The sequence below is a fragment of the Segatella copri genome (assembly GCF_009494395.1).
Classification (GTDB): Bacteria; Bacteroidota; Bacteroidia; order Bacteroidales; family Bacteroidaceae; genus Prevotella.
Map to the genome: position 1 here is coordinate 57,672 of NZ_VZCB01000101.1, position 115,343 is coordinate 173,014.

Consider the following 115,343-nt stretch of genomic DNA (forward strand, 5'->3'; position numbering starts at 1 on the left):
TTTTTCTTGCAAAGATACATTATTTTTATGAAACAAGCAACTATTTATTTCATTTTTTAGGATAGGGTGGTTATATTGCTTCGATTGTGCATAATATTATTAAAAAAGCCTTGGTTGCAAAAATGCAACCAAGGCCCGTATGTTTAGAACTTAAAGTTTTTTTGATAATACTAGATCTGCTCGCTCCAGTCCTCCTGGCTCTTACGAACGTAAGTCTGGTAACGGAGCTTAGCCATCTTCTCTGCCTGAGAGAAGAGCTCATCAGCCTCCTTAGGGAATGCCTTCTGTACAGAGAGGTAACGAACCTCACCGAGCAAGAAGTCGCGGAAGTTCTCCCAGTTAGGAGCCTTTGAGTCGAGTGTGAATGGGTTCTTACCCTCATCAGCCAACAGTGGGTTGTAACGCCACAAGTGCCAGTAACCGCACTCAACTGCCAACTCTTCCTCGTGCTGTGAACGACCCATACCGCCCTTACGCTTCAAACCGTGGTTGATACATGGTGCGTAAGCGATGATGAGTGATGGGCCTGGATAAGCCTCTGCCTCACGGATAGCCTTCAATGTCTGAGCATTGTCAGCACCCATAGCTACCTGAGCTACGTAGATGTAACCGTATGTAGTCTGCATCAAACCGAGATCCTTCTTACGGATACGCTTACCCTGAGCAGCGAACTGTGCGATAGCACCGAGTGGAGTAGACTTAGAAGACTGACCACCAGTGTTAGAGTAAACCTCAGTATCGAGTACCAAGATGTTAACATCCTCACCAGAAGCCAATACGTGGTCGAGACCACCGTAACCGATATCATAAGAAGCACCGTCACCACCGATGATCCACTGTGAACGCTTAACGAGGTAGTGATCCAAAGTCTTGAGCTCCTTGCAGATAGGGCAACCCTTCTCAGCGCAGGCAGCGATGAGAGGCTTCAACTCTGCAGCAGCCTCCTTAGAACCCTCTGAATCGTTCATGTTAGCCATCCACTTGTCAGCAGCAGCTACGAACTCAGCAGAAACTTTCTCGCTAGCCTTAGCCTCCTCGAGCAAGTGAGCGATGCGCTCCTTCATCTTCTTGTTACCCATTACCATACCGAGACCGAACTCGCAGAAGTCCTCGAACAAAGAGTTGTCGAATGCAGGACCCTGACCCTTAGCGTTCTTTGTATATGGAGTAGATGGGATAGAAGCTGAGTAGATTGAAGAACAACCAGTAGCGTTAGCAATCATCTGACGATCACCGAAGAGCTGAGAAATCAACTTAACGTATGGAGTCTCACCACAACCAGAGCAAGCACCAGAGAACTCGAACAATGGCTGAGCGAACTGAGAATTCTTAGGGCTCTGCTTGATGTCAACGAGATCCTGCTTAGAAGCAACGTTGTGTACGAGGTACTCCCAGTTAGCTGCTTCCTTGACCATATCCTCTGCGTCTACGTTGAATGGAACCATTGTCAACGCCTTCTCACCCTTCTTACCTGGGCAGACGTCAGCACAGTTACCACAACCCAGACAGTCGAGTACTGAAGTCTCGATGCGGAAGTGCATTCCAGCCAAAGCCTTAGGTGCCTTAACATCCTGAGTCTCGAGACCCTCGATGCCTGCGAGCTCCTCGTCGGTCAATACGAATGGACGGATAGCTGCGTGAGGACAAACGAATGAACACTTGTTACACTGGATACAGTTCTCTACGTTCCATACTGGTACGAATGCCTCAACACCACGCTTCTCGAATGCTGCAGTACCGTTCTGCCATGTACCGTCAACTGTATTGTGCTTAACGAAGTCAGAAACCTTCAAGAGGTCACCTGCCTGGCCGTTGATAGGACGAACGAGCTCCTTAACGAATGCTGGAGCGTTATCCTCCTTAGCCTCATCGTCAGCGAGGTTAGCCCAAGCTGGATCTACTGTCAACTGCTTGTACTCACCACCACGGTCAACAGCGCCAAAGTTCTTGTCAACAACGTCCTGACCCTTCTTAGAGTAAGACTTAACGATGAATGCCTTCATCTGCTCTACAGCGAGATCCAAAGGAATAACCTCTGTGATACGGAAGAATGCAGACTGGAGGATGGTGTTGGTACGGTTACCGAGACCAATCTCCTGAGCAATCTTAGTTGCGTTGATATAGTAAACAGTGATGTTGTTCTGAGCGAAGTAACGCTTTACCTTGTTAGGGATGAAGTTAACCAACTCCTCGCCGTCGAAGATAGTGTTCAACAGGAAGAAACCGTTCTTACGCAAACCACGAGTTACATCGTACATGTGGAGGTAAGCCTGTACGTGGCAAGCTACGAAGTTAGGAGTATTTACCTGATAAGCACTGTGGATAGGGCTGTCGCCGAAACGCAAGTGAGAGCAGGTGAAACCACCAGACTTCTTAGAGTCGTAAGAGAAGTATGCCTGGCAATACTTGTTAGTATTGTTACCGATGATCTGAACTGAGTTCTTGTTAGCACCAACAGTACCGTCAGCACCCAAACCGTAGAACTTAGCCTCGAACAAGTCGTCACCACCCATTGGGATTTCCTCCTCTTCTGGGAGAGAAGTGAATGTAACGTCATCAACGATACCTACAGTGAAGTGGTTCTTTGGCTGTGGCAACTCGAGGTTCTTGAATACAGCAACAATCTTAGCTGGAGTTGTATCAGAAGAACCGAGACCATAACGACCGCCAACGATCAATGGCTTGCGCTCGTCATCGTAGAGAGCTGACTTAACGTCGAGGTACAATGGCTCACCCTCTGCACCTGGCTCCTTAGTACGGTCGAGAACAGCGATACGCTTAACAGTAGCTGGGATAGTCTTCTTCAAGAAGTCAACAGAGAATGGACGGAAGAGGTGAACTGCAACCATACCAACCTTCTTGCCCTGCTTGTTCAAGTAGTCGATAGCCTCGCGAGCTGGCTCTGTTGCAGAACCCATCAGGATGATGATGTTCTCAGCATCCTCAGCACCATAGTAGTTGAAGAGGTGATACTCACGGCCAGTGATCTTAGTCATCTCCTGGCAGTACTTCTCTACTACCTCAGGGATTGCATCGTAGTAAGGGTTGCAAGCCTCGCGGTGTGTGAAGAATGTCTCTGGGTTCTCAGCAGTACCGCGAGTTACAGGACGCTCAGGAGTCAAAGCACGGTTACGGAAGTCCTCAATGAACTCTTCCTTAACCAATGGACGGATGTCTTCCATATCCATCTCCTCGATCTTGTGGTACTCGTGAGAAGTACGGAAACCATCGAAGAAGTTAATGAAAGGAACCTTTGTCTCCAATGTAGCCAAGTGAGGAACTGCAGAGAGGTCCATAACCTCCTGAACAGAACCAGAGCAGAACATAGCGAAACCTGTCTGGCGGCAAGCCATTACGTCCTGGTGGTCACCGAAGATACAAAGTGAGTGAGAAGCCAATGTACGAGCTGATACGTTGAACACGCAAGGGAGCAACTCACCAGCAATCTTGTACATGTTAGGAATCATCAGCAACAAACCCTGAGAAGCAGTGTAAGTTGAAGTCAAGGCACCAGCCTGAAGAGAACCGTGAACTGCACCGGCAGCACCAGCCTCTGATTCCATTTCCTGGATAGAAACTCGCTGACCGAAAAGGTTCTTACGACCTTTGGCAGCCCATTCATCTACATGCTCCGCCATTGGTGATGATGGAGTAATAGGGTAGATAGCAGCAACCTCAGTAAACATGTAGCTTACGTGTGCGGCAGCTGTGTTACCATCACAAGTGATAAATTTTTTCTCTTTTGCCATTTTACTTTTAGATAAAATATTAAAAATGTTTTGTATTTAATTCTTCTTTCGAAAATTCTTTTTTAGTACAGAAATCCCAGAAGCCACAAAGGAATCTTGTTGTCCTTGCCTACCTCGGTATTGTATCGGGCGTAGATGATGTCGGGATTATTGCGCATTTTATTAGAAGATTGAGCGTCGCAGATTCTGAACCGCTTCTCACCGTCAACAGTATAGTAATGGTCCTTACCTGCCTGGTGCACTACGTGGTCTTTCCAAAGAGAGTTGACAAAGAAAGTTTCCATCACTTCCTGCTTGTCAATCTGTATCGGATAGATTGCGTACATCAGATTGGAATTGTGCATCATCACCTTGGTCGGTTTCTTAGGGAAGTCCTGACCTTCCGGATAGATCATATTGATGAGTCGTGCGTCGGCCAGATACTTGATGTAGTTCATGACCGTTGCTCTGCTCGTATTGATGCTATCGGCAAGCTGGCTTACGTTTGGAGCTTTGGCTCCTTCCACTGCCAGCTGGTAGAACAGACGCTTTATCTTGGTAAGATATTTCAGTTCTATCTGCTTGATGAGGAGGATGTCCACCTCTGTCATCATGTTCATTGTCTTTAGTAGATTCTCTGTGAAGTTTCTGTGCTCCAGAAAGAATGGATAAAAACCGTGGTGCAAGTAGTCCTGGAAATACTTCATCGGACTCACCTTCGGCAATATCTGCTTGATGATGTGCTCATGGTTGCGGAGGATATCGTCCAGTTCGTATGGCTGGAAATTGTTACCCGTCTGCAGATTGATGAATTCTCTGAACGAGAATCCTCTCAGATTGTAACTCTTTACCACGCCGTTCAGTTCCGGGTTCTCTTCCTTCAGTCGCATTACGCTGGAACCGGTGAAAACAATTTTCAGTTCTGGATAGAGGTCATAGCACTTTCTGAGTTCCTTGCTCCAGTCGGGCTGTTTGAAAACCTGATCTATGAGCAGTGTTCTGCCGCCTTGCTTCACGAAATCGCCTGCAAAATCTGCAATGCCTCTACTCTGGAAATAGAAATTGTTCATGTTTACATACAGGCACTTGCGGTCGGTAGGGCCAAAGTGCTCTTTGGCATACTGGAGGAGGAAGGTAGACTTGCCTACGCCTCTTGTTCCCTTTATGCCTATCATGCGGTCGCTCCAGTCTATTTCGTCCATCAAGGTACGTCTTACTGGGGCGTTCGTATGCTCTACGAGGTATGTATGTGTTCTGAAGAATGCTTCTTCCATGAGTTGTCTTTTATTACTTTTTTGTTTTATGATGCAAAGGTAATTAATTATTTCTAATTTGCAAAGTCTAGATAGCAAAAAGTAACTTTTTTTATTTTATTTAGCACTATTCTAAGTAAAATTGGTCTGATTTTGCAGTTTTTCAACGATTTATTTATAACTTTGCAGCATGAAACTACATATCTTCAATCCAGAACACGATTTGGCTTTGGCCTCAAATTTGCGTCAGTTTACTGCTCCACATGCAGGACGCCAACTCAGGAGTGACCTTTCCTTCATCCCTGCTTTATGGGCTGATGAAGGTGATTTGGTCTTGGTCGACGACATAGATAATGCCCGTGACAAGGTGCGCCATCTTGGAGGTGATCTTGTTGATAAGGTTGAGTTTATCACTAAAGTTCAGTTAGCACATTTTATCAAGACGGAATTTCTTGACAGCGTTCATCCCTGGGGATGGGATTTGAGCCTGAAGGGAGAGCTGGAACACATCGGAATACCGGAAATAGCCTTGCCGAGCGATGCTATATTAAATAAGGTACGCGCGATAAGCAGTCGCCAATGGGCTGCAGAGCATCTTCAGAGCGGGGTTAGGTTTGTCCAGTCCGTGGCAGAGGTGAAGTCTCTCGTCAGGGAGTGGGGCAAGGCTGTCATCAAGGCTCCCTGGAGCAGTAGTGGCAGGGGAGTGCGCTTCGTTTCTGCTGATGAATTCAGGGAAGGCAGCGATTATCCGTCTTTCGAAAGATGGGTGGGTAATATTATTTACCGCCAGGGTGGAGTTACCGTTGAGCCTTATTATAATAAGGTAATGGATTTCGGCATGGAGTTTGAAATGGTGGATGGCAAGGTGCTCTATCGTGGCTTGTCGCTTTTCGACACCATCAAGAATGCTTATTCGGGAAATGTTCTCTGCCCGGAAGACAAAAAGGAGGAGATGATGGCTCGTTACGTCAGCCCGGAGCGATTGCTGCAGATTCGCCAGCATGTCATTGACATGATGGAGCCAGCCCTGAAGGGAATCTATAGTGGTCCGTTTGGGGTGGATATGATGATTTATGCCAAGGAACAGAATCTTCCGGCTTCTGATGGTGCTTCTTCTGATGTGCAGGATGATTTCGGAGTGAACGAATGCATAGAGGTCAATCTGCGCAGAACGATGGGTCATGTAGCCATCGATTTGGCAAATTATCTTCAGAAGACTTCTTCCGAACTCAATCAACTGATGCGTGTAGAATTTGACGGCAACCGCTATCATCTGCGCGTCCTGCCCGGTCAGCCATCAGCAGAAGCCCCGCTTCATTAAGCGGGAACTTCTGCTTGATGAATATTTGCATAAATGCATTATAGATTTCAACGATATCTGCTGCATGAAGCACCTTCAGACCACCGATTTTTATAAAATGAAAATCCCCACCAACCATCCGCATCCTTACCGGAATGGGAAAGTTGGTGGGGTTTGCTATTCTTCTTATACTTCTTCTTTTTCTTCTGCTTCTTCTTCAACTATCTGAGAAATGCGCCTGATGCTTCTGTTGCTATGGTTGATGATGAGCGGTACACGTTCTACCACCACCATGGATGTGTCGAGGCCCAAGGCCTTAGGCTCGTCAATGCCTATCTTGCCGATAAGGGCATAGATGGTCATCAGCAGGTTCTGCTGACGGTTGTCGGAACTCTCCGGGTAATATACGCGGTGGATGATGATGAAGCGGAAATCGCCAGGAATTCCATTTTTGCGGAGCGAAGGATAGGTGCTTCTCAAATCCACCTTCCTGCTTGCCACCAGATCTTCTACCACTTGTCGCAGATAGAGGCTCACCCTAGGCTCAATGCGGAAACCTATGCGCATGGTTACACTGTAGAGAGTGTCGGGAACCAGGGTCTCGCAACTGTATTCCAGCGTGTCAGGAGTATCAGCAAATTCCAGATTGATAAGCCAGTAATGGTCAGCACGCTTGGGCTGCTTGTTGATGATGGAATAGAGCAGCTTGTCATCCACCGCACCTTCCTTGCCGGCATGGTTCACATAAACCAGGTTGGAAGCGTACTTGGGGATGCTCTCGTCGGCCTTGATATCGGAGATAATCTGATAATACTCATCCAGCGGTTTGGTACTGATGTAATGTTGGCGAATCTTGATGGCGCGGACCCATACATACATCATCAGGAACAGGATTCCGCCTATGAGCATCGTACACCATCCTCCTGCGATAAACTTTGACAGATTGGCTGCAAGGAAAATGCCCTCGATAACGCAATATGCGCCCATAAAGAGCAAGATGAAGATGCGCGCCACACCCTTGGTGCGCAGGTAGAAACCGAGCAGCAGGGTGGTCATCAGCATGGTGATGGTGATGGCGAGACCATAAGCTGCCTCCATGTGCGAGGAGTCGCGGAAGAGCAGGATGATGAGAACCACACCGATGTACATGGCGCGATTGATTACCGGGATATAGAGCTGACCCTTTACATGGGTAGGATGCTTGATTCGCATGCGTGGCCAGAAGTGCAGGTTCATGGCTTCGCTCAATATGGAGAAGGTTCCGCTGATAAGAGCCTGACTGGCAACGATTGCCGCACCCGTGGCCATGATGATGGCAAAAATCAGCATGCTCTGCGGCATGATGGAAAAGAACGGATTCACGGAGGAGGCAGTCTGGATATGGTTCAGTACCCATGCTCCCTGACCCAGATAGTTGAGGATGAGCATGGCCTTTACGAAAAGCCAGCTGATGGTGATGTTCTTTCTGCCGCAGTGACCCAGGTCGGAGTAAAGAGCCTCAGCACCGGTGGTACAGAGGAACACGGCACCCAGAATCAGAAACCACTCTGGCGATTTTGCCAGCAGCATGGCAGCATAGTAGGGGTTGAAGGCCTTCAGAATCAATGGGTAAGAGGTGATGCTGAAAGCTCCCGTTACGCCCAGCAGCAGGAACCATATCAGCATGAATACTCCGAACGACTTGCCAATACTCTCTGTGCCAAAGCGTTGCACAAAGAAGATGATGGTGATGATGCCCAGTGTGATGGGGATGACTGGCAGGTGGGGGCTGATGCTTTCGAGTCCTTCGATGGCTGTGGTAACCGTGATTGCAGGTGTGATGATTCCATCTGCCAGCAAGGTGCTGGCACCGATGATGGCCAACAGGTAAATCCACTTTCTCTTCATCTTGCGTAACAGGGCGTAGAGGGCGAGAATGCCTCCTTCGCCATTGTTGTCGGCACGCAGCGCCACACATACGTATTTGATGGTGGTCTGCAGGGTGAGTGTCCAGATGATGCACGACAATGCGCCCAGGATGGTGCTCTCGTTGATGGCTTCACCCGTGTGCAGGATGGCCTTCATCACGTAGAGTGGGGATGTACCTATATCTCCAAACACAATGCCCAGAGTGATGAGCAATCCCAGGAAGCCTACTCGATGATGGCAGGCTACTGAACTTTCTGTTTTTTCTTTCATATTTATTCTCTTAAATAATAAGTTATCCTTTTGAATAAGCATTATCTTAGCAGGTAAAAATGACTCCTTAGCTGGAGACTTTTACAATACTATATTGATTATAAATTGCGTGCAAAGGTATTAATAGTTGGTAAGATATAAGATTTCCTTGAGTTTTTTTAACAGATTTAATATTCCACCCGCAAAAAACAGTTAAAGTAAAGCAATATAAAATAAAAAAAGTCTTCGCAAGTACTATATAGCATAAGAAATCGTTTCGCAAGTTTAGTGGATATCAGTTCTCAAATAATAGGAAGTAGACCAATTTACAGAAGGTTCTTTTTAGTTATAGCCAAGACTGCACAAAGGCTTACGCAGTGCTGAAACATCAAAAGCTCCAATTTGCTGTGCAATGATGTGCGCTCACCTTGGCAGTCTTGGCAGGGCAGACTAAACATGTGAATGAAAAGCTTATGGCAACTATATCAATAACTTGGATTCTGTTTTAATTTCTTGTTTAAATCCAGACATCTTTGTGGTATTGGGAAAACCGTTGTAAATCCGGTAGACTCCTTTTCTAATGGAGTTCTTTGATCATATTCCTTGGTATATTTGCCAAAACGGATGAGATCTTGACGTCTCCAACCTTCCCAAACCAATTCTAGCAGACGCTCCTTTAGAATGTTGTCCAAATTGGCTTCCACATGAGGCATTCCTACTCGGTCTCTTATAGCGTTCAGCTCTATTGAACCATCCTCGCCATTGCGAACTTTCGCCTCGGCTTCCATCAACAGCGCGTCACCATATCTAAAAAGGACGATATCGTTGTCAACCTGCCGTCCGTCAGAATAGGCGGTTCGATCAACCTCGTATTTGCCTACACGAGCACCTGCCGTCTGTTTATATGGGCTGTCGCTGAGGTTCAGTTTCAGTTCCAGCGGCATATACACCAACGGCTTCCCGTTGTCCAAATATATCTTCTTTCCGTCAACAAGCACGGTATCTGCATAGAAGTTTATCTTGAATCTATTGTCAACATGATCAGTTCCGTAACCGAAAGCCTTGACGGTTGAAACAGTTGCACATGTGCCGTTTTCGGAAGAACCACCATAAGCTCCGCCATGTTTGTAGTGGCGTGAGCGGAAAAGATAGTGGTATTCGTTCAAATATAAGTTCTTGTCCAATGGGATTGTGAAGATGTTCTCCTTGGAATTTTCATTATGAACCGCAAAGTTCGATGCGTAGTCGCTCTCCAACTCATAGCCTTCTTGCCGCAGTTGCTCGCAATACCAGATGCAGGTTTCCCAAGCGTTCTTTTTCTCGCCATTTACATTGAAGTAAATGCTTTTCCCGTCCTGACGCTTTCCGTCGGTCCAGTTATCATCCGTATATATTTCCGCATTCAAGGCAAGCTTTGCAAGCAGGAAGTTTGCGACAGGGCGTGTCACACGTCCGTAATAGTCCCCCTCCTTGTTGGAATGCTCATCGGCGAGCTGTGGGGCAACATCCTGCAACTCGTCAACAATAAACTTGAATACCTCACTTCTTTCGCTTTGCGTTACCTGCTCCAATTTCACGTCGTATGATGTTACGATAGGAACACGCCCGAACATATCCATCGCATAATAGTAGAACAAGGCTCGTACAGCTCTTACCTCTGCCGTGAAATTTCTTGTCTGTTCTGCAGAAAGCAGACTCTTATGGCTATCAATGATAGAAAGCGACTGGTTAGATATAACAATTACCTTGAAGAGGTATTTCCATACATTATATAAATTAATATCATTGGCATTCCATTTGTGCTGATACATGTTCTCCCACAAACCGCCATCATACCAGTCTCCACCACGGATTGGATTCATTGCCTCGTCAGTGGTCAAGGTATTGTAGTCGTAAATACCCCGGCAAGTTCCTTGAAGCCCTTCCGACTCCTGATTGCTCCCTATGTAATTGTACAGGGAAGCTACTGCGTTTTTGTATATATTATCAGCATTGTTGTAGATTGCCTCCTGGTCCAGCTGGTCTTTGGGATGCTCATCCAGACAGCTGCTGAAACAAAGCATTAACGGTGCTGCTAATATGTATTTAATAATAGTCTTCATACTCTTTTCGTTTTAAAATTGTACACTCAGTCCCAATGAGTAAGTACGGTATAATGGATAGTTGCGCTTGTCGTCAATACCCATCGTACTGTTGACAACATAGCTGTTTATCATTGGTGTCAAACCTTTATATCCGGTGATTGTTCCAATGTTGCTAATGTTGCATGATACACGCAATGAACGAATAAGTTTGCTCCTCAAAGGCACATTGTAGCCTATTGTCAGATGCTCGAAGTTCAGGTAGTCACCTTTTTCAAGCCAGTAGTCAGAGACTCTCTGATCTACGATGTTCTTCTTTGGAGCATCCTTCAAGACATTGTAGTCTGGGAAGCAAGCCATGCTTGTGTAAGCTAGTCCTGTTCCGTTGAAAATCTTGTGCCCGAATGCTCCATTCATCTGTATGGAGATATAGTAATTCTTGTATCTGAAACTGATGTTTGAGCCAAGGATCACCTTTGGTGTGGCTTGTCCTGCAATGTATCGGTCGCCTCCATCGCTTAAGTCCACATTGCCATTATGGTCAAGGTCCTCTATGTCGTAAAAATAGCTGCCGTTCTCGTTCTTGACAAGTCCCTTGCAATGGGGTAGGTAGAAAACGCCAAGTGGCTGTCCAACAATCTGATAGACCACGTTGTTGTCGCCGCCGTTTTGACCAGCACCATCCAATGATCCAATAGCGGTGATGTTTGCTGCCGACATGCTCATTCCCTTGTAATCTCCACTTAGCGAGATAAGTTTGTTGCTTTGAAACGACAGGTTCATATTGATGTTAAGATCCATGTCCTTCTTGCTGATTGGCTGCACGGACAAGCCCAGCTCAAATCCGCGGTTTGACATTGAACCGATGTTTGCCAGCAATGTATTATATGCGAATGGTGGAACCGGAACCTCATAGGCGTAGAGCATGTCGGTGGTCTTGGAATAGTAATACTCCGCTGTAAGCATAAGCCTGTTGGCAAAGAGACCAATGTCCGCACCGAGGTTAAACGTTGTCTTCGTTTCCCACTTCAAATCAGGATTGTTGTTTCTTACCATACCAAGGGTTACTGTTGGAGAACTCTTTACCGGAACAATGCCAGTCTGCCTTACGGTGTTCATGGTTGTGTAGGCGGAGATACCGCCAAGGTTGCCGGCCTGTCCCAAACCCGTGCGGAGTTTGAGCATCGACAGCGGTTTTATGTTGGCAAGGAAGCTTTCCTTCTTCATGTCCCAAGTGAATGATACTGAAGGGAAGAATCCCCATGTATTGTTGTCTCCTACCATTGACGATCCGTCACCGCGTGCATTAACTGCTAAGGTATATCTGTCAAGCAGATTATAAGTAATGCTTCCCATTACAGAAGCCAGGGACTGGTCTTCGTAAGTGCTTTCTGTTCCACCGTATGGACGGGCTGCCGTCGCACCGAGATTGTCGTAATGAAAATCGTTTGTAGGTATTCCCTTAGCATACACCCAGAAAGCAGTTTTTCTCAGTTTTCTGTATTCACTGCTTACTCCAGCTGAGACCTTATGTATGCCGAACTCTTTGTTGAAATCAAGAGATACATTGCCAAGCCATTCCTCTTTCTTGAATTCTCCACGGTACACGTTGCCTTGTGCCCATACCCATGTCGGACAGAATTGTCCGTTTTCGGTAGAGCCATACAGGTAAGAGCCGAACGTGGATACACGCCAGTTCTTATTGAAATCGTAGCTCAGCTTTATGTGTGCGTCAAAGTTCAAATCCTTGGAGTCGTTTTTCTCTTCAAGCAATATCCCGGGTGGGTTGACATGCGTTGCAGATTCGTTTTTCAGCCAGTTTCCATGCTCGTCAGTACCAGCAGGGAAAGTTGGGTTCTGGCATGCTGCGGAATAAAACAGCATCTGCGTATCAAAGATGTCATGGTTTTTAAATGAAGAGCCGAACACTCCGAATTCTCCGGTTAGTCTGTCATTGAAGGCTTTCTGGGTCACATCAACTTTGGCAACAAAAACGTTATAGTCCATCTTCTTGATGATGGTGTTGTGGTCCATTACTCCGAAAGATGCACGATAGTTTGACTGTGGCGTACCTCCGCTGAATGCAAGGTAATGATTGTTCACCATACCCGTGCGTGTTATCACCTTGTAGTTATCGGTATTGAAACCTCCGTTGTTGCAATAGATACCCAATGCCTTTGCCGTTGCAACATATTCAGCAGCATTGAGCATCTCCAGGTGTTTGTACATCTGCTCGAACCCCACATTACCCTCATACGAGATCTGGAATCCTCGTCCTGTGCCTTTCTTGGTTTTCACCTCTATAACACCAGATGCTCCACGTGAACCATACATGGCGGTCTCCGCAGCATTCTTCAATATACGAAAACTCTCGATGTCTGCAGGATAGATGGTTGATAGGGTAAGTACGTCAGAAGTAACCCCATCAATCAACACTAAAGGGTCATTGCCACCGATGATGGAGGTTGTACCACGTACTCGCACACTATTGAGCATAGCCATGCGATCAAGACCGTTGGATGTCACGTTGACACCAGCAGCCTGACCACTCAACACGTCGAGGGCGTTGTTGGCCGCACCCTTGTTGGAATGATTTCCAACTATCTTTATTATATTACTTCCATTGTCAATGGAATCTTTCCGTTCTGCAGGAACTTGCTTTTGTGCATGAGCCAAAGAACTGCAAAAGAGCGCAATGAGAAGTAATGTAAAGTCTTTTTTGCTCTTTGCCATTTTCTATTTCTATTACTTTAGGTTATGGATGATTTCCGATAAGCAAAGATAAGGTGCAATACATTAAAAAACGTATACAACCCCCAATATTTATGCATTATTAACGATAAAGAAGTAAGTGCGTAGAGTATTACTCCATAACAGTTGCACCTGCCAATGAATTTAGTGGTTTACGGAGTTTTTAAGTATGTAAAATATTTGTGATTTTTCATTGTTACATCACAGATCTGTAACCATTTTATATCTTAAAGTTATCGCATTCAAGAATAATGGTAAAAGTTATGCATTTTTTCAAACGTAGTAAAAATGGCTACGGATATTTTTGGCGTTCTCTCATAAATAGTATATTTACTGTGCAGGCTTTCCTTCCTCCTGATACCAGCCACGTCCGGCTGCAAGTGATATTTCAGCGAATTGTCGGTGATTCCTTGGCTGATAAGCGAAGTGATTGTTACCAAACTGCGGTCGCGCAATGAAAGCAGGTCATTGCGGCTCCATACTTCTCCGAAGAGGATGTCGTCGTTGAGGTGGGCGAACTCTGGGGCAAACTCACCCATTGGGTGCGCCCTGCTGTCTGTACTATTTTCTGTTGTGCCATTATATTGAGTGAAAAAGTTGTTAATATAATAAATGTTGCAAATTTTTTCATAAGATTCAATAGTTGAGTCTCTATCCCTTGACTGATTTACCTAACTCGTATGCTTCCTGCAATTTCCTGTTGCCATCAATGGTACGTGGAGCGACAACACCACCGCAGAACAGAGTGCCGGCAAGATGGCTCTCAGGATAAATCTTTTCCACTTCATGACCTGCAGCCTTAGCACCTTCGATAAACTGATCAGCGAGCATGTCGCTGTTTGAACCAGTACGCAGACTGGTAGAAATTACGATTATTTTCTTCATTCTATCTTAATATTTATCTTATATTTTAATTCTGGTGCAAAGTTATGCAGATTTCCTTAATATTCTTATACCTGTTTTTCGGAAGATATTACCTTTATCGGAGTTTATTCCATTCTGCCATATTTCATTTCCACGCCTTCCTTATCATACTGCTTGCGTTTGCCGGTTGGCGGTTCAGTAAGCGTGATGCGAACTACTGCCGTGCGTGATAGGGAACGGGCGATGCTCGGGTCGAAAGCGTCCATGTGCTGAGGAAGGAAACGCTCACTGATCAGTCGGAGACCATGAATCTTCTCTGCATCCTCGGTCACGATTTCTGCCTTGCCGAATGCGATGGCAGATTTGTATTGCAGGGTGAAACTGCCGTCCTTCGGACCAACCGTAGGCGTGCAACGGGTTACGGCTGAAAGGCAGACCTCGGGATGAGCCTTGATTGCCTCCAGTTTCTTGCCTTCCAGGGCACCATGAAAATACCAGTTCACATCATCATCTGATGCGAGCGACAGAGGTAAACCGTAAGGTTTGCCGTCTTCGTCAATGAAACTTACAGTCATGTACGGAGCCTTGTGCATTACTTCCAATGCCCATTGGCTATCCATTGCTCTTGATTCCTTTCTCATTTTATCCTAATTAATTTGATTATTTTTATCCTAATTAAGCAGCGACCAACCCCAACCATACCATCCATGCCCCGCAAAACAACTACTCTTCGTCTATACGCTCAATTTTGAATATGACTGGTCTTGTTCCGTCAGAACAACAGCATATCATTTCGTTTTCACGCTTCATCCACCCCTTCATGATTGAACCACCTTGCAGTCCGGTGTATATATATCGTGAAATAGCATCCCATGCCTCAGAGCAATGTGGCATTTTCGGACCTCCAGCTACAGTGTTCGGGTCAGCGGATGTTTTGACGAGCGTATTCAATCCTCCATGCCAGAAATGGTCGTACTCTTCGTCACGCTCAAAGATAAACTCATCGCCAACATTGTAGCATGGACACATTCCTGCTTTAGGGTCGGCGCAATACTTCTCCTGTAGTTCCGGATAGATTTTCTTGTCTATTACGGTCACTTTTACTTTATGCTTCATATTCTTTTAATTTATTTTAATCCTTTGTACTTAAATACTTTCACCATATCCTTGTCGCCACCCACAAGTTGGCTGCATCGGTTCAGCATTCCGGTGTCTGAGAAACCGCATTTCTCCATAACTCTTCCCGAAGCTGGATTCCCGGTGAAATGGTCTGCCCAGATGTTTTCGAAATGCTTCTCGTTGATGCAGTAGTCGAGCATCAGCTTCAAGGCTTCGGTGCAGATTCCCTTGTTCCAATAAGGTTTTCCTATCCAGTAGCCCACCTCGCAGTCGTTTTCTCCGATAGGGATGTTGCTGGTTTCATGGGTGTAGTAGCCGATGCAGCCGATAGCCTCGCCAGTCTCTTTCAACACAATCGCCCATGTCGTTTCATTATGGAAGAATGTCCGGATTATCTCCTGACTTTCCTTTACAGACTTATGTGCTGGCCATCCTGCACGAGGTCCAACGTCAGGGTCTGAAGCGTACTTGAAGAGCGCCTCTGCATCCGATTCTTGCCAATGGCGAAGTAAAATTCTTTCTGTTTCCATCAATTATTTCAATGTTTTGCTGTCTATTTACGCAGTCTATCTACTATGTGTGCTTACCCAAGCCAGTCGGTGAAGATAAGTATACATTCGTGCACCTTCTCAAAGAATCTCCCTATCCGGCGCTTGATGCCCTTCCAATATATCCCATTCTTTTTAATGCTCATATACTTAGTTATTTATTTTGTTATTAATTCATGTGCAAATACGCCATCAGCGCAATATATCTGCAAAAATACAAAAAATATTCAGAAAAAAGTGATTTTACGAATGGATTTTGTTTGCAGAGCGAACTTAATTTAACCTTATTTTATATGATAGAGGGATATTTTGATAATCTGAAATCCTTAATGACCGGAAATGACCGTGACCGGAATCTTTGGGGTTTGAAAATGAAAATGACCCTTAATGACTTTGACCCTTCATGACCGGAATTCTCGATAGAACGAAAAAGACCGCTCTCCTCGTATTGAGGTGAGCGGTCGATTTATTTATGGCTGAGTCTGCTTATGTGTTTAATGTTTACTTTGTGGGGTGCGAGTCCGCTAGGCGTAATAAGTAACGCAAGTCCGCTAGGCGTAATAAGTAACGCAAGTCCGCTAGGCGTAATAAGTAACGCAAGTCCGCTAGGTGTTCCTGCGGATTTGCAATCCGCAGACAAAAAAGGCTCGACCTCTTTATCGGGGATTTGTAATCCCCAGCCGTAGGCTTTTCATATCTCCAAGCTCGTGATGCTGCATTCTCGCTTGAGGCGGATTGCAAATCCGCCAGAACGCCTAGCGGTTTTGCGTTTCCTCTTGCGCCTAGCGGTTTTGCGTTTCCTCTTGCGCCTAATGGGTGCGGCTAGGGGCTAGCACCCTAGCCGCTGGGGGGCTAACCCATATTGCCGTCTGAGCCTGATTCAGAGCCTTGACCCTCGCCGCCGGTCTGGTCGGTTTGCCACAGTCTTCCAATCGGCTATGCGCTTGTAGTAAGCCACAGCCATGATGTCGGCCATGCAGAGCATTGGCAGAATTACACCAGTTGATTCCTTGGCTCCGAAAGCCATTGCCATATAGGGCACGATGAGGAGCATTATTCCCTGAACACCGGTTTTTGACATTCCTATGCACAATGCAGCCAGTGCCAGGATTGACCATTGAAATACGGATAAAGTTTCTGACATTTTCTCTCTTCTTTTTATTTGTTTTTATTCTATTTTTTATTTGTGGGTGCAAAATTACGGCTAATCTCGAACAATAATATCTATTATATTTGCGTTATTATAGTGAATGTTTGCACATACGCAGATAAATGGAGATTATGCCTATATTAGAACGAAAGATTGCGCACAAAATGACAACTTTGTGCAGCCATTACAGAACTCTGCTATGCGGAAAAAGTCAGTAACTTTGCACCGTCAAAAGAATAGTTGAAATTTAAAAGATTAGTTAAATTATGGAAAAGGAAATATTATTGAATAATGGAGTGAAGATTCCTACACCGGGTTTCGGAACGTTTCTTACTCCTGATGGAGCAACCTGCGTTGAAGCTGTGACAGCTGCCATCGCTGCAGGCTACACCCACATCGACACCGCTGCTATCTATAAAAATGAGAAGAGCGTGGGCGAGGGAATCAAGGAAAGTGGAATCAAGCGTGAGAATCTCTTTGTTACCAGCAAGGTTTGGAACACAGAGCGTGGCTACGACAAGACCTTGAAGGCGTTTGACAAGACTTTGAGCGATTTAGGTCTCGATTATCTCGACCTCTACCTCATCCATTGGCCAGCCAACGAGTTGCAGTTTGGCAAGGATGCAAATCAGCTGAATGTAGATACTTGGAAAGCGATGGAGCGTCTGCATGAAGAGGGCTTGATTCGCAGCATCGGTCTTTCCAACTTCATGCAGAATCATGCAGAGCCAGTAATGGCGAAGGCAAACATCTGTCCAATGGTTGACCAGATAGAGTATCATCCAGGATTCACCCAGAAGGAGTGTGTTGAGTTCTGCAAGAAGAACAATATTCTTGTGGAAGCATGGAGCCCATTGGGAAGAGGTAATGTCTTGGATAATCCTCTCTTGAAGTCAATTGCTGCCAACCATGGCAAGAGCGTAGCTCAGGTAGTTATCCGTTGGGTGATGCAGACAGGCGTGCTGCCACTGGCAAAGTCGATTTCTCCAAGCCGAATCAAGGAAAATATCGATGTATTCGATTTTGAACTCTCTCAGCAGGAAATGTTTGAAATCGCATCTCTGAAGGCTGACAGAATAGGTTCAGACCCCGATACATGTGACTTCTAAAAATAGAAAAACCGACTGACCACTAAAGTCAGTCGGTTTTGCCTATTCTTGCTTGTAAAGAGGCTATATTGATTTGGAATACAAATGTCATCTTTTTATAATCCAACCTTCAACCCCCTTTGTTTGAAGTTGAATTCATCGAAGACGTCACCTGCTTCCACTTCTACTTTCATGAAACGGTTAGCATCCAGTGTTGTAGGCTGAATGGTAACAGTCAATATATTTCCTTCACTTTTAGCTGTCAGCCAATCTGTGGTAATGGATGCGTCCTTGTTGTCATCATAGTTAGGAGAAAATCTCTTTTCTTCACCTCTAGCTACTTTTTCTGTAGCCGACACCACCCAAAAAGAACTATAGTTTGTGCAATAGAACACGTAAGTTCCTCCTTGTGGCGGCACATGAAAATAGTCGTCACTTGATTTCTTGACTTCAGTTTTCCATTTCATCGGGTCCCAGTCGCCATCTTCATCGCTGCAGGATGATACAAAAAATGGAAGAACCATTAAAAAGAGTAACAATAAATTCTTTTTCATTTTTATTTTATGTTTGATAATCTATACTTATAAACGCAAAATACATGAAATCTTGCATCAGCAACATCTTTTTTGATTATGGCGATGCCCCTTTAACCTTATTTCTCAGGTTGAGGAACTTCTTGAATAACCGGAAATCCTTAATGACCTTAATGACCGTGACCTTAATGACCGGAAAACGCCCCCTAAACATTCATTTGTTTTTCTGATGAAACTCCTTTCTTGTCTTAGCCATTGCTTCCGTAGCCCTATCGTGGGTTTCTATCAGCAATGGGCTTTTGTGGTATTGCACAATCTTGACCCCGACTGAGTTGTGCCTTTTCTTTTCCTCGATGCATTGAATGATCAAGTCTGGATTGGCTGATTTAGCCGTTGGAGTCTTGTCAAAGTTCTGAATATAGGCGGCATTGGTCAGAAAGAGAATGTCGGAACCTCCCGGTATTTCCTGCATTACCTTCACCATGAGGGTTAGCATCATGCGGAACTCCGTGGTGTGTAGGTCGCTGATTACATCACGGCTGATGATGTTGCCGTTATGCTCAATCACAACGGCAGCACCACCAGCTCGCTCTTTATGGCCATAATCACATGAGCCACCTATCCAAACGTAATATGTAGAAGTATCTTGTGTCATAATTATTTTATCTTCAATGTCCGCAGATATTCCTTCTGCTCGGGCGTGATTCTGTAGCTCTCTTTTGAGTCCAAAATTATTTCAACTCATAAAACTCCATAATATCCAGCATCTTGAACAATGTACCATCAATAGAAGAATGCCAGCTTTGATGAAAATGTCCGTAACACCAATGAGTGACATGCTGCTGATGTTCTTTCAGAGTTTCATACAGACTATTCATAACTTCACGTTCCTGCTGTATGTCTGATATCAGAATTTTGTCGTTGCAGATCCATTTGGCTAATCCTTCCTTGCTTAATAATTCGCAGAAGGATGGAGACGTATGTGTTATTACAATGTCAACCTTCTGCTCAGACAAAATCGACATTAGTGCTTCTTTATTATAAGTCGGCGATTCGCTCTGCCAATAGTATGATGGAGAAAAATCGTCAACGACTTCCGTGTTACCAAAACGTAGCCGCTTTTGCTGTTCCTTACTCCATGCTTCAAGCCTATACGTACGGTCAATTGATATGGCTCCTCCTACACAGAGAATCGAATGGTTGCAAGCGTTGATTACAGAATAGTCTGGAATGGCAATGAAACGTTTGTGCTTAAAGCTTTTCCCATCAAAATACGCTGGGTTGTCATGATTGCCTCTAATGAATACAATCCAATTATTGGCATCATTCATACGTTTGGCGTTTCTTTTCACCATATTATCATAATAGCCTCTCTTGTCAAAACCAAATCCACAATCGCCTGCTACAATAACTAACGTGTTCCGCATTTGATATTGCACACAAATTTTGTTCACGAGGAGATTAAAGTCACCGTGAATATCTCCAGAAACAACTATGTCCTTACATTCTGGAAACTGATATATATTGTATTTTCTGCTATTCATCTTTCATGTTCTCCCAAAACGGAAGAAGTCTTTGCTGTAAGAACGCTATCACTTCAGTAAAAGGCAAGATGTCAGTGGACGTTATTTTATGTATGAAAGCAGTCCATCTGACCTGCATTTGCTGATTGCTGCCAAACTCTTTTCTGAAAAACATCGTGTTCCCATTATAATGTGTGTGGCGATTTTCAAATGTATGTTTGATAGCTTCCTGTAATATTACAGGATTATACTTTTCATTCTGCAAGATTTTGTAGAGATCATAATAATCCTTCATTCGACTACTTTGGTCTGCAAGATCCACAATTGCGTGCATCTTTTCTGCAATAACCGTTTCAAGCGAGTAGGCCAGTATATTGGCACTCGGCAGATGTTCTAGCAATACTGGATAATCAAGAACTATTGGGGAAGGTGTTACCACGTCACCAAAACCTATATCCATTGTTAAAACCTGGGCAATAGTGTCCATCTTGACTGGAATGCTGAGCCTAATCCCATGATAGTCTTTGAACTCTGTTATATTTTGTGCAGTAATGTTCTCCGTGTCAAATATTACGCCATCTTCCTCGTATGGTACAGAACATATTTCTCTGAACGCTGCAATTATAGAAGAGCCTTCGTTGCTGATATTATTGCCAAGGAAATCTATATCCAATGTTGGACGAGCCGCAAATTTTTCGTATGCATACATGAGTGCACCTCCCTTCAGATAAAAATTTCCTCTATAATGAGTCTGCGATATTCTGTAGAGAAGTCTCTCTTGAAAATACCGAGTCAGGATAGTCTGATTAAAGACGTTTTCCTTTCTTGCAACGTTCAGCAATTTTGTACGTATTGACTTCCCGTAGTTTTTATTTTGTTCTTTACTCATAGCTTCACTTGTAGATAATTTTCCAAGATATTGCCAACACGCAATTGCCTGGCATAATCCATTAGTTTACTGATATTTCTTTCTGGTCTGGAAAGATAGTTATCGATGATTTCAGAACAGACATCAATGCCCACCTTGTTGCGGAACTTTACTGCATCGCATACGCATCGTTCCACATCATATACCTTTATCTTAAATCCATCTATGACTTTCTCCATCACGCCGATTTCAAGAATGTTGGAAGTATAGTGATGAAGCTCAATCTTTGGGAATGAAGGAACTTTTACTTTTCTATCCCTTTTGATGGCGACATGATAAGCCTGCGGCATGGATGTCGTAAGCTGATGGATATTCCAGGCAGACCAAAGGCAGAGAATACCATTTGGGACAATAGACTCAATATCAACCATACATGCTGACAATTGGTCTATGTTAGCATATACGCCACGGCAAACCTGAATCAGTTCACCTTGGCGAACGGCTTCCAGCATCTTGTAGTAAGCTGTTCGTCCTTGTACTTTCACGCTTGCTGATGATATGAATGAATTCTTTGTTTCCATAATTGTTCTCCTAATTTTGGTACAAAAATACCACAAATATTTTTAATTGTGGTACTTTTGTACGGGAAACTTTTAAAATTCTCTTTTTTTTAATACATTTCAACAGTTTTATAGCTATTTTAGTACAAAAGTACCACAAATATTGCTGATTGTGGTACTTTTGTACGGGATGATAGAATGGACAATGCATGGTTATTTGCCTATTTCTGATTTTTCCATTTATTTTATCTTCAATGTCCGCAGATATTCTTTCTGCTCGGGCGTGATTCTGTAGCTCTCGATGGACTTCTGGATGGTCTTGTTGTGCGTCCAGGGAGCAAGGCGGTTTTGCTCGATGTAGGGAATCGTTGCGTCCCATTGTTTGGCAAGAGCCGTGGCAAAGAACCAGGCTATCATCATTTTTACGTAATACTCTTCGCTCCTTACTGATGCTGGAATTTCAAGATATTCTGCCTTGAAGTCTTTATCCAGGTAATGAGACATAAGTGTCTCTATTCCAAAACGACAAGTATAGACGTGTGACGATTTACTCCATGTCTTGATCTTCGCCAACAGTTCCTTCTTGTGTTTGGCAAATACCTTCGGAGACATGATGTCGCAAACTGCCCAGTTGTCCACGAATGGTAGGAAGGTGTCTGTAAGACGGATGCATTCTTCGTAGTCCTTTACCTCGGAAATGAGGAGGCTGTGAAGCATGTTCTCGTCGTAGTATTCGTGAGGAAGCTGATGAAGGAAATCCTTGCAATCTGCCTCCTTTGTAAATTCTTTTGCGAACTTGCGGAGCACGGGCACACGAATGCCTATGAAATTCTCGACAGGCACTCCCGGTGTCAGTTTGGCTTGGAAAGCAGCATACTGCTTATCCTGCATGGCGAACAGTCTTTCTTGAAGTGAAGTCATTTTTATCCTATTAATTTGATAATCTGTTTATCTGAAGCATCAGGCAGGATTTCTTTCAGATGCTCGAAAATTCTTTGATAAGATTCCTGGGGAGTGCGGTTGCATTGGCAAGCCTCCCTGTCATAGAAATCTTCGGGAGTATTGAGCAGCGACCATCCCCAGCCATATTCGTGATTGTGCTTGTCACGAGGATAGATGAAATCCTCGGTCACGATGTAAGTCGCCATTTCCAGTCGGGTGAGATAACCGTCAAACTTGCTTCTCATTCCCTTACCCGTGAAACCGCAGGCTGCCCGAAGTTCTCTCGTGATGAGACTGCCGGTAGATTGAAGCGTACTGAGAATGGCTCCTTCTATTGATTCTTCATCCGGACGAGGGTATTTGCTTCTTCTGTAGTTACAGAAGTCCGGCCACCATTCCTGGCTGATGAATCCCGCTTTCTTGTTGAAGAACTTTCCGTACATACACGGCATTTCCTGCACGATCTCGCCCTTCCATTTCCATAGCGGCCAGTCCCAACCGCCTTCAGGAAGTCTTACGTAACCACAGTCTTCTGCCACGATGTCTTCGGCAGAGAAGCCTTTAATGCCACTATCAAGGAGAGGGAGGAAGCCGATCTGCTGAATCAGCTCCATCATGCCTGTTGCTGAATATATTTCCGGAAAATTCATATTCATTTATTTTTTATCCGTTGAACTTAAATAATCTTGATGTTACATCTGTCTTTTTATGTATCGTGCCAGTCCGTAAACATATCTTCGGCAACCTGGACGATAGTGGAGCAGGCGGTCGAACCATGCAAGATGTTTGTTGAATAGGCGAACTGTAACACCTACATAGACCATGGCGAAGAGCGTTCCGATGCCCACGATCTCCCATTTCCATGAACCGAGAAGCAGAAAACAGAACAAGACGGCCAAGACCACGAGCGTGATGTCCACCCGAATCTTGGCTTTAGGGAAAGGCCAGCCGGTAACCTTGTGAATGGCGATGGAAATGCCCTCGCCAGGCATGGTTACTGAGCCGCACTTCACCTCCATGGCAATTCCGAAACCGAGGATGGTGCAACCGGCAATCTGCACAAGGGCATTGACCAGGACATTTTCTGAAACCATCCACTGTGTAAGCACCATATTGAGGTCTATGAACATTCCGAAGATAAAGCCGATAGCGAGCTGGAAAAGTTGCACCCACTCGAAGTTTCTTCTCAGAATCAGAATCTGCAGCACCACGAAGATCGCATTCATCATGATGGTGTAGCCGCCGATAGTCCATCCTGGGATGTAATCAAGCATCTTACCTGCCGAAGCCATCACGTAAGGGATGGTGGAAATAACGCTTGAACCTAACTGACTTCGCACACATGCTGCGACTCCGAAAGTCATTACATAGAGCGAAACGAGCAGCAGAATATGCTGCCATACAAAAGATATAACTTCTTCTTTCTTAATCATTTATATTATTTTCTTAATCAATTCGTTCAGTTTATCCTCTCTGATAATCTTCGGCTGAGCCTTGCCAGCGAGAATGAGAATCTTCTTGCCGTTACGATAAATATGAAGCTGTCGTGAGCGAACCACGGCTGTCAACTCCTCATCGTTCTGCATGGCTTGCCAGATAGGATAATATACTCCCTCAGGTTCAAACAACTTCTTTTGAAGATGCGAGCAGAGGTTTGTTGTATCAATAGTCATCATACCTATTCTTTTTACACTATATTTTTGATAATTTCTTGCCATTCCAGATGCTCTTCCAGATGATTGGACTTTACTAGTACACTCTGGAAACCAAAACGCTTGCCTGCTTCGGCATTCTCGGCACGGTCATCGAAATAGAGGGTGGTGGCTGGATTCAATCCTGTCTGCTGCGTCATCTCTTCATAGATTTCGACGGATGGCTTCTCTTTCCGCATGGCGTATGAGAGGAAGACTTCATCAAACAGCTCGTCTGTGGAATATCCCAGCTGATTCATCTGACTAACTGATTTCTGCCAAAGCGTGTCGTTGATGTTGCTGAGCAGATAGACCTTGTACAGCTTCCGAAGCTTGACCAATGCCTCCAGTCTTTCCACGGGCAGATTGCCACACAGATCTTCCAGGACTTTCTCTATATCCTCAGTTGAGGTTCCTTTGCGACAAAGGTTCAGCATCTCTTGCAAAGTCTCAGCTTCCGCTACCATACCATTAATATATTGGTGCATCAGTCTCTTGATCTTGCGGACATGGATTAGCCGCTTGAACGCCGTAACGCCCAGGCTCTCCATGGCTTTTACAACAGAGGCATCATCAATGTTCACGATGACACCTCCATAATCAAAGACGAGTGTTTCTATCTGTTTCATGCTCATTTTCCTATTGTTAGAATTTATCTATTTCCGTGAAACGATTAAAAGTTCTGCCGTCCCTTGTTACTTTCCCGAAGAACATATCTTCCGGTCTTACCCAATAGGCTTGGTCTCCATAAAGAGCCTGATAAACCACGATGCGCTCCTGAGTCTCGGAGTCGAAGGCAGAATGGATGAATTTGTATTTGCCGCCTTTAAAGTGCTGAAAATATCTTTCTTCCTTTGCCGAAAACTCCATCAACATTTTCTGGGCAAGGGGAGCGTACCAGGTCTTCACCTCCTGCTCAGTAGGCGTATGACCGCCTGGGAAACGGAAGGCTTGATTGTAGTGCTCCAGGAAGAGAGGGGAGAAGTGAGCCAGGGTGTCCTTCTCACCAAAAAGTCCCCACACACGATCCTTGTAATAGGGGTTGCAATGGTCAAACTGCACGGCTTCCAGTTCCGCAAACTCCTCAATCAGCGCCTCGTCAATCACCAGCCGCTGATTACCGTCCCTTCTCGGCGCTTTGTATTCATGCTCGCCGATGCGCTCCTTCAGAAACTCCGTCATCATGAAATACGGATTGCCCAGCAGGGCAGGAATGCCCACCACCGGAGCCAGCATCTGAGCGAGGAAAGAGCCGCAGCTGTTGCCCAGAAGCAAGTCGGTCTGTTCCCGGTCGATGATGGAGCGAATCTCCTTCAGTGCCTCCTTGGGGTGCAAAGGGAGGTCGGGAGTCAGCACCACCGCCGTCCCCTCAAACGCCTCTTTCAAGGCTTTCGCCATCGGACAGCTGCCCGTGGCGAAGAATCCGTGTAGGAAAAGTATTTTCTTCATTCTTATAAATTATTGTCTGTACCTTTATGTAGCAAATTGGATGGATGCAGGATTAGTTTTTGTTTCATTCCTTTTTCCTTACTTCCCAATGACCGCTATAGCCGCTACCTACATATACAATATGAGGCATTTTTGCGATACGACGCTTAATAGTTTTAGATGTTACGCCTATTTGTAAAGCCAATTCTTCTGTTGTTATTTTAGGATAAACAGCTACTTGATACTCTATCCATTTATCTATATTATCGCCTTGAGGGACACCTTGAGGGACATCTTGAGGGACATCTTGAGTATCACCTTGAGTATCACCTTCGTTTTCCACTAAGTTTACCTCAATATCAGGATGAGATTCCTGCCAGGCTAAGATCATATTCGGGAATGTGACAGTAAACTGAGCACGGTCGGAGAAGAAGGTTGGGAGCATCTTTTCTTCAAAGTAAGGAAGAGCCTTAATCGGTTTGATGATTTTGCCCATGCCCGAACCTTTACGCTCCATATAACCCAACTGAGCAAAGATATCTGCGATAACAGGATTGCGTCTGACAGAAGGAATGTCTTCTAAGTTCATTGTTTGAATAAGTCTTCCTTCTGGCATGGAACCTGGAGAATATATCACCATACGGTCATCGTACATATCTACATGAACCTCGCTACCCTGGATAAGATAGTCGCGATGAGCCAATGCATTCACTACAACTTCCATCACACAACGTTCCATATATTGAGGGATTTCGATGCGCTGCATCGGTTCTTTATACCAAAGGGTACGATTGTTGCGACGGATGAAGGACATGGTGTCTTCAAGAAGAGTTACAAGTCCGCCTGTAATCTCTGCGCTGTCGAGAGCATCGATGCTTCCTCCTGCTTTTGTCTTGCCGTTCCATCTTGTGCAGAACACACGGCTTTGGCGCAATGGACATTCGTCTGCCATCAACAGACCGGCATAGGTAAGTATTCCCTTATTGTCAACCAAGCCAAACGAACGGTAATGTTTTTTGTCGAAACTAAGCCCATTCCAGGCATAGTAGCGGCTGCGAAGTTTGGAAAATGCATAATCTTCAAACATTTCATCGCTTGGGCGTGCATCGAATGAAGAGTTGCGACCTCTTAGTACCAGACGCTTATGTTCGGTACTATCAGCCACAACCGATTCGTTGCCAATGCGCACAAAGGTTTCAAGAACGCTGTCGCCAATATAATAATAATGTGTATCTTCACCGCCATGCACATGAAGAATGAGCAGTTCCTTGTCTTCTACACGCTCTATCTTCAAGTCGATTTGCGGCATAGGATCAATGCGCTCCTTAATTTTCTGGCTGATAAATTCGGCATCAGTCTTGGCATCGGTCAACCCTATGATAGTATCGTCATCGGCAATACCAAACAATAGGCAACCGCCACCGCCATTGGCAAAGGCGCTGACGCTCTTCAGCCAACTTTTCACTTTACGGCGTTCCACTTCCTGCTTCTTATCGTATTCGGTAGTCTCACCTATATATTTCGCCATGTCCATATTTACTTAATTTTATGATTATTCATTATGCGCCTATAATCTAGGAGGATAAGCTATGCTCAATCCCATATCAGCGCAATATATCTGCAAAAATACAAAAAATATTCAGAAAAGTGATTATATGGATGGATTTTGTTCGCTGCACAAACTTGATTTAACCTTATTTTATAAGATAGAGGGATATTTTGATAATCTGAAATCCTTAATGACCTTAATGACCGTGACCGTTAATGACCGGAAAACGAAAAATGACCGCCTCCTCATGGGGTAGAGGAGAACGGCCATTCTTCATTTTCAACTTCTAGCCTACACAGCTAGTCACTCCGAGCGTGGTTGCGATTGCCGTCAAGATGCTGATGGCTATCTGCAACACCATCTTCCATGTGTCTCTTTTCATAGTCTTTCTAATTTAAAGGTTAAACAATTTCCTGCCTAATATAAAAAATTAATACTTTATTTTCCTTCCGAACCCGCTCGACTCTCAGTCTAGAGACCTACGTCTCCGCCCTGGTCGGTGCCGGAGCCTTCGCTACCCGTTCCGCCGGAACTCTCGCTGCCCTGACCTCCGGTATTCTCGCTGCCTCCGGTGGTAGTAGAACCGCCGCCGCTGGTTCCGTCACCGCCTCCCTCCGGAGTGGTTGGGGCGTTGAGGTCTACGCTGGTCTTGCCCTCTTGATCGCCTTGAGAACGGCTGCCTGAGCGCTTCGACTTGCCACGAGGTTGAACTCGGCTTCGTCACGCAGGGTCTTGAACTGCTGACCAGGCTCCCACTGCACCTTCACGTCGGTGATGTTCTGCGCGGTGAACTTGTCGGCATCCTCGGCACCCTTCGAGGTGAGCAGGACGGAGAAGTCACCCAGGTCGCCCAGACGGACCTTCTTGCCCTCGAGCAGCATCTCTCTCATGCAGTCCACTGCCATGTAGAGGATGGCGCTGATGTCGGCTCTGGAGTACACGCTGCCGTGGGAGGTGATGTGCTTGGCAAACTTCTCGATGGTCATGATGTCGGTGTACTGTGACACGGCGAAGGCGTTCTGCTTCTCGGTCTTCACGAGGTCGAGGTCTTCCTTCTCAGGCTCCTTGCCCTCCTTCTTTGCCTGGTTGATGCGTGACTTTGCCTGGTTGATAGCCAGAAGATTTGCGTTCACGCTACGCATTACGATGCTGTAATTAATCATAGTCGTTTGTGTTAAAAGGTTCATTTTTGCAACTCCCTGGAAGCCCCGTTTCTTGTCCTTTTCGGGGTCGTCATTGATGACCGGCGCCTGTCATCATTTATCCCCAGCCTCGGTCGTAAGAGATGCCCGTTTTCAGACACCTAAGGCGTTTCCTTCGATTGCTGGTGCAAAGGTACAACATTTTTGCCCCGATTGCAAGCTTTTACCCTCACTTTCTTTGCAGGAAATAATATAAGTGGCTGTAACACAAAGAGTTCTATTGAGATTTTATGCAAAGTTTCTTGCAGCAATGTTGTGAAGAGGCTGAATGACAGATGAAAATACCAGCAGAGCAACAAAAAGTGTCATTAAGGGTCAGTGTCATTAAGGGTCATTAAGAAAATCCGCTTCGGTCATTAAGAGCTATAGTAAATATAAATATATATTTATATTATTACTATAGATGACATTTTCTCTCCCGAAAACCTTAATGACCCTTAATGACATGACCCTTAATGACCCCAAAAAGGTAAAGGATTAAGAGGTATTTTCTTACTGATAACCATCTAGTAAACCATTGATTATAAACGTATTAGATGGTTTTTCTTATATATTCTTGTCTTGTTTATCCTGCATTTTTTTCTCTCAGGATATTCTGAAATTCGTCCACGTTCCCCATCTCTTCCTGTATATTCTTTTTACTTTTCCTACAGAAATGAGGGTAGAAAATGTGCATTTCTGCCCCATAACTGCATTTTTACCCTTCTTATTTTTGCCTTCAGAAGGAGTAAAAACTGCCCTCGAAGCCACTTTTTCTGCTCTCCTCATCACTTTCCCGTTAAATAACGTGATAAAATTAGGTGGTTTCGAAAAGTTTTATTAACTTTGCCTTCAATATCGAGCAAATGACATTGCTCCGTATGAATTAAAGACTTTAAAAGTAAGATAAGTATGGGTATAAAATTACATAACAGCTTGACTGTCAGCCTTTTAGGGGGGGGGTAATTCTGAAGAATCAGAATTAGCTTCAAGCCATGCTGCACTTATCAGAGGGCGACTATTATCGTATTTTTATGCGATGGTAGTCGCCTTTTTCGTGTTTTCATTTTTCTCTTGTTCAAGCGATGAAGAGACCGAAAAATCCACATTTTTCGATTATAAAACTGCATTTACAGCCCATGAATGGGAACTTTTGAAGGCAGAAGGTCGCCTTGGAGCCTTGAAAATAGACATCAAGGAGGCTCCCACCTATTGCCGATTCACCACAGACAGCGTTTATTTCACCGAAAAGGAAATGGTTTACCACTTCGATGAAGCAGGCAAATTAGTGCACGGTGAATACGAAATCAGTCCCTGCGGAAGTTATCCTTACACGATCAAGGACGATGAAATCAAGATAGAAAATCAGATATTTACAATAACCAGCACAGACAGTTCCTACGTTCTCAGCAACGCAGACTGGCGACTTGTGCTTATTAATAAATAAACAATCATGGCTAAGAAACAAGATACCATCAGCATTGGTTTTGAAGAGAAAATATGGAAGGCTGCCGATATTCTGAGAGGTAACCTCAGTGCTTCGCAATACGAGGGCGTGGTGCTCGGACTCATTTTTCTGAAATACATCAGCGACCGCTTCGAACAGAAGTTCCAGGAGCTGCAGGGCGACGAATACGCCGACCCGGAAGATAAGGACGAATACACTGCCGAGAACATCTTCTTCGTGCCTGCTGAAGCCCGATGGAGCAAGATTAGTGCTGCTGCCCACACACCGGAAATAGGCGTGGTAATAGATGAAGCACTTACTGCAATTGAGCGTGAAAACGAAAGTTTGAAGGGCATTCTGCCTAAGAATTTCGCCCGTCCGGAGCTTGACAAGCGCCGTCTGGGCGATGTGGTAGATCTCTTTACGAACATAGAAATGCACGATGCTGGCGAGGAGAAAGACCTGCTGGGCAGAACCTACGAATACTGTCTGCAGCAGTTTGCCAGCCTGGAGGGCAAGAATGGTGGCGAGTTCTATACGCCTTCCTGCATTGTCCGCACGCTGGTAGAGATTCTGGAGCCTTACGAGGGCAGAGTTTATGACCCTTGCTGCGGAAGCGGTGGTATGTTTGTACAGAGTGCCAAGTTTATCGAACGCCACAAGGGAAACCTGCGCAAAATCAGTATCTATGGTCAGGAGGCAAACCCTGATACGTGGAAGATGGCGCACATGAACCTTGCCATACGTGGCTTGGATGCGAACCTGGGCAATGTCTTTGCCGACACATTCTATGATGACCAGCACCCTACGCTGAAGGCAGATTACATTCTTGCCAATCCTCCTTTCAATCTCAGCGACTGGGGACAGAGTGCGCTTCAGGAAGACGTGCGCTGGCAGTATGGTTTGCCACCAGCTGGCAACGCCAACTTTGCGTGGATGCAGCACATGATTCACCATCTGGCACCTAACGGAAAGATAGGTTTGGTGCTGGCGAATGGTGCGCTTTCGAGTCAGAGTGGCGGCGAGGGACAGATTCGCCAAGCCATCATCGAAGCCGACCTGGTAGAGGGAATCGTGGCTTTGCCTTCGCAGCTGTTCTACAGTACAGGCATTCCTGTAAGTCTTTGGTTTATCAGCCGTAACAAGGCGCAGAATGGCAAGACCGTGTTTATCGACGCCCGCAATCTGGGCACGATGGTTACCCGCAAGCTTCGTGAGCTGATGCCTGATACGGATATTAAGAAAATCTCTGACACCTTCCATGCGTTCCAGCAGGGAACTCTGGAGGATGAGAAGGGCTTCTGTGCCGTATGCACCACTGAGCAGATTGCTGCTCAGGACTTCATCCTGACTCCTGGCAGATACGTAGGAATCGCCGAAGACGAAGGCGACGGAGTGCCTTTCGAGGAGAAAATGACGAATCTCACCGGAGAGCTGAAGCAGCTGTTTGAGGAAAGCAAGAAGCAGGAAGAAGAGATCAGATTGCAGTTGAAGAAAATTGGATGGGAGGTTTAAGAGTATGGAGTTTTTAAATGAATATTCCGGGCTTTTCTCTTTGTTGGCGGTAGTGGCGTCTGTGTTTGCAATAGTTGTTTCTGTTGTGATTTTCAATAAACAGAAGAAAGAGCAAGAGAAATACTACTTCAAGCAGAAAAAAGATCAAGAATACTTCTATCTGAAGCAGCAACAAGATCATCTTCAAGACTTGCAGGATGAGTATGAGGCTATAGAAAGCAACTCTATGTTTCCGATGAGTCTTGCCGAAAGGGAGTATTATGGGCGAAAAAAATATTTAGAAAAGAAACTGAGGAGGGAATAGGATGGAGTGGAAAGAAGTAAGATTAGGGGATGTGTGTTCTAGAGTATGTAGCGGTGGAACTCCAAAGAGCACGAATCTTTCATACTATGGGGGAGAAATTCCTTGGTTGAATACAAAAGAGATAGATTTCAATAGAATTTATTCTACAGAAAAGACTATCACAGATTCCGGTTTAAACAATTCATCTGCAAAATGGATTGTTCCGAACACAGTAACGGTTGCAATGTATGGGGCAACAGCAGGAAAATCATGTATCGTAAAAGTTCCAATGACAACTAATCAAGCGTGTTGTAATTTGACGATAAATGATGAGGTTGCAGACTACGAATTTGTATATTATTCGTTGAAAAACGATTATACAACTTTGGCTTCATTAGCTAACGGCGGAGCTCAACAAAATCTGAATGCTCAAATAATAAAGGATTATGTTTTGAAAATGCCTTCGCTTGCTGACCAGCGCCGCATTGCTTCCATCCTTTCTTCTCTCGACCGGAAGATAGAGTTTAATAACAAGATCAATGCTGATTTGGAGGAGATGGCGCAGGCTATTTTCAAGAATTGGTTCGTTGACTTTGAGCCTTTCAAGGATGGTAAGTTCGTGGATAGTGAATTGGGAATGATTCCGGAAGGATGGAAAGTTGGAAGCTTGGGTGATTTTTGCAATGTTTTTACAGGCAAGAAAAATACTAATCAAGCGATAGAAAAAGGCTTATATCCGTTCTTTACATGTGCTCCAGAACCATTAGCTTCTAACGATGCAATATTTAATGGTAAAGCCATTATTATAGCAGGAAATGGGAGTTATACAGGAAGAACTTTGTTCTATAATGGAGGATTTGATTTGTACCAGCGCACATACGCTTGTACAATTAGAGAACAAGATAAAGAAAATCTTATGATATTCTTTTATCACATGATGAAACAGTTCTTTGAACCTACAAAAATGGGAGGAACAAGAGGGTCATCTATTCCTTATATTGTTATGGGTGACATTACTCAACAAAAATTCCCATATTCTAAGGATTGGTTAATACGATTCTCTAATATTGCAAATTCTATGATGGATAGGAAATTACGTATAGACAAGGAGAATTCCCGCCTCTCCCTCCTCCGCGACACCCTCCTTCCTCGCCTCATGTCAGGCGAGCTGGAAGTCCCGGAATAAGAAGAACTACGAAAAAATATAACAAGAAAGAAAATATAAAATATTAACAATATGGCAGACGAAAAGAAATTCACCGAAGACGCATACGAGCAAACGCTCATTGCCCTGTTCCGCGACGAACTCGGCTATGCGTACGAATGTGGCTACGAGGTGGAGCGCAACTATAAGGAGCCTTTCTATCGTGCCGATTTGGTCGCCTCGATGCGACGGCTTAATCCAGAACTGCCAGCCGATGCATTGGATGAAGGAATCAAGCAAATCACCAACATCAGCATCGGTACTTTAGAACAGAACAACGAGCAGTTTACACTCTGGATGCAAAACGGTCTGGAGGTGGGATTCCTGCAGAATGGCGAAGAACGCACAGCCCTGATGAAGCTCATCGACTTCGACCACCCCGAAAGGAATCTCTTCAAGGTGGTGAACCAGTGGCGAGTAGAAGAGTATAAGAACAAGCGCTGCGATATGGTGGTGATGGTCAACGGATTGCCCCTCGTGGTGGTGGAGCTGAAAAGCGCCATCTCTGAAGACGCATCCATCGAAGATGCCTACAGGCAGATCAGGAACTATCAGCAGGACGTTCCGAGCCTCTTCAGCTACAACGCCTTCAACGTAATCAGCGACATGAGCGAGACACGTGCCGGAACCATCACCGCCAAGCTAGAACGCTACATGGAATGGAAGACCATAGACGGCTCATACGAGTCAACCCTCTTCGCCGACTATCGCACCTTCTTCCTCGGCATGTTCCAGCAGCAGCGTCTGCTCGACATTCTGCAGAACTTCATCTGCTTCGACAAGAACCAGGGCAAATACGCCAAGATTCTTACCGCCTACCACCAGTACTACGCCGTGGGCAAAGCCCTGCAGCGCACCCGTACCGCAGTGGAAGGCAACGGAAAAATCGGCGTGTTCTGGCACACGCAGGGTTCGGGCAAGAGCCTCTCCATGGTGTTCTACGCCCACCAGCTGGTGCAGCGACTGCCCGAAGTAACCATCGTGGTGGTAACCGACCGCAAGGACCTCGACAACCAGCTCTTCGGTCAGTTCTGCCGCTGTCAGGACTTCCTTCGTCAGGAACCACAGAACGCCCAGAGCCGTGAAGACCTGGGCAATCTGCTCCGTAACCGAAAGAGTGGGGGAATCATCTTCACCACCATTCAGAAGTTTGAAGAAGGCGACTCGGCACTCTCCACCCGCCGCAACATCATCGTGATGACCGATGAGGCGCACCGCTCGCAATACGGCGAGGAGCACTGGGACAACAAAAGCCTGACGATGAAGAAGGGATTCAGCCAGAAGATGAGAGAAGCCCTGCCAGGTGCCTCATTTATCGGTTTCACCGGAACGCCTATCAGCGACCGCGACAGAGACACGGAGGAAGTGTTCGGTAACTACATCGACGTTTACGACATGAGTCAGGCGGTGGATGATGGAGCCACCCGTCCGGTCTATTACGAGAGCCGTGTGGTGAACCTGAACCTCGACGAAGACACGATGAAGCTGCTGAACGATGAGTTCGACAACCTAGCCGATGAGGGAGCCACCGAGGAGCAGATCAGGCAGGCAAAGCAGGAGCACAGCCGACTGGAAGTACTCTTGGGTGAAGACGCCACCATCGACACGCTGGTAAAGGACATCATCAAGCACTACGAGGAAAACCGTGCGCAGGAACTTACCGGCAAGGCAATGATCGTGGCGCTGACCCGAAGCATCGCCATCAAAATCTACCGCAAGATGCTGGAGCTTCGCCCCCAGTGGACGGAGAAGGTAAAGGTGGTGATGAGCGGTTCGAACCAGGACCCCGAAGACTGGCAGCCGATTATCGGCAACGAAGCCTACAAGAAGGAACTGGCAAGAAAATTCAAGGACAACGACGATGAGATGAAAATCGCCATCGTAAGAGACATGTGGCTCACGGGCTTCGATGTTCCGTCGCTCGCCACCATGTACGTATATAAGCCGATGAGCGGTCATAACCTGATGCAGGCAATAGCCCGTGTGAACCGTGTGTTCCCAGGCAAGGAAGGCGGACTGATAGTGGATTACGTAGGCATTGCGCAGGCGCTGAAGAGTGCCATGCAGCAGTACACCAACCGTGACCGCCGCCGCTTCGGAGACCCCGACATCGCCAAGACCGCCCTGGTGAAATGGAAGGAAGAGATGGAAATCTGCCGAGACCAGCTGCATGGTTTCGACTATTCCGGCTTCTTCGAGCAGGACAATACGAAGCGTGCCCTCGCCATTACGAGCGGAGCCAACTTCCTGAGCTCTCCAGCCATGGTTCAGCGCAAGAAGAACTTCATGGAGCACAGCAATCTGCTTCACAACGCCACCACGCTCTGCCGTTCGCTTCTGAATGAGCAGCAGAAGGCGGAGGTGTGCTACATGGATGCGCTGCGCGTGATGATGCTTAAACTCTCGCAGAAGGGCAAGATCAGCCGACATGAAATCAACGAGCGCATCTGCGACCTGCTCCGTCAGAGCGTGAAGACCGATGGAGTAATCAATCTCTTCGGCGACCGCCAGATAGAGTTCTCGCTCTTCGACGATGCCTTCATTCAGGAGGTGAAGAACATGAAGGAGCGCAACCTGGCGGTGGAACTGCTCACCAAACTGATGAAAGAGAAAATCAAGCAGCAGAAGAAGACCAACGTGGTTCAGAGCGACCTCTTCTCCGACATGCTCAGCCAGAGTCTCTCCAACTATCTGAAAGGCTTGCTCACCAACGAGGAAGTGATAGAGGAACTGTTGAAGATGGCTCAGCAGATGAAGCAGGCAGAGGAAGAGGGCAACAATCTGGGACTTTCGCCCGAGGAGAAGGCATTCTATGATGCACTCTCCACGCCGGAAGGAGTGCGCCAGGCTTACTCTGACGAGGAGTTCGTGGCGCTGACCAGGGAACTGACGGAGGTGTTGCACCGCAACCGCACCATCGACTGGAACCGGAAGGAATCGGCAAGGGCAAAGATGCGAGTGATGGTGAAGCGACTGCTCAAGAAATACAAGTATCCACCTGAGGGTGCAAAGAAGGCGCTGGAGACCGTGATGCGCCAATGCGACCACTGGGCGGATGATGAAGAAAATGTAGCATAAACCTTTTAAAATTAGAAATAAGAAACAGAAAGAAATAGAAAGTAATCATAAAAAGATAGACGCTGATTATCTGGCACTTCTACAGTATTAAGAACCTGCAAATTCACAAATTCAGTAAGAAGACGGTGACAGCAAAGGCGTCCACTCCTCTACGGCGTGGGCAGTACTTGTTTGTACCTTACTGAAGGTTCTTGCAGGTACCTTAATACTGGTACTTACAGGGAACCCCACGCCGCTTATTAATAACAATTCAAACCTAGAAATGTAATATGCAGACAGAGGAAATACCCAATACTGACAATAACTACAATTCTCTTCTGAAGATTTCATCAGAAGAAGATCTTTTTGTGGAAGATGAAGTAACAGGAGTCAAGAAATACACTCCAGTAACAACTACTGATGTGGGTCAGTTTAAGAGAGAGGCAGAACATTTGTATAAGGAGATTCAGCATGCTAAGGATGAATTTCTATGGAATGCAGGAAAGCATAAAGGTCTTACCTGTTATTATCATATTTACCTGAATCTTGCCGAGCAGTTGACAGATTTTCTTAAATATATTCATACGCTCCATAAGAAAGTCTACATTTCCATCTACAAGAGCTACGATGATGAATTCATGGGGATTTATACTGATGTTTTAGAGAAGGTGCTCCAGGAAATTCAGACCATCGCCCGGAAGCATTCAGACTATTTGCTCGATAAGGAAGAGGAGTATGGTCAGATTCCCAGTGCTAAGGCTATTTACGAGCAATGCAAGAAGCTTAAAGTTCCTGCCGGAGACGACTTTCCCAAGTTTGATTCCCATTACAGAAACTTTGTCTCTATTGGGTTGAAGATGGCTTTGGCTGAAACCATCTCCACAGTTACCGCTATTTGTGCTGATTTCCTAGCCTTATACAGAACCCGCCTTTTCCGCACCCACCGTGAGGCTGTTATTATTTACCATTATATCAAGCGAATTTTCGACGAACGCACGCTACCTGACCATCTGAAACGTGAGGTAAAGGTAAAGAAACGTCATCTGAGAGAGAGAAGAATAGATATTACCACTTTGAGCTTGCAGAAAGTAATGAATGATATTGAAGGGAAATACAACAATTATACGCTTTGTTCTGATTGGTTTGAGCGAGAGGAGGATGAGGAAGAAGAACTCGTCCGTACGCTAGTCAGGGAGCAGGCTTTGCCCGAGGATTTTGAAACGCTATTTAAGTATCAGGGTGAGCATAAAATGTGGGAGGCAGAAATTGCGAGGGCTGATGAGTACGAGCGTCATGGTGATCCGTTCTTTGCGAACTGGGTAGATTCCGTGAAGTTGGAGGAGAAGTTGAAGTTCTGGATAAAAGGCAACATTAAGTCTCAGCAGAGATGGTACATAGTCTGGTGCCTGATGAAATATACTTTCCACATGGTGCGTGATAATCAGGACAAGGCAGCCTTTGCCGCCCGCATGAACCTGATGTTTCCTGATGCAGAAAAGAAGTGTGTGGTGGAGTCGTTCAGAAAGTTGGAAACCCAGAAGAACCACAACTGTCATTTTTCGGAGTGGCTTGAAGGCTCCGATCCCGATTATAAAATAGCTCAGAGTCTCTATGAGAAGCTGAAGAAGACGGAAGATTATAAGAGAAGTATTTGAGAGGGGGACTAGTCCCACACGTCCTGAATGGGCTGAAGTTCCTAGCCCAGGGCTAGCCTGGATTAGGAGCTTCAGCCCATTCTTAAACCACCTGAGGTAATTCATTAGATTAATATTGAGACAGACTAACTGTCAAGATAAAAGTATGTTAAAAATGTTCCGGTTTGTGAATTTTTTCTTTTAGAAAAGTGTGTTTTTCTTCCCTTTTTTGTACCTTTGTCGTGCCCGTTCAGTTTAAGCATTTTATGAGTGTAATTGCTGAAATGGCAAAACGATTAAATAAATATGCTGCTGATTACAGCAACTATAAACAACAAAAATATGAATATAAAAACTATTTTCGCATCGCTTTTAGTAGCAACTATGGCAATGCCGTCTTATGGTCAAACAATAACTGACCGTTTTGATTTTGGGTACACAAGAGACGCTGCACTCTCTACCCCAAAGGAATTTTCTTACGATGGGAAACCTTATCTAATGATGTACGATGGTAATGATATTAATACGATACAGATTTATGATGATAATCTGGAAGTAGCTAAAAGAATTACCATGAAGGAATCTTTGCCTTTCAACTACCAACTAACTTATCAGGATCAAGTTAGAGAAGTGGTGGCAGTCAATGAGGTAGGGAAAAGTGAGTATTGTCGATTTGATTCTTACGAAGAATTCTTGGAACGTGAGATGACTGCCGACCCTACATTCGATGAATCATGCTTTATAACTGAAGTTTTGGGTGATGGCACAAAAAAAATCAAAGTGGATTATAGCAGATGTGGATATACGACTAATGAGCAAATGTATTATAATTATAGCTATTTTGGTCTGAAGTATCCTAAATTGTATTTTATAGATAATGGAAAAAATATCATAGGATATAGAATATCATATACTGTCCAATATTCTGACTGGAAAAATGCCGGAACAAGGGTTGTTGATGCCACTGAAGACCAGAAACGTATTCGCCTGCTTAACATTAACCTGAACAATGGTGATGGTAAAACAACTAACTACTTTGAAGTAAGTCAGACTTTATTCAATAACGATCCCTCGTATGAATACATTATGCCAAAATACAAATTATCAAAGATTAGTAATATAGCAGATAGCAATGGTTCTATAGGAGGCGTATATGAAAAAGAAGAAATAATAACGACTAATTCAAAAGTAATTTCAGAAGAGAAAGAGATTGCCTTGGCAGGTTTTCAGATTCTGTCAGAAGATGGCACTATCATCTCTGATATTACTTTTGATAGTGGTTTTGAAGGAAGTTTATATTTTAACCCAGCATTTGTTATAACTATTGGCGATAATGTCTATTTGGCTTTCGATGGATATTACAACAATACGAGCTCTACTATCTTTTATAAGATAGATAAGGGAATTGCTAATAAGATTCAAAAAGTGAAGATTGCCCCATCTTCCATGAGAATTTCACCAACAGTTGCAAAAAGTTCTTCTACTATAAATGTGACATTCAATGATGCGAATGAGAAGGGGTCTGATATTGTTGTAGTTTCTGCTTCTGGTGCAGCAATGGGTTCATTTCATGTACCAGCCGGTCAAACCTCTGCTCAGATAAAAACCAATGCATCAGCAGGGATGTATTGTGTCAGCCGATTGCAGAAAGACAAAGTGAAAGAAACCAAAAAGATAATAGTAAAGTAGTTTTGTAGGAGGTGCGGCGGCAGTCGCACCTCCTACAAAATTTTACAATTATCCTCATTAATGGAATGAGCGAATAAATACCTTTAATGCGCCTGGAACAAAGATAAGTACAAATAATAATACTGGGCATAAGAAAATAACAATAACGAGTACTACTATTACTGCTATTATAGCTAATGCCTTCGTTCCTCCATTAACCTCTTTCTTTTCAACGTTTTCTATAGATGGAAGTTCCTTGTGAAAAGTATATTTCTTGTTTGCTATCTTGTTTTCAACCAGCCATGAAGCTATAGAAAATACGTCAATTTTCTTACATCCTTCCGGCAAAGATTTGAGCGTATTCTCGGAGACTCTTTCACCAATGATTACAGCTGTATAAGAATCACTTTCAGTAACCTTATAGCCAGCTTTCTGCAACATTTCAATCAAGTTGTCTTGCGTGCCTATGTGGACCTCATAAATTCTATCTAGAATATCTGTACCTTCAGCAGCAGCCTCCTTATCCAAAACACGATCGGGCATTCTTCCGATTATTCGGATGATGTCTTTTTCTTTGGATAAGTCTCTAACACTATCCATGAACATAAAAGTTGTTGTTATTCATCAAACGGATAAGTTTCGTCATAAATATCGCTCAATAACTTATCCTCATATAGCCAATGCGAACATGGAGCAATATGTTTAGACTTATAACCTTTTAGTTGAGCTGACAAAGCGCTTAAAGAGGTTTCTTCATCCTTATATTTTATCTTTCGGTCGGAAATGATAACTACTTTAATTTTTGGGTCATCCTTCCAAGTCAACACGTCACCAATGTTCAGTCCCATCTCTGTAAAATTCAATGATGGGCGTTTCGATGTAGCCTTTAAGGACGCAGCCTTATCCTCTTCTGATAAATCATTCTCCATTTCGTCAACCACGCTTTCGGTAATATCCTCTTGGTTGAATAATTCAAGGATAGCTTGGGCTTGAACAACCTTTATACGGAAGAATTCACGAGTGGCGTTGACACGGTTTGGCTCGAAAGCCTTATGAAGGGCTTTCTCAATTTTTAGACAATCATTCTTATCAACCTTGCAGGCATATTGACATTCAAATGGTACGGGAACGCCCGTAGTATAGAGTTCCTTCATTCTCTTATCAATATCTTCCTGTGCCGTCATTCCGATCTTAACGAGACCAGGCATTACGGGGTTTGTTAGTAAATACACGATTCCGTATTCCATTGACATTATTATTCACCTTAATAATTATTATTCTCGTTTCACAACTCCAAGTGTGATGATTGGGAGAGTTTCCCTATACGTCGTGCTTGTTAGTTGTATGATAGCATCAACAGGAAGCGAAAGCTATAATGAATGCAAAATAAGCATTTCGGACTCAGTTTATCAATTCAAGTATGAATAGAGATTTATTATTTTAGTTTCTCAATCTTACTTTTTGACAAATCTGTTATTTGCATAACTGTTTCTATATCCATGCCAGCATCCAACATCCTTTTTGCTATTTGGATAGCCTTCGAGTTTTTACCTTCCTCACGCCCCTTTTCCAAAGCCGTATCTATAGAGTTCTTGACATCACGATACGCCTTCAAACTATCCTCATATTCTTTCAACTCTTTTGGGGTGAACTTCGCAATCTCGGCCTCCTCAAAGAGTTTAGTAAACACTTTCTCTTTCAAGGCAGCAGGACGCTCATCCAATCGGGAAAGGTTTTTTAACACATATAACCACTTATCATAAAGCGTGTCAAGCTCCTCCTCTGTCTTGTTGAACTTCGCTATCTCAACATATTTGAAAGAAAGTTTGTCATTAAAAACCTTAAGAGTCTTCTTGTCAAGCAAGCCCACATCATGGTTGATATCATTTTTGTCAAATGCCTCTTCTTCCAAGTCGAAATTCAGCAGAGCAACAGTGTAAACATGTTCAAGCTTGAAGTTCCATTCAGCCCCCTTTGGAGCCTGTTCACGGATAGGAAAAGTAGAATAGAACAAAGAACGATCCTTGAAGTACTTCTGATAAGCATTCTGCATCTCAACGATGAACTTTTCACCACGCTCATTTTCGCAATATACATCAAAGATGGCCTTGCGCTCGGCAAAAACATCACCAACGTGCTCACTATTCAAGTACTTCACATCCTTGATGACCTGAAAACCATCAAACAGTGAATTCAAGAAATTGATGAGCAAATCCTTGTTAGGCTTTGTTCCAAAGATACGCTTAAAACCGAAATCGGTAAGCAAGCTAATATATCGTTCTTCTATCCGTTTCATATCCATTTCCTTTTAAAACGTTTAACTGAATTGTAGTGCAAAAATAAGCATTTTTTTCTAATTATAAATATTTGGAGTGTTAAAATGTTGGTTGTGGGGGATTTTTCCCAAGATTCCCTCGATTTTTCCCAAAATCACGGGTTTTTCGGGGAAGGTGTGGTAAAGGGATTGTTTTGCCTTTGTTTTCGCAGTACTTTTGCAGCGTCGAAGAAACAAGACAACGCTGAAATGGTTTGGTGCTCTTGAAAACCTCTTCGTACATTATATAATATGTATACTCAGATTATGAGAGTGGTGCAGCAGGGCGAGACTTTCGCTGTACAGAGTCAGAAGAGTGAGAACGGCCAGATGATGAAATGCAACATCATCCTCCAGGAGATGGGCGGCAAGTACGAGAACCAGTATGCTGCGGCAATGCTCGGCAACATTGCCCAGTGCAAGTTTGCTCCGGGAACATTGGTGGCGGTTACGCTCCGATTCACGACTCGTGAGTACAATGGGCAGGTTTACCAGGATATCCTCGTTACGGACATTGAAAAGGTAAAAGGGTAAAAAGTAAAACTGAGTTGAAACAGAGGAGGATTTTCCATGGTAAAGCGCGCAACAATCCGGATGTTTCTTCTCCTAAAATTCAATTCAGATTATGGTTAAGAAAGTAAACAAGGTTCAGAACAATGCTCAGAATAATGTTCAGAACCAGCAGGTGAATAATAATGACTGCCAGCATGTGCAGTTGGGTGGAATGGCTTACTATGATGCTAAGCAGTATTTCCTTTTCAGTCCTCAGGAATCGGGGGTGAATAAGGTTCCTCGATTCCGTTCGATGGGCGTGGCTCAGCAAATGCCTGACGGAACATTTGATTTCGTGGTTCAGCACCGCCTCAGAACTCAGTCGGAACTGATTAAGAAACTGGCGCACGGTCGTGTGAGCAAGACCAAGGACGGTGCTGTTCAGCTTACCTTGAAGGTGTTTTGCCATGAGGGAATCAACATCGCCCGAACGCTGGCTGTTGAGGCAGAAGAAGGGGCTGAGGCGGTATTGGATTACCAACTGAAACATTAGAATTTTTGTATTCAACTTAAAACGATAAGTAGAAACAGATAGATGAGTTGTTATTTAATTAAGGTGGAGAACGGGCACAAGGTTGCCCGCTCCATCACCTCGGAAGAGGAGTATAAGCAGCTGCGTGGAAGCAACGAGCAGAAGGCGAATCTTCGTCTGGCTCGAGCCGGAAACGATGCTGCGAAACGTAGACTGGTGCAGTTTAATTATTCCGGACATTATCCGCAAGGGGTGGTGAAGGGAATGAAACTGCCAAGCGGTGCTTTCGGGTTTGATATGGATGAGCCGGAGGCTTTTGCCAAGGCTGCCAAGCTGCTGCTGAAAGAACCGGACAAGTACGGACTGCTGATGCTGGAACGCAGCGCACGACAAGGCGGACATGCGGTGTTTGAACGCGAAAAGGGCAAGACGGTTCTGGAGAATCAGGTGAGGATTGCTACGATGCTCAAGTGCGAAATGGATACTTCGGCTCACGACATTAACCGGGTTTATTTCACTACTACATCGGATGACGAAGATTTGCGATTCCTTTCGCCACGACTCTTCAAGGATGAATATGATGAGGCTGCCGTGGCAGCTGAAGGGAAGGTTCTAGAAGAGCGTGAGAAGTATGGACAGGAGGAACTGCCTCCAGAGGCGCATAAGGCGAATAAGCATTACAAACCATGGTTGGAAGAAGTGGAGGAGAAGACTCAGAATTCTCTGATGAATCAAGCTAATCAGAACGATCTGAAGGTTCAAGCGAATCAGAATCCTCAGAATTCTTCTAAGAATCAGGCTCAGCCTGCTTCTGCTTCTCCATCTCCATCATCCTCCTCTGCTTCCTCCTCCTCTCCTTCATCACCATCCCCCTCTTCATCCTCCAGCAATGATTACCTCGGAATCCCATATTCCGAAATCATCCAGAAGTGGTGGCAGATGTATAATGACGCTCAGGAACCGATGCGCTCCAACCGCAATACGCTGACCTTTGAGCTGGCTGTGAACTTGCGCCACATCTGTGGCTTCGACCGCAATCTGCTGGCTCAGGTGATTCCCTGCTACGATGGTTTTCCCGAGAAGGAGAAGATGGCTTGCATCAACTCGGCGCTGAACGAGAAAATCACCCAAATGCCTAAGCGACTGAAAGATGTGCTTGCCGCCATCCGACAGGAAAAGCTGAAGCTGGGTGCGGCAAAGGGCGGAAGTTCCGAAGGCAGCGATGCGCTGGTGAATGCGCTGGACGAGGCGAATGCACAGGACGAACAGTTCTATTTTAACGCTTTACCAAAATTGCCGCAGGGGGTGCGTGACTCGGTAAATGCAGTAGGTTCGGCTCTAGCCCTGCCCGTGATTACCGCCATCTGTCCGGCAATCGGAATGCTGGCTACGGGCGTCAAGGTGGCCGTTCATGGCAAGATGAACTCTCTGAACCTCATCTCCTACATTGCCGGTGATTTTGCCTCAGGCAAGGGAAGCATCGACCCGGTGATTGACGCATGGACTTCGGAAGTGAAGGAAATGGACAAAATGTACCAGCAGAAGGAGGACGAATGGAGAGCCAAGAAGCGTGCGGCTAAGAACAAGAAGGAGCAGCCCGAAGAGCCGAAACTGCCCGTAAGATGCCTGACGCTGAACAACACCGTGGCGAATCTTGCCGAGCGATTGGCTAACACCGAGGGCAAGCACGCCTTCTCATTCACCCCGGAAGCTGACACCGTGGCGCAGAAGTGGAAATCGGCGATGAGCGACTTTTCCGTGATGTTAAGACAAGCGTATGATGGTACGAGCTACGAACGTGAGGCAAGAAGTGCAGATGCTGTGAATGTTCACATAGACAGGCTGTTATGGAACGTTGTGATGTGTGGAACGCCCGATGCACTTTATAGAGTGGTGAACAACTATACGGATGGTTTTCAAAGCCGAATCGTAGTGGCTCGCACACCCGACAATACCTTCACTCCGCTTACGGATAATCTCTTTGTTCTTACCGAATCGCAGCGTGAACACATCCGGCAGATTGCCCACCTGCTGCCTTTGATAGAGGGCGAAGTAACGCTTCCAAAACTGGAGACAAAGGGCAGGGAGTGGCTGGAGCAGATACGATTGGAGACCATGAAGAATGATGACAAGGTGAAAGCCCGTCAGCGTTTCCGAATCTGTCCTACCACAATGCGAATGATGACTTGCATCATGCTCTGCAAGGTGGTAGAATCGCTGATTCAGAAGCATGGGTTTCAGGGCGCAGAGAAGCTGTTGAAGCAGAACCCGCTGTTATGGAAGGAGTTGATAGTAAAGATGCAGACACCAACCATGCTTGCAGCCTTCAACATCCTGGCAGATTATCAGTTGGACAATGCGCTCTACTTCTTCCGTAGTCGCATAGAGGATGCATTCTCATCCAAGAGTTATTGCGGTCAGTCGCTATACGACCGTTCACGACGTGGAAGAAATGACTCTATTTTCGAGCGACTGGACGTTACTTTCACCTTTGAACAGGCCGAGCAACAGAGTGTAGCCGTAAAGGGTGCCAGTTCTACACGTGAATCGGTAAAACAAATGCTGAAGAACTGGAAGCGTCAGGGATTGATAAGCGTTTTGCCTGACAAACGCTATCAGAAAGCATCATCTACCGTCTAATCGGTGTCATTAAGGGTCAAGGTCATTAAGGGTCATTAAGGTTTTTCAATTCAACCTAATCCTTAATGGCCACCCCTTAAACCCATTATTAATTATAAATTATCATGAACATCAATATATTCCGTCGCCGCTTCACTCCATGGAGTGTGGATGGCACAATGTTGATAGGTGGCAAGATTTTCTGCGACACCTTAGAGCGCCCTGGCCATTGTCTGCCAGCAGGCCGTTACAAGATTTCTCTCATTCCTGTAAGACAAATGAAGGAGGTGGAGAAAAAGAAGAAAAAGAATTATGAAAGAGGGAAATATGAAATCGTCATCAAGCCGGTTATTCAGTTCAGATTAGCTACTGTGCCTCGGTCTCCAGGTCACCGACCTCGCTTCGTGCCAGGCAATGGTCCGTTTCGCTTGCGATATAAGAGTATCATTCTGGGCAAGTCCCGTTATACGGGAATCGTAACTCAAACGGCAGAATGCTACGCTTCTTTTTGCAGGCTATTGGAGAAGTACATGAAGCTCATGATGAACCGCCGCCACCCTTGCCATATTAATCTGTATATCAGAGATTGGGGCGTTGACGAAATTCCACTGAAGTATTTGCTTATTTTCCAGAAGATACCCTCAATAAGGTATTTCTAAAATTCCAGTCGATTCTTAAAAATCAAGATTATCATGCGTAAGATTAAGGAAATCATCATTCATTGCAGTGCGACCAAGGAAGGTCGCAACTACACCGTAGCCGACATCGACCGCTGGCACCGTGAGCGTGGCTTTTTCTGCATCGGTTATCATTTCGTGATTTATCGTGACGGCAGCATCCACGTGGGCAGATCAGTGGAGGAAGTTGGCGCCCACTGCAAGGGCCACAACACCGTGAGCATCGGAGTATGCTACATCGGCGGGCTTTCCAAGGATGGCAAACCGAAGGATACCCGAACCTCCGAGCAGAAGGCGTCGCTGAAAGCGCTCATAGAACAGCTGAAGGAGGAATATCCCGAGGCGACAGTTCATGGCCACAATGAGTTCGCCGCCAAGGATTGCCCTTGCTTCGATGTGAAGGAGGAATTTGGCTAACAGATAGGGAACGCATGCGTTCCCTATTTTCGTTTCTATTACTTTCTGATGTGATATTTTTTCTTTTTATAAAAGAAAACGCCGGAAAAAGTTGGTGATTTCGAAATATTTCATTATATTTGCAAATAAAAATTTTAAAAGCTGATAATATGGATTTGACTCATAATATAATTGAATATGTGAACTGCTGCGTAGGTGCTTTTGCGAATCGTTTTAAGCTTTCTTCGGCAGATTCGTACGCCTATTTGCGCAGATTTAAAGGAATAGACTTCCTTGTTGATTGCTATGCGGCTGAGCATACTCTTTCTATAGAGGATGCTGTGGAGGATATTGCCATATTATGTCAAAAGAATGGAGGACGATTAGGATGCTAAAATTATATCATGGTAGCAATGTCGTGATAGATAAAATAGATTTATGTCTTTCACGAAAAGGCAAGGATTTTGGGTGTGGCTTTTATCTGAATCCAATAGAATCGCAAGCTATGGAAATGGCAGTTCGTACTACTCAAAGACTGCAGGAGGGAACACCGGTAGTTAATACTTACCTGTTTGATGACAGCTTACTTATGGAAGATTCTGCGGCTTTAGCTGTAAAAGTCTTTGAAGATTATTCTGTAGAATGGGCAGAATTCATTTTGATGAATAGAAGGAATATGACTTCTACGCCTGCTCATCCTTACGATATAGTTATCGGTCCGATTGCAGACGATACGGTTGGTCTCCAAATGCGTCGCTTTATCCAAGGCTATATCAGTATTGACAGAATGATTGAAGAACTGCGTTTTAAAAAGCCTGCTGTTCAGTATTTCTTTGGTACAGAAAAAGCTGTTAGTTACTTAAAGAAGATTTGATTATGAATGAAGATATTCAGTTTCAGATAGAATGCCTCTCTACAGAATTGGTTGAGATGCTGATGCAGAAGTATGGATGGGATATGAAGAAAGCTCTGGATGAGCTGTATTCTTCAGAAACCTACAAGCGCTTGTGTAATCCTGCCTGTGGCTTGTATTACGAAGGAGCAGTGTATGTTTTCTCTTATTTGGAGAATGAGATGGAAACTGGAGTTGTAAAATAAAGGTAATAGTGAACGCATGCGTTCACTATTTGTTTTTCTAATTACAATTGAAGAAAGGAATTTAAATTCTGAGAATATGGCACTCAAGGAAAAGAATGGAAATACGTTCCCTCATGTGCTATTCAAGGTTGGTGACTTAGTTACATTCCAATGGGATGATACGTTGAAGGATGGTATTATCTTAGTTGTAGATGCTTATGGTACATTTGAATCTCCCAATATTACTTCGTATGATATTATTGTGGAGGAAGAAAATATGTTGTATGAGCATGTAAAATACGATTTGGTTAAATCGTATAAATAAAATAGAGAGGATGCATTAGATATAAAATGCATCCTCTCTATGTAAATCTATATGTTTCCTGTGGTGGCTTTTTGAACTTTGTCTTCTATCTTTGTGAATAGGCATTTCCCTTTTCTATAATCATTGAGAGAAATTCTACTTTTGTCATCAAATTCTAATTTATAGTTCTCAACATCCCATTCCCAAGCTTCTTGCATTACATAATGTTGGTCATATAGAATCCAAATGAGTTTGTCCCAAAGATAATTCGTTGCTTTAGGAACCTTTGTGACTTTACTTCCGGGCTTGCCACTTGGTCTATTAGCTTTTATCTGGTATCTTTGATGATTAAAAACAAAATCAGCACCCTTACTTACTGCTGTTTTATCCTGCATGTAATCAGAATAATCACTTTCTGACATTCCAACAAACATCGCAGCATCATATTCAGATATAACTGGAGTTATCTGTGGCGCAACACCATATTTTGATTGCCATTGCAAGGCAATCTCAACAAGTTTATCTCTTAACATAATAATCCATTTCTTGATATTTGCTATATATTAAAAAACAGCAAAATTATTTTCCGATGCAACATGTGGATGTTGCTGATAGTTAAGCTTTTATCTTTTAAACGGTACAACTACCCTTTTTACAAGTGCAGAGAAAATGAACAACAAATGTAATATGCTTATTCTCAGCCTGTTAGCGATGAAGTTGTACCGCTTCTTTTTAGCCTTTTTTGTAAGATTCTGGAAACAAATGCAATGCATTGTTTCTCAGCCTCTTCCGTTTCTTGTGTTACAGAACGCTTATCTGGTTGCAAAGATACAGATTTATATTGGATTAGAGCAAACTATTATCTTAAAAAATATTATTCCACAGTTGCTTTTTTCGATAATTTTAATCGCACCACTTCATGTATCTTCATGTTGCAATTTATTCAGATATAAATGTAATCCTTACTTCTATCAATTATTTGTCCGGCTCCAATTCCTCTATTGCGCAAATGGCTTGTAGCTCGACCTTTTTAATGTGAGGATAAGTCTTCTTATAATTATCTGTCACATCTTTAAAGATACTCTCACCGTCATTATAGAATGTAGCCAAGACAACTTCTTTTCTCATCTCAATATAGTATAATGTTAATTGACGCAAAGATAATGTTTTAAAGTGACAATGCTGCATAAACGCCATAGTTTATGCATGGCTATGTCCTAATTTAGAAAAAATAAAGATAAAGCTATAACAAAGCTACCATTATGCCAACCGATAATCTGATGTTTTATTAAATGTATGCATGAAAGACTTATAGTAAGTGATTAAATCGGCAAAAACTGGAAAAATCAATATATTCTGACATATTCATTTCTTTTTGCATAAATAACTTTAAAAATCATCCTTAATGTAAATGATTAGGGATGATTTTCGGCTTTTTTTTGTATTTTTGCTATTAAATATTGTATTATAACGACAATAGTAAACGAAACGGATATGGTGACACAAAGTGAAGCAGCCCTGGAACAGGGACTGATAAAGACACTTCAAGATATGAGTTATGAATATGTCAAGATTGAAGAAGAAACAAATCTTGACCAGAACTTCAAGACTCAACTCGAAAAGCATAATAAGAAAGAACTTGCCCGTCATGGACGCACAAGTTTTACGGATAGTGAATTTGAAAAGATAAAAATTCACTTAGAGGGCGGTACTCGTTTTGAGAAAGCCAAGAAACTGAGAGACCTGTTTCCATTAGAATTGGAAACAGGCGAACGTGTTTGGGTTGAATTTCTCAATCGCCAGCAGTGGTGTCAGAATGAGTTCCAGGTTTCTAACCAGATTACAGTGGAAGGTAGAAAGAAGTGTCGATATGATGTCACAATACTTATCAATGGTTTGCCTTTGGTTCAAATAGAGCTAAAGAAACGTGGCGTGGAGTTAAAGCAAGCTTACAATCAGATACAGCGATACCACAAGACTTCGTTTCATGGTTTGTTTGACTACATACAGTTGTTTGTGATTTCAAATGGTGTGAACACTCGTTATTTTGCCAACAATCCTAACAGTGGCTACAAGTTCACTTTCAATTGGACAGATGCTGAGAATGTGCCGTTTAATGACCTCTCCAAGTTTGCATTGTTCTTCTTCGACAAGTGTACTTTGGGCAAGATGATAAGCAAGTATATTGTTCTACATGAAGGAGACAAATGCTTGATGGTGTTGCGCCCTTATCAGTATTATGCAGTAGAGAAGATTCTTGATAGGGTGCAGAACTCTAACAAGAATGGTTATATATGGCATACGACTGGTGCAGGTAAGACTTTGACATCATTTAAGACTGCCCAGCTCGTTTCAGAGATAGATGGCATCGATAAAGTGATGTTTGTCGTTGACCGTCACGACCTTGATACCCAAACTCAATCAGAGTATGAGGCTTTTGAACCTGGGGCAGTAGATGGTACAGATAACACCTATGAGCTAATAAAGCGATTGAGTGGAAAGTCAAAGATAATTATCACCACAATCCAAAAGTTAAACTGCGCAGTCACTCGTGATGCTTACAACAAGCATTTGCAAGATGTCAAGAACCAGAAGGTAGTGATGATATTCGATGAATGTCACCGCAGTCATTTTGGTGATTGTCATAAAAATATAGTAGGCTTCTTCAAAAACTTACAGATATTTGGCTTTACTGGTACACCGATATTTTCAGAAAATGCCAAAGGAGAACATACCACTGCAGAGGTTTTTGGAGAATGTCTCCACAGGTATCTGATAAAGGATGCCATTGCCGATGAAAACGTGCTTGGATTCCTTGTGGAATATTATCAAGGTCATGGTGATGTTGACTTGATGGAAGAACAGCGAATGAAGGAAATTGCTCAATTCATCCTCAACAACTTCAACAAATCAACATACGATGGTGATTTCAATGCTTTGTTTGCTGTACAATCAGTGCCAATGCTATTGAAATACTATGATATTTTCAAGTCATTACACCCAAAGATAAGGATAGGTGCTGTGTTCACATACGCTGCAAACGAAAGCCAAGATGATGATAACACTGGCATGAACAATGGTTTTGTTGACGACACGGTTACGAGTGACAAGCTGCAAACCATCATGGATGATTATAATAATATGTACGGAACTGCTTTTACAACAGACAATTTCAGTGCATATTATGACGACATAAATCTTCGTATGAAGAAGAAACGAGCCGACATGGAACCGTTGGATTTGTTGCTTGTTGTCGGTATGTTCCTTACTGGATTTGATGCCAAGAAACTAAATACGCTGTATGTTGACAAGAACCTTGAATATCATGGTTTATTGCAGGCTTTCAGTCGTACAAATCGTGTTCTCAATGAGAAAAAGCGATTCGGAAAAGTTGTCTGCTTCCGTAATTTGAAGGACAATGTTGATAGAGCAATCAAGTTGTTCAGCAATACTGACGCTCCTGAGGCATTGGGATTCGTACTTCGTAAACCATTTGCTGATGTAAAGAAAGATTTGGATGAGTTATGTCAGAATTTTAAAGCGCGTTATCCGGACATGGCTTCCGTTGACAAGTTGCAGAGTGAATATGACAAGCGCAATTTTATCCTCGCTTTCCGTGATATTATCAGAAAACATTCTGAGATTCAGGTGTATGAAGAGTGGAATGCCGATGATTCTTCTTTGGTAATGACAGAGCAGGAATACAATGATTACCGCTCTAAATATCTTGATATGACGATGGGATTCATACAAGATGATGAGGATGACAAGAACGATGACAATGGCAAAGAAGATGAAGGAATGGCGCATGAAGACCCAACAGCAGATATCGACGATATTGATTTCTGTCTGGAGTTGTTGCATAGTGATGTTATTAATGTAGCATATATACTGGAATTGATAGAAGACCTCAATCCTGCAAGCGATGATTATCAGATGAAACGACAGAATATCATCGACACGATGATAAAAGACCCAGCTATGCGCAATAAGGCTAAACTTATCGACCACTTCATCCGTGACAATGTTGATAATGACCAAGCTGGATTTGTAAAGTCGAAAGCTGATGGCAAGATGGATTTGGAGAGTCGTCTGACAACCTATGTTACTCAGGCACGAGCCCATGCGGTTACTTCATTGGCTACGGAAGTGGGAGTAAGTCATGATGCACTTATTAAATATGTGCAGGAGTATGATTATTTACATCGGGAAAAGCCAGAAATTTTGCAGAAGGCTATCAAGGAGAAAAAGGGACTGCGTTTCTTGCAGCGTATTCATCTTAAAGAGTCATTGATTTTAAAACTGCGTAAAATTATCGAAACATTCAGTTGGGAATAAAAAAGAAAATAAAAAGAAAAAAATATGAGTGAAGAATTACAACAAAAACTGCGTACGCAACTTTGGACAGTAGCCAATACTTTGCGTGGCAATATGTCAGCCAGTGATTTCATGTATTTCACTTTGGGCTTTATCTTTTATAAGTACTTGTCTGAAAAGATAGAAATGTGTATTGATGCTGAACTTGAAGAGGATGGAAGTAACTTTAAGGAAGCCTGGGCAAGTAATGAGGAAGAACTGAAGGAGGAGTTGAAGAAGTTTTGCATGAATGAACTCGGTTATTTTATCGAGCCAGAATACCTGTATTCTTCTGTGATAGAGGCTATCAATCGCAAGGAGAACATCCTTCCACAGCTGGAGCGTTCATTGAAGAAAATAGAGGACAGTACCATTGGACACGATAGTGAAGAGGATTTTGGAGGTTTGTTCTCTGATATAGACCTCGCTTCTCCTAAATTGGGAAAGACCGCAGAGGATAAGAACAATTTGATTAGTGAAGTATTGATTGCTCTTGATGGTATCGACTTCGGCTTAAACGAGGCTTCTGATATTGATATTCTCGGCGATGCCTATGAGTATATGATAGGTCAGTTTGCCGCAGGAGCTGGCAAAAAGGCTGGAGAATTCTACACCCCACAGGAAGTTAGTCAGATTCTTGCAGATATAGTTACTACAGGCAAAACACGCTTGAAAAATGTATATGACCCAACTTGTGGTTCAGGTTCATTGCTTCTCCGTACTGCTCGCAATGGTAAGGCTGATTTGATTTATGGTCAAGAGAAGAACCCTACGACATTCAACCTTGCCCGAATGAATATGTTGCTTCATGGAATTAAGTTTAGTGACTTCGACATAGAAAATGGAGATACTCTTGAAGATGATGCTTTCCCTGAGGAACAGTTTGATGCGGTGGTAGCTAATCCGCCATTCTCTGCAGCCTGGAGTGCAGCGGAGAAATTTAATAATGATGATAGATTTAGCAAGGCTGGAGTCTTGGCTCCAAAGTCTAAGGCTGACTATGCATTCATACTTCACATGATCCATCATCTTAATGAAGGTGGAACGATGGCATGTGTTGCTCCTCATGGTGTTCTTTTCCGTGGTGCATCAGAAGGTAAGATTCGCCGTTTCCTCATTGAGAAGAAGAACTATATTGACGCCATCATCGGTTTACCTGCCAACATTTTCTATGGTACAAGTATCCCAACTTGTATTATTGTGGTAAAGAAGTGTCGCAAGGATGATGATAATATACTCTTCATAGATGCCAGCAAGGAGTTTGAAAAGATAAAGACACAAAATAAGCTTCGCCCAGAACACATTAAGAAGATAGTTGATACCTATCGTGAGCGCAAGGAAATCGAGAAGTATAGTCATTTGGCAACTTTACAAGAGGTTGCCGACAATGACTATAACCTTAACATTCCTCGTTATGTAGATACGTTTGAGGAAGAAGAGCCTATCGACATTCATGCGGTCATGAAGGAAATCAAGGATTTGGAGGCTAAGCGTGCTGACCTCGACAAGCAGATTGATGTATATCTGAAAGAATTGGGGCTGGTTGAGTAATTATCATCAGAAAATAAAGTGCGATGGAAGAGAATAATGTACCAAATATGCGTCCTACATTCGATGAAATTCGGAAGGTGGATGATAACGGCAAAGAATATTGGAACTCTCGTGACCTTTGCAATGCCATGGGATATTCGGGGTATTGGAAATTCCAAAATGTAATAGACAAAGCAATTCGTGTTGCAGGTGAAAAGGGTATGAATATTGACGACCATTTCAACCATGTGGTTGAAATGGTCAAGCTTGGTAGTGGTTCTTTCCGAAAGGTCGAAAACTTTCATCTTTCTCGAATGGCTTGTATGATAATAGCTGAGAACGCTGATTCAAGGAAGCCATTAGTGAAGCAAGCAAGAGAATATTTCTCGCAGTCTGTATCTACGACAGAGATTGTGCAGAACTCGTTGGAATCCAATATCTTACTATATAAGACTGCACAAGGTGAGACTCGTATTGAAGTGATATTCAACAGTGAGACCTTTTGGATGTCACAGAAAAGAATGGCTTCTTTGTTTGGAGTTGATAGGGCAACTATAGCCTATCATATTTCTCAGATTTATGAGTCTGGAGAATTGCAAAGAGAGGCAACTTGTAGAAAAATTCAACAAGTTCAACTTGAAGGTGAGCGTGATGTAGAGCGTGCTCCTTTGTTCTACAATCTTGATGTAATCATAGCTGTGGGCTATCGTGTGAACAGCTATCAAGCAACCCAATTCCGTATATGGGCAACTTCTGTATTGAAGGAGTTTGTTATCAAGGGATATGTGTTAGATGATGAGCGTTTGAAACAAGGTAAGCACTTTGGCAAGGATTACTTTGATGATTTGCTGGAACGCATTCGTGAAATTCGCACATCAGAGCGTAGATACTATCAAAAGATAACTGACATTTACGCTGAGTGTAGTGCTGACTATGATGCAAAAGCTGAGAGTACTAAACTCTTTTATAAGATGGTACAGAATATGATGCACTTGGCTGTTACCAATCATACGGCAGCAGAGATTGTTTATGAACGTGCCGATGCAGAAATGCCACACATGGGCTTGACCACATGGAAAAAAGCACCTAATGGCAGAGTGCAAAAGTCTGATACGATTGTCGCCAAGAACTATCTTTCAGAAGATGAACTGTCTCAGCTCAATACAATAACAACAAGTTTTCTTGACCTTGCCGAATCTCGTGCACGGCGTCATATTATCACAACGATGGATGATTGGAAGCAACGCTTACAACAATTCCTTGCAACTATGGATTATGATCCAAAGAGTAGTGCAGGCAAGGTTTCCCAAGAGGAAGCAAGAGATAAGGCTTATTCTGAGTATGAGAAGTTTAAGGTTATTCAAGACCGTTCATATATCTCAGATTTCGACCGATTCAATAATGGCAATGATGATGATACACCATTGCTTCCGTTTGACATCGACCCAAAAGAAGAGTAAATACCAGTAGAGGAAAGTATAACAAACAATTAAGGATTTAAAATAATTATGGCAACATATAAAGAACAAAATAAACTGAATGTACCCCATTTGAGATTCCCGGAATTTGAGGGTGAATGGGAGAAGTGTAAGTTGGGGTATATTGCAACCTTAACTAAAGGAAGTGGTATTTCCAAAGACCAAAGAAGTGCTACTGGGACTCCTTGTATATTGTACGGTGAATTATATACAACCTATAAGTCTGAAGTGATAGATTATGTTGTAAGCAAAACAGATATTTCAGATAAGAATCTTGTACGTAGTTGTGCTAATGATATAATTATTCCTTCCTCTGGAGAAACGGCTATTGACATTTCAACAGCTCGTTGTGTATTATCTCCTGACGTACTTCTTGGAGGTGACTTAAATATTATTAGATTGAAAGATGGTGATGGTAGATTCTTTAGTTATCAGCTTAATGGCGTAAGAAAGCATGATATAGCCAAGATTGCACAAGGTGTGTCGGTTGTTCATTTGTATGGCGAAAGCCTAAAAGGCTTAACTGTATCGTTCCCATCCAACAAAGAGCAGCAGAAAATCAGCACTTTACTTTCTTTGATAGATGAGCGTATTGCTACCCAAAGCAAGCTGATTGAAAAGTTAGAGTCCTTAATCAAGGGAATTGCACAGAAGATAGTTCACAGCAACAAGACTAATGTACGTTTGTCAGAGTGCGTAGAATGCAGTTCTTCCACCTTACAAGAAAGTGATGTTTGTGAACATGGTGCATATCCAGTTTATGGAGCAAATGGCATCGTTGGCTACCTCGATAATTATAATACAGAGGGTGAAGCCGTTTATATTATCAAAGATGGTTCTGGTGTAGGAACCGTTTCCTACGTTACAGGCAAATGTTCTGCAACAGGAACTTTGAATACATTACAAGCAAAAGAAGGCTATTCACTCCAATACCTTTACTATCTGCTGAAAGTATTCAACTTTGAACCTTATAAGACAGGTATGGCTATACCTCACATATATTTCAAGGATTATGGCAAAGCCAAGTTTTTTTGCCCATCATATACAGAACAACTCCAATATGCTAAGTCGTTATCTGCAATAGATAGCAAATTATTGGTGGAAAAGAACATTCTAACAAGCCTAAGTATGCAGAAGAAATATTTGCTCCGCCAGATGTTTATATGAACATTTGGCGAAGCAGATACTGCTTTTGAGAATTATAAAGGTTAAGCATTTGTCTTTCTGTTTCTATTTTACAGTCTATATGCCCCAATACAGAGTATATTCGTTTTTGATCAGCTAAGGTTGGTAGTTTAATACTTGCCTTCTCTAAATCAGCCTTACACAGGTTGAACCTCGTACTTCCTTGTGCATAAGGATAAATAAATTTGCGGAATGCTGTTAAAGAAACGTAGTAAGACAGATACGGAGGAAAAGCAACTTCCGTATTTGTGATGTGAATTCCAAAACAGAAACTATTGAGATACACTTTCTCTTTACCAAGATACACAGACCCTACACCAACTTCTTCTGGAGTTTCCGAGGATAACGTGAATAACACATCGCCGTATTTTACAACATTCTGTTTCTCATCATCTTTGATTGCCACATATTGGAAATCATTTTCTTTGATGACATTGTTTGAATACACATTCAAATAAGTTATGAAAGGCTTACCCGAACCAAAATCTTGTGCTGACTTCCCAGATAGTCCAGAATATGAAGTGCCAAGTTCTGCAAAAGAGGTCAATACTTCATCACCAAATTGAGTATACAAGAAGTCATTTAGTCCCTTGATTAGGGATGGTAAAGATTCAATGTCTGCGATTGTTGAAAAGGTCTTTTGTTCTCCAAACCAAGAATATCCCATGTGTCGTATTGAAGGATTTGAGCAAGCACTGTCTACTTACAAGATGAGTGACTTTAGTTCTCGCATAGCTTCAAAAAACAAGGATTCCAAATGTTCATTAGTGCTAACTATCGCTGCACAATATGGTTTAGTTAATCAAGAGTCTTTCTTTAATAAATCCGTTGCAAGCGAAAATCTTACAGGATATTATTTGCTTCATAAAGGAGAATTTGCATATAACAGAAGTTACTCTGCGGGATATGATTGGGGAGCCGTCAAACGATTAGACAATTATGACGAAGGTGTTCTATCAACTCTTTATATATGCTTCAAAATAAATGAAACCATTGTTGATTCCGATTATCTTGCCTATTACTTCGAATCATCTAAATGGCATAAAGGCTTGTCTGATATTGCTGGTGAGGGGGCAAGAAATCATGGCCTGTTGAATGTCTCTATGACAGATTACTTCAACACAAAGCATCGTTTTCCTGTAATTGAAGAGCAAAAGGCTATAGCCAAAATGCTAAATGCCATTACAGAGAAAGAAAGGAAAGCTACCCTGTTGGGAGAATGCTATCAAAAACAAAAGCAATATTTGCTTTGCCAAATGTTTACATAAACATCTGACGAAGCAAGTATTGTTTCTGCGAACCGAATAGTTTCAATATACTTTGTTCAAAATCAATCTTGGAGTTTAGAGCAGATGGCATCTTTGCTATATCCAGTTGTTTTTCTTTTGTAGGTATTGGGCAACGTATATTGTTTATATCTTTCAAATAGACAGTTTTCATCGTACCTTCTGTAACAATACGACTAACAGCTTTTTTGAAGTAAGATGAAGACATGAAATAATACAAAAACTCTACATCAATGTTTGGCTTTGGTACAATTCCCAATATTCCTTGTTTAGTACAAACAGGATATGTTGTTATTGTGATTTCTCCAATGGTAGCACCATTAGAAAATAGGATGGAACGTGTAGGCACAAGCCAAGCTGATGATTTTTGCAAACCGAGTTCTGTAATAAAGTCTTTATTCTTAGTCAAATACTTCTTCTTCAAATCGTCAATTTTGATGAATGGTATCTTGCCATTATCGTAGAAACTGGCATTTGAAGTTGTTGGAGTTCCACCCTCACCAGCCATTTCATACAAAGAACCAAACTTTACAAAATCAGTATCATGGGAGTTTATCGCATAATCTATAATCGCAGACTTTAGCTTCTTCAAATCCTCAATCAGCTTGCTTTGGGTGGCAATGCGCTCTTCAAGAAGAGACAATAATTTAGATATTTTTCTTTCTTCTTGTATAGATGTTGTGTAAATTGGAAAAGAAGAGTATTCTTGCGAATTAATACCAGGTTGCCCTGAACGTGCAGACATAATTGACACCCATTTCCAATATCTATGGGTATGTAATTGAGAAAATACAAAGTATGGGTTGTGTTCAGGAACATTTGCTCTAATCAAGAAACCTGCAAAATACAACTTTCCGTCTGTTTTCTTGTATAGATATGATTTGCCTGTGCTTGCCCCAGTTCTTGCTAACAGTATATCTCGTTCATTTACAAGATAGGTATCAGTCAAAGTTCCATCTGGTGAAACAATATCGCTATCATTATAAGTTGACGATGCTTCGTCTATATCTGTGATGCGTATATATTTATTTACTCCATCAAAAACTTTAGCGGGAGCATTCATGCCATAATCAAAACCAGTCGCAATATCCCCCAACTTACACTTCTCCCATTCACCCTCAAATTCCGGGAATCTCAAATGGGGTACTTTAGGATGCAATTTTCCCTAATCATCTTTCGCCTTATTTATATAAGGGTCTATTCCCTTAAAATAATAACATGGTTAATAATAAAAAGACTATTAAGGAGATTGCAGACATCTGGAAAGAAGACAAACGCCAGTATGTCAAGCAATCAACGATGGCAGTATATTTGTTATCGTTGGAGAACCATTTACTTCCAATTTTTGGAGGTAAGATGGAGGTTACGGAAGAAGAGGTTCAGGCTTTTGCCTTGGACAAGTTGAATCATGGATTGAGCCAAAAAAGTATCAAGGACATGCTCATTGTTTTAAAAATGGTGGTTCGTTTCGGAGAGAAGCAAGGTTGGCTCAATCATGTAGAGTGGAAAGTTAAGTTTCCTGCCAATCAGCCAAAGGCTACATTGCCAATCTTGACAAAGGCGCATCAAAAGAAGCTGATGGACTACCTCAAAGACAATTTCACGTTTCCTAATTTGGGGATACTTGTGTGTCTTTCTACAGGACTTCGTATTGGAGAAGTTTGCGCCTTAAAATGGTCTGACATTAATATGGACACAGGATTACTTCATGTTAATCGCACCATCGAGCGCATTTATATTGTGGATTCTGATAAACCACATACGGAGATTGTGATTAATACTCCTAAGACAAAGAACTCTTTGCGTGAGATTCCTTTGAGTAAAGAACTTGTCAGAATTTTTAAGCCTTTGATGAAGGTGGTGAACAAGGACTACTATGTCCTCACGAACAACACAAAACCGACTGAGCCAAGAACATATCGCAACTATTTTAACAAGCTATTGAAGCAGTTGGATATTCCGCGATTAAAATTCCATGGGCTACGCCACAGTTTTGCTACTCGTTGTATTGAGAGTCATTGCGATTACAAGACCGTGAGTGTTCTTTTGGGACATGCCGATATTAGTACTACGCTTAACCTTTATGTTCATCCGGATGAAGAGCAGAAGCGAAGTTGCATCGACAAGATGATGCGATATATGAAGTAGCGTTACCGTTAGAACGTTCTAACGTTTGTTCAAATGAATGATATACATATAAACATATATACAATACTTTCTGTCTGTATATCAATACGACAATGAATCAGTACATCAGTAAGTCACTCATCATCATATTTGCAAATCAATATTTACCGATAGGTTGATTCAGATACTCGACTTTGGAGAGGTATCTACCGATAGGCAAGTGCTTTCGAGAGTAACTCGAAAGGTTTTGAGTAACTCAAAACATAACTTGCTATCGTCAGATACCTCGATTTTTCAAATCATCTCAGAGTCTGAAACCACGTTGCCTTTTAGGAGTGCGGAAACGTGGTTGAGGCTCGTCAACAATTTCGAGTTTGAAGACATCTATCAACTTCCGAATGGCAGGATTCTGTTTGATGAGGGCTTGAAGTTTTGCTTCTGCAGGCTTTATTTTGAGCAAATAATCAGCAATGTCCAAGCCTTTAGCTTTATCTTCTTCGCAGGCTTGATGCTCTAAAAAGTCGAAAAGCGTTGCACGGATGCCGAGAACTTGCATCATTGGCAGCTTGTCTTGCCAAACTGTTGTCGCTCCCAAATCAGGGAATAAGATCACATCTCTGTTTTTCAGAACAGATAGCGACTTCGTGTTAAAGCAACCATTCTTACCACCACTTGCTATCCATAAAAATTGAGGAAGATAGTAGGAGGCTATCAAGGCTGTCTTCTCACTTTCAACCAATGCAATAGGCTTGGTCTTGTCTTTATTGATAAGATGTTCGCCAAAGAAGCATTGACAGAGATTGAAATCCTTGTGGGGGACAAGCGAGTGTACCCATGAAATATGGTTGTATGGTTCTTTTACTCGCTTACCTGTCTCGGGATAATAGAGCATTACCTTACCAGTTCTCACCTTACCTTGATTGTCAACTTGCCAAAATACCGTGGCACCTGTCCAGTGTTTGGAAGTTCCGACATGATATTTCTCCATCAAAGAAAGAGTAGCTGTTTCACCGAATTGAGAAGATAGAAACAAGAAAAGGTTGTTCGCCTCATAACATTTCTGAGAACTTCGCATGATGTTCTCGTCTATATAAGAAGTGGGTAATGGCTTCAGCATTTCTCTCTTCTTATATGAAATAGTCTCATCCTTTGTGAATGTCTCATTCTTCTCAGGATTCTTCTCAAAAAAATCCTTGGGAGTGAAGTGATAACCACAACTTTGCTCATGGTTGCAGCGACCCACGTAAGGAGGAAACTCAATCTTCCCTTCTGTGTCAATATATCGGGCGAAGCAACGTTTCTTATGACATTCTGGACATGTATGTCGGGTAGCGATGCCTTTGTATGGCTCTAATATGAATCTATGTGTACTCATTTCATTTCTTTTTTATGTGGCGGTTCTGTCGGTTTTGTCGCTTTTAGTATTAAAACCGCCAAAAGCGACAATTCCGACAATCCCGTCACGAGTTAATCTTTGAATATTCCCCATGCTTCTCTTTGCGAAATAGGACTCCGATGTTATCATTCAGAAATCTTTCCAATGTCCTTGACTTCATGTCGTTCTCTTTGGCGACATCATGAGCTTGGGCCGTGGTGAATGTTGCAGGAAGATGGTTGACGATTGCTTGTTGTTGAGCTGTAAGCATATTCTCGTTGAGGATATTTTGCACTGATATGGCAGAGTTCTTGAAATACTCTGTCAATCGGATGGCTCGCTCTACACTCAGCAGGTCGATGGCTTCCTTATCACATTCTCCACACGTCCATCGTGCCAATTGAATAATCAGACAGAAACGGATGATGTATATCTCCAACTTGCAATAGATGCTGACAATGGTATCATTTGTTTCATTGTCGCATTGCTCGGAGAAATGATGCTGCCATTCATAGAGCCTTGCCTTAGCTTCTTCAGTGAATGATAAGACATGAGGCTCGATTTCCTGTTGCTCATTTATTGGACACTCCATATCAATAAGTTGTTGAATGATGGCTTGCCAATCTCGCTCTATATTATCGGGCAACTCTCGGTCACTCCATCTCGCTTTCTGCTGAAGGTTAGGCATGACGAACAAAATGCGATCGATGAAGCCGTTGCTGGAGCGTTCGCCTTTCGCCAACTCACTAAGTATCTTCTTTTGGATGGTTCCGATTACTGAGATATAGGGACGTTTAATGAAAATGGAACTCTTGGAACTTCTTCTGTCTGATATGGTTGTCTTGGCGCTAAAGACTGATAGCCAGAACTGTTCCTCTGAACCATTGTTATAGCGGTTGAAGTTCTTGAACCATGCAGACAACTCGTCTGTCCATAGGCACAAACCCCTCTTGTTCTGCGCATGAATATAGCTCAAGCCTTCTGGTGTGACATCAGAGACCAAGAAACGTTTGCGTATAGGTTCTTGCGGAAATCCATCCTCTCCATTTTCAATGCGTTCCTTGCGAGACATGCACATCTTTTCCTCAAACTTACTGTATTGCTCCTCAAACAACTTGTTTTGCTCATAGTCGTAATCGAGGAATGGCTTCATAGCGAAGCTAAGTGGGTGGCTCTTGTTGGCTCCTGGTCTTCCGATAAGAGCCATGTATAAGATAGGACTTTCAAGCCAACCTTGTTTCATCTGTGCCAAGTGCGTGTTGCCGATACCAACAGCCAATGCAGTGAGTATGGCTGCTGATATATAGTCGGTAGGAAAACTGTGGCATTCGTGTACCTCCTTGATGATTCTCTGAATCTTGGCAGGAAAGATGCTTACGGGAAACTGGCTTCCTGATAGGCGAGTACTCATATCAATAGCCTTATCCATGATAATCATTGGATTGATGGAAGTTTCCTTATTGTTATTTAAAGCTGTCATTTGGCATAGAGTTAAAAATTATACATTGACTTGGGTTTGCGCTTCATTCCACCTTGCAGGGCTTTTAGCATTTCAGAATGGTTCTGCACCTTGGTAGCTTTACGACCATTCTCAATCCATGCAAGCAGCTCATCCTTATAGAAGTATAGCTTCTTACCTTTTTTATAGGATGGCAGAATGCCTTGGTTAACCAATCGATAAATAGTTGGCTTCGACTTCATTATAATAATAGCAGCCTCATCAATCTCAACCAATATATGGTTATTTACTGATGATGTAGGTTGAAGTGCTGATACCATTTGCTTCAACTCGATAACTTGTTCTGTTAAATAAGATACCGCTTGTGGTAACTTATCAAAGGTGATACTTTCATTTATCATATCTGTTCATTTTTTATTATTCGGGTACAAAGTAAATGAGTTATATAATGGAGATAAATATCACTGAGATATAACCTCTGAATAACTGCTCAATGCTTATCAGCAACAATAATTTGTCTTGATTCCGTCTTGAATATCTAAGCTTGGTAGTAATTCTATGATGCAGGTACCTTCCATTCTTAACTTCCTTATAATAGTGGATATTTCCACATCAACCAGCGCATCAGCAAAAACTTGTTTTATAAAGGTTGCTGTATCAATGCCTTTCTTCTTGAAAAGGTTTCCTATATTCCAAGCATAATGCATTAAGTCAATAGTACGAATAGCCTTGTCAACAATCAATGAATGATGTCTCATGTGTGTAGAGGCACAACACTGGAAAATAGCGATGTTGTCACAAAGTTGGTTCAAATGCTCCTCTTTCATGTAGGCAGCAAAAGTTCTTCTGGTATAATCGATAGCTGAGTTTAACAAGACCTTTTCCTTTTTGGCTTTGTCTTCCAATGCTTCCTGTCTCAACTGTTCATAGCTTGTAATACAAGAAGAGGCTTCATCTGCATAGACGAAAGTTACATCTTCCAGGTTTAGCTCTTCCCCCTCGTCATATGTATTTGTTTCATTGATGGCAATAGAAGACAGACGCTTTCTTTCTGTATTGTTTACTGTATTACAAAAGATATGCTTAAACCATGGGGTAAGCAATCGTACGATACTATCTAATGCATGGAGATAAACAACCATCAGTATGGTGGTTGAGATAACGAACGTCAAGTTGCAGCTAAAGGTGTCTACACCATATTGCATAGCTTCGTTGCGAACAAGTGCACCAATGATAGACATTGCACACAAAACCAATAAATGCTGTGTCAAAAATTCTTTTTTAAACTGTTTCATATTGCGTATTATTAATCATTTGTGGCGCAAAAATAGGAAAAACTGCAGAAACTGACACGTGAGTCACGCGTGACTCACGTAAAACTTTTAGGAGCCTTTAACTAAAAAGCCCGATATTGAACATTTTTTCAATATCGGGCACCATGAAATGAATGCAATGGATTTATTTAAGAGAAATCTTATTTGCTGTCTCTCTTTTCTTTGCGTTCACGAGGTCAGCATATATCTGTGTTGTGCTTACATTCTTATGGGTAAGCATTTTTGAAACCGTGTAAATGTCTGTGCATAAGGCGATTTGGATTGTTGCATACGAGTGCCGGAAGCAATGGAATGAAAATGGCTTGGTGATTCCTGCCTTCTTCAACCATGCTTTAAGCGGATGGTTAATCATGCTGCGCTTCAATCCCTTAAACACGATACCCGTGCTTGGTTCACCACATAGTTCGTATGCCTCGTTGCTGATAGGCAAGGTTGCCTCGGTCTGAGTCTTCTGGGTACGAATACGCAAGCAATAGCCTTGGTCGGGAGCTATCTCGAAGTCTTCCCAACGCAATTTTAAGATGTCGCTGATTCGCAATCCTGTGAGGCAAGCAAAGAGGGAGGCAGACTTCAGTACAGGTATATCGCAAGGAGTAGCTGCCAACTGCTTTACTTCATCGAGGGTAAGAAACTCCTTCTTTACATCTTGTGGCTCAATCTTGTCCAGATAGTCATTGATGTTCTCACGAAGCCACTTGTCACGATAGGCGATTTTTAAGAGACCACGGAAAGTAGAGTAGTAACCTGCTGCAGAGTTGAGAGATACCTTTTGTTTTGTTCGATTCAACTGATTTGCATTCAGAAGATACTCTCTGAACTTTTTGCAAAGTTCCACTGTCACATCCCCAAATGTACAATGACCTTGAACAAATTTGAAGAAATGCTTGTAGACACATGTCCACTTGTCATCTTTCTTATGTGTCATCTTCTCAAAGTATGCCAAGAAATCAGCTTTCTGTCGTGTTTTGTCCAAAAAACCAAATTCTTCATTGATGAGTGATTGGGTTCTGATACAACGGATGGCCTCTGCTTTGTTGAGCATATCTGTATTAAACTCACGTTCCATCTCATTCTTTGGATGAGCATAGATATAGATACCTAAATATTCCCTGCGACTCATTTGCATAGTCTCAGGGTTGCGTACTGGTGGATAGAAATCCAAATAAAGAGAAATACGGTCGTTTTTAATCGCTCTTTGGCGAAGAGAAACTCTTGTACATGTATTTACCATGATGTTTACTTTTTATAATGTGATACTTATGTTTCATATATGATCCCATATTAAGAGATCTTTGAAATCGATTGCAAAATAATAGAGTTATGTAATGGGGTACAACTTAACCTTTTGATAACCGCTAAATAACCTTAGGCTTGCCGATAGCTTTCTCTAAATCTCGCTTGGAAATCTTGATATACTTGCCAATCTTCACCTTTTCAATAGCGTATTTCTTGATACGCTTATAAATCTGGTCCTGACTTAAACCATACAACTTCATGGCCTCCGGTATTGTATAATAAAGTTGGTCTTCTACGGATTCACCTTTTGCCAATTGTACATGACGCTTGGAATACAGAACATTGTTACCTTCCATTTTTCTTGGAATAGCATTGTGACTAACGAAACTATATACGGCCGTTTTCGTCATACAATATTTCTGTTGAATGTCCATAACAGTCATCCATTCACTGATGGTTGGATCTGGAGACAGGTGTGCAAAATAATCATCCACCTCTTTCTTGTTCCAATATACTCTTCCTTGTATGGATATTCTTGAAATCTTGACTTTCTTGACTATCTCATAGATGGCGGTCTCGTAAGTGTTGTGGACTTCTGCAATTTCCTTGGCAGAGTAATATTCTGGAACAGGTAGCTCTCGGTTTGCATGAACTGCTTCTTTTGAAGCACTTTTTTTTGTGGTGTATGGCAAACTATCAACAAGATAATCTATATCTCGCTTTCTGATTAAAGATAAACGAGAAGTAATCTTGGATGCTCGCAACTTACCACTATACACCATATTATATATGGTCTGTCTGCTTAGGCCCAAAAGTATAGCGACTTCTTGAATAGTGAGGTATTCTTTCACGAGGATTTCAGACATGGATTTCTCGGAAGCTTTTCGGTGGCTCATTGTCTCAGCCATCTTTACTTTCTCCTCACGTCTTGCTGCCTTATAGGCATAACTGTTGCATTGCTTGGAGCAATAACGAGTTGTGGATTTTGATGCATAGAAGCTCTTCCCACAATACTCGCAAATTTTTAGAATTCTTTCTTTGCTTGCTGTCATTTGTACGCTTTTTATACTTTTTTACTTAATTTATTGTAGAAAAAGTCGTCTGTCATTACTCCGTTTATTTTCAATAGTCTTATATCATCGTCCATCATTGTCCAAAACTCTCGGCAATCTTGCACTCATTTGCCAAAAATGGAGTCTCAAATTATTACTTTTGAAAAGTGGAGGTACAAGAGCGGTACAAAAAGGTGCTAAAAAAACCCTTACCATTGATTATAACCAATAGTAAGGCTAAAAAGAAAGGTGCTCATTTTGAGCACCTTAACTATCATTTGTTGTCGATATTAATCGTTGTTTATCACGACTTACTTTCCGATGCAGAAGTGCTTGAAGATATTGTTTAGCGTTTCCTGGCTACTTATCTGTCCGCCAGTGATTTCGCCCAATTCTTCCAAAACCATCTTCAAATCTTCGGCGATGATGTCGCCACTCATGTCCATTTCCATCGACTCCAATACTCGGGAGAGGGAATCATGGGCACGGAGTAGGGCTTCGTAGTGGCGGGCACTCGTTATGATGACGTCGTTCTCGGTAATCTCAGGAATATCAGCGGCTTTTACTAATGCCTGCTCCAGGGATGAAACGTTCTCGCCTGTGCGGGCACTGATGAAGAGTGAGGCTTCTGGTTCGCTGGAATCTGAGCCGCAGGAATGGGTGAACTTATCAAACGCAAGTTTATCATTCTCAAGTTTATCCATCTTATTAAATACCAGCAGCAGCTTCTTGCCCTGGTTCTTCTGCTTCATCTCTTCGATTTCTGAGGCTGACGGTTGCTCATCCAATAGCCAGATTACTATCTTCGCCTCTTCCATCTTCTGGAAAGTGCGCTCTATTCCGATGTTTTCTACCACATCATCCGTCTTGCGGATTCCGGCTGTGTCAATAAAGCGGAAGGTGATTCCGTCGATGAGGGTGGTGTCTTCGATTACATCTCGGGTGGTTCCGTGAATGTCGCTCACGATTGCCTTCTCTTCGTGGAGCAGACGGTTGAGCAGGGTGCTCTTGCCCACATTCGTCTTGCCTACGATGGCTACGGCTACTCCCTGCTTCAGGGCGTTGCCGGTTTCGAAGGAGTGGGCGAGGGTGGTAATCTTGTGATTGATTTCTTCGGCTAGAGCCTGGAGATCGCTGCGGTCGGCAAACTCCAGTTCTTCGTGGTCGCTGAAGTCGAGCTCCAATTCCAAGAGCGAAGTCATCTTTAATAATTTTTCGCGCAGCAGGGAGAGTTCGTTGCTGAAATGGCCCTTCAGTTGGCTGAGCGCCATCTTGTGGGTTGCCTTGTTGGTAGAGGCGATGAGATCAGCTACGGCTTCTGCCTGAGAGAGGTCCATCTTGCCGTTGAGATAGGCACGACGGGTGTATTCGCCCGGTTCTGCCTGGCGACATCCTACCTCCGTAAAGCGATGGAGAACCTGCTGAAGAATGTATCGGCTGCCGTGACAGGAAATCTCGGTGGAGTTCTCGCCTGTATAACTGTGGGGTGCACGGAACACGCTCACCAGTACATCATCGATGGTGTTGCCATCCTTATCCTTGATTTCGCCATAATGCAGGGTGTAGGGCTTGGCTTCTTCCAGGGATTTGCCGTTGGCAGACTGGAAGATTTTGTCGGTGATGGTAATGGCGTTAGAGCCACTGAGTCGGATGATTCCGATTGCACCGCCGGCTGGGGTTGCCAGGGCGCAGATACATTCTTCTTGATTCATTTTTTTATTGTTTAAATTCTATCTAATACAACCTTGATGAGATTGTCGATGGTGCTCTTATAGCCTGTGTTGGCGCTGAGGGCTCGACGGTTGGCGATGACCATGCAGCAGGTTAATGCCTTGTGACCGAGGAGGAGAGATAGACCGGTGAGGGCTGAACTCTCCATCTCGAAGTTATTGACACGCAGACCGTTATACTCGAAATTCTCAATCTTTGCGTTAAGCTCTGGGTCGGCAAGAGGGGCACGGAGTTCTCTGCCCTGAGGACCGTAGAAACCGCCGCAGGCGATGGTGATTCCACGAACCATGTCGTCGCCGGCAATCTGGTTGAGCAGCTCCGGGTCGTTGTCTACACAGTATGGATTTCCTATCTGGTCGTTCCACTTCACCTGGCGCTTGAACTCAGCCTCGGTCTCGAGGTCGCAAATTTCATTGCGGCGGGCATAGAAGTTAATGAGTCCGTCGAAACCGATGCTCTTCTGTGAAGCGACGAAGGTTCCGGCAGGACAGTTGAGCTGCAGGCCGCCGCAGGTTCCGATGCGCACGAGGGTGAGGGTGGTGTGCTCCGGTTTTTCGGTGCGGGTAGCGAAGTCGATGTTTTTCAGTGCATCCAGCTCGTTTACCACGATATCGATATTGTCGCATCCGATTCCGGTGCTCTGCACAGTGATTCTCTTGCCTTTATATGTACCGGTGATGGCGTGGAATTCGCGGCTTGCCACCTCGCATTCCTTCTCCTCAAAATGAGATGCTACGAGAGCTACACGACCTGGGTCGCCTACGAGAATTACTTTATCCGCCACCTGTTCCGGGCGTAAATGGAGGTGGAAGCAACTTCCATCTTCATTGATGATCAATTCTGATTCTGCAAAATATTTGCTCATAATTCCAATTGTTTTGATTGTTAGTAACTGTTTCTTTCCTTTATGTAAAATGCAAAGATAGTATTATTTTCTGGAATGTGCAAAGGTTTTTACGGTTTTTAAACAATTATTTTTGAGAAATATTAAGAAGAGTTAAAATAAAGAAGAGAGATGCAAGGATTTCCCGACTGCTGCATTTTACTAGCAGACGAAATTTAAAAGAAGAGATTATGAAAAAGAATAACATGATGAAGTCTGCCGTGCTGATGATGCTGGCAGCTATGGCTATCAACTCTTGCTCTACAAGCAAAAACGTGAATAAGGAAATCAAGGACGAGAACCAGGTGGCTCGCCCTGGCAAAGATATGGATATGGACGAACAATATCTGACTCTATCGGATGCTCAGCTCGACATCCTGCAGAAGAACAACAAGTTTGCCTTCAACCTCTTCCAGAAGGTTTCGGGAATGGATTCGAAGGTGGTTTCGCCTATGAGCGTTTCCTATCTCATGGGTATGTTGGCAAACGGTGCTGACGGTGAAACCCAGCAGGAAATCATGAAGGCGATTGGCTGCGACGGGGTGAGCGTGAAGGAACTGAACGAGCTTTATAAGTCGCTGATCATGAGTGCTGGAAAGTTGGATAAGCAGACCACTGTTAATATCGCCAACTACGTGGCTGTCAACAAGAAATATCAATTGGATGAAGATTTTGTCAAGGCTGTTTCTGACAATTATCAGGCAGGAATCGAGAGCCTCGACTTCAATTCACAGAAGTCGGCTGACCGCATCAACTCCTGGTGTGAGAAGCAGACAAAGGGAATGATTCCGAAGTTCATCGACCGCATGGAGCCTAGTGCTGTTTCCTATCTGCTGAACGCCATTTACTTCAAGGGCACCTGGATGAATGAGTTTGACAAGAAGAACACGAAGCTGGAGAATTTCCGTGGTTATACGCGCGATATTCAGAAGGTGGAGATGATGCATCAGAATGAGAAATTCGACTATTATGAGAATGAAACCTTCAAGGCGGTGCAGCTGCTCTACGGCAACGGAACCTACTGCATGACCGTCATGCTGCCTAACGAGGGCAAGAGCATCGACGACATGATGAAGGGAATGGATGCTGAAAAATTCATGACAATGATGGGGAATGTGGAGGAGTGCAAGGTAGATTTAAAGCTGCCTAAGTTTACCACAGAAATGGAATTGCCGCTCAACGATATCATCAGTCAGCTGGGTGCGCCATCTATCTTCAACCCATCGAAGGCAGATTTCAGCCGTTTCGCCAAGGGCGATTTCTTCGTGAGTCAGATGCTGCAGAAGGCAAAGATAGAGGTGAGCGAAAAGGGAACCGAGGCTGCTGCCGTTACCGGAGCCATCATGGTGGCATCCCTAGGGCCAAGAGAGGAGCGCAGTGTGGTTTTCCATGCTGACCGTCCGTTTGTCTATACGATTACCGACCAACAGACCGGCGCCATCCTCTTCATGGGACAGTTTACCGGAAAATAAAATAAGAAAATTACACGAGAAATAAATATAGTTGAAGGGGGAAAAGCTCATTTCTAAATCCAGAGCTTTTCCCCCATTTTCTTATTCTTTTCGTAAAAACTTGCTTACTTTTTTATCTTTTCCAGATATCCGGCAGCTCGCTTATCGCCCAGCTCTTCTGCCTTTTTCAGATTCTTGATGGCTTCTGCCTTCATGTTCTTCTCCTTATAGAGCAGACCGAGGAGGAGGTAGCCGTCAGCATATTCTGGGGCTAACTCAATGCAGCGGGATGCGGCACTGATTCCCTCATCATAACGCTTTACTCGCAAATCCAGACTTGCCCACTCGGCAAAGAAGGTTGGCTCCTTTGGCGCAAGATAGCAGGTTCGGGCAATGTCGAACAGCGCCGGCTGCCACATTCTCAGCTTGGTTTCGCACTGATAGCGGGCATAGAAGAAGGCTGGATCTACCGGGCGCGCAATGCTGTCGTACATGTTGAAGTCCTGAACGGCACGACGATACTGCCCCTTGTTTGCCAGATATTGACCACGAGCCAGATAGTATGGACCCGCCATGTTGGTGCGGGCTCCCACGCTGACGGCACTGTCGAGCAGCATTTCAATCTCAGTATCAGAAGCTTTCAGCCTTGTCTTTGCCTGCGCAGCCTCAAGATAGAGCTCACCGCTATTGATAGGAGTCTTGGTCAGGTCGAGGAAGATATTGGCTGCATCTGCATACTCGCCCTTGGTGAAGAGAATTCGTGCTTCCTGATGCTTGTAGACCGGCTGAGCCTTGATGGCGTAAGCCTGGCGAGCCTCGTCAAGCGCCTTGTCCAGTGTCCAGGCTGTATAAACGGAATCGCCCTTATAGATTATCTTCTGATAGATGATGTCAGAATAATCCGAATGAGCCTCGTCCTTGGCAGCAGACTTCTTAATGCCGGTTTCCATCATTCGGGCAGCCTCTTCATACTTGCTGTCGTTCACCAGGCCGAGCGCCTTTTCCTTATATCCGAAGGCAGATGTAGGGAATTTCTTGATGAATTCGTCAGCATACTTGTCATAATCCTGCATTTTCAGCTGACCCTTCTTCAGGGTCATCATGGTCATGGCTTCCTCCTCTGTATCAGGCAGGGCTGTGCGGATGGTAGTCTCTCTCAGGGCTGCATCGAGCGATGAAAGACCGGAAACTTTCAGCTGACTGGCGTAGTTGGCGTCAATCGCCGTGGTCTGACCGTTGCTGTGCATCAGTCCTATCACCTGTCCGTTCTTGTTGACGAAAGGACAGCCTACCGCATTCTCAGGAACTCCCGTAGAGAAGATGTAGTAGTTGTAGGATGTAAGGAATTTCTCTACACTCGTGATGCTTTCCTGCTGGAATGGCGACTTCTTGATAGAGTAGGGAACGAGCCACACTTTCTGTCCGGCTTCCGTCTCCTTTGCAGCGATGGTAGCCGCAGCCGTATTCGCCTTGATTCTGAATTTGGCAACATCATAAAGCTCATCAGCTCCCATGATGGCGTCAACTTCATACGATTTTCCCGTGGCGTCGACCACGCTGGCCTTGGTGGCTCCCACGAAAGGCTTGAAAGTACTGATGGCAGTACCCTTGTTATCAATAAACACTCCCTGTGTAGATGATATGATGGCGCCGTCCTTATTGAATGTAGTCAAGGTGAAGACGCTTTTGGCAACCTTCTGTACAGAGCCCGGTTGCGCAAGGACACTCGATGCTCCCAGCATCAGAGTCAAAATTATTATATTGATTCTTTTCATATCTATTATTTGGCATGTTTGTTTATCAGCTCCCTGGCATTAGCCAGCGCCGCCTGGCTGATGTCGCTTCCGCTGAGCATCTGGGCGATTTCTTCCACCCTCTGTTCAGGAGTCAGTTCCCGCATCTGCGAGATGGTTCCGGTCTGAGTTTCCTCCTTCATCACCTTATAATGATGGCTGCCCATGGCTGCTATCTGAGGCAGGTGGGTGATGGAGATGACCTGACGGTTCAGGTTGCCCATCTCGGTCATGATTTCTGCCATCTTCTCGGCAATCTTTCCGCTGACTCCCGTATCGATTTCGTCGAAGATGATGGTTGGCAGTTTGACAGCGCCGCTGATCATCGCCTTGAGCGAGAGCATCACGCGGGCTATTTCGCCACCGGACGCTACCTGGCTGATAGGCTGGAGAGGGGTGCTGCGGTTGGCGCTGAAGAGGAAGCTTACCTTGTCGGCACCGTCCCTGCTGAGCGGTTTCTCGGCAAATTCTATCTCGAACCGGACGTTAGGAATGCCGAGCGGGATGAGACGGTTCTTCATCTCCGTCTCGATTGCCTTGGCGGCTTTCTTGCGCAGATTCGTCAGCGCATAGGCTGCCGACAATGCCTTGAGCTGCTTGTCGGTTACTTCCTTCTGCATGAGCCTGATGTCCTCATCGCCATTGTCAATATGGTCCAGCTGCTGAGCCAGACGTTCGCGGGTTTCGATGAGTTCCTCTACGGTCTCAACATGGAATTTCTGCAGCAATGCGTTGAGCTTATCCAGTCGGGAATTGAGCTGTTCCAGGCGGGCTGGGTCGAAATCTATCCGGTCCAGGCTTCGGCTGATTTCCTGCGCAATGTCCTTCAGTTCGATGTAGCTGGAATCCAGGCGGTCGGAAAGTTCAGCCACTTCGGGGTAGACCTCCCTGATGTCGCTGATGCTGTTGCTGACATTGCGCAGCAGCTGCAGGATGCTTCCCTCATCGCCCGAAAGCGAATGGTCAGCTTCGTAGAGAGCTGATTTGATTTCTTCCGAATGGTTCAGGGTCGCTGATTCCTGCTCCAGTTGCTCAAGTTCGCCTGCTTCCAGATGCGCCTCGTCGAGTTCCTTATACTGGAATCGCATGAACTCCTCGTTCTCACGGTTTCTGTTGAGTTCCTGCTCCAGCCGTTCCAGCTCAGCCTGGGCTGAGCGGTATTGCTGATAGGCAGCCTGGTAGGTCTTGATCTGAGCTGCGTCCTTAGCCAGGATGTCTACCACGTTGAGCTGGAAATCTTCCTTCTGCAGCAGCAGGTTCTGATGCTGCGAATGAATGTCCACCAGCTGTTCGCCCAGTTCTCTCATCTTGGTCAGGGGAACCGGAGTGTCATTGATGAAAGCCCTGCTCTTGCCGGCACTGGTCAGTTCACGGCGGATGATGGTGTCTTCTGCATCAAAATCGATGTCGTTGTCGTCGAAGAAACCCTTCATGTCGTATCTGGAGAGGTCGAAATGAGCCTCAATCACGCAACGGTCCTTGCCCGACTTGATGGCCTTGCTGTCGGCACGGTTGCCCAGCAGCAGGCCGATGGCTCCGAGGATGATGCTTTTGCCTGCACCCGTTTCGCCAGTGATGACAGAAAAGCCTGGATGTAGTCTTATATCCAGTTCGTCTATGAGCGTAAAGTTTCTAATATACAGTTGCTTGAGCATAATTCATTAAATCTTTTTCTAACCCTGGCAGAAAGCCGGGGGCTTATTCCTTTATCTTGTCCCAGAAAGCGCTTTGAGACGGGTTGATGCTGAAGAGAAGTTCGTAGATGGCTTCCTTCTCCTTCTGGGTTCCATGACCCTTGTAGATGTTGGCAAGCTCATCCTTCTTGTAATCAGTCCATATCTGCGGTAGCAGACTGAGCGGACGGTTTTCCCTCGCCTTCCGGAGAAGGGTGGTAAGAGCCGTAGTAATCTCGCCCCGGCCTCGTTCCACGTTGCTTGCCATCTCGTCCAGCCCCTTGCGGTAATAATCATACTGCAGCTGGCGGTAGGGTTCCATGGCACCGTCCAGATAATCGGAGATGATGGCAAAGCGGTTCTTGGAATCGGCAAATGCCTTCCATCCCGGATAATCGAGGTTCTGGGCGTTGTTGGCAAGGTTCATGCATCTTTGAAGCACATCTTCGCCACCCTTGGGCGCAAACGTGTCGAGGTCAAGACCTATGATGAGATAGGCATAATAGGCGCAGAGAGCCGTCAGCTGATTGTCTATCTGCTGCTCGTTGAACTCCAGCTGGTCGAACTCGGCAAACTTGAACGTGAAGTTCTGGTCCACATTATTATATATGGTGGTGGTGTAGGCCGAATTATAGACCGGTCGGTTAGCCTGGATAAGCGCCTTGCATGTAAACATGTTTGCATCTTTATCATACTTGCTTACCGTAATGTTGAAATTACAGACGATGCGCTCTTTCCTGGCAAACTGCAGATGGGTCCATTGGCGGTCGTTGAGAAACTGCTCCAGAGTCTGCTGCAGGTTTTCGAAGACGCTCTTGTCCGTGCCCGAAATCTGGGCGTGGTTGATCGTGACCTTGGCCTGGAGCTCCTGCGCAGAAACTGTCTGTACGGTACAGAACAGAATCCATACCATACAGACAGCTTTCATCCACTTACAGGATTTTTGCCAATTCGTTGATGATGTCTTTTGCCACCTCAGTCTTTGGTTTCTTCTCATATTCTTTCTTGCCCTTTTCTGAGATAATCGTTATCTGATTGTCGTCCGTGCGGAATGTGGTTCCCGGATTGCGGGTGGAGTTGAGCACGATGAAGTCGGCATTCTTCTTCTGTCTCTTCTTCTGTGCGTTGGCTTCCTCGTCGTTGGTTTCCAGGGCGAAAGCCACAATTCGCTGGTTCTTCTGCTTCATCTGTCCCAGGGCAGCAGCAATATCGTGCGTAGGCACGAGGCGCAATTCCAGGTCGTCCTTTTCACGCTTGATTTTCCTGTCGGCAACGGCATTCGGCTTGAAGTCGGCAACGGCAGCACAGAGGATGGCTGCATCTGCCTGCTGGAAAGCCAGGGTAGAGGCCTGATACATCTCTTCGCAGCTCTCCACATCGATGCGGTTGATTCCGGGACTGCACGAGAGCGCTACGGGACCGGCGATGAGGGTTACGTTGGCGCCACGGCGCAGACATTCCTCAGCCAGGGCGAACCCCATCTTGCCGGAAGAATAATTGCCGATGAAGCGCACCGGATCTATCTTCTCATAGGTGGGTCCGGCAGTAATCATCACGTTCTTGCCCTTCAGGTCTTCCTGCTCGCTGAAGAATCGTTCCAGATACTCCACGATGATGTCGGGTTCTTCCATGCGTCCCTTGCCTTCCAGTCCGCTGGCAAGAAATCCCACTTCCGGTTCTATGATATGATTGCCATAGCCCAGAAGGGTCTTCATGTTAGCCTGGGTGGATGGATGCTTGTACATGTCCAGGTCCATGGCTGGTGCAATGAAGACCGGCGCCTTCATGGAGAGGTAAGTGGTGATGAGCATGTTGTCGGCAATGCCGTGAGCCATCTTACCCATCGTAGAGGCGGTGCAGGGAGCAATGAGCATGGCGTCTGCCCAGAGTCCGAGGTCAACATGAGAGTTCCATGTTCCGTCGCGCTGCGAGAAGAACTCGCTCACCACGGGCTTATGGGTGAGGGCAGAGAGGGTGATGGGAGTGATGAACTCCTTGCCGGCTGGCGTGATGACCACCTGCACCTCAGCGCCTTTCTTGATGAGCCCGCGGATGATGAGACAGGACTTATAGGCTGCAATGGAGCCCGTAATGCCCAGTACTATTTTCTTTCCTTTCAACATTCTCCTATTTCCCCATACGCTTATTGTATTCACGGAGGCGAATACGGGTAAGTACCTGCTTGGTATTGTTGGTAAAGTCGCTGCCCAGAACCCATGTGAAGTAGCCTGGGTCGCGGGTCAGGATTTCGCCAACGTCCCAGCCTTTGTATTTGCCGAAGTTGAAGACCTCATGCTTCAGAGGCTCGCCCTTCTCATTGGTCATTACATTGCCGTCAGCATCCTTCACTTCCTGCCATACGATGCGGCCAGCAAAGTCTACATTGTCGTTCTGCTTGGAGAAGGCAGCCAGCTCGTCCATGTCGTTGTTGAGCACGCGCTCCGGTTCGTCCTGAACGCCTGGAGCATATTTGTCGAGCTCAGCCATCAGCACGCGGTAGGTGGCTTCTGTATCCTGGTCAGCTCTATGAGCCTCGAAATCTTCTTCCATCTTTCTTCCGCAGAAGAACTTGTAGGCTGCTGCCAGGTTTCTGCGCTCCATCTTCATGAAGATGGTCTGAGCGTCGATGAGGCGGCACTTGCTGAAGTCGAAGTCGATTCCGGCACGGAGGAATTCCTCAGCGAGCATCGGAATATCGAAATGGTTGGAATTGTAGCCGGCAAAGTCGCAGCCGGTAAACTCCTTGTCAAGTGTGGCAGCCAGCTGCTTGAAGGTAGGAGCGTCCTTGACGTCTTCGTTGCTGATGCCTGTGAGGGCTATGACCTCTGCAGGAATCTCCTTCTCCGGATTGACGAAGAGGTTCTTTCTTGTCTCTGTTCCGTCCGGACTTACCTTGATGTATGATATCTGAATGATTCTGTCCTTCACCATGTCCAGACCTGTTGTTTCAAGGTCGAACACGATTAAAGGCTTCTTTAAGTTGAGTTTCATTTTTCTATTAAAAATATTTGTCTGACGATTCAGTTAAGCCTGCTGCTCCTTAGTCATTCAGGAGCATAGGCATGATGAGCATGAGGACATCCTCGTTTTCAGTCTGCTCTGCAGGAACGATGATTCCGGCACGGCTAGGGTCAGCGAGCTGGAGGATGATGTTGTCGCCACTGATATTGCTGAGCACTTCGTTCAGGCTGCTGCCCTTGAAACCGATGTTGATTGGCGAACCCACATACTCGCATGACATCTGCTCGCGGGCTGATGTAGAGAAGTCCATATCCTCAGAAGAAACCTCCATTCTGCCTGGTTCGATGCTGAAACGAACCAGCTGGCTGCTCTCGCTGGCGAAAGGCATTACGCGGCGCAAGGCGCTGATGAGAGCCCTGCGGTCTACGGTTACCTCGTTAGGATTATTAGGAATCACGGAGTTGTAGTTAGGATAGCGACCGTCAATGAGTCTGCATCTCATCTCGCCGTCAGCGAAAAGGATTTCGGCACTGCGGTCATCAAACTTGATTTCCACGTCATCGCTGTCTCTTGTCAGGATAGCCTTGAGCAGGGAAGCTGGCTTCTTAGGAAGGATGAACGAAGCTGGAGTCTCGCTCTTGATGGTGTAGTTTCTGTTGCGCACCAGCTTATGGCCGTCGCTGGCAACGATGGCGAGAGCATCGGCAGTGAGGTCAAAATAAATACCGTTCATTACAGGGCGCAATTCATCGTTTGCCGTAGCGAAGAGAGAACGTGAGATGTTGTCAATCAGCACGTTTGTAGGAAGGGCGATGAAATGAGAAGCCTCGTTCATGCTCTGTGTGCGAGGGTAATCTTCCGCATTCTGACCGGTGAAGTTGTAAAGACCGTTCTGGTAAACGATTTTGATAGCAAAGGTCTCCGTGTCAACATCAAAGTTGAGAGGCTGCTCAGGCAATTCCTTGAGCGCATCGAGGATAACTCTGTTAGGGACGCAGAATTCGCCTTCGCCGTCATTGTCTGCCAATTCGATGGTGCTCTTGATGATATTGTCACTATCACTGGCAGTAACTGTCATTTCACCATTTGCTACCTGGAAAAGGAAACAACCAAGGATAGGCAAGGAATTCTTGCTGCTGATTACCTTGGCTAGCATGTTGAGCTTGTTGCTCAATGCAGAACTTGAAACTGTAAATCTCATGAGTATTTATTTTAAATTAATTTTTTATTTTTCTTATTCACCTATTTAATTTAGCATAATCGCTTAATTGAGCACAAAAATACAAAAAATATTGTTCATACACAAAAATAATTGGATAAAAGTTTGAGTTTTAGAACTATTTTTAGTAATTTCGCAGTCAGAATCGTTTGAATCTATAAAAACTTTAAAATATTAATATGGAATTACAAGGAAAGGTTATTGCCGTTTTACCAGAAAGAAGCGGCGTATCAGCAAGAGGTGAGTGGAAGGCTCAGTCTTATGTTATCGAAACTCACGAAGCATATCCTAAGAAGTTGTGCTTTGATGTTTTTGGCGCAGACCGTATGGCTCAGTTCAATATTCAGAGTGGTGAAGAGATTTTGGTTTCCTTCGATATTGATGCTCACGAGTATCAGGGTCGTTGGTTCAACAGTATCCGCGCATGGAACGTGCAGCGCGTAGATCCTAACGCTGTTGGTGCAATGGGTGGAATGCAGCCTGGTGCTTCAGCATTCCCTCCTATGGGTGCAGCTCCTGCTCAGCCAGCTCCTGCAGCTGCTCCTGCAGCAGGTGCTACTGCTCCATTCCCTCCAGCTCAGCCAGCAGCTCCTGCAGCAGGTGGAAGCGCTGACGATCTTCCATTCTAAGCTGAAATACAGCATTGGAAAACAGTTGAGGGTGTGTCATCATCTTGTTGATGGCACACCCTCATTTTTTTGTTTCTTTTCCGTTTTCTCACGGAACATTTTTTCTGAAAATTCTATTCCACTCTTCTCCGTTTCTCGAAAAAGCTTTTAGAGGCGGCAAAGAACAGAACGACGGCTGCGGCATTTTCGATGGCTACCATCCAGAAGGTTCCGTTGTAGCTGAAATGCTCTGCCACAACACCACCGAGCAGACAGCCGATTCCGAATCCCAAATCCCAACCCGTAAGAATACTGCTGTTGGCTGTGCCTCGCTGGTCGTGGCGCGCCACATTGATAAACATATTCAGGAAGGCAGGATAGAGATGACCGTTGCCCAGACCGATGAGTGCTGCAGAGAGGTAATAGGCTACTGGATGCTTGATGGCGACGAAGATGATGAAGCCCACCAGCGAAATCAGCATTCCTTCGGCTGCATTCTGCGTTAACTTGCCTTTGCTCAGTGCCTTACGCCCCTGCAAACGGGAGAGGAACAAGCCCATCGAAAGAATGGCAAAATAGGTTCCCGTTCCGCCCGTAATGCCGAGTTCTTCCTTGCTGTAGATGGCAAGATAGTTGCTCAGAACGCCCCAGCAGAAGCCAAACATACAGATGTTGATGGCGAGCAGCCAGGCACGGGTCAGGAAGAATCGGTCCAGGGACAGCTTCTCCTTGTTCTTGACGATTTCCTTCTCCGGCAGATGAACCGTTCCGGCAATCACCACCGAAGCGATGGCTACGATGAAGGCAATCCAGAACAGTACCATGTAACTGCCCACCATATTATGGAGATAGATTCCGACAGACGGAGCTATTGCCATGGCGAAATTGTTGCTCAGTCCGTAGAGGCCAATGCCTTCGTTGCGGCGGCTGGCAGGCAGGACATCAATGGCGCAGGTACTGTTGGCAACGGTTACGGCGCCAAACGGTCCGCCATGCAGGGTTCGGCAGATGGCAAACATCAGGATGGTGCTGGCTGCAATGTATCCTGCAAAGAAGATGGCGAAGGCTGTCAGGCAAATCATCAATACTTTCTTTCGAGAGAACCCGTCTACCACATAGCCGCTGAAGGGGCGGACGATGAGGGCTGCCACAGTATATCCGCTCAGTACAATGCCGATTACATCCTTCGTTATCCCGAAGGTCTCACTCAGATAGAGCGGGAGCAACGGGGTGAGAAGATAGAAGGCGAAGTAGAGCAAGAAATTGGTCGTCATCACCTTCACATAGTTAGCATTCCAAAGTTTCTCTTTCATCTCTTGTTGCATTCTTGTTTCTTGTTCAGAACAAAAGTTTCTTGTTGCGTTCAACTATTAAATCTTGCCCTCCAGCCAGGCGTCAATCAGGCGGCGGGCAATGGATAATTTCTCAGGAAGGATAGGGAGGTTGTCCTTGCTAAACCACTTGCCGCGAGAGAGTTCCTCTTTCTGCAGGTGGATTTCTCCATCCACATATTCTGCCGTATAGCCCACCATCAGTCCACTTGGATAAGGCCATGGCTGGGAACTGAAATACTTCACGTTCCTGATGGTAAGTCCGGTCTCTTCCATCACCTCGCGATGCACGGCTTCTTCCAGGCTTTCGCCCGTCTCTACGAATCCGGCTACGAGAGAATCGAAGTTGCCCTTGAAGTTGCGGGCATGAACGAGAAGAACCTGATCGCCTTTCTTGATGAGCACGATGATGGCGGTGGCGAGAGATGGCCAGACCTGCTTGCCGCACTGGGTGCATTTCTTGCTGATGTCGGTTGCCATCTGCATCGGAGCGCCGCAGACACCGCAGAAATGGGTGTTCATGTCCCAGTAGTTCAGTTCCTGGCACTTGCCAGCCTTCTGATAAAGCTCAGGTGTGAGCTTATAGAAACTGGGGCGCAGACCGCACATCTCGAACTTCGGATGGTCTGTGACGGGTTCCGGAATGGTGAAGGTTTTCACCTCCGTTCCGTCCTCCATCGGAGTGATGTTGAGGATGTGGGTCCAGGGCTTTGTCTCTATCGGACATTCCTCACTACATGGAATCGTATAGGTTCCGTCGTCTCTCTTCTCCAGCAAGAGGTCACTCTTGCAAAATATAAACCAATACTTCATTACTTCTTTATTTTGAACTTTGAGCTTTGAACTTTATGATATGCTTTCCTGGGAGCGTTTCAGGTTGGGGCTTTCTATTGCTTCTTGCCGAACAGCAATTCATAGTCGCGCTGGGCAGCAGGCTTGGCCCATGCTTCCGGTACGAACTTCCAGTTGTTGTTGGCTTTAGCCTCGATAGTGCCCATCTTTTCGATAGCTTCCATCAGGTAGTAGCGCTGGTCGCGCTTGCTGCGATAGATGATTCGACTGTCCAGACTGTCCTTTGGAATTCCGGCGCCACGAGTGAGAAGCTCTCCGCCACCATTGCCACGATAGCTATTTACGGCTACATTGTACCATTTCTTCTCATCGAAAGGCTGACCGTTGCTCATGCGCAGAATCTTCACCTTCTCTCCGTCCGGCTTCGTAACATCCACCTCATAGTCGATTCCGGCAGCACTGTCAAAGTTGAAGGAGAGATTCTTGAAGCCCAGGCGCTGCTGATCGCCCTTGGTCTGGGTGTCGAGCAGAAGCAGATGATCGTCAGGACTCTTCATGGTGTTCACCCAAAGGTCATAACTCATCTCCAGATGCTTGCGAATCTCTTCACCGGTGAGGCGCATCACGTAGAGCTGATTCTCATATTTATAGAGGTTGAACATATCGCTCACGTAGACAGGACCAGCGTTGATGGTGGAATTGAATTGGAGCGGAGCGTTGAAGGCAATGTCAGCCTTGGTGATTTCGAGCTGCAGGTTGAGGATGAAATCATTGAAGGCGCAGCTTCCGAAGAACGATTCACGGCTGTGGATGGTGTTCTTGAAAGTACCAATCTGCTTGCCCACATATTGGTTGATTTCTGCAATCTGAGGCTCGAAAGTCTTCATGAATTCCTCGTCAATAGGACATTTTGTCACATCGGCAAGGTTTCCTACCACTTTCTTGTCAGTCACTACATATTGCTTCTTACCGTTCACCTTCTTCTTGTTGAGGGTCAGAGTAATCTCTGCATCAGCTACGGAGAGGGCGTTATTGGCAGGGTCGAGACAAATAACAGGCTTGCCTTCCACATTGGTAACAGTCTCGTTGCATCGGGTGTGGTCATGGCCAAAGAGTACTATGTCGAAACCTGGCACTTCCTTTGCAACTCTGAGCGAAGCATCCTCTTCATATTCAGGGGTAACGATTCCACCGTCCTTACCACTATGGAAGACGCCGATTACCACGTCCGGCTTCTCGTTCTCCTGGATGTGCTTCATCCATTTCCGGGCACTGGTCACCATGTTCTCGAAATGGAGACCGCTCCAGAGATTCTCTGTCAGCCAGTTAGGAATGGCTGGAGTCAGCAAGCCGAGCACGGCAACCTTCACACCCTCGCGGTTCAGGATGATGTAAGGCTTGACGTAAGGCTCGCCAGTCTTGGTGTCGATAATGTTGGCTCCCAAAACAGGGCAGTTCAACTCCTTGATCCATTTGTCGTAAACAGGATGACCGGTCTCAACATCATGGTTACCGAAAGCCTGCGCATCATACTTCATATAGTTGACCACATCCGAAGCCACGTTGCGAGCCTGGGTGTTCACATAATTATAATAGTAGCAGGTGGGCTGTCCCTGCAGAATGTCGCCATTCTCCAGGAGGATAACATTGTCCTTATACGTCTTTCGAAGGTCGTTGACGTAGGAAGAAACTCTAGCCAGAGTACCAGCCTTTGGCTTCCGGTTGATGAAATCGTAAGGGAAGAAGGAACCGTGGACGTCACTCGTTTCGATTACTCTCAGTTTTACGGTACGTTGCTGTGCCATAGCGGGTGAATTGATGGTAAGCGCCAGCAAGAGCGCTGCAAATACTTGTTTCATATTACTAAAAAGTTATTATTACTCTGCAAAAGTACAAAAAAGTTAGCAATTACGGCATACTTTTTGTTGGATAATTCAAAAAATAATTAAAAATAGGAGGTATAAGAATATGGCATTCGTAGATTATTACAAAATTCTTGGTGTTGACAAGAACATTCCTCAGAAGGATGTTCGAGCAGCCTATCGTAAGAGAGCTAAGCAGTTTCATCCTGACTTGCACCCTAACGACCCGAAGGCTAAGGCTAAGTTCCAGGCTTTGAACGAGGCGTATGAGGTGTTGTCAGATCCAGATAAACGTGCCAAATACGATCAGTTTGGCGAGAACTGGAAGAACGCCGGTGGCTTCGGTGGTGGTGGATTTGGTGGCGGCAGTGCCGGTGGCGCTGGCGGCAATCCGTTTGAGGGCTTCGACTTCAGCAGTTTCGGAAGTGGCGGAGGTGGATTCTCCAGCTTCTTCGAAAATCTCTTTGGCGGCGGCCGTTCCCGCAGCAGCCAGGGCGGTGCTGGTTTCGGCGGCTTCGGAGGCGGAGCTGGAACAGGCGGCTTTGGTGGCTTTGGCGGTTTCGGTGGAGCCAATGCCGGTTATGGCGCAGGTGCTGACTTCGGTACTGGCGGTTGCAACGGCGGCTGCGGCAGTCAGCAAGGTGCGCGAACCAACAATGGCGAAATGAACATGAACGTGAACATCGACATGTATACTGCCATGTTGGGTGGTGAAGGAATCATCACGCTGAGTAACGGTTCGAAGATTAAGTTGAAGATCAAGCCTGAGACTCAGAACGGAACGAAGGTTCGTGTTCGTGGCAAGGGTTACGACCGTGGCGATGGAACCTTCGGTGATCTGATGATTACCTATAATGTGAAGTTGCCAACCGGCTTGAATGACAGACAGAAAGAGTTGCTTCGCCAGATGAAGAACGCAAAGTAGAGGTCAGATGCAATAAACAAAATCGCCCTGTAAGGACAAAAGCTTTAAAATAAGTCATTGAAACTTGAATGCTTTTGTTCTTACAGGGCTTTTTATTTTCCCATTTTTTATTTTCCCATATTTTTTATTGAGCAGGAGTTACCTTCGACATATTGAATGATGAAATCTTCAGGTCAGGAGAAACGGTGCTCGAAATCTTGAACAACTGTTCGTGCTTGGAACCGTCAGTCTTGTCAACCACCTGCTTGGCGGTGAACACTACCTGATATTCATATTCGCTATCGCCAATCTCACGTTTCTTGATCTGATAATCATTGTTGATGTGCCAGTTCATGTTGGCAACATCCTCCTTATAGAGCTTGTCCATAAAGGTAACGACATCCGATTTCGGTGCAGAATTCTTGCCTAGCAGTGAAGAGAGAATGTCTTCGCAGTTGGCGAGCAACCCATCACCATCATGAGCGTTGATGCTCTGGAAGAACTGGCGATAGAGACTAGAGATAAATTCTTTCTCTTCCGGCTGCAGGTCACGCCCCTTCACTTTCTTCAGGGCATTCTCAGCCTCTTCGATGTGCGAACCGTCTCTGTGGTCATCCAGGTAGGTCTGATAAGCATCAGCCGTATCCGCATTCTTAGCCACATTCCAGTCGATGGAATCAATCTTGTTGATGGCTTCCTGCTTATGAATGCTGTTCGGATATTTCTCCAGATAAGCCTGCAGCGCATCTTTCGAACCGCTTACCACGGCATTGGTCCAGTCCTGATCCGTCTGTTTCAAACGGTCAAGATGGGCAGTAATCGAATCGCGGTGGGCTTCGTCTGCGTCCTTGTAGGTGTCCAGATAACTCTGCAGAACCATCGGGTCAGTACTCTGCATGGCGTATTCGTAAGCTTCCATCTCCTTGTTCTTGTTGGCATTGTCATAGAAGTAATACAGGATTCCTAAGACGAGAACAGAGAAGATGAGCGAGATGATCAGAATGCTTCTGGTTCCCTTCTTCTTTTCTGGTTCCTTGTTTTCCGGATTCTGCTCGCCTCCGTTTCCGTTGGCAGCCGTTGGGCGTACTGGTGGAGGTGGAGGAGTTGCAGGCATTCCTGGATTTGCCGGTCTTGCAGACATTTCTGTAGTAGCCGGTCTTGCAGGCTGCTGCATGGTTTGTCTTGCTGGCTGCAGAACTGGAGCAACCGGTTCCACTGGCTGTGCAGGCTGTCCCGGTGCAGAAGGAGCAGGAGAGATTCCGCCTCTGCCACCTACCAATGTCGGATTGGGAGTCTGGCAGTTAGGACACATTTCAAGATAATTGAAATATACCTCTCCGCAGTTAGGGCATTTGGTGATTTTGCCCGCAATCTCTACACCGCAGCTTGGACATGTTGGTGCTTTATCGCTAATTTGGCGTCCACATTCAGGACATTTTATAATTGCCATAGTTTTATTTAAAGTTTATTGATTTACATATTTTAATTTCCAGACATCATTGATTTTCTAACCTCAAGCCCTCACTTTTACCCCCTGAAGCTAATCATAAAGTTCAAAACTCCAAGTTCAAAGTAACGAAGTTCAAAGTCATCGATGTCTGAATCTGATTTCTCTCAGTCTATGCCTTCCCATGAAGCGGCTTTTGTCAACATAACCATTGATTCCGTTCAGTCTACCTTTACCTGTATACTGCCACATCTCGAAGTCTCTGCCGTCTGCCAATACGGGTTCCCGCTTGGAGTATTGGGCAATCATGAGCTTGTAGCTGTCCAGCTTGCCCAGCAGATAATGGTCGTAGAAGTTGGCTCCAGTATAGATGAGCGGCTTCTGTCTGTAGGCTTTTTCAACCAGATGCAGGAACTTGAACAGCGAGTCGCAGAACTCTTCAGTTTTCAGTCCGCTCTTGGTCTCCACGTCTATCATCGGCAGTAGGTCCTGATCCCCAGGTCGGCATTGTGCCATGAAATTCTCCAGCTGCGTCTGCTGCGGAATCCTGGCGCGGTAGAAGTGATAGGATCCTACCTTGAGTCCGTACCGGTGAGCCAGGTCAATGTTCTTCTTATACTTGGCGTCTACGTTGGTTCCGCCTTCAGTAGCTTTCAGATAGACATAAGCCATCTTGGAATTATCACCTACAGTTTCCCAAAAGACATTCCCTTGGTAATGGCTGAGGTCAATACCATGCACATGACTGCAGGTATCTTCACATTGCACTTGAGCATGAAGCCCAAGGGTAAATATAATGGTAATTATTGTTATGATACTTCTTTTCATAACTGCAAAGATACGAAAAACGTCTGATATATGCATCAGACGTGTTCGTTTTTTATATAAATTTATATTTCACTATTCTTCGATTTCCGAAAGTGAACGGAAAAAGTTGTTCATGAAATTGCTCATAGTCTCTATCGGAGCATACTGCAGGAAGCGCATGCTTCGGCGCAGATTCTTGCGCATGGTACCTCCGGTAGTATGTACGAAGCCGGCATTGTTCTGTTCAAACTGGATGTCCTGATGCTCCGTAATGTTGTAATAGAGCGAGCGCAGCGTATGCTTGTAGGCGCCTGGCTCTACTTGGCGAACAAACGGGATTTCGTCCTGTTCAAAGTCAAAGAAGGTGATGAGCACGCTTCCTTCCAGCTGTGCGATGCGCTGGATGCGAAGTCTGGTAAGCCATTTCTCCAGTTTCACGAAGTCTACCTTGTCGCCTTTCGTGCGCAGGTAGTTGCCCAGCTGGATAATGCCCTTCAGATTGATTCCGTTTTTCAGGATGCTGTTCACATTGCCCACGATGATGCGCAGCAGGTAGACGGTTTCTATTGAAGTATCAATAGCATGGCGTTCGTCATCTTGTATCTTAGTAAGACGGCGATTCAGAAAACTGTTGTTCATGCGAACTTCTCCCTCTGGAATGTCGCTGAGGTTCTTCATCATCTGGGCAATCTTCTGCATCTTGAAGGTTGTCATTGGTTCCAGTTCTTCATCGGTTCCGAAATTCTCGGAACGCAGCTTGATGAAAAGGTTTCTCTGTAAAAAGTTCATATCGCCTGATTTTTAAATGATATTTTCTGTTTAATTATATCGCTTCGGATAGCGGAAGATGATTGCGAGGAAGGCGGCAATACCGATGGCTACCGGATAGTAGAGATAGGGCAGAATGTCCATCGGACTGATTCCTGCCAGACCGGCTGCCAGAAGTATCTGAACTCCGTAAGGAATCATTCCCTGCACCATACACGAGAAGGTGTCGAGGATGCTGGCTGCCTTGCGGTTGTCTACGCCAAACTTATCACCTATCTTCTTTGCGATATTTCCTACAGTCAGGATTGCCACAGTGTTGTTGGCTGTACAGATATTCACCAGCGATACGAGCGCAGCAATGGAGAGTTCGGCTCCACGCTTGCCGTGAACACGGGCGGTAATCTTGTCGATGATATAGTTGATTCCTCCGTTTTCCCGGATGATTTCCAGCATTCCGCCTGCCATCATGGCGATAATCACCAGCTCGCCCATGCCCGTGATTCCATTGCCCATTGCCGAGAACCAGCCAAACAGGTCGTAGGAGAGGGGAGAACCGAGATAGTAGCTTGCCACGCCGATGACGCCACAGAGTATCGTGCCCATTGCCAGAACAGCCATCACGTTCATGCCGGCTATGGCGCAGACGAGTACTAATATATAAGGTAATACCTTGACGTATTCCACGTCTGCAATGTCGGTTGGAGCCTGAAGACCGATTCCCATCACGGCATAGACGCCGAGGATGATGAGGGCTGCAGGACCCACGATGAGCGAATTAACCCTGAACTTATCGCTCATCCGGCAACCTTGCGTCTGGGTTGCCACCACCGTCGTATCAGAGATGAACGAAAGGTTGTCGCCAAAATAGGCGCCACCCACGATGATGGCGGTCATCATACCCACATTGCCGTGCATGGAACTAGCCAGTCCGGCTGCAATAGGAACCAGCGCCACCACCGTTCCTACACTGGTACCGATGGAGACGGAGATGAAGCAAGCCGCCAGGAAGAGTCCTGGAAGAATCATGCTGGCAGGCAGAACGCTCAGCGCCAGGTTCACGGTGGCGTCTACAGCCCCCATAGCCTTTGCCGATGCTGCGAACGCACCTGCCAGTACGTATATCCACAACATGAGCATCAGGTTGTTGGCGCCAGCACCCTTACTGTAGGTATCTACTCGCTTCTTGATGGGCATTCCACCCGAAATCGCCACGGCATAGATACTGGATATCATGAATGCCACGGTGAGCGACAAGTTGGTGTCCTTGTGAGTCGCATCCGTAGAATAGACGGTGAACACTGCGATGAGGACAATCAGCAGAAATAACGGCGATAGCGCCAGCAAACCTTTTTTATTACTCATGTTTTATATTTTATGTTACAATGTTACTCCATTCTTGAAAATGGAGATTTCGCTGTAGCCGTTCTTCTCATTGCGGGCTTCCTCGCCATTGGCTACGGCGATAATCTTATCGATAAACTTGCGTACAAGATCCTTCATCTCAGTACCCTCTACCAGTTCACCGGCATTGAAGTCAATCCAGTTTGGCTTGTTCTTTGCCAGATTGCTGTTGGTAGAAATCTTCATGGTTGGTACGAAGGTGCCGAATGGCGTTCCACGACCGGTGGTGAAGAGTACGAGCTGGCAACCTGCAGAAGCCAGTGCTGTGGCTGCTACGAGGTCATTGCCTGGAGCTGAAAGGAGGTTGAGACCGGTAGTCTCCAGACGATCACCATACTGCAATACGCCGCTGACCGGAGCACGGCCGCACTTCTGTGTACAGCCCAGCGCCTTGTCTTCGAGGGTAGAGATTCCACCAGCCTTATTGCCTGGAGAAGGATTCTCGCCAACTGGCTCACCGTGGCTGAGGAAGTACTCCTTGAAGTCGTTGATGAGGTGAACAGTCTTGTCGAAGAGTTCCTTGTTTTCACAACGGTTCATCAGGATGGTCTCTGCACCAAACATCTCAGGCACCTCGGTGAGGATAGATGTTCCGCCCTGAGCAACCAGCCAGTCAGAGAATTCACCTACCAATGGATTGGCTGTGATTCCGCTGAAGCCGTCAGAACCGCCACACTTCAAACCTACGCGGAGCTTGCTTACCGGCACGTCCTCGCGCTTGTCTTCCTTAGCCTTCTGATAGAGGTCACGGAGCAGCTTCATGCCTTCCTCCAGCTCATCGCCTTCAACCTTCTGTGTTACAAGAAGTTTGATGCGGTCCTTATCGTAGTCGCCAAGCATCTCCATGAAAGCGTCAGCCTGATTGTTCTCACAGCCGAGAGAGAGTACGAGCACAGCGCCAGCATTTGGATGAAGGCAGATGTCTCGCAACACCTTACGGGTGTTCTCATGGTCGCCTGAAAGCTGAGAGCAGCCATAGTTATGGTGCCATGCGTGGATGGCGTCGATTCCCTCGCAGTTGGTCTCCTTCTTCAGGAGTTCAACAAGCTTCTCTGCGATTCCGTTCACGCAGCCCACAGTAGGAACCACCCAGATTTCGTTTCTTACACCTACTTCACCGTTCTTGCGAACGAATCCCTTGAAGGTGCGGTTCTCCTGTGCGATGTTCAACTGCTCGTCTACAGGGTTGTAGGTGTACTCCAGAGTTCCGGCGAGATTGGTCTTGAGATTATTCTCGTTCACCCATTCGCCCTGCTTCAGGTCCTTCTTGGCGTGGCCGATTGGATAACCGTACTTGATGATGTCCTTTCCTTCGGCAGCATCGTCGATGAGCACCTTATGTCCAGCAGGAGTATCCTGCAACAGGGTGATGGTCTTACCATCTACCTCAATCACTTCGCCCTTCTTCATTGGGCGCAAGCAAACCACTACCGAGTCGGCAGGGTTAATCTTGATAAAGCTTGATAGTTTCATTCTGTAGTTGTTTTATATATTTATAATATGTACAAATTCAAATACTTATTTCCTTCAATCAGAATCATTTTAGATTTGCGTTCTGCGATAGAAGTCTACGTTCTCCTTCATCAGCAGCTCGATAGGCATGTAGTTCACGGTGGTCACCTTCTTCTTCAGCACGATTGCCTGGAAGAGGGTGTCTACACAGTAGTAACCCTGCATGTAGGCGTGCTGTGCGATGAGGAACGAGATGCTTCCCTCGCGCAGACAGTGGGCATTCTTCTCCACCATGTCATAGCCCATGATCTGAACATCACGGCGGTTGGTTTTCAGGAGGAAGTCGCCCACGATATGTGCCTTCGATGTCATGGTGATGCAGTGATGCGTATCCGGATGCTCAGCAAAATATCTCTCCAGCATCTTCACGTATTCGTTTCGGGTTCCGTTGAGCGGCAGGTCGAGTACCTTGATTTCCACCTGTGGGAAGTGGTCGTGCATGTAGTGGCGGAAACCTACCTCTCGGTTGTCCTGCTGCTTGCTGACCACCTTTCCGTCCTTGGTCTGTCTCATCAGCATGATCTCCTTTTCGCCACTGGCAATCATCATCAGCATCTTGGCTGAGAAGAAGCCAGAGCAGAAAGAATCCTGACCGAAGAATGAGAGCGGACGCAGGTCGGGCATGTATGAGTCGAGGAGGATGAAGGGGATGCTTTTATGATGCAGCTGTTCGGTCAACTCCCGTGTTACGGCGAGCGAAGACGGAACCACGATGACGCCCTCAGGCTGTGCTTCCAGAATCTCTTTCGACATCTCACGGAACGAATCCTCATTGGAGCGCTCGTAAAATCTGATTTCTACGTCGATATGGAAATCGCGGCGCGTCTCTTCACACTTCTTTGCACCTTCCTCAATCTCTTCCCAGTAAGCTTCCGATTCGTGCTTAGGGATGAGCAGATAGAAGGTGTACGATTTGTTGTACGCCAATGCACTGGCGTACATGTTGGGTTGGTAATTCATCTCCTTCAGCGCCTTCTCCACCTTTTCACGGGCAGTCTTGGATACGTTGGGGCGCTCATGGAGAACTCGGTCAACCGTTCCGACGGATACGCCAGCTCTTTCAGCAATATCCTTGATCCTGATTTTTTCGGCCATTGTTTTAAGTATTTATTTTTGAGGAAAGCTTCGCGCGAACATTATTATATAGTAACATGTGCCGGCTGTGCATTTCCATCAATTGATTATTGAACCAAAGCATGTGTGTGCGACCACAGTTCATACTTTCGGGCACAAATATACAATAAAAAAATGAATTGTGCGAATACACAGCTGTTTTTTTGCACAAAAACCAAAAAAAAGTATTGAAAAAAGGAAAAATACGGGTAAAAACGAAAAAAAATCCCTTTTTATTTCGTTATTTGGGAAATTATGGTTATTTTTGCCAACGATATGAGACGGTGACTTAAAACATTGTCAAGATCATGTAATGATGAGTTCCTAGAATTGTCAATTACAAACAAACATAAAAACAATTAATTAAAACTATCAACAATGGCAAAAATTGTAACATTAGGTGAAATTATGCTTCGTTTGTCACCAGAAGGCAACGAGCGCTTCATTCAGAGTGATTCATTCCGCATCATCCCTGGCGGTGGTGAAGCTAACGTAGCTGTCAGCTTGGCTAACTATGGTCATGAGGCTTACTTCGTATCTAAGCTGCCAAAGCACGAGATTGGTCAGATTGCCCTGAATGCTCTCCGTCGCTATGGTGTAAACACTGATTTCATCGCTCGTGGTGGCGACCGTGTTGGTCTTTACTATGCTGAGACTGGTGCTTCTATGCGCCCATCAAAGGTTATCTACGACCGTGCTCACAGCGCTATCGCAGAGGCTGATGCTGCAGATTTCGATTTCGATAAGATTATGGAGGGTGCCCAGTGGTTCCACTGGAGCGGTATTACTCCTGCTATCAGCGACAAGGCTGCTGAGTTGACCAAGTTGGCTTGTGAGGCTGCTAAGCGTCATGGCGTAACTGTTTCTGTTGACCTCAACTTCCGCAAGAAGCTGTGGACTTCAGAGAAGGCTATCTCAGTGATGCGTCCTTTGATGAAGTACGTTGACGTTTGCATCGGTAATGAGGAAGATGCTCAGCTCTGCCTGGGCTTCAAGCCAGATGCTGACGTAGAAGGCGGCAAGACAGATGCTGAGGGTTACTACGGCATCTTCCAGGGTATGATGAAGGAGTTCGGATTCAAGTATGTTGTTTCTACTCTCCGTGAGTCTCTCTCTGCTACACACAACGGCTGGAAGGCTCTTATCTATGACGGTAAGGAGTTCTACCAGAGCAAGCACTATGATATCAACCCTATCATCGACCGCGTAGGTGGTGGTGACTCTTTCTCTGGTGGTCTGATCCACGGTCTTCTGACCAAGGAGACTCAGGCAGAGGCATTGGAGTTCGCAGTAGCTGCTTCTGCATTGAAGCACACTATCCCTGGCGACTTCAACCTCGTTTCTGCTGATGAGGTAGAGAGTCTTGCTGGCGGTAACGCTAATGGTCGCGTTCAGCGATAAATGAAGTGAAGAGGGAAGAGTGAAGAGTGAAGAATTCATTAGCTCTTCCTGATTAAACATAAAACAAGAAACAATTAAACATTATATAAGATAATGGCAAAGTTTAGCAAAATGCAGGTCATGGCAGCCATGAAAGAGACTGGTATGGTTCCTGTATTCTTCAATAAGGACGTTGAAATCTGCAAGAACGTAATCAAGGCTTGCTATGAGGGTGGCGTTCGCGTTTTCGAGTTTACTAACCGTGGTGACTTCGCTCACGAGATTTTCGGTGAGTTGGTAAAGTGGGCTGACAAGGCTTGCCCTGAGATGATCTTGGGTGCTGGTACAGTTGTTGATGCTGGTACAGCTTCTCTCTATCTCCAGTTGGGTGCCAACTTCATCGTAGGTCCTAACTTCAACCCTGACATTGCACCAGTCTGCAACCGTCGCCTGGTTCCATATTCACCAGGTTGTGGTTCTGTTACTGAAATCAACAATGCTCAGGCAGCAGGTTGCGATGTAACCAAGGTATTCCCTGCTGGTAACGTAGGTGGTCCTTCATTCGTAAAGAATGTGATGGCACCATTGCGTTGGAGCAACATCATGGTAACAGGTGCCGTGGAGCCAACAGAGGAGAATCTTACTCCTTGGATCAAGGCTGGCGTTCTCTGTGTAGGTATGGGCTCTAAGCTCTTCCCTAAGGAGACTGTTGCTGCTGGCGACTGGGCTGCTATCACAGCTAAGTGCCAGGAAGCTCTTGGCTATATTGCCAAGGCTCGCGCTTAATTTTGAAAATCGTTTTTAAATAAAAGTTGTTTGGTTTTTATGCTTATGCATAAAAAGAAATGTCATCTTTATAGCGTCGTCATCAACCTTGTGGTGGTGGCGGCGCTTTTCTTTTCAGCTTGTTCGCCTGCCCATCAGTATGAGGTGGATAAGTTGAACAGCCAATCCTATGCTCTTCACTATCGCAACCTCGACTCTACCAAAGTGCTGGCAAAGAGAGCCTTAGCTCTTTCCGACGATTATCCTACCGGTTATGCAGAGGCTTGCAACAACCTTGCCTTCGTGGCTATTGCCAAGATGGATTACAAGCTTGCCAAACAGTGGCTAAACCTGGTGGAAGAACGCAGCGACAACCAGATAGAACTCCTTATTGCCGACGTCCAGAATATGCGACTCTGTCAGCGGGAAGCCCGCAACAAGGATTTCTACGCCTATCGTGAGAAAGCGATGCGCCGACTGCGCCGAATAGGCGAGGAGACTGATAACCTTCCTCCCCGTGAATATCAGCGTGCGGTCTATGCCCAGTCAGAGTTTGCGGTTGTGGCTTCCACCTATTTCTATTATGTGCAGTTGGAGAAGCCGATGATGCAAGCCCTGAACCAGATAGACCCTGACGCCTTGGAGCAGGACACTGCCCAGTATCTGAACTATCTTTACAATTACGGTTCGGGTGGAGCGATTACCCACGGTACTCAGCACGAGATTCTGCAGGCAGAATTCGATATGCTCATCAGATGCTACATGCTGGCGAGCGGTCCTAATCCTTATCCTTACTGGCAGGCGAATGCCCTGCAAGCTATCAGCGAACATATCCAGGATGAAGACAACCGGGAGTTCCTCATCAGGAACAACCTGCCTGCCTTCCAGTATCTCAACATCGAGCAGATGCCAGCCAACCTGCTTGCCGGCAACTTTGCCCAGCGGGCGCTCAATCTCTTCAGCAGCTATGGCGATGTTTATCAGACGGCAGGAGCCCATCGTACCCTTGCCGAGTGCTATTGGCAAATCAGGGATTACCAGTCGTCGCTCGACTGTCTGAACCATGCGCTCTATGACAACAGGGCTATCTTCCAGGCGCCCGACCTCGTGGCTTCCATCCGCGAGCAGATGAGTCTGGCTTATTCCGCACTCGACGACAAGGTGAAGAGCGACTACAACCGCAACGCCTATCTCGACCTGCAGGAGTCTTCCCGACAGGATCGCCAGCTCGAAGCCCGTGCAGCCCAGCTCGACGATATCGCCACGATTCTCAATGTCATGATCATCGCCGTGATAGCCATGATTGTCATTGCCGTCATCCTGCTCTATGTCTTCGACTATATGAAGCGCAAGAAATCCAAGGAGGAATCCACGGAAGAACTGCTTAAACCTCTGCATGAACGAATGGAGCTTAATGCTCAGAAACATAAAGAATTCCTTGAGAAGTTTGAAGAGGAAACAGAACGCCGTATGGAATTGACGATGAGAGTATCTGCCAACAAGGAACGCAATGTGGAGCAGCGCACCAAAGTGGAGTTTGCCAACTCAAATCTTTCGTATATAAACCGTATGCTGAACGAGGTGACCCGACTCTGCAAGGGTGGTGAAACTGAGGAGGTGAGAAAACAGCGCTACCAGTATATATTGGAACTGGTAGATGTCATTGAAGATTATAACAGTACCCTGACACGCTGGATTCAGATGAAGCAGGGAATGCTGAATCTCCGCATTGAGAGTTTCTCCCTGCAGCAGCTCTTCGACATCGTGGAGAAAGGAAAGACGAGCTTCCAGATGAAGGGCATCAGCCTCGTGGTGAAGCCGACGGATGCTGTTCTGAAAGCCGACCGTGCCCTGACGCTCTTCATGATCAATACGATAGCCGACAACGCCAGGAAGTTTACTCCTGCCGGTGGCGAGGTGGTCGTCGAGGCTCAGGTCAAGGCAGAGGATAAGTATGTGGAGATTTCCATCACGGACAACGGAAAGGGTATGGACGAGGAACAGCTGGCTCATGTCTTCGACCGCGCCTATACCGGCGGACATGGTTTCGGACTGATCAACTGCAAGGGAATCATCGAGAAATACAAGAAGACGAGCCGCATGTTTGACAAGTGCGATATTTCTGTACAAAGCAAGGTGGGCAAGGGAAGCCGTTTTGCCTTCCGCCTTCCAGCGGGTCGTATGCTCCTGCTGTCGTTGCTGATAGCCCTGTTCTCATGTCTCCCTTCAGGCAGCGCCTGGGCGAAGATGCAGAAATCTCATAGCTTTCATCATCAGCACAAGCGTACAGCCGTTCAGAAGCCGTTCAATCTGCAGCGAGCCGACCAGTATGCCGACAGTGCCTATTTCAGCAATGTCAACGGTCATTACGAGCGCACGCTTGCCTTCGCCGATTCAGCAAGAGAGTATCTCAACCGCCATTATCTCTCGCTCCGTCCTAAGGGAACCTTCCTGATGGTAAAGTATCCCAAGTCGGGAGCCATAGCCGAACTGCAGTGGCTCAGAGACAGTCTGCCAACCGACTACAACGTGATTCTCGATATCCGCAACGAGAGTGCTGTGGCAGCCCTGGCGCTCCACCAGTGGGACCTGTATGCCAGCAACAACAAGGTCTACACCCAGCTCTTCAGGGAGATGAGCGCCGACAATACGCTCGATGAATACGTGCGCACGATGGAGGTTTCCAAGAACTCCAAGAATGTAGCGGTGGTTCTCCTGATACTCCTCCTGCTGCAGCTGCCGCTGGCTTACTATCTGCTGTATTATCGCCACATCCTGCGCTATCGCTTCGCCGTAGACAAGGTGAATACCATCAACCAGATTCTGCTCAGCAGCAGCTCTGACAAGGAAAAGCTGCAGCGAATCAGCGAGATATGGGATGAGAAAACCAGCCGTAGAGCCAACAGCGAACAGCTCAACGAGGTGGTGGTGCGCATCGAGAAAGCGCTGAACGACGGCATTGCAGATGTCCGGAAAGACTACAGCAGACTGGAACTGCTGGAAGACGAAATCCATCGAACGGAATACGAGGGCGACAAGCTGTATGTTGCCAATCAGGTGCTCAACAACTGTCTCTCTGCCCTGAAACACGAAACGATGTATTATCCGTCGCGCATCCGACAGCTCATCGAAACCAATCCCGATGATGTGGAATCGCTGCGCGAGCTGATAGAGTATTACAAATCGGTATATACCATGCTGAGTACGCAGGCGATGGAGCAGGCGAAGGGTATGGTAAGGCTGGATTACCACCTGCTGGAGCTTCTTTTCGAAATCCTGATAGCCAATACGAAGAAGTGCGGCATCAGAATCGAGACTACGGACGGAAATCCTTATGCCGAGGTGTATGTGAAGCAGTATGAATCGCCTTACGATTCCCGGCAGATTACCGATTTCTTTTCATCTACTACGGTAGATGTCAATTATCTCGTAGCGAGACAGATAGCCAGAGAGGTAGGTGATATTACCAACTTGCGCGGCTGCGGTCTCAGTTCCACTGCCGGATCTGACGGCAGTGCAATCATCACGGCTGTCCTGCCTGTAGCGGTCGTTAAGAGAATCGACTTCGAGGGCTTGAAGGAAAGATGGAAACATAAGGTTGAATTAGAAATAACAGAAGTTCAGCATGAGAACCCTCAAGCTGGAGTTGAATAGAAATAATAAAAATAGAATTGAGATATGGAGAATTTTAAAGTGATTATAGTAGAAGATGTGCCACTGGAGCTGAAAGGTACCGAGGGCATCTTCAAGACCGACATTCCTGAGGCAGAAATCATTGGAACTGCCGAAAACGAACCGGCTTACTGGCGACTTATCAAGGCGCAGAAGCCCGACCTCGTGCTGCTCGATCTGGGATTGGGCGGTTCTACCACCATTGGCGTGGAAATCTGCCGCAGCACCAAGCAGCAGTATCCCGACGTGAAGGTGCTCATCTTTACGGGCGAGATTCTCAACGAGAAGCTGTGGGTGGATGCGCTGGATGCCGGATGCGACGGAATCATCCTGAAGAGCGGCGAACTGCTCACCCGTGGTGATGTGGCGAGCTGCATGGGCGGCAAGAAGATGGTCTTCAACCAGCCTATCCTGAAGAAGATTATCGAGCGATTCAAGAAGAGCGTGAACAGCGAGCTGATGCGCCAGGAGGCTCTCATCAATTACGAGATTGATGAATACGACGAGCGTTTTCTGCGCCATCTTGCCCTGGGCTACACCAAGGAGCAGATTACCGGTCTGCGAGGAATGCCTTTCGGTGTGAAGAGTCTGGAGAAGCGCCAGAACGAGCTGGTACAGAAGCTGTTTCCTGACGGCAACAACGGCAATAGCGTGAATGCCACCCGACTGGTGGTAAGGGCCTGCGAACTGCGCATCCTGGATATTGATAATCTTGTGGCTGACGAGGAGTAGGTCATAGTGGAGATAATTCATGGGGAATAGGACTATGAGGAATAGAATATCGATTTATCGGAAGTTGACCCGTTTGGGGGCATGGCTGGCTAGCGGATTGCTGGTTGGCCAGTGCGTCCTGGTGCTGGTATCGTGGCTGCAGACGGCTGCGATGCCGGAAACCTTCCCGCGCACGTTGCTCAATGCCGAGGGCATCCGATGGTTCTTCGGACGCTTTACGGAGAATCTGATGCAGCCGATGCTGGTCTGGCTCCTGCTGCTCTGCATCTCGCTGGGGGCACTCTACAGGAGCGGTCTGCTTCATTTCAACGGCAGGGAATATCGCCAGCGGGTAGCCATGCGAGTGGTGTTTTTCGAGTTTCTGCTGTTCGTCTTCGTGATGGTTTGTCTCACGATGGTTCCCCATGCTATATTGCTGAACGTGATGGGTGGCATCTGGGGCAGTAGTTTTACGAAGAGTCTCCTTCCGTACATTTGTTTTGCGGTCATGGTGATGAGTCTCACCTTTGGTGTGGCGAGCAACCGCTTCCGTTCGCTCACGGAGGCTTATGAGGCGTCGTATTTCGGCATTCGGGTCTTTGCTCCGCTCTATCTCCTCTACGTTCTCTCCGTCCAGCTCTACAGTTCCCTGGTTTATCTTTATTTCTAAAAGGTCGGGGCTAATATCTCTGTGAAATATGAAAATATCTCTGAGAAATATGAAAATATCTCTGAGAGATAAAATAATATCTCCGTGGGATATGAAATCTCATGTGGTTCAAGAACGGGCTGAAGGCCCAAAAGCTCCTAGCCCAATGTGTAAAAAGGGTAGGGATATAAAAAAGCCCTGCAAGAGGTAGCTTGTTGCTTTTCTCTTGCAGGGGATTATTATCTATCATTGGGCTTACTTGTGAAGCTTTTGCCTAAATGATTGTTACTGCTGGATGTTAATATTGTTGCCTGTTGTAGTATTGCCAGCTACCCAATCTTCTGTAGATGCATCAAAATTAATTGGAGTTAAGATTGGCTTGCCTTGGTCATCATAACCACCACCAAATATCAAGGTGTAGACATAACGCTTGCCTGGGTCCCAAGTAGCACTAAATGGTACATAGAGAGTCTCAAAGCCGCCTTTGCCGAATAGATATACATCATTCTGCTTGATTTTACAATTGATTTCAAGATACGAATGCTTTGCATCGTCTGCTTGCTTCTTTGTTTCTGTAGAAGGTTTCCAAGCTGTTAAGGATTGTGGAACAAATAGCATTGGCTTGGTGATAATTTCTGTACTTGTACTTGTGACAGTTTTAGTTCCATCCATTCCTGCTGTTAAAGTAAACATCGGAGCAATATCAACTAAACTCCAATTTTCTTTTGTAGGATTTCCTTCTGGTATAGTGAATGTACCTCCCACATGGAAATTGTGAATTTTGATATTTTCAATCTCTACTTTCAATTTGTCATCATTAGTTTTTGCCTTAAACAAAACCTGAGACAAAATATGCTTGAAAGTCAGGTTTACCTTACCGTTAGCTTTTGTCTGTCCCTTGGCAACAGCATACATTACATCCACATTGGCAGGTAGAGGATTTGTAGCATCTTTATTATATTCATCGCTAGATGAGTATTTAATTATTCGTTTTTCATGGTTAAATATCCACCCAAAATACAAATCTTCTGAAAAGGTTGCAGGACTTACAGCATAAAAATCCAGCGAATAATTTGGCCAATAGCGAAGGTCTGAAGATTTTGCATATGTCCAGGCATGTGCATCATCGTCATACTTGATCTGAACACCATTATGAGCCATTTCATGATCATCAGTATCAATATTACCCATAAAAGCGTTACCGGCATTATCAAAGGCATAAACCTTGAAGTCCGTCGTTCTGATATTCGCAGCATTAATAATCGTTGCTCTAGATCCCATCTGGCTGCCAACGGTATGGAAGCCGATTGGGGTCTTTTCCTGAGCGGTATCAATGCTTGCGAGCTCGGTGTCCGAGCATCCTGACAGCGATGCCATTACGGCAAAGGCTGCAGTAAATAAATAAATTTTATTCATAAGATAATTAAATTTACTAAAACGTTAAATATATATTTGGTTTATTTTACCTGAAACTTTCTGAATTGCATATTTTCTAACACAGTATATCCGTGTTTACGTCTGCCCAGTCATCGGCTCCTACGTCAAATCCGGCATCGTCCTTGCTGCCTCCGGAATCCTCCGGAATGTCGAAATCAAAGTTCAATACCAGATGAACATTGCCTATATGGCCCTCTACGGGGAAGGAACGGACCTGCTGAGTTACGTCCTGCTCCAGAACATGCAACTTGCCCGTGCGACTCTTGATGTAGAGCTTGAACACATGGGGCTCGGTGCTCTTCTGGCGATAGCCGAAGGTGTAGAAGCCGCCCTTGATCTGACCGTCCTTTACCTCGCCGCCAAACAGCAGGCGCTCGGATGGAACTTCATCGGGCAACTCATCGTTTGCCAACAGCAGCGAACCCGACATTCCCGAAAGACTTGCCCTGATATCAGCCACTCTCTCAAGATGGCGGATGCCATGCACCTCGTAGGTGTATCGGCTCACCTTGTTCTCGGGATGAAGCGTGATGACCAGCTCATCTTCCTTGCCATTGTCCTTGACCGAAACCGTTTCCAGATGGTAGCCGCACATCCACGGAGGAGTGATGCAGGCTTGCTCGCCATCAGGCGTCTGGACGGAGCGGGTATAGGCGGTAAAATGCCAGAAACTGTCAGTATTCTTCCACAGGATGCCGTCGGCATCATAGTTGTAGCTCGCCACGGCATAGTCGTTGGCTGGCAACTCTATCGTCCGGCCTTCGCCATACGGGAAGTCGAATATCCAGGGATCACCTTTGCCTTGGAGAGGAAAGAAGATGACTCGCATTCCTTCCGGCTTATCGAAGTCTGCCAGCTGTTCCCATTTCAGCACCACTCTGAGGGAGCGGAACTTGACGGTTTCGGGGAATTTGAGTTCCTTATGCTCGCAGGAAGTCAGGATAAAGGAGAGCAGGAGGATGAAAAATGTAAGGATTCTTCTAATCATCACCACCTCCTTTCCTGTCTGTGGAATCCATCAGAAAAGAATTTTTCTTTCTGGATTTTCCCTGATTACGGTTCCCTTTGCCCAGAAGCCAGACGAGCGATATTTCAGCCTTTGTAGGGCCTATCCATTGCCGCTTCTTCGTGGCTTGCCATACGTATTCGCCGTCCTGTGGGAGATATTCGTGGTAGATTCCGCCCCAGTATCCGGCTCCGATGGTGAAATCGATGTTCCATCTTCGGGCGATAGGGAGGGAGTAGCCATATTCGGCTCCCACCACGTAGTTCATCTTGTCCCAGAGCGTGCCACCGGGCTTGCCGCCCATGTAGCCCCTTCCACCGGTTTCGAAATCGTAGGTAAAGATCTGACCGTACACCCCGACATGATGCCCGGTGAGGGCTTTCCTTCGGGCTGCCTTTCCCAGCCATTTGCGCAGGGCAACATCTCCACCGTAAGCTCGCCAATACCAATGGCTGTGGTCGTTGTTCCACCAACCATACATGGCGTTGGCGGCAACCGTCTATCTCTTGCCGAGGTCGAATTCCACTCCTACGTTGGGAATCAGCAATGCGTCGTATATCATATTCGTCCGTATGTCCATATAGAATGGTTTGTTCATTTTTACGGAGTCGTTCTCCTGTTTTATATTCTGTGCCGGCGCTCTGCTGCCATATATTAATAATGTGATGAGGAGTATATATTTGGTTATTCCATTCATCATGTTATCTAAGAATTGTATATTTTCTGCTATAATTATTCATTTACGGCTGCAAAGATACAAAGAGTTTGTAATAATACCAAATTGAAATAGTTAAAACTTTATAAAGAAAATGAGATTATTATTATTTGTCAAGAATGTTGCCTTTGGGGGAACAAAATAATAAGAAAAGGTGTATTGCAAAAAAAACGATTTGCAATACACCTTGAATATTATTTCTTCTCCAGCTCCTGAAGGCTTTCCATTTTCTTGGATTCCAGGAACTCGTAGATGCCGCAGAGATGCTCACGGACGCGGCCGTGGCCGAATTCGTAGACCTTGCAGACAAGACCATCAAGGAAATCACGGTCATGGCTCACCACGATGAGTGTACCGTCGAAATCCAGAAGCGCCTGCTTCAATACATCCTTCGTCTTCAGGTCGAGATGGTTGGTAGGCTCATCGAGAATCAGCAGATTCACCGGCTCCAGCAGCAGCTTGAGGATGGCAAGACGGGTGCGCTCGCCACCCGACAACACCTTCACCTTCTTGGTAGAATCCTCGCCACCAAACATGAAGGCACCGAGCAGATCACGAATCTTGTTGCGGATTTCGCCCTTTGCAACATCGTCGATGGTCTGGAATACCGTAAGCTCGCCATCGAGCAGAGAAGCCTGATTCTGAGCGAAATAGCCAATCTGGACATTATGTCCCAGCTCTAGTCTGCCTTCGTTCTGAAGCTGACCCATGATGCATTTCACGAGCGTAGACTTACCCTCTCCGTTTCTTCCCACGAAGGCAATCTTGTCGCCTCGCTCCACGGTGAGGTTCACGCCGCTGAAAATCTGCTTGCCGTCGAACGACATCGCTACATCGCTCATCTGCACCGGATAGTTGCCGCTGCGTGGACTAGGCGGGAACTTGAGACGCAGACGGCTGGTGTCCTCCTCATCCACCTCGATGAGTTCCAGTTTCTCCAGCATCTTCACGCGGCTCTGTACCTGGAAGGTCTTGGAATAGGTTCCCTTGAAGCGTTCGATGAAGTCCTTGGTCTCGGCAATCATCTTCTGCTGTTCCTCATATTTCTTCATCTGCTGCTCGCGGCGCTCCTTTCTGAGTTCCAGATACTGGCTGTAGGTAGCCTTGTAGTCGTAGATTCTGCCCATGGTCACCTCTATGGTTCTAGTCGTGATATCGTCAACGAATTTGCGGTCGTGACTGATGACAACCACCGCCTTCGAACTGTTGATGATGAAGTCTTCCAGCCATCCGATAGATTCGATGTCGAGGTGGTTGGTCGGCTCATCGAGGAGCAGTACGTCGGGCGATTTCAGGAGCAGCTTAGCCAGTTCTATACGCATGCGCCATCCACCGGAGAACTCGCTGGTAGGGCGGTTGAAGTCGGAGCGTTCGAAGCCCAGTCCGAGCAGCGTCTTCTCCACGTCTTCCTCGAAATGGGTCATATCGATGGCATAGAATTTTTCTGACAGAGAAGATACCTTTTCGATGAGCTGCATGTAGTCATCGCTGTCGTAGTCGGTACGTGTGGTGAGTTCGTTGTTGATGCGGTCGATTTCCGCCTGCATTTCGTGCAGATGGGCGAACGCCTGGCAAGTTTCCTCGAATACGGTGCGTCCGTCTTCGGTCATGAGATGCTGTGGCAGATAGGCGATGACGCAATCTTTCGGAGCCGAGACCGAGCCACGTGTGGCAGTTCTCACGCCTGCGATGATCTTGAGCAGGGTACTTTTTCCTGCGCCATTCTTTCCCATCAGGGCTATACGGTCCTTCTCATTGATCTGGAAGGAAATGTCTTTGAATAGGGTGGTGCCGCCAAATTCTACGGTCAATCCATCAACTGTAATCATATCTTTTTTCTTGTTCTAATGTTTATTTCTTCTGTTGATGCAAGCCATCAATCGATGATATGATTGATGACCATTCCTGCGATTGCCATGCCGAAAGTGGCGGTGATGTGGCAGAGCGAACCGTTGATCTGCGCCTTTGTTGAGCACCATTCGTGTTCCACGAGTCGCTGGTCGCCCCTGTTCTGCATCGGCTTTTCCTCGCTGAAAACGCATTGGAATTTGCGACGGGGGAACGTCTTGTTCTTCTTGAATTTCTTGCGCAGGGCCCTTGCCAGCGGATCGCCATCCACCTTCCAGAACTCAGCCTTCCTCACCATGAACGGGTCGCTGCGGAGGGCTGCACCCATCGAAGAAATGAAGGTGATTTCCTTCGGAAGGGAAGTGGCACGGAGAATCAGATCTGCCTTGTCCTTCAGCGAGTCGATGGCATCGATGATGAAGTCGTATTCCTCCATGTGGAATTCGTCGGCTGTTTCTGCCTGATATATTTTCTGATAGGCGGTGATGTTGGCATCAGGGTTGATATCCAGCAGGCGCTGGCGCAGTGCATCCACCTTCACCTCGCCGATGGTGCGGCTGGTTGCCATCAGCTGGCGGTTGCAGTTGGTCACGCAGACGCGGTCGCTGTCCACGATGGTGATGTTCCTCACGCCGCTTCTCAGCAGTCCCTCAGCGCACCATGACCCCACGCCTCCGATACCGAAGATGAGCACTCGTGCCGACTGTAATTTCTCAAGATTATCCTTTCCCAGGAGCAGTTCCGTCCGTCGCTGCATTCCCCGCTCCATTGCTGTTATTTTATTTCCCATTCAATTATCTTTTTATTATCTTTCAACCTTGCTTTGCGCAATTCCGGTGCAAAGATATAAAGATTTTCTGTATCTACCAAATTTTTGCATGTGATAAGGAGCGATTTTCAACAACTTACGATTTGAAACTTAGTTAAAGAAATCAAACTCTATGTTTTGTGGGGCGCATCTCTATGTTTTGCGGTATAGAAAACTATGTTTTGCCATATAAATCAGCATATTACAAAGTAATACCCGTTTTTCTGGAACGTATTCAGTATTCAGTTATTCAGTTTTTTTCGCTGTGGTTACCATTCTCTGTATAGATAGTATATTATATATATATATAAATATATATATATAATATAAAATAATTACTTACAATTTATAACTACAAAAAGGGTAACTATCGCGAAAAAAACTGAATAACTGAATACTGAATAACCTTTTAGGTACCATACGCCCTGGGTATCATGGCAGCATAAGGGGAAAATCCAATAGACAAGCAGCATCCCGGCATAAGGGATGCTGCTAATCTGTTTTTATTTTGCCTGATCATAACCATCAGAAATCTTTTTACCTAAAGCCAATGCGCCTATCACGGAAGCACCCATTGCCTTGAGCTTTTCTGCAAATCGGGAAATGGAACCACCTGTGGCTATCATGTCATCAAACAGCAAAACCTTCTTCCCTTTAAAGAAAGACTCGTCAATATGAAGCGTATCTGTTTCATCGCCATCTTCATCTTTCTCTGTCGTATAGCTAAAGGCATCGTAAGCATTCTGAAGTCCGGTCTGTGCGCAAACCTGTTCACTGAAGCTACGGAAGCGACGCTCTGTGTGCTTTTTCAATGAGGCAGGAATACAGACAAGCGTAATGGATGAACTTTCATTGCCCAAAACATCTTTAAGAAAGGATACAACCATATCAATAGCCTTTTTTAAAGCTTGCTGATGATCTATTTCTGTCGTCAACTCAGAGTTTCCTTTAAAATTGACTATAAGTTCACGCTTCTCCCATTCCTCTGGCGAAAGTTCAAAGGTACCAAAGGCACTGAAAGCCGCATAATCGACCAACCAACTGTAGTGAAGACCATCACTAAGACATGGCCATTGACTGATGTTTTCTGAAATAACTGCCATAGACAAGAATGATTTTTCTAATTACTAGTATATGTTCTATTGATAGCGACTGATAGCTACCTTCTGCAAAATTATAAAAATATATTGATATAGCCATGCTTTTTATCGATTTTTTGTTTTTTTTATTTTGTGTTGTCTCTAAAAAGCAGTAACTTTGCACCCGAAATAAAAATATACATAATTATATATGACTAGAAAAAGTAAAATTCACGAAATCCGTGATTACATGATTATTGCATTTGCAATGATTGAGGGAAGTATCGGCCTTAACATTTTCCTGCTTCCAAACCATATTACGATGGGTGGAGTAGGAGGTATCGCTTCCATCCTGTGCTGGGGATTCGGCATTCCAGTATCTGTATCCTACTTCGCACTCAACGTTTTCCTGCTGATTATTGCCTTTCGTATCTTAGGCTATAAATTCTGCCTTAAAACCATTTATGGAGTGGCAATCTTTGCCATTACCTCGCGCATTATTGAGACCCAGACCGTGGGAATGACTCCTCTACTGCACGATCAACCCTTCATGGCAACGGTTATCGGTGCATTCTTCATGGGAAGCAGTGCCGGACTTGGTCTTTCTGCCAATGGTTCTACGGGAGGCAGTGATACGGTAGCCGCCATGATCAACAAGTACTGGAACATTTCATTGGGGCATGCTATCATGGTTTGCGACCTCTGCATCATTACCAGTTCTTATTTTGTTCTTCAATCTTGGGAACAGGTCATCTATGGCTATGTCTGTCTTTTTGTGGTATCGATTTGTGTAGACCATATTGTCAACACACTTCGCCGCTCGGTACAGTTCTTCATCATTTCAGATAAATATCTGGAACTGAGTGCAGCCATCAATACTGCAGCCGATAGAGGATGTACTATCATGGATGGTCATGGATGCTATAGTGGCAAGGATGTACACATGCTCTTTGTGTTGGCCCGACAGCGTGAATCGCAGAAAATATTCCGTCTCATCGATGAAATAGACCCTGCAGCATTCGTCAGTCAAAGTGCCGTAATTGGTGTGTACGGTGAAGGATTCGACCGATTTAAAACGGGCAAGACAATCAATATACCAGGTAAGAAGCTTGTTGCAAGCTTTAAATCATAAAAAAGCGGGGGCGTCATGGATATATGGCGCTCCCGCTTCTTCGTTTCAGTATATTTAAAATTATTTTTTCTTCATTCCTTTATAGACAAGGAAAGCTACTACTATCACCGCCAAGCCCAGGATGATATAGCCCAACTCATGGCTGTATTTCAAGGCCTGCTGATAAACATCCTGTGTGGTCTTATAGTCTGTATACTTATAAATACCCCATCCGATGGTAGCCAGAACCGTATTCCATACACCTGCACCTATTGTGGTATAGAGCAGGAATTTGCCTACATGCATACCTGCCAGACCAGCAGGAATACTGATAAGCTGACGGACTGCTGGCACTAAACGTCCAAAAATGGTAGAGGCTGCACCATGCTTGCGGAAATACTCTTCTGCCACTTCAACCTTCTTACGGTCTATCAGACACATGTGTCCCAGGCGACTATCTGCAAAACGATAGATGATAGGGCGACCCACCCATTTTGCCAAACAGTAATTAATCAACGCACCGAGGTCTGCACCGACAGTTGCAAAAACAATGACCAGAAGGAAAGACATTCCACTGTTTGGATCCATCGCCTTCCACGCTGCTGGCGGAACAACAACCTCAGAAGGAAAAGGTATGAACGAACTTTCGATAGCCATGAACAGTGCAACCACCCAATAGCTCAAATTATCTAGAATCCAAAGAAAAAGATCTGCTGTATTCATTATCCTAATATAATCTAGTGCTTATATATGGGTTAGGAGTTAAGAAGTATTACAGTATTTCCATACCATAAAAACTTCTAACTCCCAACTCCCAAGAAATTATTTATTCTGCTTAGCCCAAGTATCCTTTAAGCCAACAGTCTTATTGAATACAGGTTTTTCTGCTGTGCTGTCAAGATCAGCCATAAAGTAACCGATGCGCTGGAACTGGAGATATTCACCTGGCTTCTTGCCGGCAGCATACTCCTCAACATAGCAGTTCTTGTAATCGTGGAAACTTTCCGGATTGAGCAGCTCACGGAAGTCGCGCTCATCAGCAGAAGGATTCTCGATGGCAAAGAGTCGGTCATATTCACGAACCTCAGCCTTTACGCAATGATCAGCAGATACCCAATGGAGTGTACCCTTCACCTTGCGGTTAGCACCTTCCATACCGCTCTTGCTGATAGGATCGTACTCAGCCTGAATCTCAGTGATAACGCCATTCTCATCCTTGGTACAGCCTGTACACTTCACGATGTAAGCGTTCTTCAAACGAACTTCCTTACCAGGAGTCATACGGAAGAACTTCTTTGGAGCATCTTCCATAAAGTCAGCACGCTCAATCCAGAGATTCTTTGAGAAAGTAATGGTATGTGAGCCATCAGCCTCATTCTCAGGATTATTGATAGCCTCCATCTCCTCGCTCTCACCCTCAGGATAGTTGGTGATGACAAGCTTAACCGGGTCAAGCACAGCACTTACACGACAAGCTTTCTTGTTCAAGTCCTCACGTACAGAAGCCTCCAGGAGAGCCATATCATTAAGGGCGTCAAACTTGGTATAACCGATACTGTCGATGAACATGCGGATGCTCTCAGGAGAATAACCACGACGGCGCATTCCGCAAAGTGTAGGCATACGAGGGTCATCCCAACCGTTTACCAGATGCTCATCCACCAATGTATGAAGCTTACGCTTACTCATCACTGTATAGGTAAGGTTCAATCTGTTGAACTCAATCTGGCGTGGACGGTTATCATTCAAAACATTGTCTGTGCCATCCTTTTCCTTCAAGAAGTCTACAAACTTATCGTAGAGAGGACGGTGAGGAACAAACTCCAAAGTACAGATAGAGTGGGTAACACCCTCAAAGTAGTCACTCTGTCCATGAGCAAAATCGTACATAGGATAAGCATTCCACTTAGTGCCAGTGCGATGATGAGGAGTATGAATGATACGATACATGATAGGGTCACGGAAGTGCATGTTAGGGTTAGCCATATCGAGCTTGGCACGCAGCACCATACTTCCTTCCTCAGCCTCAGGTGTATTCATCTTCTCAAAAAGAGCAAGGCTCTCTTCGATAGGACGGTCACGGTAAGGACTGGCAGTACCAGGAGTAGTAGGAGTACCCTTCTGCTCAGCAATCTGCTCAGCAGTCTGCTCGTCGATATAAGCATGACCTTTCTTGATCATCCAGACAGCAAACTCCCACAGCTTCTCAAAGTAATCGGAAGCATAATATATATTACCCCACTTAAAGCCAAGCCACTGAATATCCTGAAGAATATTTTCTACATATTCATTGTTCTCCTTACTAGGATTGGTGTCATCGAAACGGAGATTACATACTCCATTATATTTCTCAGCAACACCAAAGTCCATACAGATGGCCTTGGCATGACCAATATGAAGATAGCCATTTGGTTCTGGCGGGAAACGGGTTTGTATTCTTCCACCATTCTTACCTTCCTTGAGATCTTCCTCAACTAATTGCTCGACGAAAGAAAGACTTTTCTTCTCTTCAAGCTTCTTTTCCTCATTAATTGCCATATATCTTATTTATTATATTGTTATTTTTGGTGCAAAGATACAAATTTAATTGCAAGTACGGAAATTATCTAAACATTATTTATAATATCAGCATGGAATATTCTAAAACATGTTCTTAAACATATAAAAATATTTGTTTTTCTCGTGTAAAATAGCTACCTTTGCAACCGTTATCCTGAATACAATCTTTTTACCTTAAAGAAAGCTAATACCTTTAAATAGAAGCACCCCCACTGTGAAGTGGAGGTGCTTTGCTTTTTATATCATTCTGTAAGGTGAATCTATCGCTTTACTTGGTCTCAGCTGCCTTACGGAAAGTCTCATTCTTCAACAAAAGAGATCCCTCTTCAGCATCAATAACAGCCTGATCCTTAACCTCTGCATCCAAACCTTTGCGGACAAGATTGATATTGACTGTAGAATTCTCAGGCTTAACCATGAACTCCCACTTGAAAAAGTCCTTGTCAAGACCGGTTGTCTTTACGGTAAAGTCGCTATTGATAGTAATGATACGCTTACCATCAGCGCTCTTGTATTCACCGGCAACCTTCTGCTGAGTAGCAGAATCTGTGATTACTTCTACAACAGGTTCAGCTGCTGGAGCTTCCTTCTTTGTCTGCTGGCATGCTGTGAATGCAAACAGTCCCATGGCAATGGCCATAAATGTCATTTTTTTCATAATCCTTATATTAATTATATGTTTATAAATAAATTTTTTCGTTCCCAAACAGAGTCATAGACTTATCTTATGTTTATACCGTACATCATCAGTATCCCACTCGCACAGATGATAATCCATATAGATACCAGTCCAGTCAAGATTGGTACATAGGAAAAGCGCAGGTAATTCGTTGGCTTGAAGCTATCCGTATATTTCCTGAGGAAATGACGGAAGACATGATAGCAGAGTGTTGCATAGATGAAACCGATGACTGTTCCTACCAACAAATCGCCAAAATAATGCACTCCCAGATACATTCTGGAGTAGCAGGTTATCAGCGCCCAAAGACAGAGAAACAGAGTCAGTTTACTTCTCCGCACAAGATGCCTCGCAAAAAAAGCCATTCCCCATGCATTGGCTGCATGGGATGAAGGAAATCCATAGGCTCCACCACGATACCCCTGAACAATATGAACCATCGGGGAAATCGGATTGTCGGGGTTGCTCGGGCGCATTCTTCCTATCATAGGCTTCAGCAGACCTGAGGCTGTCTGATCACAGAGCGCAATGATGAGTGTTATTACTATCAGAGTGGTAAGCACAACCTTGACAGGAAAGTTTCTGACCATGACAAAGAGAAAGCTTGCATAAAACGGAACCCATACGAAACGATCGGAAAAAATCAACATGAAATAATCCCAAAAGTCACTATGAAAGCCATTGAAAAACAGAAAAATCTGCATATCAATGTGTTCTAATTGTTGAATGAATTCTATCATTTTTCTTTCTTTATCTTACTGATTTTATTCTATTTTTTGCTGGCTATATCATCATACAGCTTCTGCAAATAAGCCTGTCCGCGCTTTAAATTATATCCTTTTCTACCTTGATCATACACAATCTTCTGTGTCTTGTTGTCATAGATGATTGAATTTTCTTCAGAAACCATACCAAATGCATCCGGCACATCAAAGAAGGCAAACTTAGGCGTTGCATCACTCATCATGTTCTTGCTGAACAGGAAATCCTGATGCTTCACGCCCAGCTGTCCGAGAAGAGTTGCTGCAATATCGTTCTGTGAGCCTACAAGTGCCACCTTCATAGGGCGGGCAATAGCACCACCTGTCAGGATAAGCGGTATCTGATAACGTGATCTGTCAAAATTATCAAGATGTTCTTTATAACCACCCACATGATCAGGAACCAATACTACCAATGTATTCTTCCATCTAGGAAGTTTGCTATATTCTCTCATAAGATGACCTATCACGCTGTCTGTATAGGCAAAAGCATTCAGACGCTTGTCCTTCAAACGGCTATATGGCACGTCAAACGGCTCATGACTGCTGGATGTCTGGAAGATGCGCAACATAGGATGCTTTACATGCTGTTCCTTTTTCAAATCAGCCAGCAACTTTTCAGCCACAATATGATCGTGTACTCCCCATTTGCTCAACTTATCTTCAATCGGGAAATCAGCATCAGATATTATCTTCTGATATCCTTGCGAAACAAGATAAGAACGCTGGTTGGCAAAATCAACATCACCACCATAATAATAAGCATTCTGATAATTCTTAGCCTCAGCTAAAGAACGGGCTATAGAAGGAAGCTGAGCAGTCTTGGCAGGGTAGCGCATGATGCTCATTGTAGGCTGTGCAGGATAACCACTCAGAATAGAAACCAAGCCTCTGTCTGTTCGGAAGCTGTTGGCATAGAAACGAGTAAAGAGAATGCTCTTCTGCGCAATGGAATCGAGCTGAACTGCTACATTCTTCACCTTGCCCATAGACGGCATGATGTCGTTGGCAAAACTCTCCATGATGACAATCAAAATGTCGGGATTTCCCGTCTTTCTTGCCTCTTCATTGAGAAGAGGGTAGGTATTAACATCACTGGAACTGACCAACTCCTTAAACAGCTTGTCAGCCTCAGCATTGTCCATATAGCGATATTGAGCTGCAAAATCTTCCTGATGCGAAAGCGACTCAAACAGGCTGAACATAGGATTGACAGCTGCATGATTAAGAAATGCATCCTGACAAAAATAAGCCTTGCCCGTATTATTCGTCGACACAGTAACTCCACCACGGATAGGAAGGAAAAGCAATGCTGTGAGCACTAACAGAATGAGCGATGAACGAAGGCGATGACGCTCTATATCGCTATCATAAGAGGAACGGCGTCCACCACGGCAATCACCGAATCCATAACTCGTATATCTGCTGCGATAAGTTTTCTTCTTAATGGTAACACGAAGTATAAACCATACACCTATAGCAGAAATAAGAATTGCTAAAAATGCCAGGATGATGTAAAGGAAACTTACACTAGCCAAGGCGTCTTTAGGCGAAGTGAAGAAATAGAAAAGCGGTGTACTGTCCAGAGGAAAATTCCAGTACGGATAAAGTCCTAAGTTCAGTACAAAAAGGAATGCCCCCATGAAGGCGACAATACCGAAATAAATATTCAGGATAGGGTAAACCAGTTTCTTCCGAATCCAGATAGACACCAGAAGCAATAAACCGGGAATAACAGAGAGATAACCTGCCATTCCTAAATCAAGCGACAACCCATGCCAGATTACCTGAGGCATATAGTCCCAAATATTTATTGTTTGAGGAGCTGTAGAAGACTTTTCCAAAAGAAGAAAAAGAGGCTTCTGCGCCACGAACAATATCACCAGAATAACGTATGTTTTTATGAATGACAATATCTGTTTCATATCCTAAATTTCATTTATTTGTATATTAACTTACGTAACATTTTCTATATAAAAAGATGTATACGAATGCAAAATTAGCCATTTTATTTCACATAAACAATAATTTTCTCTTCTTTTTAAAAAAAAATGGAAAAAAAATTGGTAAATCAAAATATATTTACTAACTTTGTTGTATCAAATTTATTACAGATATGGCTAAATATAACATTCAACCTAAAAAAGAAAAGATGGCAAGGTATCAAACCTTGTTGAGCGAGGAGACTAAAGACCGCCTCCACGACGACATCTTGCGTATGTTGGTTTCAGAACAAAAGTACAAAGATCCTGCATACAATTCACGCAGACTTGCAGAGGATTTGGGAACAAATTCCCGCTACATTTCTGCTGTTTGTGCAACAAGATTCCACAAGAACTATTCTGAACTTGTAAACGACTATCGTGTAAACGATGCAATGTCCTTGCTTACGGACAAGCGATATGCCAAAATGAGTGTAGAAGACATTGCAGAAATGGCAGGTTTCAGTACCCGTCAGAGTTTCTATGCAAACTTCTACAAGCGCATGGGCATTACTCCTCGTCAGTATCGATTGAACCAGAAAGCGAAATACGAGAAAGCAAAGCAATAGAAACAGAAAACTCCTAGCCCCTGGTTATAACCCGGAAAGGCTAGGAGTTTTTTGTATCCATTATTTTCTCAAGAAATGTTTCAGCACCTTGCTGCTTGCATTTTTAGAAATCTTACGTATGGCCTTGTCTCTGATTTGACGAACCCGTTCTCGTTTCAAACTCATATCATCAGCAATTTCAGCTAATGTCTCATGATGAATTCCAAGTCCATAGAACTTGCGAACCACTTCTTTTTCACGCTCATCAAGCAAATCCACACAATTATCCAAATCTTTCAGCATTTGCCGGAAAGCTACATTATCATCAGCCATATTCACATCCTGATTCACCAATATATCAAGAAGTGTGTATGGATTTCCCTCGCTTATTGGCTGGTCGATAGACACAGCCTTGCTGGCATTGCGAGGTGCATACTTCTTCTGATCTTTTGGTATCTGATAAAGTGCCGACTGCTTATCAACAGCCTCCTGCATGGCTTTTCGGATAAAAGGAGCTGCATACGAAACAAATCTGGTACCACGGGAAGCATCAAACTTCTGTGCTGCGGTAATCATGGCAAGCGTTCCTTCGCTCACCAAATCATCAAATTCCATTCCCTTACCACGGAACTGATTGGCGACAGCCTTTACGTAGTTCAGGTTTTCACTAACCAATATATTGCATTCTTTTTCTGTCATAATATATTCATTTTTTAGTAACAACAAGTCCTTCTCTTCAGAAGAAGGTTTCTTTTCTGCAAAAATACAGAGAAAAATTGAATCTTACAAATTTTTCTCCGTTTTTTATTCGAAAAGTATCCTTTTTCCATATTCTTACTTACAAAGACCAGCATAAGGACATGCAGCACATCTTTCTTTATCAGCGGTTGGGCGGAAAGGCAATTCTTTATTGAATATATCCGAGAGGATTTTCATGATACCCTCCCAAAATTCATCCTTATAATCTGCTACATTCTCTATATAACTGCCTCTGCCAAGTTTCAGCGTCGGATCGTAATCTTCTGCTCTTGCATTCTGAATAAAAAGAAGTCCTGGCGATACCGGGTCCTTAGCTGGATTGAGAGAAGTGGACTGACTTACAATCAAGGCATAGAGGATGGTCTGCAGATAGTAGTCAGTATGCTTGCGCAGCATCTCCGGATTGAACACCTCTGCAATTTCAGCAGGATGAGAAACGGGTGCTCTACCTGTTTTATAGTCGATGACACGAATCTTCTCTGCCATATTTTCCAATCCTGGTTTGCCATTTGCTGCAACGGAATCCAACCTGTCGATAAATCCTGATAGGGTAATATTCTTATCACCACAGGAAGTAGGCAGGACAAACCTTGTTTCTATCGGTATCTCCAAACCGATAATAGTAAATGGTGCCTGACGACAATCTATAACCAATAACTGCTTCAGATAATTGGCTATCACCTCTCTGTTGATAAGTTGCAGTCCATTATACTTTGGCTGATAACCATTACTGCTAACCTTGAACAGCTCTTCACGGAAAGCCTGATCTACTATACGATAAATCAAGGCTTCGTTTTTAATGGCATTCTCAAAATCGGCCTTTGTGATGATGATAGGGTGGATGAGCTGTTCCTTACCATCCTTATCCAGCTTGACTGCAGATTTTGGAGCAAACTGCAAATAGATAAGTTGGGCGGCACGATGGAATATATTTCCGAATATCCGGTTGTCTATCTCGTCTTCATCAATGAGATCTGGCTCTTCCAGTTTCTCTATATATCTATAGTAGAAACGCTTTTCGCATCTCATGTAAGTATTGATGAAAGTAGGAGATATTTTCCAATGTTCATTCAGTTTTTTCCATATTGCTTCTGTCTTATCTACTTCTTTATATTCATCGCGACAAGGAGTCTGACCGAGTTTGAATGAATGACGGTGTACAGTATTCTTTCCTTCTATCATCAACTGCAACATAAAGCGACTCATTTCGCCAGTCTGTCCTTCTTCTGTAGCATTATTATAGGTGAATGCCAAATGTTGGCAACGCTGTATCATGCGATAGAAATAGTATGCAGAGATAGCTACTTTATTGTCAATGGTCGTCAACCCGTAAGCTTTTCTTATAGAATAAGGTATAAACGAAGCATCGTTGACTCCCTTTGGCCACTTTCCTTCATTACATGATAAGACTAGCATATAATCGAAATCGAGATTTCGGGTTTCCAAGACTCCCATAATCTGTATACCTACAGCTGGTTCGCCATGAAATGGGATGCTGGTTGTCTGGAACAATTGCAGAATCAAGCGCTCCAAGGTTATTGTATCAACCTTTAAATCGCCACTTTCTACAAGTCCTCTCAGACGATTGATTACAGTATAAGAACGGAAAAGAGACTCCTGGAAAAGCTGGTCCACATTCTGCTGCTTCGTGTTATAGCCAATCTGTTTGAGGATATCTATCAGATAGTTTAGCAATCCCATATTATACTCATCAAGATTCTCAACCTTATCTATATCTCTGAACAATATGGCGAGTCCTTCATCCTCATTCATGATGAGTGAATTTCTATCTGGATAGAACGTCTTCTTTGATTCCAACTGCTCGATAACCTGTAGGTTGAGCTGCGAAATATAACGGGCATAAGGATGGCGCAGGGTGGCAAGAACCTGATGCAGGCGATAAGTATTGCTAGCCTTAGGATGCCCGATGCCCTGCAATTGGATAAGCTGCTGAATCAGACTGTAGAAAGGCGTCTGCTGCAGGGGATATCCGATTGTTATATTCACATGTTCTACCTCCTTTGGGAGAGAATGTAAAACGGTAGGAAGCAAGCTTTCATCAGCAAGAACAATTGCCACATTGCCTGTCTTCTTACACAATCCATTTTCTTTTAGCCAGGTATGTACGAATCTAGCCTGAACATTCTCTGTTGGAGCAGAAAAATAGTTGATTTTCTTCTTCCTGGATAAATTATCATATATGTTCTCCGCAGATTGACCAGACTCGTTTCCGTTTTCATTTGCTTCCAGCTTGCCTTTGTCTGAATCGGCGTCAAGTTCGTTCGGGAAATACTTCAGATTCTGGCGAATATAATGACCCGCTTCATGGTTGTTATCCATATAAGCCTTGTCATAATCCCAATAGAAGACAGCCTTTCCTTCTTTCATCAACCTGTCGCATAATTGCATCTCTACCTTCTGCAACATATTAAAGCCGACGAAAACATACTTCTTGTGTTCAAATTTGAGTTTTTCATCAGTCACTACCTGGCGATAAAGCGCACCTTCATAGGCAAGTCCCTGCTGAGCGAGCCGACTATTGAAATCGTTGTAGATATCGAGGAAATGACTCCATAATTGGAGGAATCGCTTTTTCAATTCCGAATTATGGTCTTCCGAAAAATTACTGAAGAACCTCTGAATCATCTTTTTCTGATCATCAGTCAG

At 44.9% G+C, this 115,343-nt stretch carries 99 protein-coding genes and 3 pseudogenes (1 of these 102 only partly in view); 34 read left to right on the top strand and 68 right to left on the bottom strand.

Annotation, left to right across the window (positions count from 1 at the left end; all coding sequences use genetic code 11):
• Window positions 1–170: 170 nt before the first annotated feature.
• Both nifJ and F7D73_RS14955 read right to left on the bottom strand, forming a co-directional pair.
• The gene (gene nifJ, locus F7D73_RS14950) at window positions 171–3,749 is read right to left on the bottom strand and encodes a pyruvate:ferredoxin (flavodoxin) oxidoreductase (protein WP_153096388.1); all 3,579 of its coding nucleotides are present in this window, start codon (window positions 3,747–3,749) and stop codon (window positions 171–173) included.
• A 62-nt stretch (window positions 3,750–3,811) separates the two neighbouring features.
• Window positions 3,812–5,002, bottom strand: a complete 1,191-nt coding sequence (locus F7D73_RS14955; protein ID WP_153125994.1) for an ATP-binding protein — start codon at window positions 5,000–5,002, stop codon at window positions 3,812–3,814.
• A 169-nt stretch (window positions 5,003–5,171) separates the two neighbouring features.
• Between F7D73_RS14955 and F7D73_RS14960 the strand changes: the two genes are divergently transcribed.
• Entirely contained in the window at window positions 5,172–6,302 is a 1,131-nt protein-coding gene (locus F7D73_RS14960) for a hypothetical protein (protein WP_153125996.1), read from the top strand.
• A 165-nt stretch (window positions 6,303–6,467) separates the two neighbouring features.
• Here F7D73_RS14960 and F7D73_RS14965 read toward each other — a convergent pair whose 3' ends face one another.
• The 9 genes and pseudogenes from F7D73_RS14965 to F7D73_RS15005 all read right to left on the bottom strand — a co-directional run bounded on the left by F7D73_RS14965 (window position 6,468) and on the right by F7D73_RS15005 (window position 16,945).
• Window positions 6,468–8,459, bottom strand: a complete 1,992-nt coding sequence (locus F7D73_RS14965) for a KUP/HAK/KT family potassium transporter (RefSeq protein ID WP_153125997.1) — start codon at window positions 8,457–8,459, stop codon at window positions 6,468–6,470.
• 464 nt (window positions 8,460–8,923) lie between these two features.
• The gene (locus F7D73_RS14970; RefSeq protein WP_153125998.1) at window positions 8,924–10,540 is read right to left on the bottom strand and encodes a RagB/SusD family nutrient uptake outer membrane protein; all 1,617 of its coding nucleotides are present in this window, start codon (window positions 10,538–10,540) and stop codon (window positions 8,924–8,926) included.
• 12 nt (window positions 10,541–10,552) lie between these two features.
• Window positions 10,553–13,252: a SusC/RagA family TonB-linked outer membrane protein gene (locus tag F7D73_RS14975; RefSeq protein ID WP_153125999.1), complete on the bottom strand. Its 2,700-nt coding sequence runs from the start codon at window positions 13,250–13,252 to the stop codon at window positions 10,553–10,555.
• Window positions 13,253–13,644: 392 nt separating this feature from the next.
• A pseudogene (locus F7D73_RS14980) lies at window positions 13,645–13,901 on the bottom strand (carboxymuconolactone decarboxylase family protein); the annotation flags it as partial.
• Window positions 13,902–13,921: 20 nt separating this feature from the next.
• Window positions 13,922–14,155, bottom strand: a complete 234-nt coding sequence (locus tag F7D73_RS14985; RefSeq protein ID WP_153126000.1) for an NAD(P)H-dependent oxidoreductase — start codon at window positions 14,153–14,155, stop codon at window positions 13,922–13,924.
• Between the two features lie 104 nt (window positions 14,156–14,259).
• Entirely contained in the window at window positions 14,260–14,775 is a 516-nt protein-coding gene (locus F7D73_RS14990; RefSeq protein ID WP_153126002.1) for a pyridoxamine 5'-phosphate oxidase family protein, read from the bottom strand.
• A gap of 82 nt (window positions 14,776–14,857) precedes the next feature.
• Window positions 14,858–15,250, bottom strand: a complete 393-nt coding sequence (locus tag F7D73_RS14995) for a TIGR04076 family protein (protein WP_153126003.1) — start codon at window positions 15,248–15,250, stop codon at window positions 14,858–14,860.
• 11 nt (window positions 15,251–15,261) lie between these two features.
• Entirely contained in the window at window positions 15,262–15,783 is a 522-nt protein-coding gene (locus F7D73_RS15000) for a GNAT family N-acetyltransferase (protein WP_153126004.1), read from the bottom strand.
• Window positions 15,784–16,681: 898 nt separating this feature from the next.
• Entirely contained in the window at window positions 16,682–16,945 is a 264-nt protein-coding gene (locus F7D73_RS15005; RefSeq protein ID WP_194256937.1) for a hypothetical protein, read from the bottom strand.
• A 272-nt stretch (window positions 16,946–17,217) separates the two neighbouring features.
• Between F7D73_RS15005 and F7D73_RS15010 the strand changes: the two genes are divergently transcribed.
• Window positions 17,218–18,060, top strand: coding sequence for an aldo/keto reductase (locus F7D73_RS15010; protein WP_153126006.1), 843 nt, complete (start codon window positions 17,218–17,220; stop codon window positions 18,058–18,060).
• 95 nt (window positions 18,061–18,155) lie between these two features.
• Here the strand turns inward: F7D73_RS15010 and F7D73_RS15015 are convergent, their stop codons facing one another.
• From F7D73_RS15015 to F7D73_RS15085, 15 genes and pseudogenes are all read right to left on the bottom strand, one after another.
• Entirely contained in the window at window positions 18,156–18,593 is a 438-nt protein-coding gene (locus F7D73_RS15015) for a hypothetical protein (protein WP_153126008.1), read from the bottom strand.
• 193 nt (window positions 18,594–18,786) lie between these two features.
• Window positions 18,787–19,227, bottom strand: coding sequence for a ribonuclease H (locus F7D73_RS15020; RefSeq protein ID WP_153126010.1), 441 nt, complete (start codon window positions 19,225–19,227; stop codon window positions 18,787–18,789).
• Window positions 19,228–19,303: 76 nt separating this feature from the next.
• Window positions 19,304–20,116 carry a metallophosphoesterase gene (locus F7D73_RS15025; RefSeq protein WP_153126012.1) on the bottom strand — a complete coding sequence of 271 codons (813 nt, stop codon included), beginning with the start codon at window positions 20,114–20,116 and terminating at the stop codon, window positions 19,304–19,306.
• Window positions 20,109–20,984 (bottom strand): nucleotidyl transferase AbiEii/AbiGii toxin family protein, encoded by an 876-nt coding sequence (locus F7D73_RS15030; RefSeq protein WP_153126013.1) that lies wholly within the window; start codon window positions 20,982–20,984, stop codon window positions 20,109–20,111. The genes F7D73_RS15025 and F7D73_RS15030 overlap by 8 nt, the downstream gene beginning before the upstream one ends.
• Window positions 20,981–21,544, bottom strand: coding sequence for a type IV toxin-antitoxin system AbiEi family antitoxin domain-containing protein (locus F7D73_RS15035; RefSeq protein ID WP_153126015.1), 564 nt, complete (start codon window positions 21,542–21,544; stop codon window positions 20,981–20,983). Before F7D73_RS15035 ends, F7D73_RS15030 begins: the two co-directional genes overlap by 4 nt.
• A gap of 219 nt (window positions 21,545–21,763) precedes the next feature.
• Window positions 21,764–22,444 carry a DNA alkylation repair protein gene (locus tag F7D73_RS15040; protein WP_153126018.1) on the bottom strand — a complete coding sequence of 227 codons (681 nt, stop codon included), beginning with the start codon at window positions 22,442–22,444 and terminating at the stop codon, window positions 21,764–21,766.
• 2 nt (window positions 22,445–22,446) lie between these two features.
• A complete protein-coding gene (locus F7D73_RS15045; protein ID WP_153126208.1) occupies window positions 22,447–23,115 on the bottom strand; it encodes an AlkZ-related protein in 669 nt (222 codons plus the stop codon).
• Between the two features lie 42 nt (window positions 23,116–23,157).
• Window positions 23,158–23,898, bottom strand: coding sequence for a YczE/YyaS/YitT family protein (locus F7D73_RS15050; protein WP_153126020.1), 741 nt, complete (start codon window positions 23,896–23,898; stop codon window positions 23,158–23,160).
• A complete protein-coding gene (locus tag F7D73_RS15055) occupies window positions 23,899–24,138 on the bottom strand; it encodes a hypothetical protein (protein WP_153126210.1) in 240 nt (79 codons plus the stop codon).
• Window positions 24,139–24,152: 14 nt separating this feature from the next.
• Window positions 24,153–24,785, bottom strand: coding sequence for an HAD-IA family hydrolase (locus F7D73_RS15060; protein WP_194256938.1), 633 nt, complete (start codon window positions 24,783–24,785; stop codon window positions 24,153–24,155).
• Between the two features lie 16 nt (window positions 24,786–24,801).
• The gene (locus F7D73_RS15065; RefSeq protein WP_153126024.1) at window positions 24,802–25,605 is read right to left on the bottom strand and encodes a YqiA/YcfP family alpha/beta fold hydrolase; all 804 of its coding nucleotides are present in this window, start codon (window positions 25,603–25,605) and stop codon (window positions 24,802–24,804) included.
• Between the two features lie 64 nt (window positions 25,606–25,669).
• On the bottom strand, window positions 25,670–27,112 hold the full coding sequence (locus F7D73_RS15070; RefSeq protein ID WP_228117766.1) for an ATP-binding protein: 1,443 nt from the start codon (window positions 27,110–27,112) through the stop codon (window positions 25,670–25,672).
• 307 nt (window positions 27,113–27,419) lie between these two features.
• Window positions 27,420–27,515: a smalltalk protein gene (locus F7D73_RS15075; RefSeq protein ID WP_153126028.1), complete on the bottom strand. Its 96-nt coding sequence runs from the start codon at window positions 27,513–27,515 to the stop codon at window positions 27,420–27,422.
• Between the two features lie 221 nt (window positions 27,516–27,736).
• Window positions 27,737–28,296 (bottom strand): annotated as a pseudogene (locus F7D73_RS16280) (HU family DNA-binding protein); the annotation flags it as partial.
• A 624-nt stretch (window positions 28,297–28,920) separates the two neighbouring features.
• A complete protein-coding gene (locus tag F7D73_RS15085; protein ID WP_153126031.1) occupies window positions 28,921–29,103 on the bottom strand; it encodes a hypothetical protein in 183 nt (60 codons plus the stop codon).
• A gap of 364 nt (window positions 29,104–29,467) precedes the next feature.
• Between F7D73_RS15085 and F7D73_RS15090 the strand changes: the two genes are divergently transcribed.
• The 7 genes from F7D73_RS15090 (at window position 29,468) to F7D73_RS15120 (ending at window position 39,143) form a co-directional block, all read left to right on the top strand.
• Window positions 29,468–29,761 carry a hypothetical protein gene (locus F7D73_RS15090; protein WP_153126033.1) on the top strand — a complete coding sequence of 98 codons (294 nt, stop codon included), beginning with the start codon at window positions 29,468–29,470 and terminating at the stop codon, window positions 29,759–29,761.
• Between the two features lie 6 nt (window positions 29,762–29,767).
• Window positions 29,768–31,276 (top strand): type I restriction-modification system subunit M, encoded by a 1,509-nt coding sequence (locus tag F7D73_RS15095; protein WP_153126034.1) that lies wholly within the window; start codon window positions 29,768–29,770, stop codon window positions 31,274–31,276.
• Window positions 31,277–31,280: 4 nt separating this feature from the next.
• The gene (locus tag F7D73_RS15100; protein ID WP_153126035.1) at window positions 31,281–31,580 is read left to right on the top strand and encodes a hypothetical protein; all 300 of its coding nucleotides are present in this window, start codon (window positions 31,281–31,283) and stop codon (window positions 31,578–31,580) included.
• A gap of 1 nt (window position 31,581) precedes the next feature.
• The gene (locus F7D73_RS16110) at window positions 31,582–32,745 is read left to right on the top strand and encodes a restriction endonuclease subunit S (protein WP_194256939.1); all 1,164 of its coding nucleotides are present in this window, start codon (window positions 31,582–31,584) and stop codon (window positions 32,743–32,745) included.
• 51 nt (window positions 32,746–32,796) lie between these two features.
• On the top strand, window positions 32,797–35,841 hold the full coding sequence (locus F7D73_RS15110) for a type I restriction endonuclease subunit R (protein WP_153126037.1): 3,045 nt from the start codon (window positions 32,797–32,799) through the stop codon (window positions 35,839–35,841).
• Window positions 35,842–36,110: 269 nt separating this feature from the next.
• The gene (locus F7D73_RS15115) at window positions 36,111–37,475 is read left to right on the top strand and encodes a hypothetical protein (protein ID WP_153126039.1); all 1,365 of its coding nucleotides are present in this window, start codon (window positions 36,111–36,113) and stop codon (window positions 37,473–37,475) included.
• A gap of 285 nt (window positions 37,476–37,760) precedes the next feature.
• Entirely contained in the window at window positions 37,761–39,143 is a 1,383-nt protein-coding gene (locus F7D73_RS15120; RefSeq protein WP_153126041.1) for a hypothetical protein, read from the top strand.
• Between the two features lie 57 nt (window positions 39,144–39,200).
• Here the strand turns inward: F7D73_RS15120 and F7D73_RS15125 are convergent, their stop codons facing one another.
• The 3 genes from F7D73_RS15125 to F7D73_RS15135 form a co-directional block, all read right to left on the bottom strand.
• The gene (locus F7D73_RS15125) at window positions 39,201–39,722 is read right to left on the bottom strand and encodes a hypothetical protein (RefSeq protein ID WP_153126043.1); all 522 of its coding nucleotides are present in this window, start codon (window positions 39,720–39,722) and stop codon (window positions 39,201–39,203) included.
• Window positions 39,723–39,739: 17 nt separating this feature from the next.
• Window positions 39,740–40,369, bottom strand: a complete 630-nt coding sequence (locus F7D73_RS15130; protein ID WP_153126045.1) for a GIY-YIG nuclease family protein — start codon at window positions 40,367–40,369, stop codon at window positions 39,740–39,742.
• A gap of 188 nt (window positions 40,370–40,557) precedes the next feature.
• Window positions 40,558–41,424: an Rpn family recombination-promoting nuclease/putative transposase gene (locus F7D73_RS15135; protein ID WP_153126047.1), complete on the bottom strand. Its 867-nt coding sequence runs from the start codon at window positions 41,422–41,424 to the stop codon at window positions 40,558–40,560.
• Between the two features lie 264 nt (window positions 41,425–41,688).
• On the opposite strand from F7D73_RS15135, the gene F7D73_RS15140 reads away from it, so the two are divergent.
• The 9 genes from F7D73_RS15140 to F7D73_RS15180 all read left to right on the top strand — a co-directional run bounded on the left by F7D73_RS15140 (window position 41,689) and on the right by F7D73_RS15180 (window position 47,554).
• Entirely contained in the window at window positions 41,689–41,970 is a 282-nt protein-coding gene (locus tag F7D73_RS15140) for a DUF3127 domain-containing protein (protein WP_153126050.1), read from the top strand.
• A gap of 91 nt (window positions 41,971–42,061) precedes the next feature.
• A complete protein-coding gene (locus F7D73_RS15145; protein ID WP_153126052.1) occupies window positions 42,062–42,481 on the top strand; it encodes a hypothetical protein in 420 nt (139 codons plus the stop codon).
• 42 nt (window positions 42,482–42,523) lie between these two features.
• Complete coding sequence (locus tag F7D73_RS15150) at window positions 42,524–45,100, top strand: DUF3987 domain-containing protein (RefSeq protein ID WP_153126053.1); 2,577 nt, start codon at window positions 42,524–42,526, stop codon at window positions 45,098–45,100.
• Window positions 45,101–45,204: 104 nt separating this feature from the next.
• Entirely contained in the window at window positions 45,205–45,738 is a 534-nt protein-coding gene (locus tag F7D73_RS15155) for a DUF5675 family protein (RefSeq protein WP_153126055.1), read from the top strand.
• 33 nt (window positions 45,739–45,771) lie between these two features.
• Complete coding sequence (locus tag F7D73_RS15160; RefSeq protein ID WP_153126057.1) at window positions 45,772–46,173, top strand: N-acetylmuramoyl-L-alanine amidase; 402 nt, start codon at window positions 45,772–45,774, stop codon at window positions 46,171–46,173.
• A gap of 149 nt (window positions 46,174–46,322) precedes the next feature.
• Window positions 46,323–46,547 (top strand): DUF3791 domain-containing protein, encoded by a 225-nt coding sequence (locus tag F7D73_RS15165; protein ID WP_153126059.1) that lies wholly within the window; start codon window positions 46,323–46,325, stop codon window positions 46,545–46,547.
• Window positions 46,541–47,026, top strand: a complete 486-nt coding sequence (locus tag F7D73_RS15170) for a DUF3990 domain-containing protein (protein ID WP_153126061.1) — start codon at window positions 46,541–46,543, stop codon at window positions 47,024–47,026. The genes F7D73_RS15165 and F7D73_RS15170 overlap by 7 nt, the downstream gene beginning before the upstream one ends.
• A gap of 2 nt (window positions 47,027–47,028) precedes the next feature.
• Entirely contained in the window at window positions 47,029–47,250 is a 222-nt protein-coding gene (locus F7D73_RS15175; protein ID WP_005847932.1) for a hypothetical protein, read from the top strand.
• Between the two features lie 76 nt (window positions 47,251–47,326).
• The gene (locus F7D73_RS15180; protein WP_153126062.1) at window positions 47,327–47,554 is read left to right on the top strand and encodes an ABC transporter; all 228 of its coding nucleotides are present in this window, start codon (window positions 47,327–47,329) and stop codon (window positions 47,552–47,554) included.
• Window positions 47,555–47,601: 47 nt separating this feature from the next.
• Here the strand turns inward: F7D73_RS15180 and F7D73_RS15185 are convergent, their stop codons facing one another.
• Window positions 47,602–48,066 carry a hypothetical protein gene (locus tag F7D73_RS15185; protein ID WP_153126064.1) on the bottom strand — a complete coding sequence of 155 codons (465 nt, stop codon included), beginning with the start codon at window positions 48,064–48,066 and terminating at the stop codon, window positions 47,602–47,604.
• Window positions 48,067–49,027: 961 nt separating this feature from the next.
• Here F7D73_RS15185 and F7D73_RS15190 point away from each other — a divergent pair.
• Genes F7D73_RS15190 through F7D73_RS15205 form a run of 4 tightly spaced genes read left to right on the top strand, consistent with a single transcriptional unit; the run spans window position 49,028 to window position 56,064 of the window.
• Window positions 49,028–51,871: a type I restriction endonuclease subunit R gene (locus F7D73_RS15190; protein WP_153126066.1), complete on the top strand. Its 2,844-nt coding sequence runs from the start codon at window positions 49,028–49,030 to the stop codon at window positions 51,869–51,871.
• 24 nt (window positions 51,872–51,895) lie between these two features.
• A complete protein-coding gene (locus tag F7D73_RS15195) occupies window positions 51,896–53,440 on the top strand; it encodes a type I restriction-modification system subunit M (RefSeq protein WP_153126068.1) in 1,545 nt (514 codons plus the stop codon).
• A 23-nt stretch (window positions 53,441–53,463) separates the two neighbouring features.
• On the top strand, window positions 53,464–54,879 hold the full coding sequence (gene rhuM / locus F7D73_RS15200; RefSeq protein ID WP_194256940.1) for a RhuM family protein: 1,416 nt from the start codon (window positions 53,464–53,466) through the stop codon (window positions 54,877–54,879).
• A gap of 48 nt (window positions 54,880–54,927) precedes the next feature.
• The gene (locus tag F7D73_RS15205) at window positions 54,928–56,064 is read left to right on the top strand and encodes a restriction endonuclease subunit S (protein ID WP_153126071.1); all 1,137 of its coding nucleotides are present in this window, start codon (window positions 54,928–54,930) and stop codon (window positions 56,062–56,064) included.
• On the opposite strand, the gene F7D73_RS15210 is transcribed toward F7D73_RS15205, so the two are convergent.
• Complete coding sequence (locus F7D73_RS15210; protein ID WP_153126073.1) at window positions 56,057–56,749, bottom strand: restriction endonuclease subunit S; 693 nt, start codon at window positions 56,747–56,749, stop codon at window positions 56,057–56,059. The genes F7D73_RS15205 and F7D73_RS15210 overlap by 8 nt on opposite strands.
• 43 nt (window positions 56,750–56,792) lie before the next feature.
• Here F7D73_RS15210 and F7D73_RS15215 point away from each other — a divergent pair, with 43 nt between their 5' ends.
• Window positions 56,793–57,350: a restriction endonuclease subunit S gene (locus F7D73_RS15215; protein ID WP_194256941.1), complete on the top strand. Its 558-nt coding sequence runs from the start codon at window positions 56,793–56,795 to the stop codon at window positions 57,348–57,350.
• Here F7D73_RS15215 and F7D73_RS15220 read toward each other — a convergent pair.
• Window positions 57,343–58,527, bottom strand: a complete 1,185-nt coding sequence (locus F7D73_RS15220; RefSeq protein WP_153126075.1) for a restriction endonuclease subunit S — start codon at window positions 58,525–58,527, stop codon at window positions 57,343–57,345. The two genes, F7D73_RS15215 and F7D73_RS15220, sit on opposite strands and share 8 nt — an antisense overlap.
• A 59-nt stretch (window positions 58,528–58,586) precedes the next feature.
• Between F7D73_RS15220 and F7D73_RS15225 the strand changes: the two genes are divergently transcribed.
• Complete coding sequence (locus F7D73_RS15225; RefSeq protein ID WP_153126077.1) at window positions 58,587–59,516, top strand: tyrosine-type recombinase/integrase; 930 nt, start codon at window positions 58,587–58,589, stop codon at window positions 59,514–59,516.
• 283 nt (window positions 59,517–59,799) lie between these two features.
• Here F7D73_RS15225 and F7D73_RS15230 read toward each other — a convergent pair whose 3' ends face one another.
• The 8 genes from F7D73_RS15230 to F7D73_RS15265 form a co-directional block, all read right to left on the bottom strand.
• Window positions 59,800–60,870, bottom strand: coding sequence for a DUF6371 domain-containing protein (locus F7D73_RS15230; RefSeq protein ID WP_153126079.1), 1,071 nt, complete (start codon window positions 60,868–60,870; stop codon window positions 59,800–59,802).
• Window positions 60,871–60,955: 85 nt separating this feature from the next.
• Window positions 60,956–62,350, bottom strand: a complete 1,395-nt coding sequence (locus F7D73_RS15235) for a YfjI family protein (RefSeq protein WP_153117811.1) — start codon at window positions 62,348–62,350, stop codon at window positions 60,956–60,958.
• Window positions 62,351–62,361: 11 nt separating this feature from the next.
• Window positions 62,362–62,730 (bottom strand): helix-turn-helix domain-containing protein, encoded by a 369-nt coding sequence (locus F7D73_RS15240; RefSeq protein WP_153126081.1) that lies wholly within the window; start codon window positions 62,728–62,730, stop codon window positions 62,362–62,364.
• Between the two features lie 99 nt (window positions 62,731–62,829).
• Window positions 62,830–63,624 (bottom strand): hypothetical protein, encoded by a 795-nt coding sequence (locus F7D73_RS15245; protein WP_153126083.1) that lies wholly within the window; start codon window positions 63,622–63,624, stop codon window positions 62,830–62,832.
• Between the two features lie 163 nt (window positions 63,625–63,787).
• Entirely contained in the window at window positions 63,788–64,894 is a 1,107-nt protein-coding gene (locus F7D73_RS15250; protein ID WP_153126085.1) for a site-specific integrase, read from the bottom strand.
• A 124-nt stretch (window positions 64,895–65,018) separates the two neighbouring features.
• Window positions 65,019–65,951 (bottom strand): helix-turn-helix domain-containing protein, encoded by a 933-nt coding sequence (locus tag F7D73_RS15255; RefSeq protein WP_153126087.1) that lies wholly within the window; start codon window positions 65,949–65,951, stop codon window positions 65,019–65,021.
• Window positions 65,952–66,262: 311 nt separating this feature from the next.
• Complete coding sequence (gene mnmE, locus F7D73_RS15260; protein WP_153126089.1) at window positions 66,263–67,663, bottom strand: tRNA uridine-5-carboxymethylaminomethyl(34) synthesis GTPase MnmE; 1,401 nt, start codon at window positions 67,661–67,663, stop codon at window positions 66,263–66,265.
• Between the two features lie 11 nt (window positions 67,664–67,674).
• Window positions 67,675–68,547, bottom strand: coding sequence for a nucleoside phosphorylase (locus F7D73_RS15265; protein WP_153126091.1), 873 nt, complete (start codon window positions 68,545–68,547; stop codon window positions 67,675–67,677).
• A gap of 209 nt (window positions 68,548–68,756) precedes the next feature.
• On the opposite strand from F7D73_RS15265, the gene F7D73_RS15270 reads away from it, so the two are divergent.
• Window positions 68,757–70,037, top strand: a complete 1,281-nt coding sequence (locus F7D73_RS15270) for a serpin family protein (RefSeq protein WP_228117767.1) — start codon at window positions 68,757–68,759, stop codon at window positions 70,035–70,037.
• A gap of 104 nt (window positions 70,038–70,141) precedes the next feature.
• On the opposite strand, the gene F7D73_RS15275 is transcribed toward F7D73_RS15270, so the two are convergent.
• The 6 genes from F7D73_RS15275 to dnaN are packed head-to-tail and all read right to left on the bottom strand — an operon-like array spanning window position 70,142 to window position 77,644.
• Entirely contained in the window at window positions 70,142–71,791 is a 1,650-nt protein-coding gene (locus F7D73_RS15275; RefSeq protein WP_153126093.1) for a tetratricopeptide repeat protein, read from the bottom strand.
• A 5-nt stretch (window positions 71,792–71,796) separates the two neighbouring features.
• Window positions 71,797–73,464 carry a DNA repair protein RecN gene (gene recN / locus F7D73_RS15280; protein WP_153126095.1) on the bottom strand — a complete coding sequence of 556 codons (1,668 nt, stop codon included), beginning with the start codon at window positions 73,462–73,464 and terminating at the stop codon, window positions 71,797–71,799.
• A 43-nt stretch (window positions 73,465–73,507) separates the two neighbouring features.
• Complete coding sequence (locus F7D73_RS15285) at window positions 73,508–74,410, bottom strand: DUF4835 family protein (RefSeq protein ID WP_228117768.1); 903 nt, start codon at window positions 74,408–74,410, stop codon at window positions 73,508–73,510.
• Window positions 74,411–74,414: 4 nt separating this feature from the next.
• A complete protein-coding gene (gene coaBC / locus F7D73_RS15290; RefSeq protein ID WP_153126097.1) occupies window positions 74,415–75,605 on the bottom strand; it encodes a bifunctional phosphopantothenoylcysteine decarboxylase/phosphopantothenate--cysteine ligase CoaBC in 1,191 nt (396 codons plus the stop codon).
• A gap of 4 nt (window positions 75,606–75,609) precedes the next feature.
• Window positions 75,610–76,473: a 3'-5' exonuclease gene (locus F7D73_RS15295; RefSeq protein ID WP_153126099.1), complete on the bottom strand. Its 864-nt coding sequence runs from the start codon at window positions 76,471–76,473 to the stop codon at window positions 75,610–75,612.
• Window positions 76,474–76,522: 49 nt separating this feature from the next.
• Window positions 76,523–77,644, bottom strand: coding sequence for a DNA polymerase III subunit beta (dnaN, locus tag F7D73_RS15300; RefSeq protein ID WP_153126102.1), 1,122 nt, complete (start codon window positions 77,642–77,644; stop codon window positions 76,523–76,525).
• A 197-nt stretch (window positions 77,645–77,841) separates the two neighbouring features.
• Here dnaN and F7D73_RS15305 point away from each other — a divergent pair, with 197 nt between their 5' ends.
• Window positions 77,842–78,291, top strand: coding sequence for a DUF3127 domain-containing protein (locus tag F7D73_RS15305; RefSeq protein ID WP_153126105.1), 450 nt, complete (start codon window positions 77,842–77,844; stop codon window positions 78,289–78,291).
• 113 nt (window positions 78,292–78,404) lie between these two features.
• On the opposite strand, the gene F7D73_RS15310 is transcribed toward F7D73_RS15305, so the two are convergent.
• The 3 genes from F7D73_RS15310 to F7D73_RS15320 all read right to left on the bottom strand — a co-directional run bounded on the left by F7D73_RS15310 (window position 78,405) and on the right by F7D73_RS15320 (window position 82,252).
• Window positions 78,405–79,595 (bottom strand): MFS transporter, encoded by a 1,191-nt coding sequence (locus tag F7D73_RS15310; protein ID WP_153126107.1) that lies wholly within the window; start codon window positions 79,593–79,595, stop codon window positions 78,405–78,407.
• A gap of 45 nt (window positions 79,596–79,640) precedes the next feature.
• A complete protein-coding gene (gene nudC, locus F7D73_RS15315) occupies window positions 79,641–80,414 on the bottom strand; it encodes an NAD(+) diphosphatase (protein WP_153126109.1) in 774 nt (257 codons plus the stop codon).
• 74 nt (window positions 80,415–80,488) lie between these two features.
• Complete coding sequence (locus F7D73_RS15320) at window positions 80,489–82,252, bottom strand: bifunctional metallophosphatase/5'-nucleotidase (protein WP_153126112.1); 1,764 nt, start codon at window positions 82,250–82,252, stop codon at window positions 80,489–80,491.
• A gap of 109 nt (window positions 82,253–82,361) precedes the next feature.
• Here F7D73_RS15320 and F7D73_RS15325 point away from each other — a divergent pair, with 109 nt between their 5' ends.
• Window positions 82,362–83,180, top strand: coding sequence for a J domain-containing protein (locus F7D73_RS15325; protein ID WP_153126114.1), 819 nt, complete (start codon window positions 82,362–82,364; stop codon window positions 83,178–83,180).
• 124 nt (window positions 83,181–83,304) lie between these two features.
• Here the strand turns inward: F7D73_RS15325 and F7D73_RS15330 are convergent, their stop codons facing one another.
• From F7D73_RS15330 to F7D73_RS15355, 6 genes are all read right to left on the bottom strand, one after another.
• Window positions 83,305–84,609: a double zinc ribbon domain-containing protein gene (locus F7D73_RS15330; RefSeq protein WP_153126116.1), complete on the bottom strand. Its 1,305-nt coding sequence runs from the start codon at window positions 84,607–84,609 to the stop codon at window positions 83,305–83,307.
• A 138-nt stretch (window positions 84,610–84,747) separates the two neighbouring features.
• Complete coding sequence (locus F7D73_RS15335; RefSeq protein ID WP_153126117.1) at window positions 84,748–85,434, bottom strand: glycoside hydrolase family 25 protein; 687 nt, start codon at window positions 85,432–85,434, stop codon at window positions 84,748–84,750.
• Between the two features lie 72 nt (window positions 85,435–85,506).
• A complete protein-coding gene (locus F7D73_RS15340) occupies window positions 85,507–86,202 on the bottom strand; it encodes a hypothetical protein (RefSeq protein ID WP_153126119.1) in 696 nt (231 codons plus the stop codon).
• 30 nt (window positions 86,203–86,232) lie between these two features.
• A complete protein-coding gene (locus F7D73_RS15345; RefSeq protein WP_153126121.1) occupies window positions 86,233–87,543 on the bottom strand; it encodes a Na+/H+ antiporter NhaC family protein in 1,311 nt (436 codons plus the stop codon).
• A gap of 15 nt (window positions 87,544–87,558) precedes the next feature.
• Window positions 87,559–89,055 carry a UxaA family hydrolase gene (locus tag F7D73_RS15350; protein WP_153126123.1) on the bottom strand — a complete coding sequence of 499 codons (1,497 nt, stop codon included), beginning with the start codon at window positions 89,053–89,055 and terminating at the stop codon, window positions 87,559–87,561.
• Window positions 89,056–89,124: 69 nt separating this feature from the next.
• Window positions 89,125–90,189: a LacI family DNA-binding transcriptional regulator gene (locus F7D73_RS15355; RefSeq protein ID WP_153126125.1), complete on the bottom strand. Its 1,065-nt coding sequence runs from the start codon at window positions 90,187–90,189 to the stop codon at window positions 89,125–89,127.
• Between the two features lie 396 nt (window positions 90,190–90,585).
• Between F7D73_RS15355 and F7D73_RS15360 the strand changes: the two genes are divergently transcribed.
• The 5 genes from F7D73_RS15360 (at window position 90,586) to F7D73_RS15380 (ending at window position 97,405) form a co-directional block, all read left to right on the top strand.
• Complete coding sequence (locus F7D73_RS15360) at window positions 90,586–91,608, top strand: sugar kinase (protein ID WP_153126127.1); 1,023 nt, start codon at window positions 90,586–90,588, stop codon at window positions 91,606–91,608.
• A gap of 93 nt (window positions 91,609–91,701) precedes the next feature.
• Complete coding sequence (locus F7D73_RS15365; protein ID WP_006846600.1) at window positions 91,702–92,373, top strand: bifunctional 4-hydroxy-2-oxoglutarate aldolase/2-dehydro-3-deoxy-phosphogluconate aldolase; 672 nt, start codon at window positions 91,702–91,704, stop codon at window positions 92,371–92,373.
• A gap of 39 nt (window positions 92,374–92,412) precedes the next feature.
• On the top strand, window positions 92,413–96,006 hold the full coding sequence (locus F7D73_RS15370) for a DUF5112 domain-containing protein (RefSeq protein WP_437182330.1): 3,594 nt from the start codon (window positions 92,413–92,415) through the stop codon (window positions 96,004–96,006).
• 24 nt (window positions 96,007–96,030) lie between these two features.
• Window positions 96,031–96,756 (top strand): DUF5932 domain-containing protein, encoded by a 726-nt coding sequence (locus tag F7D73_RS15375; RefSeq protein WP_153126131.1) that lies wholly within the window; start codon window positions 96,031–96,033, stop codon window positions 96,754–96,756.
• Between the two features lie 34 nt (window positions 96,757–96,790).
• Window positions 96,791–97,405 (top strand): ABC transporter substrate-binding protein, encoded by a 615-nt coding sequence (locus F7D73_RS15380; RefSeq protein WP_153126133.1) that lies wholly within the window; start codon window positions 96,791–96,793, stop codon window positions 97,403–97,405.
• Between the two features lie 264 nt (window positions 97,406–97,669).
• On the opposite strand, the gene F7D73_RS15385 is transcribed toward F7D73_RS15380, so the two are convergent.
• The 6 genes and pseudogenes from F7D73_RS15385 to F7D73_RS15410 form a co-directional block, all read right to left on the bottom strand.
• Entirely contained in the window at window positions 97,670–98,800 is a 1,131-nt protein-coding gene (locus tag F7D73_RS15385) for a fimbrillin family protein (protein WP_228117770.1), read from the bottom strand.
• A 76-nt stretch (window positions 98,801–98,876) separates the two neighbouring features.
• Entirely contained in the window at window positions 98,877–99,809 is a 933-nt protein-coding gene (locus tag F7D73_RS15390) for a DUF5119 domain-containing protein (RefSeq protein WP_153126135.1), read from the bottom strand.
• A pseudogene (locus tag F7D73_RS15395) lies at window positions 99,802–100,416 on the bottom strand (DUF3575 domain-containing protein); the annotation flags it as partial. The gene F7D73_RS15390 and the pseudogene F7D73_RS15395, both read right to left, overlap by 8 nt.
• Window positions 100,417–100,736: 320 nt before the next feature.
• A complete protein-coding gene (locus F7D73_RS15400; RefSeq protein WP_153126137.1) occupies window positions 100,737–102,371 on the bottom strand; it encodes an ABC-F family ATP-binding cassette domain-containing protein in 1,635 nt (544 codons plus the stop codon).
• A 47-nt stretch (window positions 102,372–102,418) separates the two neighbouring features.
• On the bottom strand, window positions 102,419–103,180 hold the full coding sequence (locus F7D73_RS15405) for a tRNA threonylcarbamoyladenosine dehydratase (RefSeq protein ID WP_153126139.1): 762 nt from the start codon (window positions 103,178–103,180) through the stop codon (window positions 102,419–102,421).
• 521 nt (window positions 103,181–103,701) lie between these two features.
• The gene (locus tag F7D73_RS15410; protein WP_153126141.1) at window positions 103,702–104,301 is read right to left on the bottom strand and encodes a phosphoribosyltransferase family protein; all 600 of its coding nucleotides are present in this window, start codon (window positions 104,299–104,301) and stop codon (window positions 103,702–103,704) included.
• A gap of 187 nt (window positions 104,302–104,488) precedes the next feature.
• On the opposite strand from F7D73_RS15410, the gene F7D73_RS15415 reads away from it, so the two are divergent.
• On the top strand, window positions 104,489–105,409 hold the full coding sequence (locus F7D73_RS15415) for a YitT family protein (RefSeq protein WP_153126143.1): 921 nt from the start codon (window positions 104,489–104,491) through the stop codon (window positions 105,407–105,409).
• Window positions 105,410–105,469: 60 nt separating this feature from the next.
• Here F7D73_RS15415 and F7D73_RS15420 read toward each other — a convergent pair whose 3' ends face one another.
• The 5 genes from F7D73_RS15420 to F7D73_RS15440 all read right to left on the bottom strand — a co-directional run bounded on the left by F7D73_RS15420 (window position 105,470) and on the right by F7D73_RS15440 (window position 111,312).
• On the bottom strand, window positions 105,470–106,111 hold the full coding sequence (locus F7D73_RS15420; RefSeq protein ID WP_153126145.1) for a DedA family protein: 642 nt from the start codon (window positions 106,109–106,111) through the stop codon (window positions 105,470–105,472).
• A gap of 99 nt (window positions 106,112–106,210) precedes the next feature.
• Window positions 106,211–107,926, bottom strand: coding sequence for a glutamine--tRNA ligase/YqeY domain fusion protein (locus F7D73_RS15425; RefSeq protein ID WP_153126146.1), 1,716 nt, complete (start codon window positions 107,924–107,926; stop codon window positions 106,211–106,213).
• A 289-nt stretch (window positions 107,927–108,215) separates the two neighbouring features.
• Entirely contained in the window at window positions 108,216–108,605 is a 390-nt protein-coding gene (locus F7D73_RS15430; RefSeq protein ID WP_153126149.1) for a hypothetical protein, read from the bottom strand.
• Between the two features lie 62 nt (window positions 108,606–108,667).
• Complete coding sequence (locus F7D73_RS15435; RefSeq protein WP_153126150.1) at window positions 108,668–109,366, bottom strand: phosphatase PAP2 family protein; 699 nt, start codon at window positions 109,364–109,366, stop codon at window positions 108,668–108,670.
• A 29-nt stretch (window positions 109,367–109,395) separates the two neighbouring features.
• Entirely contained in the window at window positions 109,396–111,312 is a 1,917-nt protein-coding gene (locus tag F7D73_RS15440) for an LTA synthase family protein (RefSeq protein WP_153126152.1), read from the bottom strand.
• Window positions 111,313–111,503: 191 nt separating this feature from the next.
• Here F7D73_RS15440 and F7D73_RS15445 point away from each other — a divergent pair, with 191 nt between their 5' ends.
• Window positions 111,504–111,938, top strand: a complete 435-nt coding sequence (locus tag F7D73_RS15445) for a helix-turn-helix domain-containing protein (protein ID WP_153126155.1) — start codon at window positions 111,504–111,506, stop codon at window positions 111,936–111,938.
• A 60-nt stretch (window positions 111,939–111,998) separates the two neighbouring features.
• Here the strand turns inward: F7D73_RS15445 and F7D73_RS15450 are convergent, their stop codons facing one another.
• Both F7D73_RS15450 and F7D73_RS15455 read right to left on the bottom strand, forming a co-directional pair.
• Window positions 111,999–112,616, bottom strand: a complete 618-nt coding sequence (locus tag F7D73_RS15450; protein ID WP_153126157.1) for a sigma-70 family RNA polymerase sigma factor — start codon at window positions 112,614–112,616, stop codon at window positions 111,999–112,001.
• Window positions 112,617–112,751: 135 nt separating this feature from the next.
• Window positions 112,752–115,343, bottom strand: partial view of a PD-(D/E)XK nuclease family protein gene (locus F7D73_RS15455; protein WP_153126159.1) — the 3' portion only. It continues 402 nt past the right edge of the window; 2,592 of the gene's 2,994 nt are visible here — the last part of the coding sequence; the start codon falls outside the window, past its right edge — the gene reads right to left on this strand; it ends in the stop codon at window positions 112,752–112,754.

Coding starts and splice junctions, on each gene's coding strand:
- nifJ (WP_153096388.1), bottom strand. CDS start 3,749: ATGGCAAAAGAGAAAAAATTTATCACTTGTGATGGTAACACAGCTGCC.
- F7D73_RS14955 (WP_153125994.1), bottom strand. CDS start 5,002: ATGGAAGAAGCATTCTTCAGAACACATACATACCTCGTAGAGCATACG.
- F7D73_RS14960 (WP_153125996.1), top strand. CDS start 5,172: ATGAAACTACATATCTTCAATCCAGAACACGATTTGGCTTTGGCCTCA.
- F7D73_RS14965 (WP_153125997.1), bottom strand. CDS start 8,459: ATGAAAGAAAAAACAGAAAGTTCAGTAGCCTGCCATCATCGAGTAGGC.
- F7D73_RS14970 (WP_153125998.1), bottom strand. CDS start 10,540: ATGAAGACTATTATTAAATACATATTAGCAGCACCGTTAATGCTTTGT.
- F7D73_RS14975 (WP_153125999.1), bottom strand. CDS start 13,252: ATGGCAAAGAGCAAAAAAGACTTTACATTACTTCTCATTGCGCTCTTT.
- F7D73_RS14985 (WP_153126000.1), bottom strand. CDS start 14,155: ATGAAGAAAATAATCGTAATTTCTACCAGTCTGCGTACTGGTTCAAAC.
- F7D73_RS14990 (WP_153126002.1), bottom strand. CDS start 14,775: ATGAGAAAGGAATCAAGAGCAATGGATAGCCAATGGGCATTGGAAGTA.
- F7D73_RS14995 (WP_153126003.1), bottom strand. CDS start 15,250: ATGAAGCATAAAGTAAAAGTGACCGTAATAGACAAGAAAATCTATCCG.
- F7D73_RS15000 (WP_153126004.1), bottom strand. CDS start 15,783: ATGGAAACAGAAAGAATTTTACTTCGCCATTGGCAAGAATCGGATGCA.
- F7D73_RS15005 (WP_194256937.1), bottom strand. CDS start 16,945: ATGTCAGAAACTTTATCCGTATTTCAATGGTCAATCCTGGCACTGGCT.
- F7D73_RS15010 (WP_153126006.1), top strand. CDS start 17,218: ATGGAAAAGGAAATATTATTGAATAATGGAGTGAAGATTCCTACACCG.
- F7D73_RS15015 (WP_153126008.1), bottom strand. CDS start 18,593: ATGAAAAAGAATTTATTGTTACTCTTTTTAATGGTTCTTCCATTTTTT.
- F7D73_RS15020 (WP_153126010.1), bottom strand. CDS start 19,227: ATGACACAAGATACTTCTACATATTACGTTTGGATAGGTGGCTCATGT.
- F7D73_RS15025 (WP_153126012.1), bottom strand. CDS start 20,116: ATGAATAGCAGAAAATACAATATATATCAGTTTCCAGAATGTAAGGAC.
- F7D73_RS15030 (WP_153126013.1), bottom strand. CDS start 20,984: ATGAGTAAAGAACAAAATAAAAACTACGGGAAGTCAATACGTACAAAA.
- F7D73_RS15035 (WP_153126015.1), bottom strand. CDS start 21,544: ATGGAAACAAAGAATTCATTCATATCATCAGCAAGCGTGAAAGTACAA.
- F7D73_RS15040 (WP_153126018.1), bottom strand. CDS start 22,444: ATGACTTCACTTCAAGAAAGACTGTTCGCCATGCAGGATAAGCAGTAT.
- F7D73_RS15045 (WP_153126208.1), bottom strand. CDS start 23,115: ATGAATTTTCCGGAAATATATTCAGCAACAGGCATGATGGAGCTGATT.
- F7D73_RS15050 (WP_153126020.1), bottom strand. CDS start 23,898: ATGATTAAGAAAGAAGAAGTTATATCTTTTGTATGGCAGCATATTCTG.
- F7D73_RS15055 (WP_153126210.1), bottom strand. CDS start 24,138: ATGACTATTGATACAACAAACCTCTGCTCGCATCTTCAAAAGAAGTTG.
- F7D73_RS15060 (WP_194256938.1), bottom strand. CDS start 24,785: ATGAAACAGATAGAAACACTCGTCTTTGATTATGGAGGTGTCATCGTG.
- F7D73_RS15065 (WP_153126024.1), bottom strand. CDS start 25,605: ATGAAGAAAATACTTTTCCTACACGGATTCTTCGCCACGGGCAGCTGT.
- F7D73_RS15070 (WP_228117766.1), bottom strand. CDS start 27,112: ATGGCGAAATATATAGGTGAGACTACCGAATACGATAAGAAGCAGGAA.
- F7D73_RS15075 (WP_153126028.1), bottom strand. CDS start 27,515: ATGAAAAGAGACACATGGAAGATGGTGTTGCAGATAGCCATCAGCATC.
- F7D73_RS15085 (WP_153126031.1), bottom strand. CDS start 29,103: ATGAGGAGAGCAGAAAAAGTGGCTTCGAGGGCAGTTTTTACTCCTTCT.
- F7D73_RS15095 (WP_153126034.1), top strand. CDS start 29,768: ATGGCTAAGAAACAAGATACCATCAGCATTGGTTTTGAAGAGAAAATA.
- F7D73_RS15100 (WP_153126035.1), top strand. CDS start 31,281: ATGGAGTTTTTAAATGAATATTCCGGGCTTTTCTCTTTGTTGGCGGTA.
- F7D73_RS16110 (WP_194256939.1), top strand. CDS start 31,582: ATGGAGTGGAAAGAAGTAAGATTAGGGGATGTGTGTTCTAGAGTATGT.
- F7D73_RS15110 (WP_153126037.1), top strand. CDS start 32,797: ATGGCAGACGAAAAGAAATTCACCGAAGACGCATACGAGCAAACGCTC.
- F7D73_RS15115 (WP_153126039.1), top strand. CDS start 36,111: ATGCAGACAGAGGAAATACCCAATACTGACAATAACTACAATTCTCTT.
- F7D73_RS15120 (WP_153126041.1), top strand. CDS start 37,761: ATGCTGCTGATTACAGCAACTATAAACAACAAAAATATGAATATAAAA.
- F7D73_RS15125 (WP_153126043.1), bottom strand. CDS start 39,722: ATGGATAGTGTTAGAGACTTATCCAAAGAAAAAGACATCATCCGAATA.
- F7D73_RS15130 (WP_153126045.1), bottom strand. CDS start 40,369: ATGGAATACGGAATCGTGTATTTACTAACAAACCCCGTAATGCCTGGT.
- F7D73_RS15135 (WP_153126047.1), bottom strand. CDS start 41,424: ATGGATATGAAACGGATAGAAGAACGATATATTAGCTTGCTTACCGAT.
- F7D73_RS15140 (WP_153126050.1), top strand. CDS start 41,689: ATGTATACTCAGATTATGAGAGTGGTGCAGCAGGGCGAGACTTTCGCT.
- F7D73_RS15145 (WP_153126052.1), top strand. CDS start 42,062: ATGGTTAAGAAAGTAAACAAGGTTCAGAACAATGCTCAGAATAATGTT.
- F7D73_RS15150 (WP_153126053.1), top strand. CDS start 42,524: ATGAGTTGTTATTTAATTAAGGTGGAGAACGGGCACAAGGTTGCCCGC.
- F7D73_RS15155 (WP_153126055.1), top strand. CDS start 45,205: ATGAACATCAATATATTCCGTCGCCGCTTCACTCCATGGAGTGTGGAT.
- F7D73_RS15160 (WP_153126057.1), top strand. CDS start 45,772: ATGCGTAAGATTAAGGAAATCATCATTCATTGCAGTGCGACCAAGGAA.
- F7D73_RS15165 (WP_153126059.1), top strand. CDS start 46,323: ATGGATTTGACTCATAATATAATTGAATATGTGAACTGCTGCGTAGGT.
- F7D73_RS15170 (WP_153126061.1), top strand. CDS start 46,541: ATGCTAAAATTATATCATGGTAGCAATGTCGTGATAGATAAAATAGAT.
- F7D73_RS15175 (WP_005847932.1), top strand. CDS start 47,029: ATGAATGAAGATATTCAGTTTCAGATAGAATGCCTCTCTACAGAATTG.
- F7D73_RS15180 (WP_153126062.1), top strand. CDS start 47,327: ATGGCACTCAAGGAAAAGAATGGAAATACGTTCCCTCATGTGCTATTC.
- F7D73_RS15185 (WP_153126064.1), bottom strand. CDS start 48,066: ATGTTAAGAGATAAACTTGTTGAGATTGCCTTGCAATGGCAATCAAAA.
- F7D73_RS15190 (WP_153126066.1), top strand. CDS start 49,028: ATGGTGACACAAAGTGAAGCAGCCCTGGAACAGGGACTGATAAAGACA.
- F7D73_RS15195 (WP_153126068.1), top strand. CDS start 51,896: ATGAGTGAAGAATTACAACAAAAACTGCGTACGCAACTTTGGACAGTA.
- rhuM (WP_194256940.1), top strand. CDS start 53,464: ATGGAAGAGAATAATGTACCAAATATGCGTCCTACATTCGATGAAATT.
- F7D73_RS15205 (WP_153126071.1), top strand. CDS start 54,928: ATGGCAACATATAAAGAACAAAATAAACTGAATGTACCCCATTTGAGA.
- F7D73_RS15210 (WP_153126073.1), bottom strand. CDS start 56,749: ATGGGATATTCTTGGTTTGGAGAACAAAAGACCTTTTCAACAATCGCA.
- F7D73_RS15215 (WP_194256941.1), top strand. CDS start 56,793: ATGAGTGACTTTAGTTCTCGCATAGCTTCAAAAAACAAGGATTCCAAA.
- F7D73_RS15225 (WP_153126077.1), top strand. CDS start 58,587: ATGGTTAATAATAAAAAGACTATTAAGGAGATTGCAGACATCTGGAAA.
- F7D73_RS15230 (WP_153126079.1), bottom strand. CDS start 60,870: ATGAGTACACATAGATTCATATTAGAGCCATACAAAGGCATCGCTACC.
- F7D73_RS15235 (WP_153117811.1), bottom strand. CDS start 62,350: ATGACAGCTTTAAATAACAATAAGGAAACTTCCATCAATCCAATGATT.
- F7D73_RS15240 (WP_153126081.1), bottom strand. CDS start 62,730: ATGATAAATGAAAGTATCACCTTTGATAAGTTACCACAAGCGGTATCT.
- F7D73_RS15245 (WP_153126083.1), bottom strand. CDS start 63,624: ATGAAACAGTTTAAAAAAGAATTTTTGACACAGCATTTATTGGTTTTG.
- F7D73_RS15250 (WP_153126085.1), bottom strand. CDS start 64,894: ATGGTAAATACATGTACAAGAGTTTCTCTTCGCCAAAGAGCGATTAAA.
- F7D73_RS15255 (WP_153126087.1), bottom strand. CDS start 65,951: ATGACAGCAAGCAAAGAAAGAATTCTAAAAATTTGCGAGTATTGTGGG.
- mnmE (WP_153126089.1), bottom strand. CDS start 67,663: ATGAATCAAGAAGAATGTATCTGCGCCCTGGCAACCCCAGCCGGCGGT.
- F7D73_RS15265 (WP_153126091.1), bottom strand. CDS start 68,547: ATGAGCAAATATTTTGCAGAATCAGAATTGATCATCAATGAAGATGGA.
- F7D73_RS15270 (WP_228117767.1), top strand. CDS start 68,757: ATGAAAAAGAATAACATGATGAAGTCTGCCGTGCTGATGATGCTGGCA.
- F7D73_RS15275 (WP_153126093.1), bottom strand. CDS start 71,791: ATGAAAAGAATCAATATAATAATTTTGACTCTGATGCTGGGAGCATCG.
- recN (WP_153126095.1), bottom strand. CDS start 73,464: ATGCTCAAGCAACTGTATATTAGAAACTTTACGCTCATAGACGAACTG.
- F7D73_RS15285 (WP_228117768.1), bottom strand. CDS start 74,410: ATGAAAGCTGTCTGTATGGTATGGATTCTGTTCTGTACCGTACAGACA.
- coaBC (WP_153126097.1), bottom strand. CDS start 75,605: ATGTTGAAAGGAAAGAAAATAGTACTGGGCATTACGGGCTCCATTGCA.
- F7D73_RS15295 (WP_153126099.1), bottom strand. CDS start 76,473: ATGAAACTCAACTTAAAGAAGCCTTTAATCGTGTTCGACCTTGAAACA.
- dnaN (WP_153126102.1), bottom strand. CDS start 77,644: ATGAGATTTACAGTTTCAAGTTCTGCATTGAGCAACAAGCTCAACATG.
- F7D73_RS15305 (WP_153126105.1), top strand. CDS start 77,842: ATGGAATTACAAGGAAAGGTTATTGCCGTTTTACCAGAAAGAAGCGGC.
- F7D73_RS15310 (WP_153126107.1), bottom strand. CDS start 79,595: ATGCAACAAGAGATGAAAGAGAAACTTTGGAATGCTAACTATGTGAAG.
- nudC (WP_153126109.1), bottom strand. CDS start 80,414: ATGAAGTATTGGTTTATATTTTGCAAGAGTGACCTCTTGCTGGAGAAG.
- F7D73_RS15320 (WP_153126112.1), bottom strand. CDS start 82,252: ATGAAACAAGTATTTGCAGCGCTCTTGCTGGCGCTTACCATCAATTCA.
- F7D73_RS15325 (WP_153126114.1), top strand. CDS start 82,362: ATGGCATTCGTAGATTATTACAAAATTCTTGGTGTTGACAAGAACATT.
- F7D73_RS15330 (WP_153126116.1), bottom strand. CDS start 84,609: ATGGCAATTATAAAATGTCCTGAATGTGGACGCCAAATTAGCGATAAA.
- F7D73_RS15335 (WP_153126117.1), bottom strand. CDS start 85,434: ATGAAAAGAAGTATCATAACAATAATTACCATTATATTTACCCTTGGG.
- F7D73_RS15340 (WP_153126119.1), bottom strand. CDS start 86,202: ATGAACTTTTTACAGAGAAACCTTTTCATCAAGCTGCGTTCCGAGAAT.
- F7D73_RS15345 (WP_153126121.1), bottom strand. CDS start 87,543: ATGAGTAATAAAAAAGGTTTGCTGGCGCTATCGCCGTTATTTCTGCTG.
- F7D73_RS15350 (WP_153126123.1), bottom strand. CDS start 89,055: ATGAAACTATCAAGCTTTATCAAGATTAACCCTGCCGACTCGGTAGTG.
- F7D73_RS15355 (WP_153126125.1), bottom strand. CDS start 90,189: ATGGCCGAAAAAATCAGGATCAAGGATATTGCTGAAAGAGCTGGCGTA.
- F7D73_RS15360 (WP_153126127.1), top strand. CDS start 90,586: ATGGCAAAAATTGTAACATTAGGTGAAATTATGCTTCGTTTGTCACCA.
- F7D73_RS15365 (WP_006846600.1), top strand. CDS start 91,702: ATGGCAAAGTTTAGCAAAATGCAGGTCATGGCAGCCATGAAAGAGACT.
- F7D73_RS15370 (WP_437182330.1), top strand. CDS start 92,413: ATGCTTATGCATAAAAAGAAATGTCATCTTTATAGCGTCGTCATCAAC.
- F7D73_RS15375 (WP_153126131.1), top strand. CDS start 96,031: ATGGAGAATTTTAAAGTGATTATAGTAGAAGATGTGCCACTGGAGCTG.
- F7D73_RS15380 (WP_153126133.1), top strand. CDS start 96,791: ATGAGGAATAGAATATCGATTTATCGGAAGTTGACCCGTTTGGGGGCA.
- F7D73_RS15385 (WP_228117770.1), bottom strand. CDS start 98,800: ATGAATAAAATTTATTTATTTACTGCAGCCTTTGCCGTAATGGCATCG.
- F7D73_RS15390 (WP_153126135.1), bottom strand. CDS start 99,809: ATGATTAGAAGAATCCTTACATTTTTCATCCTCCTGCTCTCCTTTATC.
- F7D73_RS15400 (WP_153126137.1), bottom strand. CDS start 102,371: ATGATTACAGTTGATGGATTGACCGTAGAATTTGGCGGCACCACCCTA.
- F7D73_RS15405 (WP_153126139.1), bottom strand. CDS start 103,180: ATGGGAAATAAAATAACAGCAATGGAGCGGGGAATGCAGCGACGGACG.
- F7D73_RS15410 (WP_153126141.1), bottom strand. CDS start 104,301: ATGGCAGTTATTTCAGAAAACATCAGTCAATGGCCATGTCTTAGTGAT.
- F7D73_RS15415 (WP_153126143.1), top strand. CDS start 104,489: ATGACTAGAAAAAGTAAAATTCACGAAATCCGTGATTACATGATTATT.
- F7D73_RS15420 (WP_153126145.1), bottom strand. CDS start 106,111: ATGAATACAGCAGATCTTTTTCTTTGGATTCTAGATAATTTGAGCTAT.
- F7D73_RS15425 (WP_153126146.1), bottom strand. CDS start 107,926: ATGGCAATTAATGAGGAAAAGAAGCTTGAAGAGAAGAAAAGTCTTTCT.
- F7D73_RS15430 (WP_153126149.1), bottom strand. CDS start 108,605: ATGAAAAAAATGACATTTATGGCCATTGCCATGGGACTGTTTGCATTC.
- F7D73_RS15435 (WP_153126150.1), bottom strand. CDS start 109,366: ATGATAGAATTCATTCAACAATTAGAACACATTGATATGCAGATTTTT.
- F7D73_RS15440 (WP_153126152.1), bottom strand. CDS start 111,312: ATGAAACAGATATTGTCATTCATAAAAACATACGTTATTCTGGTGATA.
- F7D73_RS15445 (WP_153126155.1), top strand. CDS start 111,504: ATGGCTAAATATAACATTCAACCTAAAAAAGAAAAGATGGCAAGGTAT.
- F7D73_RS15450 (WP_153126157.1), bottom strand. CDS start 112,616: ATGACAGAAAAAGAATGCAATATATTGGTTAGTGAAAACCTGAACTAC.